The organism is Streptomyces sp. NPDC057963 (genome assembly GCF_042887155.1).
Classification (GTDB): domain Bacteria; phylum Actinomycetota; class Actinomycetes; order Streptomycetales; family Streptomycetaceae; genus Streptomyces.
This window is the reverse complement of sequence record NZ_JBHVPX010000014.1, coordinates 1-114,963: the sequence shown is the minus strand read 5'-3', so window position 1 is coordinate 114,963 and position 114,963 is coordinate 1. Positions and strand designations below refer to the sequence as shown.

97 protein-coding genes, 1 other RNA gene, 5 pseudogenes and 1 riboswitch (1 of these 104 only partly in view) are annotated in these 114,963 nt (G+C 70.7%); of the genes and pseudogenes, 32 read left to right on the top strand and 71 right to left on the bottom strand.

Translation table 11 applies throughout. The features are described from left to right. From ACFVT1_RS29480 to ACFVT1_RS29470, 3 genes are all read left to right on the top strand, one after another. A protein-coding gene (locus ACFVT1_RS29480; protein WP_389800771.1) for an NAD(P)-binding domain-containing protein crosses the window boundary here: on the top strand, window positions 1-405 show its 3' portion. The gene continues 375 nt to the left of window position 1, outside the view; 405 of the gene's 780 nt are visible here — the last part of the coding sequence; the start codon falls outside the window, past its left edge; its stop codon occupies window positions 403-405. A 197-nt stretch (window positions 406-602) separates the two neighbouring features. Continuing rightward, a complete protein-coding gene (locus ACFVT1_RS29475) occupies window positions 603-1,598 on the top strand; it encodes a recombinase family protein (protein WP_389800769.1) in 996 nt (331 codons plus the stop codon). 297 nt (window positions 1,599-1,895) lie between these two features. Then, window positions 1,896-3,110 (top strand): glycoside hydrolase family 64 protein, encoded by a 1,215-nt coding sequence (locus ACFVT1_RS29470; protein WP_389800878.1) that lies wholly within the window; start codon window positions 1,896-1,898, stop codon window positions 3,108-3,110. 220 nt (window positions 3,111-3,330) lie between these two features. Here the strand turns inward: ACFVT1_RS29470 and ACFVT1_RS29465 are convergent, their stop codons facing one another. Both ACFVT1_RS29465 and ACFVT1_RS29460 read right to left on the bottom strand, forming a co-directional pair. Further along, entirely contained in the window at window positions 3,331-4,530 is a 1,200-nt protein-coding gene (locus ACFVT1_RS29465; protein WP_389800767.1) for an MFS transporter, read from the bottom strand. Further along, window positions 4,527-4,865, bottom strand: a complete 339-nt coding sequence (locus ACFVT1_RS29460; protein ID WP_389800765.1) for an ArsR/SmtB family transcription factor — start codon at window positions 4,863-4,865, stop codon at window positions 4,527-4,529. Before ACFVT1_RS29460 ends, ACFVT1_RS29465 begins: the two co-directional genes overlap by 4 nt. 399 nt (window positions 4,866-5,264) lie before the next feature. Between ACFVT1_RS29460 and ACFVT1_RS29455 the strand changes: the two genes are divergently transcribed. From ACFVT1_RS29455 to ACFVT1_RS29445, 3 genes are all read left to right on the top strand, one after another. After that, window positions 5,265-5,495 carry an FAD-dependent oxidoreductase gene (locus ACFVT1_RS29455; RefSeq protein ID WP_389800763.1) on the top strand — a complete coding sequence of 77 codons (231 nt, stop codon included), beginning with the start codon at window positions 5,265-5,267 and terminating at the stop codon, window positions 5,493-5,495. A gap of 84 nt (window positions 5,496-5,579) precedes the next feature. Further along, window positions 5,580-5,921: a thioredoxin family protein gene (locus ACFVT1_RS29450; RefSeq protein ID WP_389800761.1), complete on the top strand. Its 342-nt coding sequence runs from the start codon at window positions 5,580-5,582 to the stop codon at window positions 5,919-5,921. 86 nt (window positions 5,922-6,007) lie between these two features. Beyond that, window positions 6,008-6,925, top strand: a complete 918-nt coding sequence (locus tag ACFVT1_RS29445) for a class I SAM-dependent methyltransferase (protein ID WP_389800759.1) — start codon at window positions 6,008-6,010, stop codon at window positions 6,923-6,925. A gap of 138 nt (window positions 6,926-7,063) precedes the next feature. On the opposite strand, the gene ACFVT1_RS29440 is transcribed toward ACFVT1_RS29445, so the two are convergent. Beyond that, window positions 7,064-7,555 (bottom strand): MarR family winged helix-turn-helix transcriptional regulator, encoded by a 492-nt coding sequence (locus tag ACFVT1_RS29440; RefSeq protein ID WP_389800757.1) that lies wholly within the window; start codon window positions 7,553-7,555, stop codon window positions 7,064-7,066. A gap of 58 nt (window positions 7,556-7,613) precedes the next feature. Between ACFVT1_RS29440 and ACFVT1_RS29435 the strand changes: the two genes are divergently transcribed. Further along, entirely contained in the window at window positions 7,614-8,006 is a 393-nt protein-coding gene (locus tag ACFVT1_RS29435) for a helix-turn-helix domain-containing protein (protein ID WP_389800755.1), read from the top strand. Between the two features lie 160 nt (window positions 8,007-8,166). After that, complete coding sequence (locus tag ACFVT1_RS29430; RefSeq protein WP_389800753.1) at window positions 8,167-8,577, top strand: VOC family protein; 411 nt, start codon at window positions 8,167-8,169, stop codon at window positions 8,575-8,577. Between the two features lie 78 nt (window positions 8,578-8,655). Here the strand turns inward: ACFVT1_RS29430 and ACFVT1_RS29425 are convergent, their stop codons facing one another. After that, window positions 8,656-9,180 (bottom strand): hypothetical protein, encoded by a 525-nt coding sequence (locus ACFVT1_RS29425; RefSeq protein ID WP_389800751.1) that lies wholly within the window; start codon window positions 9,178-9,180, stop codon window positions 8,656-8,658. A 215-nt stretch (window positions 9,181-9,395) separates the two neighbouring features. Here ACFVT1_RS29425 and ACFVT1_RS29420 point away from each other — a divergent pair, with 215 nt between their 5' ends. After that, window positions 9,396-10,025 carry a YceI family protein gene (locus ACFVT1_RS29420; protein WP_389800749.1) on the top strand — a complete coding sequence of 210 codons (630 nt, stop codon included), beginning with the start codon at window positions 9,396-9,398 and terminating at the stop codon, window positions 10,023-10,025. A gap of 187 nt (window positions 10,026-10,212) precedes the next feature. On the opposite strand, the gene ACFVT1_RS29415 is transcribed toward ACFVT1_RS29420, so the two are convergent. The 17 genes from ACFVT1_RS29415 to ACFVT1_RS29335 form a co-directional block, all read right to left on the bottom strand. Beyond that, window positions 10,213-12,912, bottom strand: a complete 2,700-nt coding sequence (locus ACFVT1_RS29415) for a SpoIIE family protein phosphatase (protein WP_389800747.1) — start codon at window positions 12,910-12,912, stop codon at window positions 10,213-10,215. A gap of 221 nt (window positions 12,913-13,133) precedes the next feature. Continuing rightward, entirely contained in the window at window positions 13,134-14,507 is a 1,374-nt protein-coding gene (locus ACFVT1_RS29410; RefSeq protein ID WP_389800745.1) for a hypothetical protein, read from the bottom strand. Between the two features lie 72 nt (window positions 14,508-14,579). Next, the gene (locus ACFVT1_RS29405; protein WP_389800743.1) at window positions 14,580-16,037 is read right to left on the bottom strand and encodes a GH1 family beta-glucosidase; all 1,458 of its coding nucleotides are present in this window, start codon (window positions 16,035-16,037) and stop codon (window positions 14,580-14,582) included. A gap of 75 nt (window positions 16,038-16,112) precedes the next feature. Continuing rightward, window positions 16,113-17,138, bottom strand: a complete 1,026-nt coding sequence (locus ACFVT1_RS29400; RefSeq protein WP_389800741.1) for an ABC transporter ATP-binding protein — start codon at window positions 17,136-17,138, stop codon at window positions 16,113-16,115. Further along, window positions 17,135-18,109 carry an ABC transporter permease gene (locus tag ACFVT1_RS29395; RefSeq protein ID WP_389800739.1) on the bottom strand — a complete coding sequence of 325 codons (975 nt, stop codon included), beginning with the start codon at window positions 18,107-18,109 and terminating at the stop codon, window positions 17,135-17,137. The genes ACFVT1_RS29400 and ACFVT1_RS29395 overlap by 4 nt, the downstream gene beginning before the upstream one ends. Before the next feature lie 3 nt (window positions 18,110-18,112). Beyond that, on the bottom strand, window positions 18,113-19,093 hold the full coding sequence (locus ACFVT1_RS29390) for an ABC transporter permease (RefSeq protein ID WP_362203860.1): 981 nt from the start codon (window positions 19,091-19,093) through the stop codon (window positions 18,113-18,115). Continuing rightward, window positions 19,090-20,223, bottom strand: coding sequence for an ABC transporter ATP-binding protein (locus tag ACFVT1_RS29385; protein ID WP_389800737.1), 1,134 nt, complete (start codon window positions 20,221-20,223; stop codon window positions 19,090-19,092). The genes ACFVT1_RS29390 and ACFVT1_RS29385 overlap by 4 nt, the downstream gene beginning before the upstream one ends. 51 nt (window positions 20,224-20,274) lie before the next feature. Continuing rightward, complete coding sequence (locus tag ACFVT1_RS29380; protein WP_389800735.1) at window positions 20,275-21,948, bottom strand: ABC transporter substrate-binding protein; 1,674 nt, start codon at window positions 21,946-21,948, stop codon at window positions 20,275-20,277. A gap of 204 nt (window positions 21,949-22,152) precedes the next feature. Further along, on the bottom strand, window positions 22,153-23,127 hold the full coding sequence (locus ACFVT1_RS29375; RefSeq protein ID WP_389800733.1) for a LacI family DNA-binding transcriptional regulator: 975 nt from the start codon (window positions 23,125-23,127) through the stop codon (window positions 22,153-22,155). 482 nt (window positions 23,128-23,609) lie between these two features. Beyond that, entirely contained in the window at window positions 23,610-25,217 is a 1,608-nt protein-coding gene (gene cimA / locus ACFVT1_RS29370) for a citramalate synthase (RefSeq protein ID WP_389800731.1), read from the bottom strand. Between the two features lie 278 nt (window positions 25,218-25,495). Beyond that, window positions 25,496-26,830, bottom strand: coding sequence for an MFS transporter (locus tag ACFVT1_RS29365; protein ID WP_389800729.1), 1,335 nt, complete (start codon window positions 26,828-26,830; stop codon window positions 25,496-25,498). Between the two features lie 81 nt (window positions 26,831-26,911). Beyond that, window positions 26,912-27,535, bottom strand: a complete 624-nt coding sequence (locus ACFVT1_RS29360) for a TetR/AcrR family transcriptional regulator (protein WP_389800727.1) — start codon at window positions 27,533-27,535, stop codon at window positions 26,912-26,914. Window positions 27,536-27,538: 3 nt separating this feature from the next. Then, window positions 27,539-28,552 carry an agmatine/peptidylarginine deiminase gene (locus ACFVT1_RS29355; protein ID WP_389800725.1) on the bottom strand — a complete coding sequence of 338 codons (1,014 nt, stop codon included), beginning with the start codon at window positions 28,550-28,552 and terminating at the stop codon, window positions 27,539-27,541. Window positions 28,553-28,640: 88 nt separating this feature from the next. Beyond that, window positions 28,641-30,329: an urease subunit alpha gene (locus ACFVT1_RS29350; protein WP_389800723.1), complete on the bottom strand. Its 1,689-nt coding sequence runs from the start codon at window positions 30,327-30,329 to the stop codon at window positions 28,641-28,643. Further along, window positions 30,326-31,006 carry an urease subunit gamma gene (gene ureA, locus ACFVT1_RS29345; protein WP_389800721.1) on the bottom strand — a complete coding sequence of 227 codons (681 nt, stop codon included), beginning with the start codon at window positions 31,004-31,006 and terminating at the stop codon, window positions 30,326-30,328. Before ureA ends, ACFVT1_RS29350 begins: the two co-directional genes overlap by 4 nt. A 190-nt stretch (window positions 31,007-31,196) precedes the next feature. Then, window positions 31,197-32,285 (bottom strand): branched-chain amino acid aminotransferase, encoded by a 1,089-nt coding sequence (locus ACFVT1_RS29340; RefSeq protein WP_389800719.1) that lies wholly within the window; start codon window positions 32,283-32,285, stop codon window positions 31,197-31,199. A 239-nt stretch (window positions 32,286-32,524) separates the two neighbouring features. Beyond that, on the bottom strand, window positions 32,525-33,568 hold the full coding sequence (locus ACFVT1_RS29335; protein WP_389800717.1) for a 3-isopropylmalate dehydrogenase: 1,044 nt from the start codon (window positions 33,566-33,568) through the stop codon (window positions 32,525-32,527). A 129-nt stretch (window positions 33,569-33,697) separates the two neighbouring features. Between ACFVT1_RS29335 and ACFVT1_RS29330 the strand changes: the two genes are divergently transcribed. Then, window positions 33,698-35,272 carry a purple acid phosphatase family protein gene (locus tag ACFVT1_RS29330; protein WP_389800715.1) on the top strand — a complete coding sequence of 525 codons (1,575 nt, stop codon included), beginning with the start codon at window positions 33,698-33,700 and terminating at the stop codon, window positions 35,270-35,272. A 58-nt stretch (window positions 35,273-35,330) separates the two neighbouring features. Here the strand turns inward: ACFVT1_RS29330 and ACFVT1_RS29325 are convergent, their stop codons facing one another. From ACFVT1_RS29325 to ACFVT1_RS29315, 3 genes and pseudogenes are all read right to left on the bottom strand, one after another. Beyond that, on the bottom strand, window positions 35,331-35,459 hold the full coding sequence (locus tag ACFVT1_RS29325) for a hypothetical protein (RefSeq protein ID WP_362203821.1): 129 nt from the start codon (window positions 35,457-35,459) through the stop codon (window positions 35,331-35,333). A 184-nt stretch (window positions 35,460-35,643) separates the two neighbouring features. Then, a pseudogene (locus ACFVT1_RS29320) lies at window positions 35,644-35,925 on the bottom strand (hypothetical protein); the annotation flags it as partial. Window positions 35,926-35,992: 67 nt separating this feature from the next. After that, window positions 35,993-36,538, bottom strand: coding sequence for a GNAT family N-acetyltransferase (locus ACFVT1_RS29315; protein ID WP_389800713.1), 546 nt, complete (start codon window positions 36,536-36,538; stop codon window positions 35,993-35,995). 211 nt (window positions 36,539-36,749) lie between these two features. Between ACFVT1_RS29315 and ACFVT1_RS29310 the strand changes: the two genes are divergently transcribed. Continuing rightward, window positions 36,750-37,460 (top strand): nitroreductase family protein, encoded by a 711-nt coding sequence (locus tag ACFVT1_RS29310; RefSeq protein WP_389800711.1) that lies wholly within the window; start codon window positions 36,750-36,752, stop codon window positions 37,458-37,460. Between the two features lie 110 nt (window positions 37,461-37,570). Here the strand turns inward: ACFVT1_RS29310 and pruA are convergent, their stop codons facing one another. Both pruA and ACFVT1_RS29300 read right to left on the bottom strand, forming a co-directional pair. Further along, window positions 37,571-39,202, bottom strand: coding sequence for an L-glutamate gamma-semialdehyde dehydrogenase (gene pruA / locus ACFVT1_RS29305; RefSeq protein WP_389800709.1), 1,632 nt, complete (start codon window positions 39,200-39,202; stop codon window positions 37,571-37,573). Between the two features lie 47 nt (window positions 39,203-39,249). Then, a complete protein-coding gene (locus tag ACFVT1_RS29300) occupies window positions 39,250-40,176 on the bottom strand; it encodes a proline dehydrogenase family protein (RefSeq protein ID WP_389800707.1) in 927 nt (308 codons plus the stop codon). 180 nt (window positions 40,177-40,356) lie between these two features. Between ACFVT1_RS29300 and ACFVT1_RS29295 the strand changes: the two genes are divergently transcribed. Next, on the top strand, window positions 40,357-41,499 hold the full coding sequence (locus tag ACFVT1_RS29295) for a PucR family transcriptional regulator (RefSeq protein ID WP_389800705.1): 1,143 nt from the start codon (window positions 40,357-40,359) through the stop codon (window positions 41,497-41,499). Between the two features lie 63 nt (window positions 41,500-41,562). Here ACFVT1_RS29295 and ACFVT1_RS29290 read toward each other — a convergent pair whose 3' ends face one another. The 10 genes from ACFVT1_RS29290 to ACFVT1_RS29245 all read right to left on the bottom strand — a co-directional run bounded on the left by ACFVT1_RS29290 (window position 41,563) and on the right by ACFVT1_RS29245 (window position 56,276). Continuing rightward, window positions 41,563-42,081 carry a hypothetical protein gene (locus ACFVT1_RS29290; RefSeq protein ID WP_389800703.1) on the bottom strand — a complete coding sequence of 173 codons (519 nt, stop codon included), beginning with the start codon at window positions 42,079-42,081 and terminating at the stop codon, window positions 41,563-41,565. Beyond that, window positions 42,078-42,800, bottom strand: coding sequence for a hypothetical protein (locus ACFVT1_RS29285; RefSeq protein ID WP_389800701.1), 723 nt, complete (start codon window positions 42,798-42,800; stop codon window positions 42,078-42,080). The genes ACFVT1_RS29290 and ACFVT1_RS29285 overlap by 4 nt, the downstream gene beginning before the upstream one ends. 72 nt (window positions 42,801-42,872) lie before the next feature. Next, on the bottom strand, window positions 42,873-45,377 hold the full coding sequence (locus tag ACFVT1_RS29280; RefSeq protein WP_389800700.1) for a Tox-REase-5 domain-containing protein: 2,505 nt from the start codon (window positions 45,375-45,377) through the stop codon (window positions 42,873-42,875). Between the two features lie 336 nt (window positions 45,378-45,713). Continuing rightward, window positions 45,714-46,301 (bottom strand): TetR/AcrR family transcriptional regulator, encoded by a 588-nt coding sequence (locus tag ACFVT1_RS29275; RefSeq protein ID WP_389800698.1) that lies wholly within the window; start codon window positions 46,299-46,301, stop codon window positions 45,714-45,716. 76 nt (window positions 46,302-46,377) lie between these two features. Beyond that, window positions 46,378-47,970 (bottom strand): phosphoglycerate dehydrogenase, encoded by a 1,593-nt coding sequence (serA, locus tag ACFVT1_RS29270; protein WP_389800696.1) that lies wholly within the window; start codon window positions 47,968-47,970, stop codon window positions 46,378-46,380. A 273-nt stretch (window positions 47,971-48,243) separates the two neighbouring features. Further along, a complete protein-coding gene (ilvC, locus tag ACFVT1_RS29265; RefSeq protein ID WP_389800694.1) occupies window positions 48,244-49,245 on the bottom strand; it encodes a ketol-acid reductoisomerase in 1,002 nt (333 codons plus the stop codon). Window positions 49,246-49,345: 100 nt separating this feature from the next. Further along, window positions 49,346-49,873, bottom strand: a complete 528-nt coding sequence (ilvN, locus tag ACFVT1_RS29260; RefSeq protein WP_018553223.1) for an acetolactate synthase small subunit — start codon at window positions 49,871-49,873, stop codon at window positions 49,346-49,348. Window positions 49,874-49,895: 22 nt separating this feature from the next. Continuing rightward, window positions 49,896-51,767 carry an acetolactate synthase large subunit gene (locus ACFVT1_RS29255; protein WP_389800692.1) on the bottom strand — a complete coding sequence of 624 codons (1,872 nt, stop codon included), beginning with the start codon at window positions 51,765-51,767 and terminating at the stop codon, window positions 49,896-49,898. A gap of 228 nt (window positions 51,768-51,995) precedes the next feature. Next, entirely contained in the window at window positions 51,996-54,839 is a 2,844-nt protein-coding gene (locus ACFVT1_RS29250; RefSeq protein WP_389800690.1) for a putative bifunctional diguanylate cyclase/phosphodiesterase, read from the bottom strand. Between the two features lie 486 nt (window positions 54,840-55,325). Beyond that, a complete protein-coding gene (locus ACFVT1_RS29245; RefSeq protein ID WP_389800688.1) occupies window positions 55,326-56,276 on the bottom strand; it encodes a 2-hydroxyacid dehydrogenase in 951 nt (316 codons plus the stop codon). 313 nt (window positions 56,277-56,589) lie between these two features. Between ACFVT1_RS29245 and ACFVT1_RS29240 the strand changes: the two genes are divergently transcribed. The 3 genes from ACFVT1_RS29240 to ACFVT1_RS29230 all read left to right on the top strand — a co-directional run bounded on the left by ACFVT1_RS29240 (window position 56,590) and on the right by ACFVT1_RS29230 (window position 59,410). Next, complete coding sequence (locus tag ACFVT1_RS29240; RefSeq protein ID WP_389800876.1) at window positions 56,590-57,546, top strand: aldo/keto reductase; 957 nt, start codon at window positions 56,590-56,592, stop codon at window positions 57,544-57,546. Window positions 57,547-57,666: 120 nt separating this feature from the next. Beyond that, entirely contained in the window at window positions 57,667-58,926 is a 1,260-nt protein-coding gene (locus ACFVT1_RS29235; RefSeq protein ID WP_389800874.1) for a PQQ-dependent sugar dehydrogenase, read from the top strand. Between the two features lie 31 nt (window positions 58,927-58,957). Next, on the top strand, window positions 58,958-59,410 hold the full coding sequence (locus tag ACFVT1_RS29230) for a DUF6191 domain-containing protein (RefSeq protein ID WP_389800686.1): 453 nt from the start codon (window positions 58,958-58,960) through the stop codon (window positions 59,408-59,410). A 75-nt stretch (window positions 59,411-59,485) separates the two neighbouring features. Here the strand turns inward: ACFVT1_RS29230 and ACFVT1_RS29225 are convergent, their stop codons facing one another. The 16 genes from ACFVT1_RS29225 to ACFVT1_RS29150 form a co-directional block, all read right to left on the bottom strand. Next, window positions 59,486-62,638, bottom strand: a complete 3,153-nt coding sequence (locus tag ACFVT1_RS29225; RefSeq protein WP_389800684.1) for an AAA family ATPase — start codon at window positions 62,636-62,638, stop codon at window positions 59,486-59,488. A gap of 69 nt (window positions 62,639-62,707) precedes the next feature. Further along, window positions 62,708-62,893: a hypothetical protein gene (locus tag ACFVT1_RS29220; protein WP_389800682.1), complete on the bottom strand. Its 186-nt coding sequence runs from the start codon at window positions 62,891-62,893 to the stop codon at window positions 62,708-62,710. Window positions 62,894-63,103: 210 nt separating this feature from the next. Further along, window positions 63,104-63,817 (bottom strand): hypothetical protein, encoded by a 714-nt coding sequence (locus ACFVT1_RS29215; RefSeq protein ID WP_389800680.1) that lies wholly within the window; start codon window positions 63,815-63,817, stop codon window positions 63,104-63,106. Window positions 63,818-63,899: 82 nt separating this feature from the next. Next, window positions 63,900-64,454: a GNAT family N-acetyltransferase gene (locus ACFVT1_RS29210; RefSeq protein WP_389800678.1), complete on the bottom strand. Its 555-nt coding sequence runs from the start codon at window positions 64,452-64,454 to the stop codon at window positions 63,900-63,902. Continuing rightward, window positions 64,454-66,682 (bottom strand): MMPL family transporter, encoded by a 2,229-nt coding sequence (locus tag ACFVT1_RS29205; RefSeq protein ID WP_389800676.1) that lies wholly within the window; start codon window positions 66,680-66,682, stop codon window positions 64,454-64,456. The genes ACFVT1_RS29210 and ACFVT1_RS29205 overlap by 1 nt, the downstream gene beginning before the upstream one ends. Window positions 66,683-66,954: 272 nt before the next feature. Next, window positions 66,955-69,075 carry a phosphocholine-specific phospholipase C gene (locus ACFVT1_RS29200; protein WP_389800674.1) on the bottom strand — a complete coding sequence of 707 codons (2,121 nt, stop codon included), beginning with the start codon at window positions 69,073-69,075 and terminating at the stop codon, window positions 66,955-66,957. 143 nt (window positions 69,076-69,218) lie between these two features. After that, window positions 69,219-70,439 carry an SLC13 family permease gene (locus ACFVT1_RS29195; protein ID WP_389800872.1) on the bottom strand — a complete coding sequence of 407 codons (1,221 nt, stop codon included), beginning with the start codon at window positions 70,437-70,439 and terminating at the stop codon, window positions 69,219-69,221. Between the two features lie 142 nt (window positions 70,440-70,581). Beyond that, window positions 70,582-72,090, bottom strand: a complete 1,509-nt coding sequence (gene gatB, locus ACFVT1_RS29190) for an Asp-tRNA(Asn)/Glu-tRNA(Gln) amidotransferase subunit GatB (RefSeq protein WP_389800672.1) — start codon at window positions 72,088-72,090, stop codon at window positions 70,582-70,584. A gap of 15 nt (window positions 72,091-72,105) precedes the next feature. After that, window positions 72,106-72,345, bottom strand: coding sequence for a hypothetical protein (locus ACFVT1_RS29185; protein WP_266357685.1), 240 nt, complete (start codon window positions 72,343-72,345; stop codon window positions 72,106-72,108). Continuing rightward, on the bottom strand, window positions 72,342-73,844 hold the full coding sequence (gene gatA, locus ACFVT1_RS29180) for an Asp-tRNA(Asn)/Glu-tRNA(Gln) amidotransferase subunit GatA (protein WP_362203743.1): 1,503 nt from the start codon (window positions 73,842-73,844) through the stop codon (window positions 72,342-72,344). Before gatA ends, ACFVT1_RS29185 begins: the two co-directional genes overlap by 4 nt. 5 nt (window positions 73,845-73,849) lie before the next feature. Further along, window positions 73,850-74,146, bottom strand: coding sequence for an Asp-tRNA(Asn)/Glu-tRNA(Gln) amidotransferase subunit GatC (gatC, locus tag ACFVT1_RS29175; RefSeq protein WP_014153935.1), 297 nt, complete (start codon window positions 74,144-74,146; stop codon window positions 73,850-73,852). Between the two features lie 240 nt (window positions 74,147-74,386). Continuing rightward, entirely contained in the window at window positions 74,387-76,549 is a 2,163-nt protein-coding gene (locus ACFVT1_RS29170; protein WP_389800669.1) for a putative bifunctional diguanylate cyclase/phosphodiesterase, read from the bottom strand. Window positions 76,550-76,917: 368 nt separating this feature from the next. Further along, window positions 76,918-79,110, bottom strand: a complete 2,193-nt coding sequence (gene ligA / locus ACFVT1_RS29165) for an NAD-dependent DNA ligase LigA (RefSeq protein ID WP_389800667.1) — start codon at window positions 79,108-79,110, stop codon at window positions 76,918-76,920. A gap of 30 nt (window positions 79,111-79,140) precedes the next feature. Next, window positions 79,141-80,166, bottom strand: a complete 1,026-nt coding sequence (locus tag ACFVT1_RS29160; RefSeq protein WP_389800665.1) for a methionine synthase — start codon at window positions 80,164-80,166, stop codon at window positions 79,141-79,143. Between the two features lie 115 nt (window positions 80,167-80,281). Further along, the gene (locus ACFVT1_RS29155; protein ID WP_389800663.1) at window positions 80,282-80,971 is read right to left on the bottom strand and encodes an SDR family oxidoreductase; all 690 of its coding nucleotides are present in this window, start codon (window positions 80,969-80,971) and stop codon (window positions 80,282-80,284) included. Window positions 80,972-81,012: 41 nt separating this feature from the next. Continuing rightward, the gene (locus ACFVT1_RS29150; protein WP_389800661.1) at window positions 81,013-81,552 is read right to left on the bottom strand and encodes a TIGR00730 family Rossman fold protein; all 540 of its coding nucleotides are present in this window, start codon (window positions 81,550-81,552) and stop codon (window positions 81,013-81,015) included. A gap of 176 nt (window positions 81,553-81,728) precedes the next feature. Between ACFVT1_RS29150 and ACFVT1_RS29145 the strand changes: the two genes are divergently transcribed. Further along, on the top strand, window positions 81,729-82,064 hold the full coding sequence (locus tag ACFVT1_RS29145; RefSeq protein WP_389800659.1) for a DUF427 domain-containing protein: 336 nt from the start codon (window positions 81,729-81,731) through the stop codon (window positions 82,062-82,064). A gap of 95 nt (window positions 82,065-82,159) precedes the next feature. Next, complete coding sequence (locus ACFVT1_RS29140) at window positions 82,160-82,960, top strand: alpha/beta fold hydrolase (protein ID WP_389800657.1); 801 nt, start codon at window positions 82,160-82,162, stop codon at window positions 82,958-82,960. A gap of 177 nt (window positions 82,961-83,137) precedes the next feature. On the opposite strand, the gene ACFVT1_RS29135 is transcribed toward ACFVT1_RS29140, so the two are convergent. After that, window positions 83,138-83,590: an ATP-binding protein gene (locus tag ACFVT1_RS29135; RefSeq protein ID WP_389800655.1), complete on the bottom strand. Its 453-nt coding sequence runs from the start codon at window positions 83,588-83,590 to the stop codon at window positions 83,138-83,140. Window positions 83,591-83,653: 63 nt separating this feature from the next. Between ACFVT1_RS29135 and ACFVT1_RS29130 the strand changes: the two genes are divergently transcribed. From ACFVT1_RS29130 to ACFVT1_RS29110, 5 genes and pseudogenes are all read left to right on the top strand, one after another. Further along, window positions 83,654-84,541, top strand: coding sequence for a DUF397 domain-containing protein (locus ACFVT1_RS29130; RefSeq protein WP_389800653.1), 888 nt, complete (start codon window positions 83,654-83,656; stop codon window positions 84,539-84,541). 142 nt (window positions 84,542-84,683) lie between these two features. Further along, window positions 84,684-85,145, top strand: a complete 462-nt coding sequence (locus ACFVT1_RS29125; RefSeq protein WP_389800651.1) for a hypothetical protein — start codon at window positions 84,684-84,686, stop codon at window positions 85,143-85,145. A 7-nt stretch (window positions 85,146-85,152) separates the two neighbouring features. Next, window positions 85,153-86,538, top strand: a complete 1,386-nt coding sequence (locus tag ACFVT1_RS29120; RefSeq protein ID WP_389800649.1) for a hypothetical protein — start codon at window positions 85,153-85,155, stop codon at window positions 86,536-86,538. Next, complete coding sequence (locus tag ACFVT1_RS29115; RefSeq protein ID WP_389800647.1) at window positions 86,535-86,846, top strand: hypothetical protein; 312 nt, start codon at window positions 86,535-86,537, stop codon at window positions 86,844-86,846. Before ACFVT1_RS29120 ends, ACFVT1_RS29115 begins: the two co-directional genes overlap by 4 nt. 61 nt (window positions 86,847-86,907) lie before the next feature. Next, window positions 86,908-87,003 (top strand): annotated as a pseudogene (locus ACFVT1_RS29110) (IS5/IS1182 family transposase); the annotation flags it as partial. A gap of 62 nt (window positions 87,004-87,065) precedes the next feature. On the opposite strand, the gene mnmA reads toward ACFVT1_RS29110, so the two are convergent. Then, entirely contained in the window at window positions 87,066-88,193 is a 1,128-nt protein-coding gene (gene mnmA, locus ACFVT1_RS29105) for a tRNA 2-thiouridine(34) synthase MnmA (RefSeq protein WP_389800645.1), read from the bottom strand. 61 nt (window positions 88,194-88,254) lie between these two features. On the opposite strand from mnmA, the gene ACFVT1_RS29100 reads away from it, so the two are divergent. Beyond that, window positions 88,255-88,932 carry an N-acetylmuramoyl-L-alanine amidase gene (locus tag ACFVT1_RS29100; protein WP_389800643.1) on the top strand — a complete coding sequence of 226 codons (678 nt, stop codon included), beginning with the start codon at window positions 88,255-88,257 and terminating at the stop codon, window positions 88,930-88,932. A 54-nt stretch (window positions 88,933-88,986) separates the two neighbouring features. Here the strand turns inward: ACFVT1_RS29100 and ACFVT1_RS29095 are convergent, their stop codons facing one another. The 3 genes from ACFVT1_RS29095 to ACFVT1_RS29085 form a co-directional block, all read right to left on the bottom strand. Further along, window positions 88,987-90,156 carry a cysteine desulfurase family protein gene (locus tag ACFVT1_RS29095; RefSeq protein ID WP_389800641.1) on the bottom strand — a complete coding sequence of 390 codons (1,170 nt, stop codon included), beginning with the start codon at window positions 90,154-90,156 and terminating at the stop codon, window positions 88,987-88,989. A 178-nt stretch (window positions 90,157-90,334) separates the two neighbouring features. Further along, window positions 90,335-90,697, bottom strand: coding sequence for a DUF4190 domain-containing protein (locus ACFVT1_RS29090; protein WP_389800639.1), 363 nt, complete (start codon window positions 90,695-90,697; stop codon window positions 90,335-90,337). A 49-nt stretch (window positions 90,698-90,746) separates the two neighbouring features. Continuing rightward, complete coding sequence (locus tag ACFVT1_RS29085) at window positions 90,747-90,908, bottom strand: hypothetical protein (protein WP_389800638.1); 162 nt, start codon at window positions 90,906-90,908, stop codon at window positions 90,747-90,749. A 126-nt stretch (window positions 90,909-91,034) separates the two neighbouring features. Between ACFVT1_RS29085 and ACFVT1_RS29080 the strand changes: the two are divergent. Next, window positions 91,035-91,649, top strand: a pseudogene (locus tag ACFVT1_RS29080) (TetR family transcriptional regulator); the annotation flags it as partial. Between the two features lie 320 nt (window positions 91,650-91,969). Here ACFVT1_RS29080 and ACFVT1_RS29075 read toward each other — a convergent pair. The 11 genes from ACFVT1_RS29075 to ACFVT1_RS29025 all read right to left on the bottom strand — a co-directional run bounded on the left by ACFVT1_RS29075 (window position 91,970) and on the right by ACFVT1_RS29025 (window position 104,152). Continuing rightward, the gene (locus ACFVT1_RS29075) at window positions 91,970-93,064 is read right to left on the bottom strand and encodes a helix-turn-helix transcriptional regulator (RefSeq protein ID WP_389800636.1); all 1,095 of its coding nucleotides are present in this window, start codon (window positions 93,062-93,064) and stop codon (window positions 91,970-91,972) included. A gap of 67 nt (window positions 93,065-93,131) precedes the next feature. Continuing rightward, window positions 93,132-93,998: a thioesterase family protein gene (locus ACFVT1_RS29070; protein WP_389800635.1), complete on the bottom strand. Its 867-nt coding sequence runs from the start codon at window positions 93,996-93,998 to the stop codon at window positions 93,132-93,134. 109 nt (window positions 93,999-94,107) lie between these two features. Further along, a complete protein-coding gene (locus ACFVT1_RS29065) occupies window positions 94,108-94,764 on the bottom strand; it encodes a trimeric intracellular cation channel family protein (protein WP_389800634.1) in 657 nt (218 codons plus the stop codon). An 18-nt stretch (window positions 94,765-94,782) separates the two neighbouring features. Then, window positions 94,783-96,021, bottom strand: coding sequence for an ABC transporter ATP-binding protein (locus ACFVT1_RS29060; protein WP_389800633.1), 1,239 nt, complete (start codon window positions 96,019-96,021; stop codon window positions 94,783-94,785). Beyond that, window positions 96,018-97,118, bottom strand: coding sequence for an ABC transporter ATP-binding protein (locus ACFVT1_RS29055; protein ID WP_389800632.1), 1,101 nt, complete (start codon window positions 97,116-97,118; stop codon window positions 96,018-96,020). The genes ACFVT1_RS29060 and ACFVT1_RS29055 overlap by 4 nt, the downstream gene beginning before the upstream one ends. Next, window positions 97,115-98,116, bottom strand: coding sequence for an ABC transporter permease (locus ACFVT1_RS29050; protein WP_389800630.1), 1,002 nt, complete (start codon window positions 98,114-98,116; stop codon window positions 97,115-97,117). Before ACFVT1_RS29050 ends, ACFVT1_RS29055 begins: the two co-directional genes overlap by 4 nt. Before the next feature lie 148 nt (window positions 98,117-98,264). Next, entirely contained in the window at window positions 98,265-100,040 is a 1,776-nt protein-coding gene (locus tag ACFVT1_RS29045) for an ABC transporter substrate-binding protein (RefSeq protein ID WP_389800628.1), read from the bottom strand. 95 nt (window positions 100,041-100,135) lie between these two features. Continuing rightward, the gene (locus ACFVT1_RS29040) at window positions 100,136-101,140 is read right to left on the bottom strand and encodes an ABC transporter permease (protein ID WP_389800627.1); all 1,005 of its coding nucleotides are present in this window, start codon (window positions 101,138-101,140) and stop codon (window positions 100,136-100,138) included. 545 nt (window positions 101,141-101,685) lie between these two features. After that, a complete protein-coding gene (locus ACFVT1_RS29035; protein ID WP_389800625.1) occupies window positions 101,686-102,465 on the bottom strand; it encodes an enhanced serine sensitivity protein SseB C-terminal domain-containing protein in 780 nt (259 codons plus the stop codon). A 181-nt stretch (window positions 102,466-102,646) separates the two neighbouring features. Next, complete coding sequence (locus tag ACFVT1_RS29030) at window positions 102,647-103,417, bottom strand: enhanced serine sensitivity protein SseB (RefSeq protein WP_389800623.1); 771 nt, start codon at window positions 103,415-103,417, stop codon at window positions 102,647-102,649. Window positions 103,418-103,453: 36 nt separating this feature from the next. After that, window positions 103,454-104,152, bottom strand: a complete 699-nt coding sequence (locus tag ACFVT1_RS29025) for an AAA family ATPase (protein WP_389800621.1) — start codon at window positions 104,150-104,152, stop codon at window positions 103,454-103,456. Between the two features lie 159 nt (window positions 104,153-104,311). Further along, a riboswitch (glycine riboswitch) is annotated at window positions 104,312-104,409 on the top strand. A gap of 141 nt (window positions 104,410-104,550) precedes the next feature. Here ACFVT1_RS29025 and gcvT point away from each other — a divergent pair. The 6 genes and pseudogenes from gcvT to ACFVT1_RS28995 form a co-directional block, all read left to right on the top strand. Continuing rightward, window positions 104,551-105,678 carry a glycine cleavage system aminomethyltransferase GcvT gene (gene gcvT, locus ACFVT1_RS29020; protein WP_389800620.1) on the top strand — a complete coding sequence of 376 codons (1,128 nt, stop codon included), beginning with the start codon at window positions 104,551-104,553 and terminating at the stop codon, window positions 105,676-105,678. Between the two features lie 92 nt (window positions 105,679-105,770). Then, window positions 105,771-106,148 (top strand): glycine cleavage system protein GcvH, encoded by a 378-nt coding sequence (gene gcvH / locus ACFVT1_RS29015; RefSeq protein WP_266357740.1) that lies wholly within the window; start codon window positions 105,771-105,773, stop codon window positions 106,146-106,148. 19 nt (window positions 106,149-106,167) lie between these two features. Then, window positions 106,168-107,427 (top strand): serine hydroxymethyltransferase, encoded by a 1,260-nt coding sequence (glyA, locus tag ACFVT1_RS29010; RefSeq protein ID WP_389800618.1) that lies wholly within the window; start codon window positions 106,168-106,170, stop codon window positions 107,425-107,427. Between the two features lie 195 nt (window positions 107,428-107,622). Beyond that, entirely contained in the window at window positions 107,623-109,005 is a 1,383-nt protein-coding gene (locus ACFVT1_RS29005) for an L-serine ammonia-lyase (RefSeq protein WP_389800870.1), read from the top strand. A 506-nt stretch (window positions 109,006-109,511) separates the two neighbouring features. Further along, window positions 109,512-110,312: a phytanoyl-CoA dioxygenase family protein gene (locus ACFVT1_RS29000; protein ID WP_389800616.1), complete on the top strand. Its 801-nt coding sequence runs from the start codon at window positions 109,512-109,514 to the stop codon at window positions 110,310-110,312. Beyond that, window positions 110,309-110,779, top strand: a pseudogene (locus tag ACFVT1_RS28995) (DUF6309 family protein); the annotation flags it as partial. The gene ACFVT1_RS29000 and the pseudogene ACFVT1_RS28995, both read left to right, overlap by 4 nt. Window positions 110,780-110,821: 42 nt before the next feature. On the opposite strand, the gene ACFVT1_RS28990 reads toward ACFVT1_RS28995, so the two are convergent. After that, complete coding sequence (locus ACFVT1_RS28990) at window positions 110,822-111,571, bottom strand: SDR family oxidoreductase (RefSeq protein WP_389800614.1); 750 nt, start codon at window positions 111,569-111,571, stop codon at window positions 110,822-110,824. A gap of 89 nt (window positions 111,572-111,660) precedes the next feature. Here ACFVT1_RS28990 and ACFVT1_RS28985 point away from each other — a divergent pair, with 89 nt between their 5' ends. After that, window positions 111,661-112,995 carry an aspartate aminotransferase family protein gene (locus tag ACFVT1_RS28985; RefSeq protein ID WP_389800613.1) on the top strand — a complete coding sequence of 445 codons (1,335 nt, stop codon included), beginning with the start codon at window positions 111,661-111,663 and terminating at the stop codon, window positions 112,993-112,995. Between the two features lie 417 nt (window positions 112,996-113,412). Here ACFVT1_RS28985 and ACFVT1_RS28980 read toward each other — a convergent pair whose 3' ends face one another. Then, window positions 113,413-114,159 carry a GNAT family N-acetyltransferase gene (locus ACFVT1_RS28980; RefSeq protein WP_389800611.1) on the bottom strand — a complete coding sequence of 249 codons (747 nt, stop codon included), beginning with the start codon at window positions 114,157-114,159 and terminating at the stop codon, window positions 113,413-113,415. A gap of 379 nt (window positions 114,160-114,538) precedes the next feature. Between ACFVT1_RS28980 and ffs the strand changes: the two genes are divergently transcribed. Next, window positions 114,539-114,635, top strand: an RNA gene (ffs, locus tag ACFVT1_RS28975) — signal recognition particle sRNA small type. Window positions 114,636-114,767: 132 nt separating this feature from the next. On the opposite strand, the pseudogene ACFVT1_RS28970 reads toward ffs, so the two are convergent. Next, window positions 114,768-114,963: pseudogene (locus ACFVT1_RS28970) on the bottom strand (signal recognition particle protein); the annotation flags it as partial.

Below are 114,963 nucleotides of genomic sequence, written 5' to 3'. Positions count from 1 at the left end.
ATACGCGAGCGCCGCTCCGTCACCGTGACCTGCCCCTCGCACCCGGTGGTGGACTCTCTTTTTGAACAGCTGGGCGGAGCGCTCCCCGTCGCGGACGAGGGCGCCTTCAACGTCTTCTCCGCACTGACCGGGACGCTCACCGTCCACTACGCCTACCTCACCACGCTCACCTCGTGGGCCACCGACCATGGCATCGCCCCCGACGCCGCGGACCAGTATGTGCGCGGCCTCTTCCAGAACGTAGGCCGCTCCCTGAGCGACGAGACCCGCCCTCTACGCCAACTCGCCGCCGACCACGAGACACCCGAAGGGAACAACGAGCGCATCCGCACCACCTGGTTCGATGCGGCCAACACCGCAGCCCTCAAGAAGGCCCTGGACGGCCTCCTCGCCGATCTGAAGTAAGAGCGTCCGGCTGGGACGTGGGTAGACCGGGAGCGGCGACTCCATTGCGCGCCTCTCGCAAACGGTCCTTTGCCCGAGCAAGATCAAAAAGGATGGCGCGGAGATCGCGAAGCGCCGGGTGGGTTCGCAGAACTCGTTCTCACTCAAAGGTGGGCTCGGGGTAATTCTGAGAACCGTTTGTGACAGCATCCACGGTCATGACGGTCCCTCAAGGGGCTTCCCCGAGCGACGCCGACGACGTTGAGCGCCACCCCTGCCCCCGCCGCAAGGCCGACCCCGGCTCACCGTGCCGCTCGCGCTCTGGCGCGGTCGCTGGCACCTACCACACCGGCCGCATCACCAAGGTGCCCCGACTCGCCAAGCTCCTGCGCGTACCCACCCCCGCCGACCGCGGGCCCGGCCGACCGTGGCGGCCCGGCACCCCCGTCCCGCTCGCCCTCGCGCCCGACACCCCGACCGCCGACATCCGCATCGGGTACGCGAGGTGCTCGACACTCACCCAGGAACTCCAGTCCCAGCTCGACGCGCTCGCCAAGCACGGCATCCCGCGCGACAAGGTGTTCTCCGAGAAGATCAGCACCCGCGTACGCGTCCGCCCGCAGTTCGAGGCCTCGCTCGCGCTGGCCCGCCAGATCAAGGCCCACGCCCCGCACTGCCGCGTCATCTTCACCGTGTACGAGATGAAGCGTCTGGGCCGCGACGCCGCCGAACTCACCGCGCTCGCCGACCACCTCACCGCCCACGGCCTGGTCCTGGAGATGCTCGCTGGGCCCCTGCCCGGGATGTACGACCCCAGCGGGCCCGGCCGCCTGCTGTTCGCGTTCTTCGCGGCGATGGCGGAGACCGAGCGGGAGAACATCCGCGAGTCGACCCTCGAAGGACTCAACGCAGCCGCCCGCAAAGGCAAGCACGGCGGCCGGCCGCCCGTCATCACCGAGGACATGCTGCACACCGTGCTCCGGCGCAGGGCGAACGGCGAGTCGGTCGAGCAGATCCAGCCCGACCTGATCATCCCGACCGGCAAGCGCAAGGGACAGGCCCCCAGCGTCGCAAGCATCTACCGCGCGCTCGCCGAGCACGAGAAGAGAGAGGTGTACCCCGAGGCCGTCGAGGCGGCCCACGCCGACTTCGTCGTTCTCCAGGACGCCGACGGCATCCCGCGCCCCCGCCCGGCCCGCAACTCCGGCAGGTAGCAGACCCTCAAGACTCCAAGATCATCCCGTGGCGGGTTTCCGGCGTATCTGGGTCACGCCCCTTTGACGGCCGGTCGCACCGCTTGGTCCCGCGCTGACCGCCAACAGCGGTTCAGCGCCGTCGAGTTGCGAAGAAACCACTTCCTTGAGAGCGCTCTCAGTCACAAGTCTTGACGCTCTCATCGACCACCGCGACAGTGGTGCACACCCGCGGACGCCTCCCGGACCCCGCTCCCCCACGACCGTCCCGTCCGCGCCCCCACACACCTCGGGAGTCCTCTCGTGTTTTCCCGCAGAATGTTCCTGACCCGCGCGGCCACCGCCTCCGCGACCGCCCTCACCTACCCGCTCTGGGGCAGCGCACTGGGCCCGAGCGCGTCGGCCGCCCCCGCGACCTGCGAACTCGCCCTGGAGAACCGTTCGTTGCCCGGCAGGGTCAACGCCTATGTCACCGGCCACGAGCAGGGCACCGACCGCTGGGTGCTGCTGCGGGCCGACGGCAGCGTCTACCACCCCGAATCCCCCTCCGCACCGCAGACGCCGCTGCCGGTCGACTGCGTGATCCCGCTGAACGCGGCGGGCGCCGCTCCGGTGGTCCTGTCCCTGCCGCAGATGTACGGCGCCCGGGTCTACTTCGTACGCGACGACACCCTCACCTTCTACCTCAACCCCGGCCCCGCCCTGGTCGAACCGGCGTTCGCGACATCCACGGACGCCAACTACGGGCGGACCTGGTCGTTCTGCGAGTTCACCTTCAACCCGCAGCAGCTGTACGCGAACATCAGCTACGTCGACCTCGTCACCGCGCTGCCGATCGGCCTGACCCTGGAGGGCGACACCACGCACACGGTGGCACCGCTCCCGGACGGTGCGGTCCAGCGGATCGCCGACGACCTCACCGCCCAGGCCGCCTCCGACGGCCAGCCGTGGGACAAGCTGGTGATCCGTGGCACGGACGGCGGCGTGCTGCGCGTGATCTCGCCGCAGAACCTGATGGCGCCGTTCTTCGACCGGCCCGACGAGATGCCGTTCCGCGACGTGTTCACGGCCTACGTCGACCAGGTCTGGGAGAAATACCGCTCCACCGATCTGCGGATCGATCTACAGGGCGGCCGCGGGGTGCGCACCGGACGGGTCGGCGGCGACCTCCTGACGTTCGACGGCGGGCACACCTTCACCAAGCCGGCCTCCAAGGACGTCTTCACCTGCAACCACGGCCCGTTCGCCAACAATCCGGCGGACCCCGACGACAAGAAGGCCCTGCTCGCCCGGCTCGCGGCCGGCTTCAACCGCTCCCTCATGCTCACCCACCCCGACCAGCCGAACGGCACCTCGGCCGCGGATTATTACCAGGGCACCGTGACCAACCACTGGTCACGGGTGGTCCACGCCCACACCCCGATCGGCTACGCGTTCCCGTACGACGACGTACGCCCGGACGGTCAGCCCGACGTCTCGGGCGCCGCGAACGACGGCAACCCGCGGCGGTTCACGGTGAGCGTGGGGGCCTGAGTCCGCTCCGGTTCTCGCGGGCGGGGGGCGTTCACGGGCGGCCGGTGGCCGGTTCGGGCGCGCCGGCCGCGCCGGCAGACTGCCGGGGCCGCGCCCCGGAGCATGCTTCCTCCAGGGCGCCGACGTGCGCGCCCTGGAGGTGCGTTCACACGTCGCGGCGCCCCATGGACGAGCACGGCGAGCACGGCGAGCACGGCGAGCACGGCGCGTGCGACCGCGATCAGCGGCCGGAGCGAGCCTGGTCGGCGGCGTCGCACGCGAGGTGAGTGATGCGGCGCCGAGTAGGAACACGGAGCACCACGACGCTGAGCCACCCGGTGAGCAGCAACGCCAGAGCTACGGGCACCAGCGCCCATGCGGACAGGCCGCCCGGATCGGCGCTGTTGGCGAGCAGACTGCTGCCTGCAGCGGCCCCCGCGGCGGAACCGAGATACATGGCGGCCATCTGGAACGCGACGATCGGCACCGCCTGCCCGGGTCGGTCTCCGGTCAGGGCTTGCTGCAGGGTTGGGACGCTCGCCCATCCTGCCGCACCCCACAACGCCGCTGCGACGAGCCACACCACCGGCGCGGTGGAGACCCAGAAGGCCGCGAAGCTCCCCATGAGCACTGCGGGCAGAGCGATGAGCAGAGTGCGGGGCCCGGACGCGTCCAGATGCCTGCCGACCAGGGCTGAGCCGGTGACACCGCCGATGCCCCAGGCCCACACCAGTGCGAATCCCCAGTCCTGGAGCCCTCGGGCCTCGGCCATGGGCAGCAGGTAGGTGTAGAGCCCGAGACTGGCCACGCCGAGGAGAAACGCAGCAGCGACCCCGACGAGAGTCTTCGACGACCGCAGCGCCGCGAAAGCAGGACCACGCGAAGCGGGCAGTGACGGGATCGTGCGCGCCTTGACAGCCAGAGCGCCCATGCTGAGGAGGCCGACGGCGACGACCAGGCCCATCGTCCATCGCCAGTTCAGCTGGTTGCGGACGACCATTCCGACCGGCACTCCAGCGACTGTTCCGGTGGACAGCCCGAAGGTCACCATGGCCATGGCGCGACCCCGTTCATGGTCGGCGACCATCGCAGCGGCGGCTGCGGTTGCCACCGCGGTGAGCACGCCGGCGCCCGCGCCCGCGATCACCCGCGAGGCGAGAAACACCTCGGCCCCCGGCGAAACCACGGTGATGAGGTTGCCGAGATTGAACACACCCAGCGCGATCAGCAGCGCTTTGGCGGTACTCCCACGGATCAGCATTCCCGACAGCAACGGCCCCGCCAGAGCGTAGGCCGCGGTGAAGGCTGTCACGCCCAGGCCGACCGCCGCGACCGTCGTGGCGAGCGAATCAGCGATCGAGGGCAGCACCGCAGCGAGAACATAGGCATCGACACCCAGCGCGATCGCGGCCGCGGCAAGCGGCCAGACGCGGCGGATCACGCGTCCTCCTTTGCAGGAGCAGCTTCCTGATACCCGTCAAGGACCGTGTTGATCAGACCCGGGAACCGCGCCTCCAGGTCATCGCGGCGCAGCCGGATCATGCACTTGCGCCCTTCGGCTCGGACGAACACCACCCCGGATTCGCGCAGGAGGCCGGTGTGATGGGTGAGCGTCGACCGTGGCAGGTCCGGACCCAGCTCGATGCTGTCCACCTCACCGCGCTCCGCGAGCATCCGCACCATCGACAACCGCAGCGGCTCGCTCAACGCGAACAGCACCCGCGGGATCGCGATCTCATCAGCCTCAGGATGCTCGTACACCCGTGACGGCGCCATCAGGACCACCTTGAATCGTGCGACTATTCCCGCACGATAATAGTGCGAAAATTCTCGAACGATCAAGTCGATTCACCAAGCCCTCCCGTGGCAGTGGCGGCGCGGCCTCGATGTGCGGGAGGGGTGACAGCTCCGGGAGCGGGTCGGCGCGAGGGGCCGACCTCGGCACATGCAGGCGAAGGGCCCTGTCGGGGTCTCGACAGCGGCGGGGACATCGACGTCGGCGAGGGGGCGTACGGCACGGGCGTTCCGGTTGTGCGGCATGCCGGGCCGAACGGCCTTGCCGGGGGGCGAGCTTCCGCATGAGCCCCATGCGACCCGGGCCGTCCCGGAAATGGCAACGGAAGTTGCCCCCGGCGCAAAGCCGGAGCACGTTGGGGGCTGGAGGTGATCGCCGTGATGGAAGCGACGACGAACACGCAGAACGGCGGCGTGGTACCGGCCGCCGACGAGGTCTACGACGTGGTGGTCATCGGCGCCGGAGCGGCCGGCCCGAGCGCTGCGCTCGTTCCGGGGAGGGCCCGTCGCCGGGTTGCGGTGGTGGATGCGGGAGGGCGATGCGGCAGCCTCTCGCCGCAGGCGCCCCAGCACTTCCCGCGGCCGGCCCCGCAGGTCACCCGGTCCGACTGACCCCCGGTCGCCTCCCGGCACCTGCCGTCCGGGCCCGCCGGGGCCGCGCGCATCCACGAACACACCGACAAGGAGAGTCCCACCATGGCAGCAAGGTCCAACGGTCCTGTGGACAGTGTCACCGAGCAGACGTTTCCCGCCCGCGTACTGCAGGCGAAGCGGCCCGTCCTGGTCCAGTTCTGGGCCCCGTGGTGCGGGCCGTGCATCAGGGTCACTCCCCTCATCGAGGAGCTGGCCACCGAGCACGCGGGCGTCCTGGACGTCGTCAAGGTCAACGTCGACGAGGAGCCCGGACTGGCTGACCGGCACGGAGTCTCCTCGATCCCCGCTTTCATGGTCTACGCCGACGGCGCCCTCGCAAAGGCATGGACGGGCGCCGCCCCGAAGCCCCTCCTGGAGCGCACCCTCGCCCCCTTCCTTCGCTGAGCTCCGGCGGGCACCACGCGCTCGACGCCGCGGGGCCGGGCCGAGTCGGGGTGCCCGCCCTTCGTGTTTCTGGAACTGGAGGACTCATGAACTCACCTCACCATCAGGACATCGAGTGGGACGCCTCGGGCCCGCACCGGGAACGCGAAGCCAGGCTGCACGCCCCCGCCCTCACCCAGACCATGGACTGGTTGCGGGATCTGTTGCGGACCAACGGCGGCGGACATACTCCCATCCACCGGATCCTGGACATCGGCAGCGGGCCGGGGGTGGTCACCTGCCTGTTGGCGCACGCCTTCCCGGACGCGGAGATCATTGCTGCCGACCGGTCGCCCGACATCCTGGAACGGGTCCGTTCGCGCGCGGAGGCGCAGGGAATGGCGGACCGCGTCCACACGCAACTGATGGAGCACCCGGGCGAGTTCGACTCGCTGGGTTCCGCGGATCTGATCTGGAGCCGCCATGGCGTCCGCCATATCGGGGACCAGGAAGCGGCATTGCACTCCCTGGCCGCCTCCTTGCGGCACGGCGGACTCCTCGCCGTCGCCGAAAGCGGACTGCCCCCGCGTTTCCTGCCTCGCGACATCGGCATGGGGCGTCCGGGCCTACAGGCCCGCCTGGACGCCGCCGCCGAGGACGCCTTCGCCGAGATGCGCGACCGACTGCCCGGATCGGCCCAGACGGTGGAGGACTGGCCGACCATGCTTGCCCGAGCCGGGCTCATCCCCAGCGGGACACGCAGCTTCTTCACCGATCTCCCGTCTCCTCTCGGGATGTCGGCGCGGGAATATCTGCACACGCGTCTGAGCCGGCTGCGCGACCGGCTCGGCGACCGGCTGGACCCGGAGGACCGCGCAACGCTGGAGTGCCTCATGGACAGGGACGCACATACGGGGATCCTCGGCCGCCCTGACGCCTTCTATCTCGCGGCCGCCACTGTCCACACGGCCCGCTCCTGCCGCACCGGCGTTCAGCCGCGGCTCTCGATACCGACAGGCGGATAGGGCCCGATACGCCTCTTCACCTGGAAAGTGCCTCCGACAGGGGCGGAAACAAGGCCCAGCCAATCTGCGTTCTCGCTGGTCAGAGGCACTTTCTGCTGACAGGATCGCCTGCTGGACAACAGCCGCCAGAGCGCGACGCTAGGATTGCTCGTCGCCCTCGACGTTGGCGATCATCCTGCGCAGCACCTTGAGTGCGGCCGCATATTCCTCGTCGCTGATGCCCTTGTGGACCACGGTGCGCAACTCGGTCACCAGCTCGCGCAGCCTCACCCTGGCAGCATTCCCGGCGTCAGTGAGGTGCAGGCGCTGCCCGGCGTCGGTGTGGAGCCAGCCACGGTGGAGCAACTGGTCGACGACCCGGGCGATCTCGTTCTGCCCGTCCGCAAGTGGCGACAGCTGGGCGACCACCTCCTCGCGGCTCGGCGCCGCGAGCCCACCGTTCACGTGGTTGAGCACCCAATACTGCGGCTGTGTGACGTCGACCTTGGCCATGGCGTCGCGCAGATGCCGGGTGACGGCCGCATGGGCCAGGCCGCTCCAGTAACCGACGGGCTGAGTGGCCAGCAGGTCATCGGTGACGGCCGGATCGGCCGGCGCCTGGTCAGTGGTGGTTCCAGTCAGCTGTTCCATGATCGCGACGCTACATTCCCTGTGTGGATGTGAACATGCCGAATGATGTGATGGCGACGTGAGCCGCGCCGCAGAAGAGACCAACCGTCGCATGCTCCGGGCCCGGGACGCGATGGACCGCGCCTACGCCCAGCCGCTGGACGTCCCGGCCCTGGCCCGGATCGCCCATGTGTCCCCGGCGCACTTCACGCGCACCTTCCGGGCCACGTTCGGCGAGACGCCGCACCGCTACCTGCAACGCCGCCGCGTCGAGCGTGCGATGTTCCTGCTGCGCGAGACGGAGCGCAGCGTGACGGACATCTGCTTCGAAGTCGGCTTCGGCAGCCCGGGGACCTTCAGCCGCACCTTCCGCGGCATCGTCGGCCGGACGCCGAGGACGTACCGGAGGGAAGCGGCGGCCACGGGCGTACCGACGTGCTTCACGATGGCGTGGACGCGGCCGAGCGGCTGACCGTCCGCACCGGCCCACCGCACCGCACGTCCGCACCGGCCCGCCGCATCCTGCGTTCGCACCGGCCGTTCGCGCTGACCGTCCGCACCGCCCGCCCCCGTCCGTCGACTGAGCAGTTTTGGACAAGTTTTCGTCCGCCCCGCCCCGTAGCGTGAGGCACATGTTCAACGCCATTACGCAATCGCAGATTTACGTCCTCGACCAGGACGAGGCCCTCGACTTCTACGTCGGCAAGCTCGGCCTGGAGGTCGCCGCCGACGTCGACCTGGGCATCATGCGCTGGCTGACCGTCAGCGTCCCCGGCCACCCGGAACGCCAGATCCTGCTGGAGAAGCCGGGTGCTCCGGCGATGTCCGAGGAGACGGCGCAGCAGGTCCGCGAGCTGGTGACCAAGGGCGCTATGGGCGGCTGGCTCATCTTCACCACGGACGACTGCCGCAAGACGTACGAGACGCTGCTCGCCCGGGACGTCGAGTTCACCGAGGAACCCACCGACCGCCCGTACGGGACCGACTGCGGACTGCGCGACCCCTTCGGCAACCGCATCCGCTTCACCCAGCCGAAGGGCTGAGATCCCGCCTCGCACCACGCGCGACTGCCCCCGTTCCGGTGGAACGGGGGCAGTTGTGCGTGGAGACACGGTGCGCGGTCAGCAGCCGCCGCAGTTGTAGTACGTCACGTCCCAGTGGTTGCCCTCGTCCGCGTAGATGTTGCCGGAACCCGCCTTGTACTGGGGAGCGCCGTCGCCGCGCAGCCCTATGTACGTGAAGACGCCGTGGACGTAGTTCGTGAGGCAGGTGGACTTGGCGAAGTCGAGCTTGTAGCCGTTCCAGTGCGAGTACGTACCACTGGCGTGGCCCGTCTCGGTGCCGCCGGTGATGTTCAGCGCGCAGCCCGTGGCGCTCTTGAGGGTCTGGGCGCCCTGGGCGGTGGCCAGGTTGAGCTGGTCGAACGAGGTGCAGGTGGAGACATCGCGGTTGGAGCAGTTGCCGGAGGACGACCAGGTGACCCCGGAGGAGCTGAACCGGGCGGTGGCCTGGGCATGGGTGAGCTTCGTGTCGGCGTGGGCCTGGGTGGCTCCGCCGCCGAGGACGCCGACGCCGGGGGCGAAGAGGACGCCGAGGACGAGGGCGAGGGCGGTCAGGACGGGGCGCAGTGTCATACGGGACACCATGGGGGGACTCCTCCTGCTCATGACAAGTAAGGGCACGGAAATACTGCCCGAGTTCTACGCGCGTCGCCAGGGGTAGCGGCGGCGGATGACCCACCCGCCCCAACAATCCGCAGCATTGATGTTGAACTTTGAACTAGATAGCGCTACAGTCAATCTCGTTGAAGGTTAAACAATCACTTCGACCGCCACTCGATCACGTCCCCCGAGGAGGAGCCATGGCTCTGTTCAACCGCAGGAACAACAACGCCCCGTCCGCCGCCACCGCCGTCGCCACCCCCGCCGTGGACCCCGCCCTGGCCGCCCTCACGGGTGACTACACGATCGACCCGGCGCACAGCAGCATCGGCTTCACCGTGCGCCACGCCATGGTCACCAACGTGCGCGGCACCTTCGGCGAGCACGAGGGCAGCCTGAAGCTCGACGGCCACAACCCCGCCGAGTCCACCGCCTCGATCCAGGTCAAGATCGCCAGCATCGACACCGGCATCGCCGACCGCGACGGCCACCTGGTGAGCGGCGACTTCTTCGACGCCGAGAAGTTCCCCCTCATGACGTTCCGCTCCACGCGGGCCGAGCAGCTCGGCGGCGACACGTACCGCGTCACCGGCGACCTCACGATCAAGGACGTCACGCGCCCCCTCGCCATCGACCTGGAGTTCAACGGCTCCGCCACCGACGTCTACGGCAACGAGCGCGTCGGCTTCGAGGGCAGCGCGGACATCCTGCGCTCCGACTGGGGCCTGACCTGGAACGCCGCGCTGGAGACCGGCGGCGTCATGGTCAGCGACAAGGTCAGGCTCACCTTCGACATCTCCGCCATCAAGGCCGCCGCACCGCAGGTCTGACACCCCGCCGCACCGCAGGCCCGAGACCCGGCCGCACCGCAGGCCCGACACCCCGCCGCGTCCGTCCCGCACCCGAGCGCGCCCGCCTTCCCCCCACCCCCGCCGGGGGCGGAGGGCGGGCGCTCGGCCCGGTCTTCGACGTTCCGCGCCGCGCGGTGCGCCGAATCCGATCGCTCGGCCGCACAGGTCAAGGACCGGGCCCGTGGTCGTCGTCCTCCTCCGATTCGCCGACCGTCTGCTCCGACCAGATCACCTTGCCCGTCTCGGTGTAGCGGGTGCCCCAGCGTTCGGCGAACTGGGCGACGAGGAACAGGCCCCGGCCGCCCTCGTCCATCGTCGCCGCGTAGCGCAGATGCGGTGAGGTGTTGCTGGTGTCGGACACTTCGCAGATCAGGTTGCGGTCGTACAGCAGGCGGACCTCGATCGGTCCGGTGCCGTAGCGCACCGCGTTGGTGACCAGTTCGCTCAGGATCAGCTCGGTGGTGAACGCCTCCTCGTCCAGGCCCCGGTCGGTGAGCCATTCGGCGACGTTCTTGCGCACTCCCGCGACGGCCGCCGGGTCGGTGGCCACGGACCACTGCGCGACCTGGCCGGGATCGAGCGTATGGGTGCGGGCCACGAGGAGCGCGACGTCGTCGGTCGGCTGGTCGGGCAGCATTGCTTCGAGCACGTCGTCGCAGGTCTCCTCCGGTGTCCGGTCGCGACGGGCTAGGGTCTCGCACAGCAGCTCCATGCCGGCGTCGAGATCCCGGTCGCGGAGGTCGATGAGACCGTCCGTGTAGAAGACCAGACGGCTCCCCTCGGGTACGTGGAACTCGGCCGCCTCGAAGGGCATGCCGCCGATGCCGAGGGGCAGTCCGGCCGGGACCTCGGGGAATTCGACGGTGCCGTCGGGGAGGACGAGCACGGGCCCGGGGTGGCCGGCCCTGGCCACCGAGCAGTTCCCGGAGACGGCGTCGTAGATCGCGTACAGGCAGGTCGCTCCGGCGATCTCGGCATTGTCACCGCCGGCCGCCTCGTCCTGGTCGGTACGGACGACCAGCTCGTCCAGATGCCCGAGGAGTTCGTCGGGTGCGAAGTCCAGCGCCGAGAAGTTGTGGATGCTGGTGCGCAGCCGCCCCATGGTGGCGGCGGCGTGCAGCCCGTGTCCGACCACGTCGCCGACGACCAGCGCGACCCGGGCGCCGGACAGCGGGATCACGTCGAACCAGTCGCCTCCGACCTCGGCCCGCGCCGGCAGATAGCGGTGGGCGACGTCGAGGGCGTTCTGCTCGGGCAGGCCGCGGGGCAGCAAGCTGCGTTGCAGTGTCACGGCCATCTCGTGTTCGCGGGTGTAGCGGCGGGCGTTGTCCACGCTGACCGCCGCCCGCGCCACCAGTTCCTCGGCGAAGGACTGGTCGTCGTCGTCGAACGGCTCGGGGTTGCCCGCGCGCCAGAAGTTGGCCAGGCCCAGAATGACGCCGCGTGCGTGCAGCGGTACGGACAGCACCGAATGGAATCCGTAGTCGAGTATTTTCTCCGCGCGGTCGGGGTCCCAGCGCCGCCAGCCCAGCTGTGCGATCACCTCGGGCCCCAGCCCGGTCTCCTTGCTGTTCACGCGCATGGCCCGGATCCTGGTCGGAACGAATCCGACCGATCGGCCGATCGGGTAGAGGGGCTGGTCCGGGTCGGCTGCAGCGATGGCGGTACGGCGCATGTCCAGCGGGGCGCCGGCCAGCGTGGCCGGTTCCTCCCCGGGCAGCGCGGGATCGGCGAGGTCGACGGTCGTGGCGTCGGCGAATCCGGGGGTCGCGACGTCCGCCAGCTCCTGGGCCGTCCGGGTCACGTCGAGCGTGGTGCCGATCCGGGCACCGGCCTCGTAGAGGAGCAGCAGGCGTTCGTGGACGAGTTCCGCCCGGCCCGTGACCTTGCGGAGCTCCGTGGTGTCCCGCAGGGTCGCCACGGTGCCGGGCGGCCCGCCGCGCGTGTCCGTCGCCCGGAGATTGACGACCAGCAGCCTGTTCCCGCTGCGCACCACCTTGTCGGTGACGGTCTGGCCGGAGGCGAGCAGTTCGGCGGTGTCGGGCGCCAGTCCGAGGTCCGTCACGGAGCGGCCCTCGGCGTCGGGGGGAAGGGCGAGGAGCCTGCGGGCCTCGTCGTTGGCGAGCGTCAGCCGGTGGTCGGGGCCGACGACGATGAGGACGCCCTCGCGGACCGCGTGCAGCACCGCGTCGTGGTGCTCGTACATCCGGGTCATCTGGGCGGCTCCGAGGCCGTGCGTCTGGCGGCGCAGCCTCCCGGTCACGAGCGCCGCGCCGCCCGCGGTGATCACGAGGGCGACCACGGCCGCGCCCGCGCTCAACGGGACGGAGCGGTCGGCCACGCTGTTCACCGTCTTGTCGGTGAGCCCGACGGACACCACGCCGGCGACCGATCCGTCCGGCCTGGGCACGGGTACCACCGAGTTGATCGAGGGCCCCAGGCTGCCGTTGAAGGTCCGGGTGAAGCCCCGTCCGTCCAGTGCCTCCTTGTACGGGCCGATCAGGTGCTTGCCGATGAACGCGGGGTCGGGGTGGGTGTAGCGGATGCCCTGGGGGCTGGCCACCACGACGTACTCGACACGGGCCTCCTTGCGGACCTGCTCCGCGCGTGGCTGGAGGATCGCGGTGGGGTCCTTGCCGTCCAGCGCCGTCGCGACCCCCGGCGAGTGGGCGAAGGTCTCGGCCACGCTGAACGTACGCATCCGGGCCTCCTGCAGGCTGTCGCTGCGGCCCTGCGCCACCAGGGCGATCGCGAAGCCGGTGATCAGCAGGAGCACCAGCCCGAGCACGAAGCAGAAGACCTGGCCGGCCACGGTGCGGACGCTGAACAGGGCCAGCACGTCGCGGGCCGGGGAACGGCGGGTCATGTCCCGGCGGGGCGGCGCGGGGGTGGCTTGGCCCGAGCGCCCCCCATCGTGCCGATGTGGTCGCCGGACGGAGCGTCGCAGCCTCGCCCGGAATCGGCCGATACCAGACATAGGTTCAGGTCTAGCATGAATCGCACCTGCCCGAGAGATCACCGGGGCTGCCTGGATCGCCGGTCGGCGGCGAACCCGTCGGCCCGGAACCGGGTGCCCGGACCGTCGGCTCAGAACCCTCCGCCGTCGAAGCCGCCACCTCCTCCGAGGTCGCCGCCCCCGCCGAAGCCCCCGTCGCCGAAGCCGCCGCCGTCGAAGCCGGACGGGTCGAAGTCGGAGCCGGAGAAGTCCCCGCCGGAGCCGTAGTCGCCGCCCCCGTACTCGTCCGCGTACGCCGGGGAGGACAGCATCGAGCCGAGCACCGTGCCGACCAGCAGGCCGGGGAGCAGGCCGCCGCCGAAGTAGCCGCCCGCCCAGGGGCCGTACGCCGGGCCCGCCTCCCAGTAAGGGCGGCGGCGGCCGTCGCCCGTGTCGACGGTGCGGCTCAGCGGCTCCTCGCCCTCGCGCAGCCGGATCCCGTCCGCCGCGCAGACGGGCACCTCGCGGCCCGTGCCGCCGGACGGGGACCACCGGACGTCGGCAACCGAGGGGCCGTGGCGCGGGTCGAAGAAGCACGGCGGACGGCGCACGGGCAGTTCACCGCCCGTGCGGCGGGCCGCCAGGACCGCCAGGGAGAACCTGCCGTCCTCCAGGGCCTGGGTGACCCCGCGCACGTCGGACGGGTGCCGGGCCCGGGACATGCGCGTCTTCGCGCTCTCGTAGGAGTCGAGTGCCCGCTCGTAGTCGGCCCGCATGCTGTCGTCGGCGCCGGGCTCGGCGGGGTGGAAGTCGAGACGGTCCAGGGTCTCGCCGTACGCGGTGATGTCCTCGTCCACGACGACGCGGAGCTTGTCGAGTGCGGCCCGCTCCTCGGCCTCCTTCCGCCTGCGGTTGCGGCGGACGATCGTGTACGCCGTACCGCCGCCCAGCACGAGGAGCGCCGCGACCGTGATCAGTCCGGTGGAGGACGACGGTCCGGTGCCCGCCGAGGAGCCGCCCCAGGAGGCGGGAGCGCGGCCCCGGGCCTGTTCGACGGCCCGGTCGACGAAGGCGTTCAGCTGGGTCGCCGCGTCGGTGTCCGTGCCCGGTGCCTTTACCGCCGCGGTGAGGTTCCGGACCGCCCGCGTGGACATCACCCGGGGGTCGGCGCCCGCGTTGAACCCGTCGCCCAGGCGGACCGCGTAGACGCCCGTGATGCCGGTGTCGGTGCGCAGGGTGGTGAGCAGGTTCCGCTCGGGGAACGCCGAGGTCCGCGGCAGCACGGCCACGAACACGGGCTTGTCGGCGTCCTTGATCTTCTTCGTCAGCGCCGCCGCCCGGCTCGGGGGGAGCTGGCCGGCGGCGGCCGGGTCGACGTACACCGGCCCCTTGCGCAGCGCCTGCGCGACATCATTGATGGTCGATGCACCGACCATCGCGGGTGCAGCGGGTGCCAAGGCGAGCACGACCACCGACAGCATCAGCAGCAGGCCGGCCAACACGGTCGGGAACAGCCTGTTCCGCATATGTCGAAGCTAACCCAGGTAGGTGCCGCCTGCGCGCCCACCCACCTGGGCCGGCCCCTCCCCCGACCGGAATCAGCCGCCGTCGCTCTCGCTGTCGCCGGTGCCGGTGCGGGTGCCGGTGCGGGTGAGGCGGATCGTGTCGCGGTACCACTTGGCGCTGTCCTTGAGCGTCCGCTCCTGCGTGTCGTAGTCGACGCGGACGATGCCGAACCGCTTGTCGTAGCCGTAGGACCACTCGAAGTTGTCCATCAGCGACCAGGCGAAGTAGCCCCGGACGTCCGCCCCCCGCGCGCGGGCGGCGGCCACGGCGGCGATGTGGTCGGCGAGGTAGGTGGTGCGGCCGGCGTCGTGGATCTGGCCGTCCGCGGAGACGGAGTCGTCGAACGCGGCACCGTTCTCGGTGACGACCGTCGGAACGCCGTAGTCCTTCTCCAGGCCCACCAGCAGGTCCGTGAGGGCGGTGGGGGTGATCTCCCAGTCCATCGCGGTACGCGGCAGGTCACGCTCCACGCCGCGGGTGACGGGCAGCCCGTCGGCGTCCACCGGGGAGCCCTCCTGCGTGACGCCGGAGAACAGCGTGCCCCGGTAGAAATTGACGCCGAGGACATCGATCGGGGTGGAGATGACGGCCAGGTCGCCGTCCTGAACCGGGAGTTCGGCGTTCTGGCGAGCGAGGTCGGCGACGACGTCCTCGGGGTAGGCGCCCTTGACGAGCGGGTCCAGGTAGAGGCGGCGGCCCATGCCGTCGGCGCGGCGGCACGCCTCGGCGTCCTCGTGGCTGCCGGTCTCGGGGGTCGCTGTGCCGAGATTGAGCGTGATGCCCAGTTCGAGTGCGTCCCCGCGGGTGGCGGCCGTCTCACGGAGGTGCCGCGAGGCGAGGCCGTGGCCGAGGAGCAGGTGGTGGACGGCGCGGATCGCGTCGCCGAAGTTCTTCCGGCCGGGGGCCTGGTTGCCGTACGCGTAGCCCAGCATGGCCGAGCACCACGGCTCGTTCAGCGTCGTCCAGTGCTCGACCCGGTCGCCGAGGGCGTCGTGGGCGAGGGCGGCGTACTCGGCGAACCGGTAGGCCGTGTCCCGGGCCGGCCAGCCGCCCGCGTCCTCCAGTTCCTGCGGGAGGTCCCAGTGGTAGAGGGTGATCCACGGCGTGATGCCCCGGGCCTCCAGCTCGTCGACCAGGCGCTTGTAGAAGTCCAGACCCCGCTCGTTGACCGGCCCCCGCCCGCCCGGCTGGATGCGCGGCCAGGCGAGCGAGAACCGGTACGTGTCCACGCCCAGGTCCGCGATCAGCCGCACGTCCTCGGGCATCCGGTGGTAGTGGTCGCAGGCCGCATCGCCGTTCTCGCCGCGGACGACCATGCCCGGGACCCGGCAGTACGTGTCCCAGATGGACGGGGTCCGGCCGTCCTCGGCGGCTGCCCCCTCGATCTGGTAGGCGGCGGTGGCGACGCCCCAGCGGAAGTCGGCGGGCAGTCCGGGGACGGCCTCGGCGGCGATCTCGCGCGCGTATGCCTGGGGGGTGACGATATTCATGGGTCTCCTGTGGTGTGCGTGGGATCGCTGGGATCGCGTGGGGTCGCTGGGGTCGCGTGAGGGCGCGTGGGGTCGCTACGAGCGGGGTGTCGCGGCGGCCGGGGCGGGCCGGTGGAGCCAGCAGGCCACCGTGCGCGAGCCGTCCGCGTCCGGCCCGTCCGGCGCAGCGAGCACCGGGACCTGAGTGGCGCAGGCGTCGAGCGCCCGGCCGCAGCGGGGGTGGAAGGCGCAGCCGGCCGGCATCGCGGAGAGGTGCGGGGGCGAGCCGGGGATACCGGTGAGCTCACGGCGGGGGCCGTGGAGAGCGGGGAAGGAGTGCAGCAGGCCGTCGCTGTAGGGGTGGCGGGGGTCCCGGTAGATCGCGGCGGCACCGGCCTCCTCGACGATCCGGCCGCCGTACATGATCGCGATCCGGTCGGAGAACTCGATCAGCAGCGAGATGTCATGGGTGATGAAGACGACCGAGAAGCCCAGTTCCTCGCGGAGCCCGACCAGTTGGCGCAGGATCTGGCGCTGCATGACGACGTCCAGGGCGGTCGTCGGCTCGTCCATGATGACGATCTCGGGCTCCAGCGCGAGCGCCATCGCGATCATCACGCGCTGGCGCATCCCCCCGGAGAGCTGGTGCGGGTAGGCGGAGAGCCGGTCGGCGGAGATGCCGACCAGGGCCAGCAGCTCCTTGGCACGGGCGGTCCGTCCGGGGCGTGTCAGGTCCGGGCGGTGGGCCCGGAGCACATCGGTGAGCTGGCTGTGGACCGTGTGCACCGGGTTGAGCGAGTTCATCGCGCCCTGGAACACGATGGACAGCTCCTGCCAGCGGAAGGCCCGCAGCTCGGGCGCCGTCAGGGTCAGCAGGTCGAGCGCTCCGCCGTCCCGCCGGTGGTAGCGGACCTCGCCGCCGGTGATCACCCCCGGCGGTGAGAGCAGCCGGGTGACGGCGTACGCGAGGGTCGACTTCCCGGACCCGGACTCGCCCGCCAGGCCCAGGACCTCGCCCCGGTGGAGGGTCAGGTCGATGTCGCGCAACGCGTGCGCGGCGTCGGCCCCGGTCCCGTAGTCGACGTTCAGACCGCGGATGGTGAGGACGGGCTCCCTGCTCATGAGCGGGTCTCCTTGTCGTGCGTACCGCGCGCCACGGGTGTGAAACCGACCCGCATCCGCACCGTGCGGGACGCGCCGGCCGCCGTGCGGAGGCGCGGGTTGACGAACTCGTCGATGCCGAAGTTGATCAGGGCGAGCGACATGCCGAGCAGGGCGATGCAGAGCCCGGCGGGAACGAACCACCACCACGCGCCCTGCGCCAGCGCCTGGTTGGACTGCGCCCAGAACAGGACGGTCCCCCAGTTCCAGTGCGAGATGTCGGCGACGCCGATGAAGGCGAGGGTGATCTCGGAGAGGACGGCGAATATGACCGTGCCGACGAAGCCGGAGGCGATGACGGCCGTCAGGTTCGGCAGGACCTCGAAGAAGATGATCCGCCAGGTGGACTCGCCGGTGGCGCGGGCCGCTTCGACGTAGTCCCGGCGCCGCAGCGACAGCGTCTGCGCGCGCAGCACCCGCGCTCCCCACGCCCATGAGGTGAAGGCGATGACGGTGGCGATGAGCAGGTCGCCCGCGTCGGAGACGAAACTGGCGATGATGATGATCAGCGGCAGTCCCGGAATCACCAGGAAGACGTTGGAGAGCACCGAGAGCAGCTCGTCGGCCGTACCGCCGAGGAAGCCGGCGCTGACCCCGACCAGTACGGAGAGGATCGTCGCGAGGACCCCGGCGACGAAACCGACGACCAGGACACCCCGGGTGCCGACGAGGATCTGTGAGAGCACGTCCTGACCGGTCTGCGTGGTACCGAACCAGTGGGCGCCGGAGGGCGGTTGGAGCAGTTCGTTGCTCATCGCGTCGGGGTCGTACGGTGCGATCCACGGCCCGATGACCGCGATCACGACGAAGAAGGACAGGATCCCGAGGCCGACGGCGGTCTTGCGGCCACGCAGGAATCGCAGTCTGCGCCTGCTGGGCGCCGGGGCCGCGGTCGCGTCGATCACGGCGGCCTCGGCGGCGGTGACGGCCATGTCCTAGGCCTCCCTTCGGGTACGGGGGTCGAGGACCAGGTAGATCACGTCGGCGAGGAGGTTCGCCGCGAGGACGGACAGCGTGATGATGAGGAAGACGCCCTGCATCAGGGGGTAGTCCTTCGCCCCCACGCCCTGGAAGAGCTGGTAGCCGATGCCGGGGTAGGAGAAGACCATCTCCACCAGCAGCGTTCCGCCGACGATGAAGCCCAGCGAGAGGGCGAAGCCGGAGATGTTGGGGAGGATCGCGTTGCGTGCGGCGTACCCGAACATCACCCGGCGCTCGGAGAGCCCCTTGGCCTGGGCGACCATCACGTAGTCCTCGGAGGACACCGTCACCATCATGTTCCGCATGCCGAGGATCCAGCCGGCCACGGCGCTGAGCACGATGGTGAGGCCGGGCAGCGCCGCGTGGTAGAGCGCGCTGGAGACGAACGGCCAGTCGAAGGCGGGGACGAGCGAACTGTCGTAGCCCCCGGCGGCCGGGAAGAGCGGCCACTTCACGGCGAACAGGGCGATGGCGATGAGCCCCAGCCAGAAGTACGGAATGGCCGAGATGAAGGTGGTGACGGGCAGCAGGCCGTCCATCCAGGAGCCGCGCCGCCAGCCGGTGAAGACTCCGATGCCGGTGCCGAGCACGAAGCTGATCAGGGTGGTGACACCGACGAGCGCGAGCGTCCAGGGCAGCGACTGGGCGATCACCTCGCCGACCGGGGTCGGGAAGAAGGTGAAGGAGAGGCCGAGGTCGCCGTCGAGCAGATGCGACCAGTAGTCGGTGTACTGCTGCCAGAGCGACTGGTGCTTGTCGAGGCCGAAGAGCGCCTTGAGCGAGTTGATGGCGCTGGTGTCGAGCTGGCCCTGGAAGCGGGAGACGAGGGCCTGGACGGGGTCGCCGGGCATCATGCGCGGGATCAGGAAGTTGATGGTGATCGCGGCCCACGCGGTGACCAGGTAGAAGGCGAGCCGTTGCAGCAGGTATTTCACTTCACGGTCTCCTTCTCGTGGCCGCCGGCTCCGTGGCGCCCGCCGTCGTCCGCTCCGTTGGGCTCGCCGTCGTCCGCCTCCATCTCGTGGCCGTCGGTCCCGTGGCTCTCGCCGTCGTCCGCGTACAGCCAGCAGGCCGCCCACTGGCCGTCCGCCAGGTCGAAGCGCGGGGGCGGTTCGGTGCGGCAGCGCTCCATCGCCTTGGGACAGCGGGGGTGGAAGCGGCAGCCGGCGGGCGGGGCGATGAGCGAGGGCGGTTCGCCGCCGCCGGTCTCCTCCCGCTCCGCCTCCGCGACCACCCGGTCCGGGTCGGGCGCCGAGGCGATGAGGAGCTGGGTGTAGGGGTGCGCGGGGCGCTGGGTGACGGTCTCGCTGCCCCCGCCCTCGACGATCCGGCCCGCGTACATCACCAGGGTCGAGTCCGCGAAGTAGCGGGCCGACGCGATGTCGTGGGTGATGTAGAGGATCGCCAGGTGCAAGCGGTCCTTGAGGTCCTTCAGCAGGTTGAGCACCCCGAGCCGGATCGACACGTCCAGCATCGAGACGGGCTCGTCGGCGAGCAGGACCTGGGGATCGGCGCCGAGCGCGCGGGCGATGGCCACGCGCTGGCGCTGTCCTCCCGACAGCTCGTGCGGGAACTTGTCCAGATACTGGTGCGGGGGCGTCAGCTGGACGCGGTTCAGCAGAGCGGTCAGGTTCTGCTCCAGCTCCGCCTCGCCGCTGCCCGCCCGTCCGTGGATCCTCAGCGCTCGGGTCAGGTGGTAGCGCACGGTGTGCACCGGGTTCAGCGAGGCGAACGGGTCCTGGAAGATGAGCTGGACCCGACGCGCGTAGGCACGGAAGGACCGGCCGCGGCCGGCCTTCACCGCCGTGCCGTCCAGCCGGATCTCGCCCTCGGTCAGCGGATGCAGCTGGGCCAGCAGCCGGGCGACGGTGGACTTCCCGGAGCCCGACTCCCCCACCAGTGCGGTGACGGTGCCGCGCCGCAGTCGCAGCGAGACGTCGTCGACGGCGTGGACGGTGCGGCGCCTGCCCGTGACGAGGTCGCGTCCGGTGCGCCGTACGGGGAAGTGCTTGGTGACTCCGCGTGCTTCGAGCACGACGTGGTTCTCTTCGGGCTGTTCGGTCATGACCGGTCCTGTGTCCCGTATCCCGTATTCCGTATCTCCTTGTTCCTGGCGCTACTTGGCGGGCTTGAGCTGGAGCACGATCTGCAGCGCGGACGGCTGGGTGTGCTGCGGCGGGGCGTACGGGTCGGCCTCGGTGGGCCAGCCCACCCAGTTCTTCGTGGAGTACTCGGCTCCGATGGGGGCGGCGGCCGTCGGGATCATCGGTGCCTGCTCGACCATGATCTTCTGGAGGGTGTTCATGGCCGCGGTGCGGGCCGGGTCCTCGGTGGCGTTCGCGAAGTTCTTGAGCGCCTCGGTCGCCTCGTCGTTCTTGAAGCGGCCGAAGTTGCCGAGCTGGGACGCCTTGCCGACGGGCTGGAGCAGCGCACCGTCCATGATGTTCTGGTACATGTCGTACGGAGTGGCGCCGCTGTTGGTCCAGTGCAGGGTCGCGTCGAAGTTGCCGTTGGCGACGTCCGCGCCCCAGGCCTCGGCGGTCTGCGTCTTGACCTTGGCCTCGATGCCGAGCTGCTTGATGTTGTCCTTGATGATCGCGAGTCCGGTGATGTAGTCGTTCCAGCCGGCCGGGTCGGTGAAGGTGAGCTTCACCGGCTTGCCGCCGGGGTCCTTCAGCACCCCGCCGCTGAGCTCGAACCCGGCGTCGGCGAGCACCTTCTTGGCCCCGGCCACGTCCGGTGCGGTGGTGGCGCTCTTGTACGCGGGCGCGAGGAAGGACTCACCGGCGGGCAGCGGGATGCCGGTCGGGTTGGTGATCTCCGGGTAGAGCGTCGCCTCGGCCTGGGTGTAGATCGCCTTGCGGTCGACGACCATCGCCATGGCCTTGCGCAGCGCCGGGTTGTCGAACGGCTTGCGGGCGGTGTTGAACCACAGTCCGTGGACGCCGAGCCCGGACGGGAACCACAGCTTGTGGTGCGCGGGGTCCTTGGCGATGAACAGCTGCTTGTAGTTCGGCATGAAGACGAACGACCACTCGACCTTGCCGCTCGCCAGCGCCGTGGTCGCCGCGCTGTTGTCGTTGTAGGCGGTGTAGCGCAGCTCCTTGACCTGGGTCGCGCCCTTCCAGTAGGTGGGCGTGGCGGTCAGGGTGGTGGTCTGCGGGGTGAACGTCTTGATCCTGTACGGGCCCGAGCCGACCGGTGTGCGGTTGGGCCAGGTCTCCGGGTTCTCGACGCCTTCCCAGATGTGCTTGGGCACGACGAACTGCTGGATGATCTTGTTCTGGTTGACGTACTGGGACTCCTTGAAGGTCAGGACGACCTTCTTGCCCTGCACCGCGACCCCGTCGAACGGGATGCCGTTGCCGTTGAGAGCCGGGTGCTTCTTCAGGAGGTCGAAGGTGTACGCGACGTCGTCGGCGGTCAGCGGCTTGCCGTCGGCCCACTTGGCCTTGGGGTCGAGGGTGAAGGTGACCTTGGTGAAGTTGGACTCCCACGTCCAGTCGGTCGCCAGCCACGGGGCGGCCTTGTCCGCGGGCCGGATCTGGTTCGTCATCGCGAGCGGCTCGTAGATCATGAACCGGTAGCCGAGCGTGGCACCCGCCGAGGTGTTCAGGAACGGATTGCTGTTGTTGGTCTGCGGTCCGTCGGGCTTGCCCAGGGTCAGTACGCCGGAGGCACCGCCCCCTTTGTTGGCACCCGAGTTGGCGGACGAGCAACCGGCGGCGAGCGCGACCACGGCGGTGGCGAGTGAGAGCGCTCTCAGCGTGGCGTGACGTCGTGCGGACATGGCGACTCCATGAGGGACTGCGGGTCTGGGAGATCCGGGAACGGGGCAGCGCTCGGCGCGCCGGGTACAGGCGGTACGGGGCGGTACAGGCGGTACGGGGCGGTGCGGGGCGGTGCGGGCTGCGCGTACGGGGCGGTACGGGTGGCGCGTACGGCGGGTGGGAGGTGGGGCAGGGGCGGGCAGCCGGCGGGACCGGCCGGACCGCTACGGCGCCGAGTGGCGCACGACCAGTTCGGTGGGCAGCACGACGGGCGCGCCGGGCGCGGCCGTGCCCCCGAGGTGGGAGAGCAGCATCCGTGCGGCCGTCTCACCCATCTGCCGGGTGGGCTGGCGCACGGTGGTCAGCGGTGGTTCGGTGTGCTCGGCCATCGGGATGTCGTCGAAGCCGACCACGGCGATGTCGTCCGGCACGGACCGTCCGGCCGCGCGCAGCGCCCGCAGCACGCCCGCCGCACTGATGTCATTGTGCGCGAAGACCGAGTCGAACTCGGTTCCGGCGGCCAGGAGTTGCTCCACGGCCAGTCGGCCCCGGCGTTCGGTGAAGTCTCCGTGCACGACGAGATCGGTGGGCAGGACCGTACGGAATCCGTCCAGCCGGTCGCGTACGCAGCCGAAGTGCTGCGGGCCCGTGATGACCAGGGGTCTTTTGCGTCCGGCGGCCAGCAGATGTCGGGCGGCGGACGCGCCTCCTTCGCGATTGGTGGTCACGACGGAGGGGAATTCGGGGTGGTGCCCGCGGTCGTCGATCAGCACGATCGGCAGACCGCCGCGGTGCAGTGCGGTGAGGTGGTCGAGGGTGTTCTCGGGTTCGACGACCAGGAGGCCGTCGAAGGCGCGGGCCGACACCTGGCTGGTGAAGCGTTCCACGGACTCGGCACCGCGGTTGCAGGTGAAGAGCAGCAGTCCGTAGTCGGCGGCCTCGACGGTGTCGACCACACCCTGGAGCACTTCGCCCATCCACGGCCAGGTGAGCGAGGGCACCAGCATGCCGACCGTGCGGCTGCTGCCGCGGGCCAGTCCGACGGCACCCGAGCTCGGCACATAGCCGAGCTGTGCGATCACTTCACGAACGCGGGCGGCCGTGGCACCGTCCACTTCGCCCTTGGCGTTGACCACCCGCGACACCGTCGTCTTGCTGACGCCGGCCTCGCGGGCGACATCGGCGATGGTGACACGCATCGGGGCCTCCGGGACAGGGCATGGCAGGCAGCTGGAACCGGTACCGCAACCGGTTCCGGAACCGGTACCGGCGTTGCGGCGTGAGTTAACCCCGCAGGAACAGTGCCGTCAATACTTCACGCCGACATTGGTCCGTACCGATCTCCTGTGCAGGCGGGGCGAGTTGTGCGTTCAGGTTCTGAACGCGCACCCTCTTGACGCGGCCCCGCAGGAGCAGTTCACTCCCGCCCCGATCGACGGCTACTCCCCCCACGCCCCCGCCGACGAGACCGTGAACACCGCTCCGACCGCCGCCGACAGCTCCGGCGGCCGCCATGTCACCCGTGGACTCGAAGCCCGGACCCCCGGTCTCCTTCGGCGCCGGGAACGGCGGCGGCGGTACGGACATCGCGGCGGACCGCCGGACGGACCCGGACCCGGACCCGGGTCCGTCCAGGGACGTCCGGCGGTCGGGGACGTCCGGCGGTCGGGGACGGACCGCGTTACTCCGTGGGCTCGATCCCGGCCCGCAGCAGCCCGTACGTGTACGCGTCCTCCAGCGCCTGCCAGGACGCCGAGATGACGTTCTCCGCGACACCGACGGTCGCCCAGTCACCGTTGCCGTCGCCCGTCGTGATGAGGACGCGGGTGGTGGACTCGGTCCCGGTGCGGCCTTCCAGGATGCGGACCTTGTAGTCGACCAGTTCCAACTTGGCGAGCTGCGGATAGATCCGCTCCAGCGCGACGCGCAGCGCCCGGTCGAGCGCGTTGACCGGGCCGTTGCCCTCGGCGGTGGCGACGATGCGCTCGCCCTTGGCCCAGAGCTTCACCGTCGCCTCGTTGGCGTGCGTACCGTCGGGGCGGTCCTCGACAATGGCGCGCCAGGACTCCGTACGGAAGTAGCGGCGTGCCCGGCCCTCGGCCTCCGCGCGCAGCAGCAGCTCGAAGGAGGCGTCGGCGGCCTCGTACGTGTAGCCCTTGAGTTCGCGCTCCTTGACGCGCGCGACGACCCGGCCGACGAGTTCCCGGTCGCCGCCGAGGTCGATGCCGAGCTCCTTGCCCTTGAGCTCGATGGAGGCACGGCCCGCCATGTCGGAGACCAGCATCCGCATGGTGTTGCCGACCAGCGCGGGGTCGATGTGCTGGTACAGGTCCGGGTCGACCTTGATCGCGGAGGCGTGCAGTCCGGCCTTGTGGGCGAAGGCGGAAACACCCACATAGGGCTGGTGGGTGGAGGGCGTCAGGTTGACGACCTCGGCGATCGCGTGCGAGACGCGGGTCATGTCGGCGAGCGCGCCCTCGGGAAGGACCGTCTTGCCGTACTTGAGTTCCAGGGCGGCGACGACGGGGAAGAGGTTGGCGTTGCCGACCCGCTCGCCGTAACCGTTGGCGGTGCACTGGACGTGCGTGGCGCCCGCGTCGACGGCGGCGAGGGTGTTGGCGACGGCGCAGCCGGTGTCGTCCTGGGCATGGATGCCGAGCCGGGCGCCGGTGTCGGCGAGCACGGTGGAGACGACGGCCTGGACCTGGGCGGGGAGCATGCCGCCGTTGGTGTCGCAGAGGATGACGACGTCGGCGCCCGCCTCGTGGGCGGCGCGGACGACGGCCTTGGCGTACTCGGGATTGGCGCGGTAGCCGTCGAAGAAGTGCTCGCAGTCCACGAAGACCCGGCGGCCCCGCTCGCGGAGGAAGGAGACGGTGTCGCGGACCATCTCCAGGTTCTCTTCGAGGGTGGTGCGCAGGGCGAGTTCCACGTGGCGGTCGTGGGACTTGGCGACCAGGGTGATCACGGGGGCGCCGGACTCCAGCAGCGCCTTGACCTGGTGGTCCTCGGCGGCCTTGCCACCGGCTCGGCGGGTCGCGCCGAAGGCGACCAGCTCGGCGTTCTTGAACTCGATCTCCTGCCGGGCGCGGGCGAAGAACTCGGTGTCGCGGGGGTTGGCACCGGGCCAGCCGCCCTCGATGAAGCCCACGCCGAAGTTGTCCAGGTGCCGGGCAATGGTCAGCTTGTCCGCGACCGTCAGGTTGATGCCTTCACGCTGGGCCCCGTCGCGCAGTGTGGTGTCGAAGACATGGAAACTGTCGTCGGTGGCCTTGGCCTTGGTGGTCATGCTGGTCTGACTCCTGTCGGATGAGTGGATCCGGACGATCTGGCTCCACTTGCCCCCATCATCCCGCGCGCCTCGCCCCGGCCGTGGTGAGGGCCGGAAAACGAAAAAACCCCTCGCGGGTGCGAGAGGTCTGCGCGCGGGTCTGGGGCACGGTGGCCGCGCCGTACATGGTGGTACGGGGCGATCACTGCGGACCGGCGCGCCTGTTGCCAATAATCATGACGAACGAGGACACGGAAGCAGTCTTGCACAGGGCTGCCTCCGTGCCGTGTCCCGTCTCAGGATGCGGGCGTGACGCTGGTCGCTCCGGACGGCTCCGAGTGCTCCTGCCCGGCCTTCCGGGTGCCGACCCGGCCCAGGTCGATGTCACGGGTCTCGCGCATGGTCAGGTAGACGACCAGGGAGACCGCGGCGCACCCCGCGACGTACCAGTAGAAGCCGGATTCGGCGCCCGCCTTCTTGAACCAGAGCGCCACGTACTCGGCGGTGCCGCCGAAGAGCGCGTTGGCCACGGCGTACGGGAGGGCGACGCCCAGGGCCCGGATGTCGGTCGGGAAGAGTTCGGCCTTCACGCAGGCGTTGATCGAGGTGTATCCGGTGACGACGACCAGGGCCAGGAGTGCCAGGCCGAAGGCGGGCCAGAAGGTGCCCGCGTGCTTGAGCATCGTCATGATCGGCACGGTCAGGAAGGTGGAGCCGACGGCGAAGGTGATCAGCAGCGGGCGGCGGCCGATCCGGTCGGAGAGCAGTCCGGCCAGCGGCTGGACGCACATGAAGACGAACAGGGCGCAGAAGCTGACGAGCGAGGCGGTGGACTTCTCCATGCCGGCGCTCTTGGAGAGGAACTTGGTGAGGTAGGTCGTGTACGTGTAGTACGCGACGGTCCCGCCCATGGTCAGGGCCATCACCAGGAATGCCTCGCGCCTGTGCTGCCACAGCGCCTTCAGCGTGCCCCGGTCCTCCTGCTCGGCGGCACCGGACTCCGCGTAGACCTCGGTCTCCAGCATCGAGCGGCGCAGGTAGAAGACGATCGCGGCACCGAGCGCGCCGACGACGAACGGGATGCGCCAGCCCCAGCTGTGCAGGGCCGCGTCGGACATGTTGCGCTGGAGGACGATCTGGAGGCCCAGGCCGATGAGCTGTCCCGCGGTCATGGACACGTACTGGAAGCTGGAGGCGAAGCCGCGCCGGTGGGGTGCGGAGGCCTCGGTCAGGTAGGTGGCGCTGGCGGCGTACTCGCCGCCGACGGACAGGCCCTGGAGCAGCCGGGCCAGCAGCAGGACGGCGACGCCGCCGTACCCCGCCACGTCGTACGTCGGCGCGACGGCGATGAGGATCGCGGAGGCCGACATGAGGGTGACGGTGAGGGTGAGGGCTGCCTTGCGGCCCCGGCGGTCACCGATCCGGCCGAGCATCCAGCCGCCGACCGGCCTCATGAAGAAGCCGACGGCGAAGATGCCCATGGTGTTCATGAGATTGGCGGTCTCATTGCCTTCGGGGAAGAACGAGTCCGCGAAGTAGACCGCGAAGGTCGCGTACACGAACCAGTCGAACCACTCGACCATGTTGCCGGCGGAGCCGACCCAGATTTTCTTCCACTGCTCTCGTCCCATGGTCCGCCACCGTGCCCGAACAGCCGGGAGCACAACAAGGGCGCAACGGGCAACGATCAGGCGTACTTACGTGCGTTTGGTTCACAACGGCCCGGGAGGCTCCGCGGCGGTGAGCGAGTCGTCGATGAACTCCCCGACCCGGTCGAGGACTTGCTCCCGGCCCGTGCCCGGGATGCCGACGGCGACATGGACGCTGAACCCGTCGAGCAGGGCCCGCAGCCGGGTCGCGAACCGTTCGGCGTCGACGGTACGGAACTCGCCGCGCGAGGCGCCCTCCGCCAGCAGTGCCACCAGGTCGCGGTGCCAGGCGCCCTCGATCGCGGCCTGCCGGGCGCGGGCGTCGTCGTCGGCGTTCCGCGAGCGGTTCCAGACCTCCAGCCAGAGCGTCCAGTGCGGATCGCGGTGGCCGTCGGGGAGGTACAGATCGATGTACGCGTCGAGCCGTTCGCGGACCGTCGTCCGCGCCGACAGCAGGGTGCGCCGCTCCGCGCCGAGCCGCCCCTCGCTCCACTCCAGGGTCTGGAGCAGCAGCTCGTCCTTGGTGCGGAAGTAGTAGAGGAGGTGTCCGCTGCTCATGCCGACCTCACGGCCCAGTCCGGCCATGGTGAGGCCGTCGAGGCCGCGTTCGGCGATGGTGGCCATGGCGGCGGCCAGCAGTTCCTCGCGGGGCGGGGCGGTGTTGCGTCGGCGTGGAGCGGGGGGCACGGTTCAGACCTTCGGCTGCTGCTGGGTGATGCAGTGGATGCCTCCACCGCCGGCAAAGATCGTACGGGCGTCGACGAGGGTCACCGTACGGTCGGGGAAGAGCTCGCCGAAGATCGCCGCCGCTTCCTTGTCGCGCGGGTCGTCGAAGGCGCAGAGGATCACGGCGCCGTTGCAGAGGTAGTGGTTGATGTAGGAGTAGTCGACCCACTCGCCGTCGGCCTTCAGCACGGTGGGCGCGGGGACCTCCACGACGTCCAGGGAGCGGCCCCTGGCGTCGGTGGCGGCACGCAGGACGCGGAGTGTCTCGCGGGTGATCTCGTGGTCGGGGTGGGCCGGGTCCGGCTGGACGTGGGCGACGACGGTGCCGGGGCGGGCGAAGGCGGCGACGATGTCGACATGACCGAGGGTGCCGTACGTGCCGTAGTCGCCGGCCAGTCCGCGGGGCAGCCAGATGGCCTTCTCCGTGCCGAGCCGGGCGTGGATCTCGGCCTCGACCTGCTCGCGGGTCAGTCCGGGGTTGCGCTCCGCGCCGAGCTGGACGGTCTCGGTGAGCAGGACGGTGCCCTCGCCGTCGACGTGGAGGGCGCCGCCCTCGTTGACGAGGGAGGAGCTGTGCACGGGTACGGCGGCGAGCTCGGCGACGGAACGGGCGATGTGCCGGTCGCGCTCCCAGCGGGCCCAGCTCTGGGCGCCCCAGCCGTTGAACGTCCAGTCCACGGCGGCCAGTTGCTTCCCATCGGTGACGAAGGTGGGTCCGATGTCGCGCATCCAGGCGTCGTCGAGCGGGCGGACCGCCAGTTCGATGTCCGGGCCGAGGAGTGCGCGGGCGCCGTCCTCCTGGCCGGGTCCGACGACCATCGTGACGGGTTCGAAGCGGCGGACGGCGCGGGCGACGGTGGCCCAGGCGTCGCGGGCCCCGTCCAGTTCGGCGTCGGTGTCGAAGGTGGGGTTGGGGCCCGGCCAGGCCATCCAGGTGCGTTCGTGCGGGGCCCACTCGGGCGGCATGCGGAAGGTCATGAGGTGTCCCTGAAAGCGTGTCGGGTGAGGCGATACGTAGCGCATGAGGCGATACGTGCCGGGTGAGGCGATACGTGTCGGCTAGGCGTCAGAGGAAGTAGAGGCGGTTGAGGGAGACGGAGTCGGCGGGCTCGGAGCGCAGCGGGTCGCCGTCCAGGGTGACCAGGCCGCTGCGGGCGTCCACGGCGACCTCTCCGGTACGGGAGTTGTGGACGAGGTCGCCGGGGCCGATGCCGCGGGTGCCGCGTACTCCGACGCGGCGCCGTCGGGTGGGCATCAGGTCTGCCCCGAGCTGGGTCGCCGCCTGGGAGACGAAGGCCACGGAGAGATCGGCGGCGGTGGCTCCGTACGCCCCGAACTGCGGTCCGAGGACCAGGGGTTCGCAGGTGTCGGTGGCGGCGTTCGGGTCGCCCGTGACGCCGTACGCCGGGAAGCCGGACTTCAGTACGAGCTGCGGCTTCGCGCCGAAGAACTCGGGCCGCCACAGCACGATGTCGGCGAGCTTGCCGGTCTCGATGGAGCCGATCTCGTGCGCGAGGCCGTGGGCGATGGCGGGGTTGATGGTGAGCTTGGCGATGTAGCGCAGCACCCGGGCGTTGTCGTCGGCGGGGCCGTCGCCCTCCATCGGGCCGAGCTCGGCCTTCATCTTCCCGGCCATCGCGAAGGTGCGGCGCACCGTCTCGCCGGCCCGTCCCATGCCCTGCGCGTCGGACGAGGTGATGCCGATGGCCCCCAGGTCGTGCAGGACGTCCTCGGCGCCCATCGTTCCGGCCCGGATGCGGTCGCGGGCCATGGCGGCGTCGCCCGGCAGGTCCGTCTTGAGGTCGTGTACGGAGACGATCATCCCGTAGTGCTCGGCTACGGCGTCCCGGCCGAAGGGCAGCGTCGGGTTGGTGGACGAGCCGATGACGTTCTCGACGCCCGCCATCTTCAGGACGTTGGGGACGTGCCCGCCGCCGCAGCCCTCGATGTGGAAGGCGTGGATCGTGCGGCCTTCGAGGACGCGCAGGGTGTCCTCGACCGACAGGCACTCGTTCAGCCCGTCGCTGTGCAGGGCGACCTGGACGTCGTGCTCCTCGGCGACGCGCAGGGCGGTGTCCAGGGCGCGGGTGTGGGCGCCCATGTCCTCGTGGACCTTGAAGCCGCAGGCACCGCCCTCGGCGAGCGCCTCGACCAGCGGCGCCGGGTCGGAGGACGAACCGCGGCCCAGGAAGCCGATGTTGACGGGCCAGGCGTCGAAGGCGTTGAAGGCGTGGCGCAGGGCCCAGGGCGAGTTGACGCCGACGCCCCAGACCGGGCCGAATTCCTGGCCGATGACCGTGGTGACGCCGGAGGCGAGCGAGGCCTCCATGATCCGGGGCGAGAGCAGGTGGACGTGGGTGTCCACGGCGCCCGCCGTCGCGATCATGCCCTCGCCGGAGACGATGGTGGTGCCGGTGCCGACGACGACGTCGACGCCGTCGAGGGTGTCCGGGTTCCCGGCCCGCCCGATCGCCGCGATCCGGCCCTCGCGGATGCCGATGGACACCTTGCGGATGCCCTGCACGGCGTCGATGACCAGCACATTGCTGATGACGACGTCGCAGGTGTCCCGGACGGCCGCGGCCTTGAGGTGCAGCCCGTCGCGGGCGGTCTTGCCGAAGCCCGCGAGGAACTCCTCGCCGTACCGCTGCGCGTCGGACTCGACGCGGACGGTCAGGCCGGAGTCGCCGAGCCTGACCCGGTCCCCGGCGCGCGGGCCGTGCACGGAGGCGTACTCGTGAGGATCGATGCTCATCGCCCGGCTCCCAGGTATCCGCAGGCCACCGCGCGCCGCAGGGCCTCCTCGCGTGCGCCGGGGGCGTCGAGCGGCCCGTCGACCAGACCGGCGAACCCGATGGCGATCCGGTCGCCGCCGATCGGTACCAGCCCCACGTCCACGGACTCCCCCGGTCCGAAGCGGACGGAGGAGCCGGCGGGTACGCAGAGCCGCATCCCGTACGCGGCCGACCGGTCGAAGTCGAGCCGCGGGTTGGCCTCGAAGAAGTGGAAGTGCGAGGTGACGGAGACCGGCACGGTCGCGGTGTTGCGCACGGTCAGCCGCGCCGCGGGCTCGGGTTCGGGCGTGGCGGGGCCGGGGACGACCGCCCCGGGCGCGTCGTCGCCGAGCCCGCCGCCCAGCGGCCGGGAGACCACGGCGAGCCGTGAACCGTCGTCGAAGACGGCCTCCACATGGACCTCGGTGACGACATCGGCGACCCCCGGAAGGACGTCGTCGGGGCCGAGCACGGAGCGGGCGGCCTCGATGGCCTCGGCAAGCCTGCGCCCGTCGCGGGCGGCCTCGCAGACCGTGTCCGCGATCAGGGCGGTCGCCTCGGGGACATTGAGCCTCAGTCCCCGGGCACGGCGGGCCCGGGCCAGTTCGGCGGCGCCGAAGAGCAGCAGCCTGTCACGTTCCGTCGGGGTCAGTCGCACGCCCGCTCACCTCCTGTTTAGAGCAGCACTCTAACCATGGAGAAAGAGAATACGGAAGGTTGGTTCCGTCACTTTTGAGCAGCGCTCCAACCGTGCGACCGGTCCGGGAGCACGACGGAGGCCGCGCCCGGCAGAACCGGGCGCGGCCTTCGCGCGTACGGGGAACGGGTCGGACGGGGTCCGAGAGGCCCTAGCCGAGCGGGTGCATCCAGCCGTGGGTGTCCTCGGCGATGCCGCGCTGGACGTCCAGCAGGCGCTCGCGCAGCTTCAGCGTGACCTCGCCGGGCACGCCCTCGCTCTGGGTCCACTCGCCGCCTGCGGACTTGACGGTGCCGACGGGGGTGATGACGGCGGCGGTACCGCAGGCGAAGACCTCGGTGAGGGTGCCGTTCTCGGTGTCGGCGCGCCACTGGTCGATGGAGACGCGGCCCTCCTCGGACTCGTATCCGAGGTCGCGGGCGACCTTGAGCAGCGAGTCACGGGTGACGCCGGCGAGCAGGGAGCCGGTCAGGGCCGGGGTGATGATCTTGTTCCCGTACACGAAGTACAGGTTCATCCCGCCGAGCTCCTCGACCCACTTGTGCTCGACCGCGTCGAGGTAGGCGACCTGGTCGCAGCCCTTCGCCGCGGCCTCGGCCTGGGCGAGCAGGGAGGCCGCGTAGTTGCCGCCGGTCTTGGCGTCGCCCATGCCGCCGGGGACGGCGCGGACGCGGTCCTCGGAGAGCCAGATGGAGACGGGCTTGACGCCACCGGGGAAGTAGGCGCCGGCGGGCGAGGCGATGACGACGAAGAGGTACTCGTTGGCGGGCTTCACACCGAGGCCGACCTCGGTCGCGATCATGAACGGGCGCAGGTAGAGCGACTCTTCGCCGCCGTGCGCCGGAACCCATGCCTTGTCCTGCTGGACCAGCACGTCGCACGCCTCGATGAACGTCTCGACGGGCAGTTCCGGCATGGCCAGCCGGTGCGCCGACGCCTGGAAGCGCTTGGCGTTCGCCTCCGGGCGGAACGTGGCGACGCTGCCGTCGGGCTGGCGGTACGCCTTGAGGCCCTCGAAGATCTCCTGCGCGTAGTGCAGGACCGTGGTCGCGGGGTCGAGGGAGAGCGGGCCGTAGGGGACGAGCTGGCCGTCGTGCCAGCCGCGGCCCTCGGTCCACCGGATCGTCACCATGTGATCGGTGAAGTGGCGGCCGAATCCGGGCTTGACCAGGATCGCCTCGCGCTCCGCGTCGGACAGCGGGTTCGAGGAGGGCTTGAGCTCGATCGTGGGCGTCGTCATGAGTGCGTGTCCTTCACCGGTTGTGTGTGGTGGGCCGCGCTCGCGCCGCTCCTGCCAGACAGGTGCTAGGACGTCCGAGCTTCTGTGCGAGCCACGGCCCGTTCGATTATCGCTCCGGGGTGGCCGTGCACGAAATGATGCGAATGCGGTCCAGTGGTCGATGGTGGCACCCGGGGCCGCACAGGAGAAGCCGCCGGGTGCATTGAGCGACCCGGCGGCTTCGAAAGGGAGTCGTCGGGTCAGCCCGCTACGCGTACCGCGAGCGCGTCGCCGATCTGGTCGGTCGTACGAGTCGCCGTCCCGTCGCGCTCCGCGAGGTCGGCCAGGACGGCGTCCTCGATGCGCACGGCCTCGGACTCGTGGCCGAGGTGGCGCAGCAGGAGGGCGACGGAGAGGATCGTGGCGGTCGGGTCGGCCTTGCCCTGGCCCGCGATGTCGGGGGCAGAGCCGTGGACCGGCTCGAACATCGACGGGAAGGCACCCGTCGGGTTGATGTTGCCGGAGGCGGCCAGGCCGATGCCGCCGGTCACGGCGGCGGCAAGGTCGGTGAGGATGTCACCGAAGAGGTTGTCGGTGACGATGACGTCGAAGCGCTCCGGCTGGGTGACGAAGAAGATCGTCGCGGCGTCGACGTGCAGATAGTCGGTGGTGACCTCGGGGTACTCGGTCGCGACCCGGTCGAAGATGTTCTTCCACATGTGGCCCGCGTACACCAGGACGTTGTTCTTGTGGACCAGCGTCAGCTTCTTGCGGGGGCGGGAGTCCGCCCGCTCGAAGGCGTCCCGGACGACGCGCTCGACGCCGTACGCGGTATTGACGCTGACCTCGGTGGCGACCTCGGCCGGCGTACCGGTGCGCAGCGAACCGCCGTTGCCGGTGTACGGGCCCTCGGTGCCCTCGCGGACCACGACGAAGTCGATGTCCGGGCGGCCGGCCAGCGGGGTCGGGGTGTTCGGGAACAGCTTGGACGGCCGCAGGTTGATGAAGTGGTCGAAGGCGAACCGCAGCTTCAGCAGAAGGCCGCGCTCCAGGACGCCGGACGGCACGGAGGGGTCGCCGATCGCGCCGAGCAGGATGGCGTCGTGGCCCTTGAGCGCTTCGAGCTCCGCGTCCGGGAGGGTTTCACCGGTGCGGTGCCAGCGCCGGGCGCCGAGGTCGTACTCCTTGGTCTCCAGCTTCACATCCTGCGGGAGAACAGCGTTGAGGACCTTGAGGCCCTGGGCCACGACCTCCTGGCCGATACCGTCACCGGGGATCACTGCGAGATTGATGCTGCGAGACATGTCCGCACCTTACTGCGCGTCCCACCCCATGACACGTCACGTCCACCATACGGACATATGGCGAGCTGTACGTGTACCGTTCACCTACTCGACGGGACGGAGTCGGGCAGCGGGTGGATGTTCTGCTTCATGGACATCCCCCGTTTCGGAATTCCCGAGAAGCTCGCCGACCGTATGAGCATGGCCGAGCAGCACGAGTACCTGCGCACCCGGCTCACCCGGCGCGGCGTGCTCCGTACGAGCGTGGCGACCGCGGCCGTGGCAGGTGTCGGCCTCGGCACCGGGCCGGCCGCCTCGCCCGCCTACGCCGCACCGACCGTCCTGACCTCGCGTCACACCTCCACCCGGGTGGACGGTTCGCTGGTGGCGCCGTTCGGCCGGCACCTGGCCTACGGGGCCGACCCGAAGACACAGATGGCGGTCTCCTGGCAGGTTCCGTTCGCCGTGAAGCGGCCCTACGTCCGGATCGGCCTCAAGCCGTGGGCGCTGAGCCGCAGGATCGACGCCGAGGTGCGCCACCTCACCACCCCCGAGCTGAACGGGGGCAAGATCGCGGCCGCCGAGCAGTTCTACGTACACGCGAGCCTGGAGCGGCTGCGGCCCGGCACGACGTACTACTACGGCGTCGGCCACGACGGCTTCGACCCCGCCGACACCCGCAACCTGGGCACGCTCGGCACCTTCACCACCGCCCCCTCGCACGCCGAACCCTTCACGTTCACCGCCTTCGGAGACCAGGGCGTCAGCTACCACGCGCTGGGCAACGACCAGTTGATCCTGGGCCAGAACCCGGCGTTCCACCTGCACGCGGGCGACATCTGCTACGCCGACCCGTCCGGCTCCGGGCAGAGCACCGACACCTACGACGCCCGCACCTGGGACCAGTTCCTGGCGCAGACGGAGACCGTGTCGAAGACCGTGCCGTGGATGGTGACCACCGGCAACCACGACATGGAGGCGTGGTACTCGCCGGACGGCTACGGCGGCCAGAACGCCCGCTGGACCCTGCCCGGCAACGGCCCGGACCCGGTGAACCAGCCCGGTGCGTACTCGTTCGTGCACGGCAACGTGGGTGTGGTCGCCCTCGACGCCAATGACGTCTCGTACGAGATCCCGGCCAACTTCGGGATCAGCGACGGCAGGCAGACGCGCTGGCTGGACCGGCGCCTCGGCGAGCTGCGGGCCCGTCACGACATCGACTTCGTCGTCGTCTTCTTCCACCACTGCGCCTTCTCGACGACCAACGCGCACGCCTCGGACGGCGGGGTGCGCGACGCCTGGGTGCCGCTCTTCGAGAAGCACCAGGTGGACCTCGTCATCAACGGCCACAACCACGTCTACGAGCGCACGGACGCGATCCTGAAGAACGCGGTGCGGCGCGCGGTGCCGATCGGCGAGCGCACCGACCCGACGCGGGACGGCATCGTGTACGTCACGGCGGGCGGCGCGGGCAAGGCGCTGTACAACTTCCCGGTGCCGGACACCTACGAGGGACACGTCGCGGACCGGGAGAGCGTGGACACGTACCACGTGGTCAAGGGCGGCGGGAAGGCGGCCGAGACCGTCGAGTGGTCCCGGGTGCGCTACACCGGCTTCTCGTTCCTGGCGGTGGAGGTGCAGCCCGGACGGCACGCCCGCATGAAGGTCACCGCACTCGCCGAGTCGGGCGAGCGGATCGACCACTTCGAGATCGGCCGCGGCTGAGCGCCGGTTGCACGACGCCTCTCGGGCCGGTCGCCACGACCGGCCCGCGCGGCCGGTCTCAGTGGCCCGTGGAACCGCCGTTGTCCCTGCGGTCGAGGGCCCGCTGCAGGGCGGCGGCGGCATTCCGGCGCTCCGAGTCGGTCGGGCGGTGGGTGTGGCGGACACGGCGGACAGTCGTCTGGGTCATGGTGGATCGACTCCTTGAGATCGCGAGGATTTCGAGATCGAAAAAACGTGAGGGTGATTTCGAGGTCGGGATTTCGAGGCGCCGGAAGGGGCGGGGAGCGGGCGCCGCAGGGGTTGCCTGCACGGGGGCGCGCACTCACGACCGCCAGTCGCTGGATCTAGCGAGACGTTCGGCTCCTACAAAGCTAGGACAGCTCGGCCGGTCTGTCTCCACAATTACTCGGACTTCCTACTATCTGAGACGGAGGTTTACGGCCGCCCGCCCCCGGTTCCCGGATCAGGGCCCGAACGGCGAGCGATCGTGCCTGCTCAGGGGTGGTGACGTAGCCGATCGAACGCGTCGGGCGCTCGGGCCCGAGAGGGGTGATCCCGACCACGTCCGGTGCTCCTCCGAGTGAGGGCTCCGGCATGATCGCCATGCCGAGACCCCGGGACACCACCGAGAGCACCGCTCCGTCGTCCTCGGCCGAGCGGTCCGCCCCTGATCGGCCGGACGGGCCCCGGATCCCGTCCGCCCCGGCCGACGGGCTCCGGTCAGAGCACGTCCCCGTCCCGCCAGTCGAAGACCAGCGCCCCGGAGGCGGGCGGCAGCGCGCGGCCGGCCGCACCGCGGACATAGGTGCTGCCCTCCTCGTCCGGCAGCCGCTCCACCCCGCCCGGTCCCTGGACGGCGATCCGCCCCGGCCACACCTGCCAGCCGCGCCCGGCGTACATCGCGGCTCCGACATCCGAGGCGGACAGGGCCCCGAAGGCGTAGGCCCCGTCGACCACCTGCTCCAGCGCGGCCATCACCCGCCCGCCGAGCCCCTCCCGGCGGCGGTCGGCGCGGACGGCCACGGCCTCCACGTAGCCGATCCGGTACGAGCGGCCCTCGTGGACCACCCGGCGCTGGACGACGCTGCCGTGCGCCAGGAGCCCGCTGCCGTCCCGCACATACGCGTGGACGCCGCCGAGGCCGTGGTCCCAGTCGTCGTCGCTGAAGTCGCCCTCGAAGGCGGTGTCCAGGAGGGCGCGGATCTCGTCGAGGGCGGCCGGGGCCAGCCGGTAGGTGTGCTCGGTGTGCAGGATCGGCTCAGTCATGCACTCCAGCCTCCCAGACCCCGCGCCCACCAGACACCGTGCGCGCACCTGCCACATGTCGAAGTCCTGCGCGCCGCACGCGAGTTGGGCCAATGACGGCTTCTATGCCCGGAAGCCCCGGTACACGGACCGGACACCGGCCGATGTGTGCGCGCCGGTTCTGTCCGACCGCCCTCTGGTCCGGACCTGCTGCCGCCGCCACACTGCCGACATGCCTGACACCGCAGCCACACCCCCGCAGTGGACGCCCACCCATGGCGAGCCGTACCGGCCGGTCCCCTACCGCCCCGGGCGGACCCCGGCCGAGGAGTCCCTCGCCCGTTCCGCACAGCTGAGCCGGCGGATGGCCGAGCGCAGAACCGTACGCCGGTTCTCGGCGGATCCCGTACCGGAGCAGGTCGTGAAGGATGCCATCGCCTGCGCCGCGACCGCCCCGTCCGGCGCGCATCAGCAGCCGTGGACCTTCGTCCTGGTCAAGGACCCGGAGGTACGGCGGCGCATCCGGGAAGCGGCCGAGCACGAGGAGAAGATCAGCTACGACGGCAGGCTCGGCGAGGAGTGGCTGGCGGCACTGCGCCCGCTGGGCACGGATGCCGTCAAGTCCCACATGACGGATGCCCCGGCCCTCGTCGTGGTGTTCCAGCAGCGGTACTGGGTGGGCGAGGACGGCACCAGGCACAAGCACTACTACGTCGACGAGTCGGTCGGGATCGCCGTCGGGATGCTGCTCTCGGCCCTGCACCTGTCGGGTCTGGCGGCGCTGATCCACACACCGAGCCCGATGCGGTTCCTGCGCGAGGTACTGGACCGCCCGGAGAACGAGAAGGCGTTCGCGGTGATCCCGGTCGGCTATCCGGCCGACGACTGCCACGTACCGGACCTGGTACGGAAGTCGCTGGACCAGGTGCTCGTGGAGATCTGAGCCCGGGACGGACCGGTCCCGGACATGGAAACCGCCTCCCGGCCGGCAGGGGAACCGGGCGGGAGGCGGGAATCGTGGCGGGGCGCCGGGGTGTGGCGCCCCGGGGGGTGTCAGCCCTGGTGGGGGTAGGTGTAGTCGGTCGGCGGAACCAGCGTCTCCTTGATGGCCCGGGTCAGGGTCCAGCGCTGCAGGTTCTGCGGGGCGCCCGCCTTGTCGTTCGTACCCGAGGCACGGCCGCCGCCGAAGGGCTGCTGGCCGACGACGGCACCGGTCGACTTGTCGTTGATGTAGAAGTTGCCCGCGGCGTACCGCAGCTTCTCCATCGTGTGCGCGGCCGCGGCACGGTCGCCCGCGATGACGGAACCGGTCAGCGCGTAGTCGGAGACCGACTCCATCTGCTCCAGCATCTCGTCGTACGTGTCGTCCTCGTAGACGTGCACGGCGAGGATCGGGCCGAAGTACTCGGTCGTGAAGACCTCGTTCGAGGGGTCGCTGCACTCGATGACGGTCGGCCGGACGAAGTAGCCCACCGAGTCGTCGTACGTGCCGCCCGCGACGATCGTGCAGGACGGGTCGGCCTGGGCACGGTCGATCGCGGCCTTGTTCTTGGCGAACGCGCGCTCGTCGATGACGGCGCCGATGAAGTTCGACAGGTCGGTGACGTCACCCATGGTGATGGAGTCGACCTCGGCCGCGAACTTCTCCTTGAAACCGGAGTTCCAGATGGAGGCCGGGACGTACGCGCGGGAGGAGGCCGAGCACTTCTGGCCCTGGAACTCGAAGGAGCCACGGGTCAGCGCGGTCTTCAGGATGGCGTGGTCGGCCGACGGGTGGGCGACGACGAAGTCCTTGCCGCCGGTCTCGCCGACGAGCCGCGGGTAGGTGCGGTAGTTGGCGATGTTGTTGCCGACCGTCTTCCACAGGTGCTGGAAGGTGGGGGTCGAGCCGGTGAAGTGGATACCGGCCAGGTCGCGGTGGTTCAGGGCCACCTCGGAGACGGCGATGCCGTCGCCCGTCACCAGGTTGATGACGCCCTTGGGCAGACCGGCCTCTTCCAGGAGCCGCATCAGCAGCACGGCGGCGTGGGTCTGCGTCGGGGACGGCTTCCACACCACGACGTTGCCCATGAGGGCGGGGGCGGTGGGCAGGTTGCCCGCGATCGCCGTGAAGTTGAACGGCGTGATCGCGTAGACGAAGCCCTCCAGCGGGCGGTGGTCCATGCGGTTCCACACGCCCGGCGAGTTGGCCGGGGGCTGCTCGGCCAGGATCTGGCGCGCGTAGTGCACGTTGAAGCGCCAGAAGTCGACGAGCTCGCAGGGGGTGTCGATCTCGGCCTGCTGGGCGGTCTTCGACTGGCCGAGCATCGTGGACGCGGCCAGCGTCTCGCGCCAGGGGCCGGACAGGAGCTCGGCGGCGCGCAGGATGATCGCGGCGCGGTCGTCGAAGGACATCGCGCGCCAGGCCGGGGCGGCGGCCAGCGCGGCGTCGACGGCGTCCTGCGCGTCCTTCTGCGTGGCGTTGGCGAAGGTGCCGATGACGGCCTTGTGGTTGTGCGGCTGTACGACGTCGAAGCGCTCGCCGCCGCCCATCCGCTTCTCGCCACCGATGGTCATCGGAAGGTCGATCGGGTTCTCGGCGAGCTCCTTGAGCTTCACCTCCAGGCGGGCGCGCTCCGGGGAGCCCGGGGCGTAGGAGTGCACCGGCTCGTTGACCGGCGCGGGGACCTGGGTCACAGCGTCCATGAGTGCCTTGTCTCCTTGTGTCGGGGGGTGGGGGTCAGCCGGGCAGGTCAGCCCTTGGTGAGGATGGAGCGGCCGAAGAAGAGCAGGTTCGCCGGCTTCTCCGCGAGGCGGCGCATGAAGTAGCCGTACCAGTCGGTGCCGTACGCGGTGTAGACGCGCATCCGGTGGCCCTCGGCCGCGAGCCGGATGTGCTCGTCGCTGCGGATGCCGTACAGCATCTGGAACTCGTACTCGTCCAGCTTGCGCCCGGCCTTGCGGGCCAGCTCCTGGGCGATGGCGATCAGGCGGGGGTCGTGCGACCCGATCATCGGGTAGCCCTCGCCCTCCATCAGGGTCTTCAGGATGCGGACGTACGCCTTGTCGATCTCGGCCTTGTCCTGGTATGCGACGGAGGCGGGCTCCTTGTAGGCGCCCTTCACGATGCGGACGCGGCTGCCGGCGGCGGCCAGGCGGCGGGCGTCCTCCTCGGTGCGGAACAGGTACGCCTGGATCACACAGCCGGTCTGCGGGAAGTCCTTCCGCAGCTCCTCGTGGATGGCGAACATCGAGTCGAGGGTGGTGTGGTCCTCGGCGTCCAGCGTGACCGTGGTACCGATCTCGGCGGCGGCCTCGACGACCGGGCGGACGTTGGCGAGTGCCAGCTCGTGGCCCCCGTCCAGCGCCTGGCCGAACATCGACAGCTTGACGGACATCTCGGCCCTGGTGCCCAGACCGAGGTCCTTGAGGCGCTCGACCAGTTCCAGATAGGCGTCGCGGGCGGCGGCGGCCTGCTCGGGGGTGGTGATGTCCTCGCCCACCACGTCGAGGGTGACTTCGAGGCCCTTTCCGGCGGCGTCCTCGATGATCGGGACGACCTGGTCGACGGTCTCACCGGCGATGAACCGGTCGACGACCTGCTTGGTGCCAGGTGCGGCCGATATGAAGCGGCGCATCTTGTCGCTGCGGGACGCGGCGAGAATCACGGGACCCAGCACGGGGCACCTCCACGGAAAGTACGAACGAAGGCCGTACCGGCAGAGGGGGAACAAAGCGGTACAGCACGGAGAACCACCGTGAAATCTAAGGATCCCTCCGATCGTGTGCCATCGACAGCTGTCACGCATCCGTTCCCGGGATCTCAGACATATGTCTGAAGCGGGTGCGAGAATGTTCGGGTGAAGGGCGATTACCAGGAGCTGGTCGACGAGATCTCGGGGCTGCTCGGCGCCCCCGCGACGCTGGAGAACCGGGATTTCGGCCTGGTCGCCTTCGGCGCCCACGACAGCGACGACGACACGGCGATGGACCCGGTCCGCACCCGCTCGATCCTGACCAGGCGCTCCACGCCCGCCGTCCGCGCCTGGTTCGAGGACTTCGGCATCGCCCGCGCGACCGGCCCGGTCCGCATTCCGGCCGCCCCGGAGGCCGGGGTGTTCCGGGGCCGGATCTGCCTGCCGGTACGCCATCGGGGTGTGGTGCTCGGTTACGTATGGCTGCTCGACGCGGATCCCGGGCCGACCGGAGAACAGCTGAACGCGGCGATGGAGGTGGCGGCCCGGATCGGGGGGCTGCTCTCCGACGAGGCGCGGGCCGGCACGGATCTGTCCCGGGAGTTCGGTGCGGTCCTCACCGCCGGACGGGGCTGGCAGCACGACATGGCGGTGGCCGCGCTGCACGAGGCGCTGGGCCGGGACGCGGAGGGGCTGCACACGCTGGTGTGCGTGACGCCGTGGACCGACGATCCGCCGTCGGTCCGTACGGTGTCGTCGGCGGCGGCACTGACCTCGGTGCCGGCCCCGGGGGCCGCCGGGACCGCTTCGCTGGCCGCACTGGTCCGGCTGCGCTCCACCGATGTCCTCGACCCGGCGCTGACCGCCGCCGACCGGCTGCGTTCCGCGGCGGGCCGGGGCGCCACGGCCGGGGTCGCGGTGCCCCGCCGCGGTCTGGCGGAGCTGGCCGCGGCCTGGCACGAGGCATCGGCCGCCGCCCGTGCGGCGTCGGCCGAGTCCCGCTTCGGTCCGGTCGCCGAGTGGTCGGCGATCGGCCCGTACCGGCTGCTGACCGCGCTCCCCGCGGAAGTGGCCGCGGACCGCGCGGTGCACGCCCTGCTCACCCCGCCGCACAAGGATCTGGCCCGCACCGCCGAAGTGTTCCTCGACTGCGCGGGCCAGGCGTCCCGGACGGCCGCCGCACTCGGCATCCACCGCCAGACGCTCTACTACCGGCTCTCCCGGGTCCAGCAGCTCACCGGCCTCGACTTGAACGACGGCGAGGACCGGCTGCTGCTGCACATGGCGCTCAAGAGCGCGCGGCTCTGACCCCGCGCCCCCGCCGTGACGGGGTCCGGGGCGAGCCGGACGCGGCCGCCGGCGGGGCGGCTTTCACCGCTCGTCCGGAGCGGTGACCGGCCGGTCGCTGACGAGGGCCGCCAGCACCAGCGGCGCGTCGCCGTCGCTGTGGCCCACGCTCACGCCGACCCAGCGCCCGGTGGCGCCCACCGGGCCCCAGACGGACAGGTCGCCAAGGAGGTCCTGGTCGAACAGCGCGCCGAACAGCGGCTCGACGGGAGCACCCTCCTGCCGCCGCAGCAGCGGAAGGTGCAGCGGCACCGCACGGTGCGGGCCCCATCTGCGGTCCAGTTCCCCGGCGAGGGCAGCGAGATGGGCCTCGGCCGCCTCCTCCGCGTCGTTCCAGTCGGGGGCGTACACCCCGGTCAGCGGGTCGCCCTCCCAGAGCGGGACGACGCGGAAGCCCTCGCCGCCGGTCGCGGTCCACTCCCCCGTCTCCGGATCTCCCTCGGCCGCGGTGGGCCCGGTCGCCGGTACGGGGCCCGCCAGCAGCGCCTCGACGTCCGCCAGCGCGCGGGCCGTGGTGAAGGGCTCCCCGGCACGGGAGCTCACAGAACGGCCCGGTCCATCGGACGGGGCAGCGGATCGAGCGCGCCGACCTCGCGGAGCCGCTCGTAGGCCGTCACCACCTCTTCGCTCGCCCCGGGGTCCGCGATGCGCAGGAGGACGCCGCCGCCGGGCAGTTCCTCACGGGCCGCCTTCAGGCTGTCCGGGACGAGGGCCGCACGCCGCGGGGAGAGGTATCCGGCCCGGCCCACCACGGGATCCCCGACGGAGAATCCGGCGTCGTCCTCCAGCGCGTCGAGCACGTCGTTGTCGCTCACATCGCCGAAGTCCGGCTCCCACACCCGGGCGAGGACGGCGAGGATCCCTGCCTCCGGGACCTCGGCCCCGTCCGGCGCGTGGAGCGTCACCACGAGCGACTGGAGCAGGAACTCCGGGGCGCCCCCGGCCAGTCCGCTGATCTCGGTCTGCCAGCCGGGCCCACCCGTGTGGACCAGCCGCAGCGCCGTGCCGGTGAGGTCGGACCAGTCCTGGGCCGTCTGCGCCTCCCGCAGAGCGTCGAGCAGTGCCCCCTCGTCCGCCGCCAGGCCGGTCGCCGGGCCGGAGCCGTGGACCTGCTGCCAGGCGCCGGCTCCGGCCGCGCCGCCCGTCGGCGCCGCTTCGGGCAGCAGTTCCGTGAGCCCGTCCAGCGTCCGCTTCCAGCGTCCGGCGAGCGCTTCGGCCGGCTCCGGCCGGGGGCCCCAGAAGCCCCGCACCACACGTCGCATGCACTTTCCTCCGTCGAGCTTCGTCCGTCGGGCGTGGCGCCCGGACGCGGCCCGGGCACCACCGCGTGCAGGCTACTCGTCGAAGGCACCCGGTTTCCTGGTGCTGTCGTTCACCTTCGGCTTGCTGTAGACGACCTTGATCGGCAGCTGCTCGTCCCGGAACGCCTGGCGGGCCGCCTTGGCCACCTCGGGGTCGGAGAAGTGCCACTCCACCGCCCGGCCGCCGGACGCCTCCACCTGGGCCGTCGCCTCGGCAATGAACTTGTCCTTGCCGGACTTGGTGAGAGCGCCCTGTTCGGTCTGGGACAGATAGCTTCGGTAACCGTTCTTGGCTTCCAGGAAGGTCTGCCTGCTCGAATCCCAGCCGTCGTACTCCACGGCCGGCTTGCCCTCCTTGGGGTGCGGTACGACGTACTCCTGCCCCCGGTTGGTGCCGGTGACCTGCTCCTGGTACCGCAGCCAGGACTCGTTCTTCCAGTTGGGTGCGGGGTTGCGGTCGCGGCTCGCCCAGTAGCCGTCGCCCAGGTCCGCGTCGCCGAGGGTGCGGTCCTTCAGGTCCTTGGCCCAGGACGGCGAGTTGTAGTTGCGCGGGTCGGAGGTGTCGTTGCGCGTCGGCTCCGGGTACTGCTTCTTGTCCAGTTCGGCCTTGCGGGCACGCTCCGGCTCCTCCAGACGCTTCTGCTCCAGGTGGGCCGCCCGCTCCTGGGCGCGTGCCTCCGCGGCCTTGGCCTTGGCCGCCTCGTCGCACCCGCCGTCCGCGAGGACCACCCGGCCGACCGAGCCGGAGGCCAGCACCCCGGTACCGGAACCGCCGACTCCGGCAACGGTTTCGCCGCCGTGACGCACCAGGAGCGGCCCGGAAGCGATGACACAGCCGGTCCGGCGCGCCGCGTCCTCCGCCGCGTCCGCGGCGTCGTCGGCCTCCTTGGCGGCCTTGCGGACTCCGTTGAGGTCACCGAGCTCGGCGGCCTTGCGGGCGCGGCGGGCCGCGGCGCCCGCGTCCCCCGCGGCCTCCGCCACCTTCTCGGCGACCTTGCCCAGCTTGCCGAACTCGCCGACCTTGCCGACGACCTTCGCCACGTCGTAGCCGGGGATGAAGAAGGAACCGATGTTCCAGACGACGTCGGTGACGGCACGGGTCTTCTCGCCGTTGTTCCAGCGGTCGCGGACGTCGTCGCCGACGATGACGTCGTCGCCGACCTTCGCCACGGTGTTGACCGACGCCTTGCCCCAGTCCCAGACGGCGCCGAGGTAGTCGCCGTCGTTCCACTTGTCACCGGCGTCCTTGGAGTCCTGCATCCACTGATTGCCGAGCTGCTTGCCGTAGTCCGCGATGCCGGACCACGTCTCGGGCTTGAACAGGTCGACGATCCCGGTGAGGTCGCCCCAGATCCCGTCGACCGCGACCCCCTTGACGACCTGGGTCGTGCGGTCCCAGGCGCAGCCGAAGAAGCCCCAGCCGCCGCAGTCCTCTTCCTCGGTCTTGCTGCCGCCGTCGCTGTTCCCGCTGTCGTCCTTGTCGGACGCGGGGACGTCGTAGTCGGCCTCGGGCTCCTCGCCGTTCTCGGGATAGGTGTCCACCCCGCTGCCCGGACGGCCGTCGTCGGGGCCTCCGGTACCGCCGCTGGCGCCCGCACCGCCGGAGGGGCCCCCGGTGGCGTCGCCGCCGTTGGTGTTCCCGCCGTTGGCGTTGCCACCGTTCGCGTTGCCACCGTTCGCGTTGCCACCGTTGGCGTTCCCACCGGCCGTGTTCCCGCCGGTCGCGTCACTGCCGGCCGGGCCGCCGTTCGTACCGCCCTTCGAGCCGGTACCGCCCGTGACCGTCGAGCCGGCGTCCGCGCCCGCGGCGCCTCCCCCGGCCGCTCCACCGTCGGCTCCCCCGCTCGTGGCGCCGCCGTTCTGGCCATGGCCCGCCTCGACCTGTCCCGGGCCGTCGCCGGACGCGGGGCACGAGTAGCCGCTCAGCGAGCAGACCGCCGACTGGAGTTGCGCGGTGATCCGACCGCCGAGGCCGCTCAGTGCCATGGCCGCGATCAGCGCGACCACGATCAGCACCAGGCCCAGGTACTCCAGGGCCGTCTGCCCCCGGTCCCGGCGCCAGGTGATCATGTGCGGAAGCGAGAACTTCGGCCGCTCGCCCCGTTCGCCCGGGGGCAGCAGGAACCACGCCCGGCTCTGCGACCGGGTGAGGAACACCAGGATCAGGACCGGCAGCAGCAGCTGCGTGAAGCCGTGTGCCGACCCGTCCCCGATGTTGGCCACGCCGCCGAGGACCAGCCACACCTGGACGGCGACCAGCCCCCACCAGACCCGCCTGCCACCGGTCCGCACGTGCCGCGCCAGCAGCAGGCCGAGGACTCCCGGCAGGGAGGCGTACAGCAGGATGCCGATGACTTCGGCGCCCATGGCGTCCACCGCGAGCGCCGAGCCGAAGAGGCCGAGCGCGCCCAGGACCGTCGCGCCGAACAGTACGAGGAGCAGCACCCGCACCGTGTTGAGCGGACGCGGAAGCTCTCGCCGCCGCGCACCTGCCGGCGCCGGACCCCCCGGAACCGGTATGCCACCGATAGCAGACATACGTGCCCCGACCCCCGGTGTCAGTGAGTGACATGACAGTCACTCACCCTAGGGTCGGGGCGCCGTCCGCGTCATGGGTCTCCGGGCCCAACATCGACCCCATGTGGGCCCCATGATGTGCCGTCGGCGAGGTCGGCCCACGGCCTCCGCGACGCCCGCGGTCGCCAGGGTCTTTCGTTTGGATCAGGCCGGATCAGGCCGGATCAGGGAGCGGGCTCTGGTGCGTGCGACCGCAAGGCGGAGGAGGGAGTCGACGCAGAGCGTCGGCGACCGACGGCAACGCGGCGAGCGTGCGTGCCGGACCCCGCGAGCCCGGCCCGATCCAAACGGAAGTCCCTAGCTCACGCGCCCGTCCAGCACCACCTTCAGACCATCCGTCAGATCCTGCGCGGACGGGGCCGATTCGCTGTCCATCAGCCACTGCACCATCACGCCCGCGAGCAGCGCCTGGCAGAACAGCCCGGCCACCCGCGCCCTCTCGGGGTCGGTCTCCGGATCGATGCCGAGCATGTTCTCGGCGAGCCCGTTGCGGCCCTCGCGCTGCGGGCCCGCGAGAGCCTTCCGCAGCTCCGGATCCTGGTCGATCCGGGAGATGACCTCCATCTGGAGCTGCCAGACGGGCCGGGTCCGCTCATAGCTGTCGATCACCCGTTCCCAGGTGTCGCGGAACTGCTCCAGCGGCGGCCGGGCTCCGTCGTCGCCGTCCGCGGCCTCGTCCGGCTGCTCGGTGAGCAGATCGCCCCACTCCTCCGTCACCTTGAGGAAGGCGAGGTTGAGCAGGGCCTCCTTGGAGCCGTAGTGGTAGCCGATGGAGGCGAGGTTCGTGCCGGAGGCGGCCACGATGTCGCGTGCCGTCGTCCGGGCGTACCCCTTCTCCAGGAGGCAGCGCTTGGCGCCTTCGAGCAGATCCTCACGATGTCCCATGAAAGCAGCGTACCCGGCATGCAGACGTTTGTGTAAGACGCACGTCTAGATGCCGGGTACGCGGGGCCCGAGGCCGTCAGTCGGTCAGGTTCACCGTGCGGGCCGAGGTGGCCCCGATCTCCGAGGAGATCTCGGCGAGCACCGAGGCCGGGACGTCGTCGTCGACGGTGAGGACGACCAGCGCCTCGCCGCCCGCGCCCGTCCGCGAGACCTGCATGCCCGCGATGTTCAGACCGGCCTCGCCGAGGATCCGGCCGACCGTGCCGACGACACCGGGGCGGTCCTCGTAGCGCAGCACCACCATGTGGTCGGCCAGCGCCAGGTCCACGTCGTACTCGCCGACGGCCACGACCTTCTGGAGGTGCTTGGGTCCGGCCAGCGTGCCGGAGACCGAGACCTCCTCGCCACCCGAGAGGGTGCCGCGGACGGTGACCACATTGCGGTGGTCCGGCGACTCGGAGCTGGTGGTGAGGCGGACCTCGACACCGCGCTCCTGCGCGAAGAGCGGGGCGTTCACATACGACACGGTCTCGTCGACGACGTCCTCGAAGACGCCCTTGAGCGCGGAGAGTTCGAGCACCTTGACGTCGTGCTGGGTGATCTCGCCGTAGACCTCGACATCGAGGCGGACCGCGACCTCGCCCGCGAGCGCGGTGAAGATCCGGCCGAGCTTCTCGGCGAGCGGCAGGCCCGGACGCACGTCCTCGGCGATCACGCCGCCCTGGACGTTGACCGCGTCCGGCACGAGCTCACCGGCGAGGGCCAGCCGGACGGACTTGGCGACCGCGATACCGGCCTTCTCCTGGGCCTCGTCGGTGGAGGCGCCGAGGTGCGGGGTGCAGACGACCTGGTCGAACTCGAACAGCGGGGAGTCCGTGCAGGGCTCCTTCGTGTAGACGTCGAGACCGGCGCCGGCGACCCGGCCCTCCTTGAGGGCGGAGGCGAGCGCCGCCTCGTCGACGATGCCGCCGCGCGCGGCGTTGACGATGCGCACGGAGGGCTTCACCTTGTGCAGCGCCTCGTCGCCGATCAGGCCGAGCGTCTCGGGGGTCTTGGGCAGGTGCACGGTGATGAAGTCTGCGACCTCCAGCAGCTCGTCCAGCGTGAGGAGCTTGACGCCCATCTGGGCCGCGCGTGCGGGCTGCACATAGGGGTCGTACGCGACGATCTTCATACCGAAGGCCGACATGCGCTGCGCGACCAGGACGCCGATGCGGCCGAGGCCGACGACGCCGAGGACCTTCTCGCTCAGCTCGACGCCGGTGTACTTGGAGCGCTTCCACTCGCCGTTCTTGAGGGCGGTGTTGGCCTGGGGGATGTTGCGCGCGGTGGCGATCAGCAGGCCGCAGGCCAGCTCGGCGGCGGTCACGATGTTGGAGGTCGGCGCGTTGACGACCATCACGCCGGCCTTGGTGGCGGCGGAGACGTCGACGTTGTCCAGGCCGACGCCCGCGCGGGCGACGACCTTCAGCTTCTTCGCGACGGCGACGGCCTCGGCGTCGACCTTGGTGGCGGAACGCACCAGGATGGCGTCGACATCGGCGATCGCGGGAAGGAGCTCGGCGCGGTCCGCGCCGTTGCAGTGCCGGATGTCGAAATCCGGACCCAGGGCGTCAACCGTGGCGGGCGACAGCTCTTCAGCGATGAGTACGACAGGTTTCGAGCTCACGTGAGTCCTCACAAGTCCAGTGCGGACGGCCGTCCCGACGGCCGCAGGCGGTGGAGGGGCTTGCCGCGTGGAAGACGCACGACACTGTGGGCCTGACGCGTGTATGTGTGGAGCAGTGTAGTCATGCGCCAGGAGGCTTTCTTCGCCCCGATGGAAGGATCACCCACATGGGGGTGGACGACTTGTACACACGTACGACGCCGCCTCTTCCAGCGGTGAAGCGGGGGAACGCCCCGGGGGCGGGTCCGCGGACCCGCCCCCGGGGCGCCGGTACTACGCGTCCTCGTCGTTGACCCAGCTCATGAGCTTGCGCAGCTCGCGGCCGGTGGTCTCCAGGAGGTGGTCGCTGTCCGCCTTCTTGTACTCGTTGTACTTGGGCAGACCGCTGTGGTACTCGGCCATCCAGTTCTTGGCGAAGGTGCCGTCCTGGATCTCCGCGAGGATCTTCTTCATCTCGGCCTTGGTGGCGTCCGTGATGATCCGCGGGCCGGTGACGTAGTCGCCCCACTCGGCGGTCTCCGAGATGGACCAGCGCATCTTCTCCAGGCCGCCCTCGTACATCAGGTCCACGATGAGCTTCAGCTCGTGCAGGCACTCGAAGTACGCGATCTCCGGCTGGTAGCCGGCCTCGGTGAGGGTCTCGAAACCGGCCTTGACCAGGGCGGCGGTGCCACCGCAGAGGACGGCCTGCTCACCGAACAGGTCGGTCTCGGTCTCCTCGGTGAAGGTCGTCTTGATGACGCCGGCGCGGGTGCCGCCGATGCCCTTCGCGTACGAGAGGGCGAGCGCCAGGCCGTTGCCCGAGGCGTCCTGCTCGACGGCCACGATGCACGGAACGCCGCGGCCCTCCTCGTACTGGCGGCGGACCAGGTGGCCTGGGCCCTTCGGGGCGACCATGCAGACGTCGACACCGGCCGGCGGCTTGATGAAGTCGAAGCGGATGTTCAGGCCGTGGCCGAAGAACAGCGCGTCGCCGTCCTTGAGGTTGTCCTTGATGGACTCCTCGTAGACCTGGGCCTGGATCGGGTCCGGGACCAGGATCATGATGACGTCGGCCTCGGCGGCGGCCTCGGACGGGGTCACCACGCGCAGGCCCTGCTCCTCGGCCTTGGCCTTGGACTTGGAGCCCTCGTGCAGACCGACACGGACGTCGACACCCGAGTCGCGCAGCGACAGCGCGTGGGCGTGGCCCTGGCTGCCGTAGCCGATGACCGCGACCTTGCGGCCCTGGATGATGGACAGGTCGGCATCGTCGTCGTAGAACAGCTCGGCCACTGGGTCTCTCCTTGGTGTGCAGGTGTTGCGTCCCACCGTACGGCGGGGTGCGTCAGATACGTTTTCGGGTCTCGCCATACGAGCGGCGAGGCGGCGGTGCCTAGGCGGTGCGGTCGAGGGCGCGCAGCGAACGGTCGGTGATCGAGCGCGCGCCGCGCCCTATGGCGATCGTGCCGGACTGGACCAGCTCCTTGATGCCGTACTGCTCCAGCATCTTGAGCATGGCCTCCAGCTTGTCGGCGCCGCCGGTCGCCTCGATCGTGACGGCCTCCGGGGAGACGTCCACGGTCTTGGCGCGGAACAGCTGGACGATCTCGACGATCTGGGAGCGGGTCTCGTTGTCGGCGCGGACCTTCACCAGGACGAGCTCGCGCTGGATCGCAGCGGACGGCTCGAGTTCGACGATCTTCAGGACGTTCACCAGCTTGTTGAGCTGCTTGGTCACCTGCTCGAGCGGCAGGTCCTCGACATTGACGACGATGGTGATGCGCGAGATGTCGGGGTGTTCGGTGGTACCGACCGCGAGCGAGTCGATGTTGAAGCCGCGGCGGGAGAACAGTGCGGTGATCCGGGCGAGGACACCGGGCTTGTTCTCGACCAGGACGGAGAGCGTGTGCTTGGTGGACATGGAGTCGGTCTCTCTCTGTCTCTCAGTCGTCTTCGTTGTCGCCGAAGTCGGGGCGGACCCCGCGGGCGGCCATGACCTCGTCGTTGGAGGTGCCGGCGGCGACCATCGGCCACACCATGGCGTCCTCGTGGACGATGAAGTCGATCACGACGGGGCGGTCGTTGACGGAGTTGGCCTCTTCGATGACCTTGTCCAGGTCGGCCGGGTCCTCGCAGCGGATCGCGTAGCAGCCCATGGCCTCGGACAGCTTGACGAAGTCCGGGACGCGGGTGCCCTTCGCCGGGACGCCCTCGGTGTCTGCACCGGAGTGCAGCACGGTGTTGGAGTACCGCTGGTTGTAGAACAGGGTCTGCCACTGGCGGACCATCCCGAGCGCGCCGTTGTTGATGATGGCGACCTTGATCGGGATGTTGTTGAGCGCGCAGGTGGTGAGTTCCTGATTCGTCATCTGGAAGCAGCCGTCGCCGTCGATCGCCCAGACCGTACGGTCCGGCATGCCGGCCTTGGCGCCCATCGCGGCCGGGACCGCGTACCCCATCGTTCCGGCGCCGCCGGAGTTCAGCCAGGTGGCGGGCTGCTCGTACTGGATGAAGTGCGAGGCCCACATCTGGTGCTGGCCGACGCCCGCCGCGAAGATCGTGCCCTCGGGGGCGAGCCGGCCGATGCGCTGGATGACCTGCTGCGGCGAGAGGCTGCCGTCCTCGGGCAGGTCGTAGCCGAGGGGGTAGGTCTCGCGCCAGCGGTTGAGATCCTTCCACCAGGCCGAATAGCGTGTCCGGGCGGCCTCGCCGACGTGCCCCTCGGTGTGCTCGGCCTGGACCGCCTGGACCAGATCGGCCAGGACCTCGCGGGCGTCACCCACGATCGGCACGTCCGCCTCGCGGTTCTTGCCGATCTCGGCCGGGTCGATGTCGGCGTGGACGATCTTGGCGTACGGGGCGAAGCTGTCCAGCTTGCCGGTGACGCGGTCGTCGAAACGGGCTCCGAGGGCGACGATCAGGTCGGCCTTCTGCAGCGCGGTGACGGCGGTGACCGCACCGTGCATGCCCGGCATTCCGACGTGCAGCGGGTGGCTGTCGGGGAATGCGCCGAGCGCCATCAGTGTGGTGGTGACGGGCGCTCCGGTGAGCTCTGCGAGGACCTTCAGTTCGGCGGTGGCCCCCGCCTTGATGACGCCGCCGCCGACGTACAGCACCGGGCGCCTGGCCTGCGTGATCAGCCTGGCGGCTTCGCGGATCTGCTTGGCGTGCGGCTTGGTGACCGGGCGGTAGCCGGGCAGGTCCAGGACGGGCGGCCAGCTGAACGTGGTCTGCGCCTGGAGGGCGTCCTTGGCGATGTCGACGAGGACGGGCCCCGGACGGCCGGTGGAGGCGATGTGGAAGGCCTCGGCGATCGTGTGCGGGATGTCCTCGGCCTTGGTGACCAGGAAGTTGTGCTTGGTGACCGGCATGGTGATGCCGCAGATGTCGGCTTCCTGGAAGGCGTCCGTTCCGATCGCCTTGGAAGCCACCTGGCCGGTGATCGCGACGAGCGGGACGGAGTCCATGTGGGCGTCGGCGATCGGCGTCACCAGGTTGGTGGCGCCGGGGCCCGACGTGGCCATGCAGACGCCGACCTTGCCGGTGGCCTGCGCGTACCCGGTGGCGGCGTGTCCGGCGCCCTGCTCGTGGCGGACCAGCACATGGCGGACGCGGCTGGAGTCCATCATCGGGTCGTACGCCGGCAGGATGGCGCCGCCGGGAATGCCGAATACCGTGTCGGCCCCCACCTCCTCGAGAGACCGGATGAGTGACTGCGCGCCCGTGACGTGCTCAACGGTGGCGGCGGGTGATCCGCCGTTACGGGCCCGCGGCTGGGGATGGTGGGCCCCGGTGGCCTGCTCGGTCATCGGCATTCTCTTCTCGAAGCTGAGGGTTTTTGCGGGTTTCTTGCGGGTACTTTGCGACGTTTTGCCTGGTGCCGGTGCAACAAAAAACCCCTCGTGCCGGGAGGCAAGCGAGGGGAGCGCGTCGGTGTGGTCTGCAGGGTCTCAACGAGGGACTCTGCTTCAGCCGACGCGCTTTCCAAGTACGAGAATTCGGGTGCGCATGGCAATGACCCTCTCTCCGACGCACGCAAGGTGTCAAGTGGGTGGGACGGGAGTCTCAGCATGTGAGCCGCTGAGGAGCGGGATCGAGCCGCCTGCCAGGACCGGCTGGGCGGTGGTGCTGCCGGGCACCGGAAACTCGCCGCGGGCCAGGGCGCGGCGCAGCCGGTACTCGTCGAGCGGCCCGGAGAAGGCCATCCCCTGGCCGTGCGTACAGCCCATGGCGCGCAGCGCGAGGACCTGCTCCGGTACGTCGACCCCGTCGGCGACGGACTGCATGCCGAGGTCGCAGGCGATGCGCAGGAGGCCGCTGGTGATCTTGTGCAGCCGGGCGGACTCCACGACTCCCTCGACAAGGCCGCGGTCCAGTTTCAGTACGTCGATGGGGAGCCGGCGCAGGGCGTTGATCGCGGCGTAGCCGCTTCCGAAGCCGTCGAGCGCGATACGGACGCCGAGGCGGCGCAGCGCGACGAGACGCTGTTCGAGTTCGTCGAAGGAGATGCGGGGGTCGCTGTCGGAGACCTCGATCATCAGGGCGCCGGAGGGCAGGCTGTGGCGGGTGAGCAGCGCCTCGACGGAGCTGAACGGCATGCCCTTGTCGAGGAGCCTGCGGGCGGGGAGCCGCACCGTGACGGAGACCGGGTGCCCGGCCCTGGACCGGTCGGCGGCCTGCTCGACGGCCTTTTCGAGGAGCCAGCGGCCGAGCTCGGCGGTGCGGTCGCTGTCGTCGGCGACGCGGAGGAATTCGGCCGGGGTGAACAGGATGCCCTGGGCGGAGCGCCAGCGGGCCTGGGCGGCGACGGAGGCGACGGTCCCGCTGGCGAGGTGCACGACGGGCTGGTGGAGCAGGGCGAACTCGCCGTCGCGCAGCGCGGTGCGCAGCCGGGCCGCCAGCTCGGAGCGGCGTACGACCTCGGCCTGCATCTGCGGGGCGTACAGCTCGACCCGGTCCTTGCCGCCCGCCTTGGCGCGGTACATGGCGAGGTCGGCGTTGCGCATGAGGTCGCTGGGGCTGATGCCGGGCTCGGCGAAGGCGACCCCGATGGACGCGGCGACCCGGACCTCGCCGACGCTGACGCCGACGCGGTAGGGCTGGGAGAGGGTGAGGCGCAGCCGGTCGGCGATCTCGTGGACCTGGCATTCCCGGGCGGACTGCTCGCGGGTGCCGTCGCCGAGGATGATGGCCGCGAATTCGTCGCCGCCGAGGCGGGCGGCGGTGTCTCCGGCCCGTACGGATTCGTGGAGGCGGCGGGCGGCCTGGATGAGGAGCTCGTCGCCCGCCTGGTGGCCGAGGCGGTCGTTGACCGCCTTGAAGCCGTCGAGGTCGATGAAGAGCACGGCGGTGCCGGGGTCGCCGGAGCGGCGGCCGCCGAGGGCCTGGCGGACCCGTTCGGTGAACAGCGCCCGGTTGGGCAGGTCGGTGAGCGGGTCGTGCTCGGCGTTGTGCTGCAACTGCGCCTGCAGCCGCACCCGCTCGGTCACATCGCGGCTGTTGAGGATCAGCCCGCCCTGGTGGCGGTTGACCGTGGACTCGACGTTGAGCCAGTCGCCCGTACCGGATCGGAACCGGCACTCGATCCGGGTGGTGGGTTCCTCGGCCGGCGGGGCGGCCAGGAACCGGCGCACCTCGTGGACCACCCGCCCCAGGTCGTCGGGGTGGATGATCGAGGAGAGCTCGGCGCCGACGAGGTCTTCGGCGTCGCGCCCGTACACGCCTGCGGCGGCGGGGCTGACGTAGCGCAGGACACCGGTGGGGGCGGCGATCATGATGACGTCGCTGGAGCCCTGCACCAGGGAGCGGAAGTGGTTCTCCTTCTGGGCCAGCTCCTGGGTGAGGGCGATGTTGTCGACGAGCATGATGCCCTGGCGGACGACCAGGGCGAGCACCACCGTGCAGCCGGTGAAGACCACCACGCGGTCCACTCGGCGGCCCTCGATGACGTTGTACAGGATGCCGAGCGTGCAGACGGCGCCGGCGAGGTACGGCGTCAGGGCCGCCAGCGATCCCGCGATGGGCCGGCTGGTCGGCCGCGGCGCGTCCCGAGGCGGTAAGGCGTGGTCCGGTGCGCCGCTCGCGCCCCAGGGCGCGTACGCGAGAAGCAGGGAGCCGGCGAACCAGCCCGCGTCCAGCAACTGGCCGGAGTGGTAGGTCTGGCGCAGCAGCGGGGAGGTGAACAGGGCGTCGGACAGGACCGTCAGGGCGAGGGCCGCGATGGCGGTGTTCACCGCGGAGCGGTTGACGTTGGCCCGCCGGAAGTGCAGGGCCAGCACCATGGAGACCAGCACGATGTCGAGCAGCGGGTAGGCGAGCGAGAGCGCCGCGCGGGCCACGCTCGCCCCCTCGGCGTCCGCGAGGTGCGCGGTGTGGGCGAGGGCGAGGCTCCAGGAGAGCGTGAGGAGCGATCCGCCGATCAGCCAGGAGTCCAGCGCGAGACAGACCCAGCCGGCCCGCGTGACGGGGCGTTTGGCGAGGACGAGCAGCCCGACGATGGCGGGCGGTGCGAAGCAGAGGTAGAAGGCGTCGGCGAGGGAGGGGCTGGGCACCTGGACCCCCAGCAGGACCTCGTACCAGCCCCAGACGGCGTTGCCCCCGGCGGCCATGAGCGAGGAGAGCGAGAACAGCAGCCAGGCGGGCCGGCACCGGTCACCGCGGGCCCGCGCGTAGAGGAAGCAGGAGACGGCCGCGACCGTCGCGGCGGCGCTGAGGCCGAAATCCCCCATGAACAGCGCAAGTTCCGTCGAACCCCAGCCGAGGGCGGCCCCGACCGCGTAACCACCGCAGACGAGGCCGAGCAGGACCTGCGATACCAGCGAGGAGGCGCCACCGACGGTCGACCGCCGGGAGAGGAGCGCGCCGAGGGCGCCGGCCGGCGCGCTCACCGTGGCGCACCCGGCGCCGGACGGGCCCGCACCCGGCGCTCCGCCGGTGCCCGGTCCGGGCTTCCCGCCGCCGCGATGTCCGGCGCACCCTCCCCCGAGCTCTCGGCTCCGCCGGGACAGGGCAGACCTTCCTGCCGTGCGGCCGGGCCCGTACGCGTACGTCCGGTGCGAGGAGGCCCCTCCGTCTCGCGGTCGCACGCATCGCAGTGCGCGACGCCCGCCCTGCGGGCGGGGGACGGGAAGACCCGAGCGGGCCCGATTCGCCGTCGACTGCCCCGCGGTGTCGGATCGTTCGCCCATCGGCCGTGCATCACCCGTCGCCCCCTCGCGTGTTGCGTCCTCCCCGGCGCCGTCCCTTCCTCCGGCGCAGCGCCCCTTTCGGGACGATACACCAGACCAGTCACGGAGGGACATAGCTTATCTACTCTCAGTGACGATCACGGGGATTGTCGGTACGGTGCGCATCCGAACCGCCCCGTAGCGTGGTCAGCCGGTGGTGCGTACGACGTTGCGCAGCGGCTCCCCCGCGGCGAACCGGCTCAGCTGCCCGGCCACCAGACGCTTGGCGCGCGGCAGGAACGCCGAGGTGCTGCCGCCCACATGAGGAGTGATCAGGACGTTCGGAGCGTGCCAGAGGGGATGGCCGGCGGGCAGCGGTTCCGGGTCGGTGACATCGAGAGCGGCGCGCAGCCGGCCGGACTCGAGTGCGAGCAGCAGCGACTCGGTGTCGACGACGCCGCCCCGTGCGACGTTCACGAGCAGCGCTCCGTCCGGCATCGCGGCGAGGAACTCCGCACCCACCAGCCCTTGTGTGGACGGGTTCAGCGGGGTGGACAGGACGACGACGTCGGCCTCGGGCAGGAGTGCGGGCAGGTCGTCGAGTGTGTGTACAGGGCCGCGTGCCGTTGTCCGCGCGGAGCGCGCGACGCGTGCCACTCGCGCGCACTCGAAGGGCGCGAGCCGGTCCTCGATGGCGGCACCGATCGATCCGTACCCCACGATCAGCACGGACTTGTCGGCGAGCGCGGGGTAGAAACCGGACCGCCACTCCTCCTCGTCCTGGCTGTGCACGAACCCGGGAAAACCGCGCAGCGAGGCGAGGATCAGGGCGAGGGCGAGCTCCGCGGTCGAGGCTTCGTGGACCCCCTTGGCGTTGCACAGCCGCACCCCGTCCGGCAACAGGCCGAGGCCCGGCTCGACATGATCGATGCCCGCGGTGAGCGTCTGCACGACCCGGACCCGCGCCATGCCGGCGAGCGGGCGGACCACGACCTCGGAACTCTTCATGTACGGCACGACATAGAAGGCGCAGTCGGCCGGGTCGGCGGGGTAGTCCGGCCCCCCGTCCCAGAAGCGGTAGGCGAAACCCTCGGGGAGTCCTTCGATCTCGTCGGCGGGAATCGGCAGCCATACGTCGGGGGTCTTCGTCGAAGTCATGGTCAGGAGGCTAATCGCCGGGAGGCTGCGCGCGGGACGGCGGTCGGCAGAGGTTACTTTGGGGTGCGTTGCGGTCCCGCGGCGGGGGCTGGGTCCCGTCTCCGACTGCCGTCGTCGCCCGCCGGGCGGCCGCGCGGCGTCCGGCGTGTGCGATCGCAAGGCGCCGAAGAGGTGCAGCGGAGCTACTTGGGTTTTCCGGCATCGCCGCGAGCGTGCGTGCCGGACGCCGCACGGCAGACGGCGGTTCGGCGGCGGGGCCCAGGAAGGGTTGGGGGAGTTGGAGCGCAGGAGTCTCGGTGCGGCGGCGCTCGCCGTGGGGGCGGTCGGTCTCGGCTGCATGCCGATGAGCTGGGCGTACAGCGCGTCGCAGCAACGCGGTGACCGTGCGTTGCGTGCAGTGCACGCCGCGCTCGACGCGGGCGTCCAACTGCTCGACACCGCCGACATGTACGGCCCCTTCACCAATGAGCTGCTGGTGGGACGGGCGCTGAAGGGCCGCCGGTCCGAAGCCTTCCTCTCCACCAAGTGCGGGCTGCTGGTGGGTGATCAGCACATCGTCGCCAACGGCCGTCCCGGTTATGTACGGCGGGCCTGCGACGCCTCGCTCCGGCGGCTCCAGACCGATGTGATCGATCTGTACCAGCTGCACCGGGCCGATCCCGAAGTGCCGGTCGAGGAGACCTGGGGCGCGATGGCAGAGCTGGTGACCGCGGGAAAGGTGCGGGCGCTCGGGCTCTGTGCGGTCGGGGCGCGGGCCTCGCGACGTCCGGGCGCCCGAAGGTATGACGAAACGATCCGTCAGCTGGATCGGGTGCAGCAGGTCTTCCCGGTGAGCGCGGTGCAGGCCGAACTCTCGGTCTGGTCGCCGGAGGCGCTGGAGTCGCTGCTCCCGTGGTGCTCGGCGCGGGGGGTGGGCCTGCTGGCGGCGATGCCTCTGGGAAACGGCTATCTGACGGGCACGCTGAGGCCGGGGGAGGGCTTCGAGCCGGAAGACCTGCGGGCCAGGCATCCGCGGTTCACGGCCGAGATGATGGCGGCGAACCAGCCCGTGGTGGCCGGGTTGCGGCGGATCGCCGAGCGGCACGGGGCGACCACGGCGCAGGTGGCGTTGGCCTGGGTGCTGCGGCAGGGACCGCATGTGGTGCCGGTACCGGGAACCAAGCGGGAGCGGTGGGCGGTGGAGAACGCGGGAGCGGCCGGGCTGGCCCTGACCGCGCAGGATCTGCTGGAGATCGCCCGGCTCCCCGCGGCGCGGGGGTCGTGGGACTGATTCCCCGTCACGCCCCGCCTTCGTGGCCGCCCAGCGGGGAAACCGGCGGGTGCGGGCAACCTGGGGCGGTCGCGCGGTGTAAGAGACAGTAGTCGGATGGCCGTCGAAGGGATCGGTGCTGTGCGCGGTGTTCTGTTCGGATCTGCACGAGGCTCTTCGGGGCATCGGGAGCGTCGGGGGCGGCGCCGGCGCGGCGAGGTGCGCCGGGGAACGGCGGCCGCGCTGGCGGCGGGCGCGCTCCTGCTGACCGCGGGCTGTTCCCCGGGGGACGGTCCCGGCAGCGCGGCGGGCGTCGGCGGCCTGCCGCCGTCCCGCCCCTCCGCCGCCTCGGACCCGGCGCCCTCCCCGTCCCCGTCGGTCGCCCCGCCGCCCGCGAAGGGCTCGGTCGAGGTGGTCTCCACGCTCACGGAGGGTCTCCACTCGCCGTGGGGGCCGGCGGAGCTGCCCGGCGGCGACCTGCTGGTCTCCTCGCGCGACAAGGGCACGATCACGAGGATCGACGGGAAGAGCGGGAAGAAGACCCTGCTGGGCGCCGTGCCCGGGGTGTCGCCCGGCGGGGAGGGCGGGCTGCTGGGCATCGCGGTCTCCCCCGCGTACGGCTCGGACCATCTGGTGTACGTGTACTTCACGACCGCGTCCGACAATCGCATCGCGCGCCTGCAGTACGACGAGAACGGTACGACGCCCGGCCGGCTGCTGGGCGCGCCGGACACGATCCTGCGGGGCATCCCGAAGGGCTCGGTCCACAACGGCGGACGGATCGCCTTCGGCCCGGACCACATGCTGTACGCGGGCACCGGGGATACGGGGGACGACGGGCTCGCGCAGGACAAGAAGTCCCTGGCCGGAAAGATCCTGCGGATGACCCCGGACGGCCGGCCGCTGCACGGCAACCCGGAGGCCGACTCCGTCGTGTACTCGTACGGGCACCGCAATGTGCAGGGGCTGGCCTGGGACGGGCAGAAGCAGCTGTGGGCGTCCGAATTCGGACAGGACACCTGGGACGAGCTGAACCGGATCGTGCCGGGTGGGAACTACGGCTGGCCCGAGGCCGAGGGCAGGGCGGGAAAGAAGGGCTTCATCGATCCCGTGGCACAGTGGAAGACGTCCGAGGCGTCCCCGAGCGGGATCGCCTTCGCCAAGGGTTCGATCTGGATGGCAGGCCTGCGCGGAAAGCGGCTCTGGCGGATTCCGCTGTCCGGCAGGGCGGACGGGGAACCGGTGGCGGCCCCTCAGGCGTTCCTGGAAGGAAAATACGGCCGTCTGCGTACCGTGCTCGCCGCGGGCGGCGACAGGCTCTGGCTCGTCACGAGCAATACGGACACGCGTGGCACCCCGAAGCCGGGAGACGACAGGATCCTGGTGCTGCAGGTGCGGTAGCGGCCACGGCAGGTGAAAGGGCGTACAGCCGGTGTTCAACTTCTTCGAGGAACTCTTCGCACCGGGCCGCAAGCATGCCGCCGAGGAGCAGAAGCGGCTGGAGCTGTCCCGGGTGGATCTGGGCATCGGCGACCCGGGGCGCGGACCGATAGACCTGGCCTCCGGAAAGGTGACCGTCAGGGCGCCCGGTGCCGATGCCGGCGGCGGCGACGTTGCCGACGGCGGCAGCGCCGCGGGCTCCGCCGGCGGCCGGGCGGCGGATCGTGGCGCCCTGCCCGGCCGGGGCGGGGCGGCCGACGCCCCCAGAATCGCCGAAACCCCCGGGGAGGTCGCCGCCGGCCTCGGGGAGGCGTCCGGGCCGGGTTCGCAGGCCGGACCGGAGACCGGGCCGCGGACCGGGCCGGAGGACGTACCGGAGAACGGACCGCAGGCCGGTCGGGAGGACGGGCCGGGGACCGCTCCGGAGGAGGGGCCGCGGAACTGACCGCAGGACCGACCGCGTGCCCGGCCTGGCCGGGGCCTTGAAGGGCCGGGGCGGCCGGCCGGTGGCGGCGCTGCGTCAGGGAGTGTTCCGGGCGGGGTAGAGGCGGAGCCGGTGGGCCAGTGCGGCCGCCTCTCCGCGACTGGAGACGCCGAGCTTGGCGAGGATGTTGGAGACGTGCACGCTCGCGGTCTTGGGTGAGATGTAGAGCTCCTCGGCGATTTTGCGGTTGGTGTGACCGGCGGCGACCAGCCGGTGCACGTCCTGTTCGCGTCGCGTCAGTCCGAAGGACTCCACGGCCGCCGCGGCAGCCTCGCGCAGGTCGTCTGCGGTCCGCTCCCGGCCCCCGGCCCCGTCACCGTGCTCGGCGGGGACGGTGACGGCGTCCGGTGCCTCGTGGCCGGGGCCGTGGGCCGGGGCCCGGTCCGGCGCGGTGAGGGCGATACGGGCACGGCCGGCCAGCAGCTCGATGGTCTCGGTCAACGGATGTGCGCCGAGCCGCCCGGCGGCGCGGTGGGCGTCGCGCAGCAGGGTGGTGGCCGCGGACCGGTCGCCCGAGGCGACGAGGAGCGCCTCGGCCCAGCGGAGACGGATCTGTGCCAGCTCGTACGGGCGGTGCAGGGGGGCGAAGACGGTGGCGGCGCGGGACCAGTGGTCGGGGGTGTCGAGCCCCTCGGCACGGGCCAGTTCGGCATCGACCAGGACACCGTGGGCGGCCCAGATGGGGATGAGCATCGGCAGCCGCTTGAGGTGGGTGCGGATGGCCGCGAGGATCGCGGGCCGGCCGCGGTCGGCGGCGGGCAGCCCCCGGGCGTCGGCCTCGGCCGCGGCGGCGGCATGGAGCAGCGGCAGGGCGTACCGCTGGGTGCCGGGCGGGAAACCCTGTTCCGACTGCCCCTCGAACTCGGCCCGCGCCTCGGCGAGCCTGCCCCGCTGCGCGGCGAGGGTCACGGCATGGCGTACCGGGGTGATGAAGTGCTGGGGCTGCGGGTCACGCGAGCCGAAATGACGTCGGGTCAGGGCGAGTTGCAGCTCGGCCTCGGCCAGGTCGCCCTGGGCGAGGGCCAGTTCGGTGCGGCGTGAGGCGACGAGCCCCTGCGCCTTGCCGGACTGGGCGGCACGTGCCGCCGCGTCGGTGGTGGCCCGGCTCTCGTCCCAGTGGCCGAGGGAGAAGAGCGAGGCCGCCTGGTTGCAGCGGACCCACGCCTCCATGTCCGCGACGCCGTGGCTGCGGCTCGTCTCGATGCCGTGGTCGGCGGCGGCCACGGCCTCCAGGGAGCGGCCCATGGATTCGAGGGTGGAGGGGAGATTGATGCCGGCCCGGCTCATGATGCCGACCAGGTGCAGTTCGTCGGCGCGGTCGCGGACGGCGTACATCTCCGCGATGCCCTCGTCGACGCTGCCCGCGTCGGCGGTGAGCCAGCCGCGGGTGAGCCTGGCGTGCAGTTCGATGTACTCGTCGCCGACGAGCTGGGCGTACTCCACGGCCCGGTCGACGGCGACCAGCGTCTCGGCGCCGGGGCGGTGCAGGGCGCCCCATCCCGCCACGCTCATCAGGACGTCGGCATGGACGACGGACGGAGGCAGTCCGCGGACGAGCTCCTGGGCGTTGGTCAGTTCCTGACGGCCGTCGCCCCGGGCGAGGTCCTGCATCAGCCGGGAGCGCTGGACCCAGAACCAGGCGGCGCGCAGCGGGTCGTCCTCGCCGTCCAGGACACGCATGGCCTTCTTGGCGATGGTCAGGGCGCGTTCGCGGTCGCCGCCGAACCGGGCGGCGACGGTGGCCTCCGCCATCAGGTCGAGATAGCGCAGCGGGGTGGCGTCGGGGTCGCAGCCGCACACCGGGTAGCTCTCGGCGTAGTCGATGGGGCGCAGGGTGCGGCGCACGTCGTCGGGGGCGTCGTCCCACAGCTCCATCGCCCTTTCCAGTAGGCGGAGTTGTTCGGAGAACGCATAGCGGCGACGGGCCTCGACCGAGGCTTTCAGTACGGCGGGCAGGGCCTTGGCCGGATCGTGCGCGCCGTACCAGTAGCTGGCGAGCCGGGTGGCGCGTTCCCCGGCGCGGACGAGGGTGGGGTCGACCTCCAGGGCTTCCGCGTAGCGCCGGTTGAGCCGGAAGCGCTCGCCGGGCAGCAGATCGTCGCTGACGGCCTCGCGGACCAGGGAGTGCCGGAAGCGGTAGCCGCTGCCCTCCGGGGTGGTGAGCAGCAGATTGGCGCCGACGGCCGCCCGCAGGGCCTCGATGAGTTCGTCCTCGGCGAGCCGGGCCACCGCGGCCAGCAGTCCGTACTCGACGGTGGAACCGCCCTCGGCGACGATCCGGGCGATCTTCTGGGCGTCCTCGGGAAGGGCTTCGACCCGGACGAGCAGGAGGTCGCGCAGCGAGTCGGAGAGCCGGGACCGGTCGCCGCTCTCCAGGCTGCGGGCGAGTTCCTCGACGAAGAAGGCGTTGCCGTCGGACCGTTCGAAGATCTCGTCCACGAGGGTGGCCTCGGGGGTGGTGGCGAGGATGCCGGTGAGCTGGCGGCGGACCTCTGCGCGGTTGAAACGGGCGAGTTCGATCCGGTGGACGGCACGGAGCCGGTCCAGTTCCGCGAGGAGGGGGCGCAGGGGGTGGCGGCGGTGGATGTCGTCGGAGCGGTAGGTGCCGATCACGACGAGGCGGCCGCTGCGCACGGTGCGGAAGAGGTACGCGAGGAGATGGCGGGTGGAGGCGTCGGCCCAGTGCAGGTCCTCCAGGACGAGGACGACGGCGCGCTGTGCGGAGATGCGCTCCAGGAGCCTGGCGGTGAGTTCGAAGAGGCGGGCGGTGCTGTGCTCGTCGGTCGCGTCCCGGTCGGCCTCGCCGAGTTCGGGGAGCAGCCGGGCCAGTTCGCCCTCCTGCCCGGCGCAGGCGGTGGCCATCTCGTCGGGCAGGGTGCGGCGCAGGGCGCGCAGGGCGGTGGAGAACGGGGCGTAGGGCAGGCCGTCCGCGCCGACCTCGACGCAGCCGCCGACGGCGACAACGGCCTCGCGCCGCACCGCCTCGGTGAGGAATTCCTCGACCAGCCGGGTCTTGCCGACACCCGCCTCGCCGCCGATGAGCAGCGCCTGCGGCTCGCCGCCGGAGCCGTCGGCCCGGCCCGAGCCCTCGCCGGTCGCACGGGTGAGGGCGTCGACGAGCGAGGCGAATTCATCTGCGCGGCCGACGAACACGGGACTGACGGACCTGGTCTCCACGTCGCCGAGCATCGCACACGGGTCCGACGGTGCGGGCCGCGGAATCGGATCGTCCGGCATCGCGCGGCCCCCGCACGGCCGCTACGCGGCGTGGGCGAACCGGTTCCGGTCCGTACTCACCGGCCCCTCGGCCTCCTTGCTCGCGGCATCACGGGCGGCTCTGCGCGCGGTCCGGCGAGCACGGCGGGCCTGCCCGGCGAGCCGCTCCTGCTCGGCCCAGCGCCGCAGTTCGGCCTCGTGCAGCTTGTGGAGTTCGAACGTGAACATGTGATTCTCCCGGAGGACGACGACCCGTCGGGGCCTGGGGGCGGCAGTGCTTCTGCCGTGCCCCCACTGTCGTCTCCCAGGGGGTGCCCCCGCATCGGGCGAGTTCCGCATCTTCGCGGTGCGGGGGGCCTTAGCCGGGCGCGGGCCCCACCGCATACGGGCCGGGACCGCACCGGCGGATGCCTTAGACGGCGATGGGGCGGCGTGTACTCACCGGGTGGCGCCCGTGGTCGGCAGGGGCACGATGAGGTCGAAGTACATGCCGACGGAGATCACCGCACCGAGGACGCCGAGCGCGATGCCGGCGGTCGCGACGGCGCGCACCCAGCCGGGCTGCGGGTGCGGGGAGGGTGCGCCGAAGGCCGGGCGGACCAGGGCGAAGATGCCGACCAGCAGGGCGAGCAGCGCGAAGAGGCCGTTGACCAGGGCCGTGGAGTGCCAGGCATCGCCGTAGATCTCGGAGATCTGCTGGGCCGCGGTGCCGCCGGACGAGGTCTTGATCTGCCCGATCAGGGTCTCGCGCTCGGCAACGACCTTGCCGGTCCAGGACCCGGTGAGCGCGACGACACCGAGACCGGCGGCGGCGACGGCCGCGGCGGCCGCGCCGAGGCCGGACGGCTTCTTGCCGGAGCCCTCGGAGTCGAGATCGTCGAGGTCGTCGAGGTCGAGGTCGTCGGAACCGGAGTCCTCGGAAGAGGTCTCACCGGAACGGGCCTCTTCGGAACCGGAGTCCTCGGAGCCGGCTTCTGTGCGTCCGGCGTCCGGGGCGGTGCCCGCTCCGTCGTCGGCCGGTGCGGACTCCTTCCCGGCTTCGGCCGCCCCCTTGCCGAGGCCGACGGCCGCGTCCTCGGCCGCGGCCTCCTCGACGCCGGGAGCGGCGGGGCCGGTGGGAGAGGTGGGGTTTGCGGGGGTCCTGGAGTTCATGTCCCGCACGCTAGGCGGGGCAGATGAGAACCCTCTTAACGCGCCCGGCCCCGGCCGGTGCGACCAGCCGGTCCCCGGGGCGTCAGGCGTTCCGTGCCCGCCACTCCGGGGCCAGCACGGACCAGATCTCCGTGTCGTGCCGCTCGCCGCGGTACAGGTAGCTCTGGCGGAGCACCCCGTCGCGCGTCATGCCGAGCCGCTCGGCCACGGCGACGCTGCGGGTGTTCGCGGCGGAGGCGTCCCACTCCACGCGGTGCATGCCGCGCTCGTAGACCGCCCAGTCGATCAGCTTCCGTGCCGCCCGGGTGATCAGGCCGCGCCCCTCCGCCGCGGGTTCCAGCCAGCAGCCGACCTCGCAGTTGCCCGACTCCGCGTCGAAGATCCGGAACAGGACGCCCCCGACGAGCGTCCCGTCCAGCCAGATGCCGTAGAGCCGCCCCGTGTCGGCCGCCTGCTTCTCCGCGTAGGACCGGAGCACGGCGCGCGCCGAGTCCAGATCGGTGGCGAGGGAGGCGAGGGGGATCCAGGGGTCGACGAGTTCGCGGGCCCGGTCCATGTGGGCGAGGAACTCCGCCGCCTGCCAGATCTCCAGCGGCCGCAGTTCCGCTCCGTCGTCGCCCAGGGGTATCGCGAACATCATGCTCCTTCTCGGACCGCTTCCACCGCGTGCGCGGCCTGCGGAACCTCCGTCGGTTGTGCTGCCTGCGGGATCTTCGCATGCTGTTCGGGAGGTTCGATGCTGATTCGCGGCAGCCGCCGGTCCAGCCAGCCCGGCAGCCACCAGTTCGCGCCGCCCAGCAGATGCATCAGGGCGGGAACCAGCAGCGTACGGAGGACGAACGCGTCGAGCGCCACGGCCGCCGCCAGCGCGATGCCGAACATGGCGATGACCCGGTCCCCGCTGAGGACGAACGCGAGGAAGACCGAAATCATGATCACGGCCGCGGAGTTGATCACACGGCTGGTTTCGGCGAGGCCGACCCGGACCGCCCGTCTGTTGTCACCGGTCTCCCGCCACTCCTCGTACATCCGCCCCACCAGGAACACCTGGTAGTCCATGGAGAGCCCGAAGAGCACGGACACCATGATCACCGGCAGGAACGGTTCGATGGGCCCGGAGCTGCCCAGCCCCAGGAGTTCGCTCCCCCATCCCCACTGGAAGATCGCGACGACGACACCGAACGAGGAGGCGACGGCGGCCACATTCATCGCGGCCGCCTTCAGCGGGATGCCGATCGACCGGAAGGCCAGCAGCAGAAGCAGGCAGCCGAGCCCTATGACGACGCCGATGAAGAGCGGGAGCTTGCCGATCACGACCCGGGCGAAATCGTCGTAGCCGGCCGTCACCCCGCCCACATGGGCCCGGAGCGAGGTGTTCGCCTCGGCCTGCGGGAGGACGTCCGTACGCAGCCGGTCGACGAGCGCGCTGGTCTCCTGCGACTGCGGCGACGACGTCGGTACGACGGTGACGAAGGCCGCACTGCCGCTGCTGCTGTACGTGACCGGGCCGACCGAGGCCACGCCGTCGGTCGTCCGCAGCGTGGCCGGAAGGCCGTCCATCGCGAGCCGGCCGCCCGCGTCGTCGACCTGTGCGGCGATCGTCAGCGGGCCGTTGACGCCCGGCCCGAAACCGTCGGCCAGCAGGTCGTACGCCTGCCGGGTGGTCGACGAGGAGGCGTTGTTGCCCTGGTCGGCGGTGCCCAGGTGCAGGGAGAAGGTGGGCAGCGCGAGCACCAGCATCACCACGACGGCGAGCGAGCCGAGCAGCTTGGGGTGGCGTTCGACGAAGGCGGACCAGCGGGCGGCGAAGCCGGTGGGCAGTTCCGGCCGCGGCCCGTGCTCGGCGAGCCTTCTGCGCTCGCGCCGGCTCAGCGCCCGCATGCCGATGAAGGACAGCAGGGCGGGCAGCAGGGTCACGGACGCGGCCACGGTCAGGACGACCGTGAGCGAGGCGGCGATCGCCACGCCGTTGAGGAAGCCGAGCCGCAGGATCAGCATGCCGAGCAGCGCGATACAGACGGTGGCCCCGGCGAAGACGACGGACCGCCCGGTCGTCACGACGGCGTTCTGCGCCGCCTCGGTGACGGTCATGCCTCTGCGCAGTCCGCTGCGGTGGCGGGTGACGATGAACAGGGCGTAGTCGATACCGACGCCGAGCCCTATCAGCATGCCCAGCATGGGGGCGAAGTCGGCGACGGTCATCGCATGGCCGAGCAGCGCGATGCCCGCGTAGGCCGTGCCGACGGAGACGAGGGCGGTGGCGATGGGCAGCATGCTGGCGGCGAGCGAGCCGAAGGCGAGGAACAGGACGACCGCTGCCACGACGACCCCGATGACCTCGCTGAAGTGGGCGGTCGGCGCTTCGGTGAGGGCGATGGCCGAGCCGCCCAGTTCCACCTGGAGGTGGTCGCCGGCGGCCTCCTTCGCGGTGTCGACGACGGCCTGGGCCTGCTGCGCCGGGATGTCCTCGGTCTGCCGGTCGAAGGTGACCGTGGCGTAGGCGGTGCGCCCGTCCTCGCTGATCTGTCCGGCGCCGGACGCCCCGTACGGGCCGGTGACGGCGCCGACGCCGGGGAGCTCCTCGACCGCGTGGAGCGTGCGGGTCATCGTCTGGCGGACGTCGGCGGCCCGCACGGTGGAGTCGGTGGTGTGCCAGACGATGGTGTCGGTGTCACCGCCCAGCTCCGTGAAATTGCTCTTGAGGAGGTCGGCGGCCCGGCCGGCCTCCGTACCGGGCACGTCGTAGTTGTTGGAGTACGCGGAGCCCGCGAAGCCCGCCGCGGTGGCTGTGCCGCCGAGGGCGAGGAGCCAGATGAGAACGGCGACGAGACGGTGCTTGATGCACCAGCGGGCAATGGCAGCCAACGGATGTGCTCCCTGCTGGTTCGTGGTTCCTCAGCGGGACAAAACATAAATTACCCGCACAGAGCGCATGACCTGAGAACTGCCACTCTCGCAGCCGTTGGTGATCCTTTGTCCCTTTCGTGGCCATACTCACAGAGGCTTCCGGACTCGCGGGGGCGTCCTCCGGGACTCGCGGGGGCGTCCGCACCCCCAGGGCTTCCGGGCGCTCCACGGCCTCCGGCGGGGGCGCCGCTGTGCGGCATGCGGCGCCCCCGCCGCCCGGACACGCCAGGTCAGCCGGAGACGCTCGCCCGGCCGTTCTCGATGTGCCCCATCAGCCGGCGCCGGTAGACATCGTCCCCGTCGACCGTGACGGCCAGGTCGTACCAGCCGTGCGCGTCGGCCGCCGAGTGCACGACCGTACGGCTGCGTCCGGGCTTGACCTTGACCGTACGGGTCCAGTCCCGCAGGTCCGCCTCGTCGACGTATCCCAGCGGCCGTACGGTGAAGGTGAGGGTGGTGCGTCCCGTGTTGCGCAGGGTGAGATGCAGATCGCGCTCATGCGCGTCGACCCGCGAGGCGACCTCGGCCCCGGCCGCGGCGCCGCCCTTCGCGGGCCCGGCGAACTCGCGCCGGAAGCCGTTCGGCCCGGTCACGGTGAACCGGTACGCCGCACCGGTGAGCGGCACCGTCCACTGCGCCGTGCCCCGCACGTCCCGGTGCTGCGGTACGGGGAACTCCCCCGCGTACGGATACAGCGCGAAGTGCGCGGACGAGCGTCCCGTATTGCTGAGGACCACCTTGACCGCCCCGTCCACCAGCGTCGCCCGGGCTTCCGGCTGGTACGGCAGCGCGCGGGCCGGACGCGCCCCGGGCTCCTGTACGGGCATGTGCTGCACGAGCGGCGGCTTGGGCGCCCAGCGCCCGCTGAACGGCGGGATGGCGCCGGGCTGCTCCACGTCGGGCCGGCGCCGCGCGTGCTTGAAGTCGAAGGCAGAGGTCAGATCCCCGGTGACGGTACGCCGCCAGTTGCTGATGTTCGGCTCCTTCACCCCGGTCCAGCGCTCCAGGAAGCGGATCACGGAGGTGTGGTCGAAGACCTCGGAGCAGACGTAGCCGCCCACGGTCCACGGCGACACGACGAGCAGCGGCACCCGCATCCCGAGACCGGTGGGCTTGCCCTCCCACTGCTCCTCGGTCACCTCGGGCGGCGCGACCGGCGGCGGGACGTGGTCGAAGAAGCCGTCGTTCTCGTCGTAGTTGATGAAGACGGCGGTGTGCCGCCACACATCCGGGTGCTTGCCCAGCGCGTCGAGGACCTTGTAGACGATCGTCGCGCTGTGGATCGGCGAGGAGACGCTCGGGTGCTCGGAGTCGACGGCCGACGGCACCAGGTAGGAGACCTCGGGCAGCGTGCCCGCCGCCACGTCCTTCGCGAACTCGTCGGCCAGCGTTCCGGTCTCCACGCGGCGCAGCGCGCGCTCGAAGAGCCTGCGCTCCTTCTTGTCCAGGGTGGCGACACCCTCTTCGAGCAGACCGAACAGCCGCTCCCGCTCGGGGGCGCCCGCTCCCCGCACCGCCGCGTAGAACGACTCCATGTACGTATGGCCGCCGGTCTTCGCCAGCGCCTTGCGGGCGACCGCCTTGAAGGTGGCGAAGAACTCGATCTGGTTGTCGGTGAAGTTCTCCCACTCGGTGTACGTACGCCAGCTCCGCCCGGCCTTCTCCAGCCGTTCCGCGTACGTGCTCCAGCCGTAGCCGGGGTGCGTGCCCTCGTCGTACGCGTCGTTCCCGACGGCCCGCTTGCCGTTCGGCTCGTTGCCCGTCTTCCCGCTCCACAGGTGGTTGCGGTTGGGGCTGGTCGAGGAGTGGATGGAGGAGTGGTAGGCGTCGCAGACCGTGAAGGTGTCGGCCAGTTCGTAGTGCAGCGGGATGTCGCGGCGGTCGTAGTACGCCATGGTGGCGGCCGTCTTCGCGGACACCCAGCCGTTCATCCACCCCCCGGCCCACGCCTTGCCGCCACCGCTCCAGGAGTGGTCGAGCGCGCCGATGTACTGGAGGTCCTTCTTCTGCGCCTCGGCCGCGTCCCGCACGGGGAACGGCAGCACGGAGGTGCCCAGCGGAGCCGGCTGTTCGAAGACCGGCTTGCCCGAGGGCAGCTCGACGGCGTTGCGGTCGCCGAAACCGCGCACCCCCCGGAGCGTGCCGAAGTAGTGGTCGAAGGAACGATTCTCCTGCATGAGGATCACCACATGCTTGATGGCTCCGAGTCCGCCGCCGGACCCCGCCGAGTGCGCCGGCTGTGCGGCGATCGCTGCCTGCAGCGACGGCGGCAGCAGCGATCCCGCCGCCGCGGCGCCGAGCGCACCGCCGCCGAGCGCGAAGAGCCGTCGCCGTGAAATGTCCGTGGTCAAATGAGCCTCCCGAGTCCGGTCGTACAGGACGGGAAACTAATCACGCCAGGTGGCGCCGGGAAGGATTTCGTACGGCCCCGTGGTGAACGTCCAACAGGTCGGCCGGGAAAGTCCAACCGCTCTCCCGGCCCCCGGGACCGCCGTCACACCCCGATCACCCGCAGCGCACCCCACAGCGCCACCGTCGACACAACCAGCGTCGCCGGTACGGTCAGCAGCCCGAGGCGGGTGAAGTGGCCGAGGTCGGGCGCGGCACCGTGGGTGTGCAGGATGCGGCGCCAGAGCAGGGTGGCGAGCGAACCGACGTAGGTGAGGTTCGGGCCGAGGTTCACGCCGATCAGGGCGGCGAGCAGCGGGCCCGGACCGGCTGCCGCGACCACCGGGAGCAGGGCGAGGATCGCGGGCAGGTTGTTGATCAGGTTGGCGAGCACGGCCGCCACCGCGGCCACCGCCAGCAGCGCGGGAAGTGACGGGCCGCTTGGCAGGAAGGCGCCGAGGCCGGCACCGAGGCCGTTGCCGACCACGGCCTCGACCACGACCCCCAGCGCGAGAACGAACAGGCAGAACAGCGGGTTGGCGGAGCGGACAAGGCCCTTGACGGTGGTCTCGCGCTTCACCAGCGCGCGGACGGCCAGCACCCCGGCGCCCGCCAGCGCCGCCCACAGCGGGTCCGCGCCCGCGAACGAGGTGGCGACGAATCCGCCCAGGGTCAGCGCGAGGACGACGAGCGTGAAGACGGGGACGCCCGGACGGGCCTTCTCCGGATTCGGCGGATACGCGCCCGCCGCCAGGTCGGCGGCGAAGACGCGGCGGAAGACGACGTACTCGACGGCGATGGCGGCCAGCCACGGCAGGGCCATCAGCGCGGCGAAGCGGGTGAAGGAGAGGCCGCTCGCGGTGAACGCCAGGAGGTTGGTGAGGTTGGAGACCGGCAGCAGCAGGGACGCCGAGTTGGCCAGGTGCGCGCAGGCGTAGACGTACGGGCGGGGGCGGGCGCCGACGCGGGCGGCGGTGGCCAGGACGACGGGGGTCAGCAGCACCACGGTCGCGTCCAGGCTGAGCACGGCGGTGGTCACGGAGGCGACGGCGAAGACCCCGCCGAGCAGGGGGCCGGTCCGCCCGCCGCAGACCCGGGCGACCAGTTCACCCGCGGCCGTGAACAGCCCCTCGTCCGCGCAGAGCTGCGCCAGGACCAGGATCGCCGCGAGGAACCCGACGACCGGCAGCAGGCTGCCCACCTGCTCACGGGCCTGCTGCCACGGGACCGCACCGGCCACCGTCACCAGCACGGCCACGGGTACGGCGGCGGTCGCCTCCGGCAGCCCCCGGGGGCGTACGACGGCGAAGGCCAGCACGACGAGCAGGAGCCCGACGGAGACGATCTCGGCGGTGACAGTGTTCAGCGGACTCTGGACTCTCCGGATGGGTGAAGGGGCGGCGCACCCGGCTCACGGGTGCGCCGCCCCTTCACGGACGTACGGAAACCGCCCCCTCAGGGGGACGGGATCAGCCCTCGACGCCGAGCTTCTCCAGGATCAGCTCGCGCACCCGGGCCGCGTCCGCCTGGCCGCGGGTGGCCTTCATGACCGCGCCGACGAGCGCGCCCGCCGCCGCGACCTTGCCGCCGCGGATCTTGTCCGCGACGGCCGCGTTGGCGGCGATGGCCTCGTCCACGGCCGCGCCCAGCGCGCCCTCGTCGGAGACGACCTTCAGGCCGCGCTTCTCGACGACGGTGTCCGGGTCGCCCTCGCCCGCGAGGACGCCCTCGATGACCTGGCGGGCCAGCTTGTCGTTGAGGTCGCCCGAGGTGACGAGCTCGGCCACTCTGGCGACCTGCACCGGGGTGATCGGCAGCTCGTCGAGGCCGCGGCCGGTCTCGTTGGCGTTACGGGCCAGCTCGCCCATCCACCACTTGCGGGCCTGGTCCGAGGGGGCGCCCGCGTCGGTCGTGGCGACGATCAGGTCGACCGCGCCCGCGTTGAGGATGGACTGCATGTCGTGCTCGGAGACACCCCACTCCTCCTTCAGCCGCTTGCGGCGCAGCCGCGGCAGCTCGGGGAGGCCCTTGCGGAGCTCCTCGACCCACTCGCGGGCCGGGGCGACCGGCACCAGGTCGGGCTCGGGGAAGTAGCGGTAGTCCTCGGCGTTGTCCTTGATGCGGCCGGCCGTGGTCGAGCCGTCCTCCTCGTGGAAGTGCCGGGTCTCCTGCACGATCGTGCCGCCCGAGCTCAGCACCGCGGCGTGGCGCTGGATCTCGAAGCGGGCGGCGCGCTCGACGGAACGCAGCGAGTTCACGTTCTTCGTCTCGGAGCGCGTACCGAACGTCTCGGTGCCGTTGGGGCGCAGCGACAGGTTGACGTCGCAGCGCATCTGGCCCATCTCCATCCGGGCCTCCGACACACCGAGCGCCTTGATGAGCTCGCGCAGTTCGGCGACGTACGCCTTGGCGACCTCGGGGGCGCGTGCGCCCGCGCCCTCGATCGGCTTGGTGACGATCTCGATGAGCGGGATGCCGGCACGGTTGTAGTCGAGCAGGGAGTGGGACGCGCCGTGGATACGGCCGGTGGCACCGCCGACGTGGGTCGACTTACCGGTGTCCTCCTCCATGTGGGCGCGCTCGATCTGCACCCGGAAGATCTCCCCGTCCTCCAGCTGGACGTCCAGATAGCCGTTGTAGGCGATCGGCTCGTCGTACTGGGAGGTCTGGAAGTTCTTCGGCATGTCCGGATAGAAGTAGTTCTTCCGGGCGAAGCGGCACCACTCGGCGATCTCGCAGTTCAGCGCGAGACCGATCTTGATGGCGGACTCGACGCCGATCTCGTTGACGACCGGCAGTGCGCCGGGCAGGCCGAGACAGACCGGGCAGGTCTGGGAGTTGGCGTCCTGCTTGAGCTCGGTGGAGCAGCCGCAGAACATCTTGGTCTTGGTGCCGAGCTCGACATGGACCTCCAGGCCCATGACGGGGTCGTAGGACGCGAGCGCGTCCTCGTACGACACCAGGTCGGTGACAGTCACGGTGAAACTTCCCTCTCAGCCCAGCAGTACGTCGTCATCGCCGATGCGCTTGAGTTCGCGCAGCAGCAGGGCGACACCCGTGGCGATGGCGGCGGCGGAGACGACGGCGTCGATCAGTCGGAGCGTGTCGTGTTCGAAGCGGGCCTTCTTGGCCTGCTTGATGACGCCGAGCGCCCCGAAGGCGGTGGTGCCGATGGACAGGTACGTACCGGTCTTGGACTTCTTGAAGCCCTTGGCCTTGGTCAGTGCGCTCACAGTGACGGAGCCTCCTCCAGCAGCGGGTGCCCCCACTTTTCCACGAAAGCGGCCTCGACGGCGGCTCCGACCTTGTACAGCCGGTCGTCCTTCATGGCGGGGGCGATGATCTGCAGTCCGACCGGCAGGCCGTCCTCCGGGGCCAGGCCGCAGGGCAGCGACATGGCGGAGTTGCCGGCGAGGTTGGTCGGAATGGTGCACAGGTCCGCGAGGTACATCGCCATCGGGTCGTCGGCGCGCTCGCCGATCGGGAAGGCGGTGGTGGGCGTCGTCGGGGAGACGATGACGTCCACCTGCTCGAAGGCCTTCTCGAAGTCCTGGGTGATGAGGGTGCGGACCTTCTGGGCCGAGCCGTAGTACGCGTCGTAGTAGCCGGAGCTGAGGGCGTACGTACCGAGAATGACGCGGCGCTTGACCTCGTCGCCGAAGCCGGCCTCGCGGGTGAGCGCGGTGACGTCCTCGGCGGACCTCGTGCCGTCGTCGCCGACCCGCAGGCCGTAGCGCATGGCGTCGAAGCGGGCCAGGTTGGAGGAGCACTCGGACGGCGCGATCAGGTAGTACGCCGACAGGGCCAGGTCGAAGGACGGGCAGTCCAGCTCGACGATCGTGGCACCGAGCGACTTCAGCAGCTCGACCGACTCGTTGAAGCGCTGGACGACACCGGCCTGGTAGCCCTCACCGGCGAACTGCTTGACGACACCGACGCGCATGCCGTCGACACTGCCGTTGCGCGCGGCCTCGACGACCGGCGGGACCGGGGCGTCGATGGACGTCGAGTCCATCGGGTCGTGCCCGGCGATCACCTCGTGCAGCAGGGCCGCGTCCAGAACGGTGCGGGCGCAAGGCCCGCCCTGGTCCAGGGAACTGGAGAAGGCCACCATGCCGTAGCGGGAGACGCCGCCGTAGGTGGGCTTGACGCCGACGGTGCCGGTCACGGCGGCGGGCTGGCGGATGGAACCGCCGGTGTCCGTGCCGATGGCGAGCGGGGCCTCGTACGACGCGAGCGCGGCCGAGGAGCCGCCGCCGGAGCCGCCGGGGATGCGGGTGAGGTCCCACGGGTTGCCGGTCGGGCCGTAGGCGCTGTTCTCGGTGGAGGACCCCATGGCGAACTCGTCCATGTTGGTCTTGCCGAGGATGACGACGTCGGCGGCCTTCAGCCTCTTGGTGAGGGTCGCGTCGTACGGCGGGATCCAGCCTTCGAGGATCTTGGAGCCGACGGTGGTCGGCATGCCCTCGGTGGTGAAGATGTCCTTCAGCGCGAGCGGGACACCGGCCAGCGGGCCCAGCTTCTCGCCGGCCGCCCTCTTCGCGTCGACGGCGCGGGCCTGCGCGAGCGCGCCCTCGCGGTCGACGTGCAGGAAGGCGTGGACCTTCTCGTCGACCGCCTCGATCCGGGCCAGGTGGGCCTCGGTGACCTCGACGGCCGTGAGCTCGCCGGACGCGATCTTCGCGGCGATCTCGGCCGCGGTGAGCTTGATGATGGTGCTGTTGTCCGTCATGGCTGTTAGTCCTCCCCCAGGATCTGCGGCACCTTGAAACGCTGCTGCTCCTGGGCCGGGGCGCCGGAGAGCGCCTGCTCGGGGGTGAGCGACGGACGGACCTCGTCCGCGCGCATGACGTTCGTCAGCGGCAGCGGGTGGGAGGTCGGCGGTACGTCTTGGTCGGCGACTTCGGAGACGCGGGCGACCGCGCCGATGATGTCGTCGAGCTGACCGGCGAAGTGTTCGAGCTCTTCGCCCTTCAGCTCCAGACGCGCCAGCCGGGCGAGGTGGGCGACCTCCTCGCGCGTGATGCCAGGCATGCAGCGATCCTCAGGGGTTGGTGTGTGGTTTTGGCCCAATCCTATGGTGTCGCCCGCGACCCCTCCCGCCACCGGGGCGAACAGCCTGGTCAGCCCCGCCTCATTCGCGCCCGGGCGGGGCCCGGGGCCTTGCGGTGCCGTCCGGCCGGGGCGTTTCGGACGCGGCCGCCTTCCCCGACCGGTCCCACCGGTCCCACCGGTCCCACCGGTCCCACCGGTCCCACCGGTCCCACCGGTCGCTCAGGCCGTGGCCGGGCCCGGCTTCACCGCGCGGCCCGTCGGCCCGTGCTCCAGCTCGGCGGTCCCGGCCGCACCGGCTGCGGCCGCCGCGGCCGCCGCGGCCGCCAGCTCCGCGGGCCGCCGCCACCCGTGCTCGCCCCGCGCCCGCAGCCAGGCCGTCGTCTCCTGCGGCGGCATCGCCGCGGCGACCAGCCAGCCCTGCACCGCGTCGCAGCGCAGATCCCGCAGCCGCTCCCAGGTCTCGTCGTCCTCGACGCCTTCCGCCACGACCAGGAGTCCGAGCGAGTGGGCCAGGTCGATGGTGCAGCGGACGATCTCGGCGTCCTCGTTGTCGACGGCCAGCCGGGCCACGAACGAGCGGTCGATCTTCAGCTCGCTGACCGGCAGCCGCCGCAGATGGACCAGCGAGGAGTACCCCGTGCCGAAGTCGTCGAGGGACATCTTCACGCCGTGCCCGGTGAGTCCGGCGAGGGTGTCGGCGGCGCGCTGCGGATCCTCCAGCAGCACGTGTTCCGTTATCTCCAGCTGCAGGGCCCCGGCCGGGACGCCGTGCCGGGCCAGCCGGGCCGCGACGCCGCCCGCGAATCCGGGGGTGTGGACGTCGCGCGGGGAGACGTTGACGGCCACCGGTACGAACAGGCCCTGCGCCCGCCACCGGGCGACCTGGGCCAGCGCCGTCTCCAGGACGTACTCCGTGAGGTGCGGCATCAGGCCGGAGGACTCGGCGATGGCGATGAACTCGTCCGGGGGGACCCGTCCGCGCTCCGGATGCACCCAGCGCACCAGCGCCTCCAGGCCGGCCACCTGGCCGTCGAAGCGGACCTTCGGCTGGTAGTGGAGCTCCACCTCACCGGCGTCCAGCGCGCGCCGCAGGTCTCCGAGGAGTCCGAGCCGGTCCGGGGTGTTGCTGTCCCGTTTCGACTCGTACACCTCCACGCCCGTGCGGTCGCGCTTGGCCTGGTACATCGCCACGTCCGCGCGCCTGAGCAGCCCTTCGGCATCCAGTGCGTGGTCCGGGTAGACGGCGACTCCGGCGCTCGCCTCCAGGACCAGGGTCAGGCCGTCCAGGTCCAGCGGGGAGGAGAGCTCGGCGACCAGATGGCGGGCGACGCGCTGGGCGCTGGTGGTGGAGTCCGCGGTCGGCAGGAGCACGGCGAACTCGTCACCGCCGAGCCTGGCGGCCTCTGCTCCCCGGGGGAGCGCGAGCCTGAGGCGTTCCGCTATTTGCAGCAGCAGCCGGTCGCCCGCCAGATGACCGAGGGTGTCGTTGACCGCACGGAAACGGTCGAGGTCGATCAGGACGAGGGCGGACCTGGCACCGATGGACTCGGCGTCCTCCAGGGCCGTCCAGGTGCGTTCCAGCAGCCACTGCCGGTTGGGCAGCCCGGTCAGCGGGTCGCGCAGCTGCTCCTCGGCCCGGGCGCGGGCGATCCAGAGGGTGGAGTCCAGGGTGATCAGCGGGACCGCGAAGAGCGGCAGGAGCAGGGGCATGGTCGTCGCGACGACGCAGATCAGCGGTGCGATGCCGAGCAGGGCGACCGCGACGAGGCCCTGACGCAGCAGGGCGGTACGGGCGACGGTCGGCAGGCCGCCTCCCTGGGGTGCCCGTGCGTACCACAGCAGGACCCGGGTGACCAGGAGATAGGTGGAGGCGGCCAGGAGGACTTCGGGGACGGCCGCGATGCCCCAGCCGAGTGGCTGCCAGGGCGATTCGACGGTATGCACCTCGCCGAACGCGGCGAGCACCAGGGCCGCCGCGCCTATTCCGAGGATGTCCACCGCACCGTGCAGCAGCCCCTGCCACCAGCGGTGCCTGCGGGCCACGCCGACGAGAACGACCACGACCAGGCTGACCAGACCGGCGGGCACCCAGCCGTAGAGGAGCAGCACGGCGAGGGTGAGTGCGGCCCCGGAACCGGTACCGCCCCACCAGCGGTCGCGTCCGAGCGCGACCAGATGGCCGACGACGATCCCGGTGAGGATGGCGAGGGACCAGCCGGCCCTGCCGTCGGGGAAGAGTGCGTGCCCTTCGCTCACGGTCCGGTAGAAACCGGTCGCGAGCTGAACAACGGCGATCACCACGACGACGGCACCCACCCCGGGCGCGAGGCCGACGAAACCTTGCAGCCGCGACACCGGTGCGGCGCTCTCGGTCGGTTTCATTCCGTCCCTCTCACAGCCGGCGGTGCCGATGTCACCCGAATGCTCGGCTCCATGCCACCACGACCCGTTTTCCCACCCCGTGGCCGGCACGGCAGGTGCACATCTCAACAGTAGGCCGCAGAAGGCCCCTACGGGCAGCGCTCTACCGCTCTTGCCTGAATGCGAACCAACCGTCCGTCAGCATCTGGTAGGCGCCGATCGGATGACTCCGACCGACCGACGACACCACTTGCCCCCGTCCGTCCCGCTACGCCCTTTCTATACTTTCTCGTTCATCATTCACCAACCGGCCGGTCTCATACGGTCATTCCCGGTCGGCCATATGCTCCGTTCCGACCAATTTGCCCGCCGACCGAAGGGAATTCGCCCTATTCCGCCGCTTCTCCGGCGGGGACGGCCGCCTCGCGTGCGGCCTCCGGCCCCTGTTCGAGCAGCACGGTGAAACCGTCCTCGTCCAGTACGGGCACCTTCAGCTGCATCGCCTTGTCGTACTTCGAGCCGGGGTTGTCGCCGACGACCACGAAAGAGGTCTTCTTCGAAACGGATCCCGTCACCTTGGCCCCCCGGCTCTGAAGTGCCTCTTTCGCGCCGTCCCGGGTGTGGCCGGACAGGGTGCCGGTGACGACGACCGTGAGTCCTTCGAGCGGACGCGGCCCCGCTTCCTCCCCCGCCCCCTGGTCCTCCATCCGGACCCCGGCCTCGCGCCACTTGCGCAGGATCTCCCGGTGCCAGTCCTCGGCGAGCCACTGCTTCACCGATGCGGCGGTGACGTCCGCGACGCCGTCGGCCTCGGCCAGCTCCTGTTCGGTCGCCTCGTCGATCCGGTCCATGGAGCGGAACTGACGGGCCAGCTCCGCGGCGGCGACCGGGCCCACATGGCGGATGGACAGCCCGGTGAGGATCCGGGCGAGCGGGGCCTCCTTGGCCGCGGCGACGGCGTCGAGCATGGCGAGGGCGTTCTTCTTCGGCTCGCCCTGCTGGTTGGCGAAGACCAAGGCGGTCTTCTCCTCGCCTGTCTTCGGATCGCGCTTGGGCAGTCCGCTGTCCTGGTCCAGGACGTAGGCGCGGATCGGCAGCAGTTGCTCGACGGTCAGCCCGAAGAGGTCGCCCTCGTCGCGCAGCGGCGGCTCGGCGGGCTCCAGCGGCTTGGTCAGGGCCGCGGCCGCGACATAGCCGAAGTGGTCGATGTCGAGGCTCTTGCGGCCTGCGAGGTAGGCGAGGCGCTCCCGCAACTGCGCGGGGCAGGACCGCGCGTTGGGACAGCGGACGTCGATGTCGGCCTCCTTCATGGGCCGCAGCTCCGTACCGCACTCGGGGCAGTGCGTCGGCATCACGAACGCCCGCTCGGTGCCGTCGCGCAGATCGACGACCGGGCCGAGGATCTCCGGGATCACGTCGCCGGCCTTGCGGAGCACCACCGTGTCGCCGATGAGGACGCCCTTCGCCTTCACCACGTTCTGGTTGTGCAGGGTGGCGAACTCGACCTCGGAACCCGCCACCTCGACCGGCTCGACCTGGGCGTACGGGGTGACCCGGCCGGTGCGTCCGACGCCGACGCGGATGTTCACCAGTTTGGTGTTGACCTCCTCCGGCGGGTACTTCCAGGCGATCGCCCAGCGCGGGGCGCGCGAGGTGGAGCCCAGCCGGCCCTGGAGCGGGACCTCGTCGAGTTTGACGACGACGCCGTCGATCTCGTGCTCCACGGAGTGCCGGTTCTCGCCGAAATACGCGATGAACTCCCGTACCCCGTCGAGGGAGTCCACCACCTTGTTGTGCCTGGCGGTGGGCAGACCCCAGGCGTGCAGCAGTTCGTAGGCGTGCGAGAGGCAGTCGATGTCGAAGCCCTCTCGGGCGCCGATGCCGTGCACCACCATGTGCAGGGGGCGGGTGGCGGTGATCTTCGGGTCCTTCTGCCGCAGTGAACCGGCCGCCGCGTTGCGCGGATTGGCGAACGGCTTGTCCTCGGCCGCGACGAGCCGGGCGTTGAGCTCCTCGAACGCCTCCATCGGGAAGAAGACCTCGCCGCGGATCTCGACCAGCGCCGGAATCCGGTCGCCCTTCAGCCGGTGCGGGATCTCGGCGATCGTACGGACGTTGGGGGTGATGTCCTCGCCGGTGCGGCCGTCGCCCCGGGTCGCGGCCCGGGTCAGCCGCCCGTGCTCATAGGTGAGGTTGACCGCGAGACCGTCGACCTTCAGCTCGCACAGGAAGTGGTGGTCGGAGGTGCCGACCTCCTTCGCGATCCGCTCGCCCCAGGCCGCCAACTCCAGGTCGTCGAAGGCGTTGTCCAGCGAGAGCATCCGCTCGCGGTGCTCGACGGAGGTGAATTCCGTCTGGTACGGCCCCGCGACCTTCTGCGTCGGCGAGTCCGGCGTGCGCAACTGCGGATACGTCTTCTCCAGGGCCTCCAGCTCGCGCATCAGCCGGTCGAACTCGGCGTCGCTCACGACCGGCTGGTCGTTCACGTAATACCGGAAGCGGTGCTCCTCGACCTGCTCGGCCAGGAGCGCGTGCTGCTCCTGCGCCTGTGCGGGCACTGCCATCTGCTGTTCGCCGACCATCGTCTCGTCCTCCCGTTACCCGATGCCCCGTTACTCAGGGTTGTCTGCGAGCGATCTCGCGGCCCGGGCGCAGTGGGCGAGCGCGGCGCGCGCGTACGCGGGCGAGGCACCCGCGAGCCCGCACGACGGGGTGATCACCACGGACTCCGTCAGAGTCCCCGGATTCAGCCCCAACCTGCGCCACAGCGTCCTGACACCCATGACGCTACCGCCCGGGTCCGACAATCCGCCCGAGGCCGGGTCGGTGCCCGGCAGCACCCCGAGGAAGAGCTGTGTGCCGCCCTCGACCGCTTCCCCGATCGCCTCCTCCTCACGCTCGGTGACCAACGAGAAATCGAACGAGATACCGTCGGCCCCGGCCCGCCGCAGCAGCGCGAACGGCACATCGGGCGCACAGGTGTGAACGACCGTCGCCCCGTCCCCGGCCGCCGCCAGCACGTCCCGCAGGGTGCCCTCGACGATCTGCCGGTCCACGGCCCGGTAGGTGCGGTAGCCGCTCGCCGTGCTGATCCGCCCGCGCAGTACGCCGGTCAGCGACGGTTCGTCGAGTTGCAGGACCACCTCGGCGCCCGGCACCCTGCGCCGCACCTCCGCGAGGTGGGCCCGGAGCCCTTCCGTCAGTGAACCCGCCAGATCGCGGCAGGCCCCCGGGTCGCCGAGCGCGGCCTCGCCGCCGCGCCGTTCCAGGGCGGCGGCCAGCGTCCAGGGCCCCACGGCCTGGACCTTGAGCGGTCCCTCGTACCCCTGCGTGAACTCCTCCAGCGCGTCGAGGTCCTCGCCGAGCCAGGACCTGGCCCGGCGGGTGTCCCGTCCGGGCCGGTCGCTGATCCGCCAGCCGCTGGGCTCGACATGACCGTACAGCTCGACGAGCAGCCCGATGGTCCGCCCGATCATGTCCGCGCCGGGCCCGCGGGCCGGCAGTTCCGCGAGATACGGCAGGCCCTCGCCGTCCCCGAAGGACCCCGTGACGGTCTTCGCCGCCTCCCGCGCGTCTCCCCCCGGCATGGAACCGATCCCGGTGGCCGGGCAACCCCTGAACTTGCTCTTCTCGCTCACACGGGAAGCCTAGGGCCTGCCCGGCGGGCCGGTGCCGGACAGGGCGCCGCGCCCGGTGCGGCCCGCGCCCGCGCCCGCGACATTCAACGTCCATGCTGGTCGGCACCCGTAACGGTCAGCGCCCGGGACGCACCGTGAGGTCGTTGACCTCGGCGTCGCGCGGCAGGTCGATGGCCATCAGGATCGTGGTGGTCACCGACTCCGGGTCGATCAGCCGGGAGGTGTCGTACTCCTTGCCCTCCTGCTGGTGGACCTTGGCCTGCATGGGGCTGGCGGTGCGCCCCGGGTAGACGGAGGTCACCCGGATGCCGTTGGCGTGCTCCTCGTGGCGCAGCGAGTCGGCGAGCGCCTTCAGGCCGTGCTTGCTCGCGGCGTACGCGCTCCACTCGGCGTGCGCGTCGAGGCCGGCGCCCGAGTTCACGAAGAGCACATGGCCCTGGGCGACCCGCAGTTGCGGCAGGAAGAGCCGGGTCAGCTCGGCGGGCGCGACCAGGTTGGCGTTGAGCTGGAAGTGCCACGCCTTGGGCGTCAGATCACCGACCCGGCCGAGCTCGACGACGCCCGCGATGTGCAGCAGCGAGTCGACCCGCTCGGGCATCGCCTGCTGGGCGAACGCCCAGGAGAGGCGGTCCGGGTTGGAGAGGTCACCGACGAGCGTGCGGGCGCCGGGGTGGAGCTCGGCCAGTTCCTTCGCGCGGCCCGCGTCACGGGCCAGCAGCACGGTCTCGTCACCGCGCTCCAGGAGACGACGGGTGACGGCTGCGCCGATGCCGGAACCAGCGCCGGTGATGATATGAGTGGACATGCCCCCATGATCGCATCCCACCCGGTCGCCCCGCCGCCGCGTCAGCGGAGGCCGGACCACTCCTCCAGGTAGGCCAGGGCGCCCACGCCGTCCTTGGCGAAGAACACCAGGTCGGTCAGCGGAATGGGCAGGAAGCCCTCGTCCTCCATGCGCTGGAACTGCTGACGCAGCCCGTCGTAGAAGCCCGCCGTGTTGAGCAGGACCACCGGCTTGGCGTGCTTGCCGTGCTTCTTCAGCTCCAGGATCTCGGTCGCCTCGTCGAGCGTCCCGGTGCCGCCCACCATGATCACGACGGCGTCGGCCTTCTCCAGGAGCAGTGCCTTGCGCTCGGCGAGATCGCGCGCGATCACCATCTCGTCGGCGTTGGTACGCGCCCTGGCCGCCAGGAAGTCGACCGACACCCCTACCAGCCGTCCGCCCGATTCCTGCACGCCGTCGGCGACGACCTTCATCAGACCGCTCTCCGACCCTCCCCAGACCAGTGTGTGTCCGCCCCGGCCGAGCAGTTCGGCGAATTCGCGGGCGGGCCGGGTGTAGCGGTCGTCGAGATCGGCGGCGGAGAGGAAAACGCAGATGTTCATGCAGACACCGTAGAGGCCACCACTGACACACACGGACGGCCGGGTGGAAATCCGGCCGCCGCCGGGGAGGGCCGGGAAGGGAAGAGGAAGGCCGAGAAGGGAAGCGGAAGCGGAGCCGGAGAGGAACGGAGACCCGCAGGGGGAAGAAATCGGTCCGTGGCACGGCTGAACCTGACATGACTTCCACACGAGGACACCACATCACGGTCGAGACCGGCACCGAGCACGTCCGTGTGGTGCGCGACGGGCAGGTGCTCGCCGAGAGCCGCCGCCCGCTCGTCCTGCGCGAGACGGGTTGTCCGGTCCGTTACTACCTGCCGCCCGAGGACGTCCGTACCGAACTACTGACACCTTCGGACACCCGCACGCACTGCCCGTTCAAGGGCGATGCCTCCTACTGGTCGCTACCGGACGCCGCCGATCTCGTCTGGGCGTATCCGGAGCCGAAGTCCGAAGTCGCGGCGATCAGGGACCACTTCTGCTTCTACGACACCGAGGCCGTCTCCAGCTGATCTTCAACCACCCTTCTGACCTGCGGTATTGAAGAATCTCAAAAAATTCTCGGCTGCGGCGATGACTTCTTCGGCCCCTCGCAGTCCACCCTCACATGGACAAGATTCTCTCGCGCGACGGCACCTTGATCGCGTATCGGCGCCGGGGCGACGGACCGCCGGTGATCCTGGTCGGCGGAGCGCTGAGCACGGCGGCGACCGAGGCTCCCCTGGCGAGCCTCCTCGCGCCGGACTTCCACGTGGTCACCTACGACAGGCGCGGCCGCGGCTCCAGCGGCGGCAGCGGGCCGTACGCGGTGGAGCGCGAGATCGACGACCTGGCCACACTGGTCGGCGCGGTGGGCGGCAGGGCCTCGGTGTTCGGCGTGGAGACCGGCGGGGCACTGGCCCTGGAGGCCCAGGCCGCCGGGCTCCCCGTCGATCTGCTCGCAGTGTACGAACCGCCGTACACCCCCGGGCCCTCCGGTCTGCAGTTCAAGGCGTGCTGCACGGCCCGGCTGCACCGGATGCTGTCCGCCGGGGACCGCGGCGGGGCCGTGGAGCTGTTCCTGTCCGTGACGGGCGTCCCGGCCGACATGATCGCCCGGATGCGGCGCGCACCGCTGTGGGGCGGTCTGGTGTCGATGGCGCACACCCTCGCGCACGATGACGCGCTGCTCGGCGACGGCTCGGTCCCGGCCGAGCGGTTCACGTCCGTCACGGCGCGCACGCTGGTGGTCTGCGGCGGCTCCAGCCCCACCCGGGCCCGGCTGTCGACCCGCGCCCTCGCGGACGCGCTCCCCCGCGCCCGCCACCGCACCCTGACCGGCCAGACACGCGAGCTGGCGCCCCAGGTGATGGCCCCGGTCCTGGCGGAGTTCTTCGCCAGGGACGTGTACGCACGCCGGGCCTCCTGAACCCCCCGCCCCGCCCCGCCCGGTCACGCCCGTACAGGGGTCGGACGTGACCGGGCGGGGCACATGCGGAATGACCGGCAGGGACACGGCCTGACCCCAGAAGTCGCTCATTCCGGCACCGTCGGGCTCGCCTGTCGGCGGAAACGAACCCGGACATCCCTCAGATCTGTTCTCCCGTCAGACACCGATGGCGAGCTCGAACCAGACCGTCTTGCCGCCCGGCCCGTACGCCCCTTCCCCTATGGCGCACCCTCCCCACCGGTCGGCGACGAGTTCGAGGATGGCCACGCCACGCCCGGCTTCGGCGTGGGGGTCGGCGGGCGGGACGTACGGCTTGGGCAGGTCCGGGCTCATGTCCCAGACGCTGATCCGGAGCACGGGGTGCCGCCATTGGAGCCGCACGGCGGCGGGTCCTTTGGTGTGCCGTACGGGGTTGCTGGTCAGCTCGGAGGTCAAAAGCTCGGTGTGGTGGCTGAGTTGGGTCAGTTCGTGGGCACCGAGGATGGCTCGGTGTGGTGCGGGCGATACGGGGGCTGCGCGGGTCGCAGGGGAAGGCGAGCTCGTACTGCCGGGGCTCGGCGAACGGGACGGGGCGGGGTGGTGGGTGTAGGGGTTGGATTCAGCCTCCACGGACACCTTCTGGGGTGTGTGCGAGTGGTGACAAGTAGACGTGCGCCACGGGTGGTTGCTTTCGTGGTGGCGGTGCTCTACGAGTGCGACGATCCGGAACTGATCGATGCCCTCGCCACGATGACCGGAGGGTGTCCGCGGGGCTGGTCGGACGGATACCGGGGCAAGATCCCGCCGGACTTTCTGGACGTGGCGGAACTGGAACACCACGCGACGGGCTTGCGCACGCCCCAGACAGCTCACATTCCCGGCCCCTTCCAGACCGACGAGCACGCTCGCGCCCTCTTCGACCTCTTCGTGCCGGCCTTGCCCGGGCTGGAAGTCGAATTGCGGGTGGCCCATCGGCTGGCCCGGCACAGCGTGGTGGCGGCAGACCGGGTGCCCTACGTGGGCTTGGTCCACGAAGCGGCTCTTCGGCTTCCTGCCGGCGGGCGCAAAGTAGCCGGGGCCCAGTTGGGCCGCCTCTTGGAAGAGAGCGAACGTCCCAATGTCCGGTTGCTCGTGATCCCCTTCGCCGCCGAGGGCTCCCCCATGGCTGGGGACACCCTGATGTACGTGTTCGCCGCCAGCCACCACTTGGACACCGTTGAGGTGGACTCTCCGATCGGTGCCGTCCTCACGGACTCACCGACCCAGTTGGCCGCCTTCCGACGTCGCCTGGACTTGGTCGAACGGGTCGCGTCGAATCTGAGTGCGTCGAGGGATCTCGTCCTTGAGATCGCCGGAGAACTGCAGGAGGAGTTCACCTTGCCCGAGTTGCCCGAGCTGAACTGGATCAAGTCCTCGTTCTCGGAGGCCTCCGGCAATGCCTGCGTTGAGGTCTCCGCAGCGAACGCGGACCTCATCGCAATCCGCGAGAGCGAGAACCCGGATGCCGTTCCGGTGACAAGCCGGGGTGCGCTACGTGCACTTGTCCTGGGAGTGAAGACCGGCTACAACGACATCGGCTGAGCTGGAATCCAGTCACCGGGCCGGCGCCTCCATCAGCATGCTGTTGATTCGCGGGGTGGGTCGGCCGGTCGTTCCAGTCGATTGGATGATGGAATCCGCGCAGCGGAACGGGCCGCGCGGAGTGTCGGGGGACGAGGGTCATATGACGTGGGACGAGTGGGAACAGCTGAAGGCCCAGGCGGTGGAGAGGCGTTCAGCGCAGATGCAGCTCAACCAGCTTCCCGCCGATGCCGGAACCGGTGGAGGCGGGGGTGACGATCAAGGAGGTAAGGGCGATGAACTCCGCGTCAACCATGACTCACTCAACGGGAATTCGAACTTCCTGATCGAGCTGTCAGGGCTTCTCTACGAAGGGCGGCCCGACGGCGACCTCTGCACGATGGCACGCGCGCCGCGCTCACACCCGGACGTCGCGGCGAAGGTCGATCAGTTCGCCCGCTTCGCGGACGACCAGTACCAGGACGTGACGTCGCTGCTCGCCGCGTTGTCCACGCGGCTCAGAGAAGCAAATGGCACGTTCGTCGACTACGACGGTGAGGTGGTCGGCGGCATGATGAACGCCATTCTCGAGCTGGGGCAGTACATAGCCCCGGAAGACAGGTGAGCCCCCCATGGCCTACACCTACCGACAGGACGTCAGGTTCCTTGAGGACTGCAACCCTGCTCTCGTGGAGCGCAATGCCCTTGAGTTCAAGAGGCTGCGTGATCTGCTGCTCGACGTCGAGCCTGGCGCGAAGCGGGCCGCCACCCACACGCAGTGGGTGAGCGAGAACCGCAAGCCGTACGACAACCGGCTCCGCGAGGCACGTGACCTGATCACGCATCTGGCCGACGGCTACGACAAGGCTCAGAGCACGCTCCTGCACTACGCGTCGGCGCTCGAGACTGCCAAGTCCCACTACTCGGACGGCAAGGCGGCGGAGCAGACGTTGGCCAGTCTCATATCCCAGGTCGCGGACGCCGAGACACGTCAGGCGCAAGAAGCCGGCCCGATGCATCAGTGGGAGGACCTGCGGGGTACGACGGGGTTCCTGGACTGGGCCGCCGAGCTCACGGCGGACATCGACGACATCAAGGACGAAGCGAACCGCGCTCACGATCAGGCCAGTGCGGCCTACCATCGCGCCAAGACGGTGGAAAGTGAGGCCCGGGACGTGTGCACGGCGGCGCTTGACAAGGCGCACAAGGCGCTGCCCGACTTCCGCGGTGGCGACTTCGTCGACGCGAAGAGCCTGATCGACGCCATTCCCGCGCTCCGAGCCGAAGTCGCCGAAGCCAGCAGGGACTCGCTCACCCGTCTCCCCGGCAGCGGATCCAAGGCGGAGTTCACCAAGGCGGTGGGGAAGGACGACGTATCGCCGTCCCTCATGGACATCAGGATGCGCCTCACCGAGCTTCCGGAGGCCACCGACGCCTACTGGGCCGTGCCGAGGAACGCTGAGGAACGTCGCGAGTGGATCGCGGCGAACAAGGACGTCATCACCGCGGCGGCGCAAAGATCCGGCCTGCCCCCCGACATGGTCGCGGGCATCGCCTGGCAGGAGGTAGGCGGACAATGGGGCTGGATGGACGATGGTGTCGACACCATCCGCGAACTGGCCAGGGACGGCTGGTTGTCCGACACCCCGGAGAACCTGCCCTCGCGGCTCGGTGGCTCGCCGGACGAGACGTCCTTCGGTCCCATCGCCATCCAGGTGAGGAGGGCAGCGGAGGTTCTCGGGTACGACCCGGCAAACCTCACAGAGGGGCAACGGGATATCATCGAGGCATCGCTCCAGGATCCCGGGCAGAACATCTTCATCGCCTCCGAGTATCTGGCCATGCTCAAGGAAGAGAGCGGCTTCACCGACGTACCGGCGGACGAAATGACGCGAGAGCAGCGCCAGGAACTCGCCGCCCGCTACAACGGTGGCCCTTATTGGCAGGATGACAAAGCCCAGGCCTACGGCCGTGGCTTCGACAAGAATCTGGACGATGCGAGGAGCGCCCTGAAGTGACCGGCCTGCTGCGAGGGCCATGGGGAGTGATCCTCATCCTCGCGAACCTGCTCAACGCCTACGTTGCCTACGGCGCACTTGTGACTCAGCCACAAGGGGCCTGGGACGAACAGACGCTGACGGGTATCGAGTTCGCGTCGGCGTTGCTGATCATGCTCGGCGTCATCACCTCCCTGCTCGCCCTGCTTCCCGTGCGGCGGCGGACCCTCAACCGCTGGTGGCTGGCGCCGTCACTGATCTTTGTGGCAGCGGGCGCAGCACGCTGGGCGTACATCGTTCACACCTATCCGCAGGGTCCCGGCGGCTGAGTGGCGCAGCAGCCCCATCTCCAGTGAGTTCGCCGTTGTGCGCGCATGAACGACGGCATCGCGCCAGTTCCGGAAGCTGGTGACAGCACTGCGGCGCGAGGGCGCCGATGAGATCCGCCGGGACCGGCCCTGGGGCCTGCCGTTCGAGCCAGCAGCCTATGACGGCCGTCCTGGCAGCGCCGGCCCCGGCCGTCAGCCGAGGCCGGTGAGCCGGGGCGGTCAGCCGGCCGGAGCCGTCTCCCGTCGTACCGTCGTCGCGATCGTCGCCGAGCCGAGCACGCGGGTGCCGTCGTAGAGCACGACCGCCTGGCCGGGGGCCACGCCCCGTACCGGCTCGGTGAACGAGACGTTCAGGGTGCCGTCGACCAGTTCGGCCGTCACCTCGGTCTCGCCGCCGTGGGCGCGGAGCTGGGCGGTGTACGTGCCGGGGCCGGCCGGGGCGGTGCCGCACCAGCGGGGCCTGATGGCGGTGAGTGCGGTGACGTCCAGGGACTCGACCGGGCCGACCGTCACCGTGTTGTTCACCGGGGAGATGTCCAGGACGTAGCGCGGCTTGCCGTCGGGGGCGGGGTGGCCGATGCGCAGCCCCTTGCGCTGGCCGATGGTGAATCCGAAGGCGCCCTCGTGGGTGCCGACCTTCGTGCCCGACTCGTCGACGATGTCGCCCTCGGCCGTGCCGAGCCGGCTCGCCAGGAAGCCCTGGGTGTCGCCGTCGGCGATGAAGCAGATGTCGTGGCTGTCGGGCTTCTTGGCGACGGCCAGGCCCCGGCGCTCGGCCTCGGCGCGGATCTCGTCCTTGGTGGTGAGGGTGTCGCCGAGCGGGAACATCGCGTGGGCGAGCTGCTTCTCGTCCAGGACGCCGAGGACGTACGACTGGTCCTTGGCCATGTCGGAGGCGCGGTGCAGCTCGCGGCTGCCGTCCTCGCGCAGGACGACCGTGGCGTAGTGGCCGGTGCACACGGCGTCGAAGCCGAGTGCGAGGGCCTTGTCGAGCAGTGCGGCGAACTTGATCTTCTCGTTGCAGCGCAGGCACGGGTTGGGCGTGCGGCCCGCCTCGTACTCGGCGACGAAGTCGTCCACGACGTCCTCGCGGAAGCGTTCCGCCAGGTCCCAGACGTAGAACGGGATGCCGATGACATCCGCGGCGCGGCGCGCGTCGCGGGAGTCCTCGATCGTGCAACAGCCTCGCGCTCCGGTACGGAAGGACTGCGGGTTCGCGGAGAGGGCGAGGTGCACACCGGTCACGTCGTGGCCCGCCTCGGCGGCGCGGGCCGCAGCAACGGCGGAATCGACACCGCCGGACATGGCGGCGAGCACACGGAGGGGGCGCTGGGAAGTCTGAGTCATAGCCCCACCAGAGTACGGGGCGCCGGGAACCGAACGCTCGCGGATAAGCGTTGTGGACCACATGGGCAGCAAGGGGACGGCGGGCACCGAGGGGTCCGCGGCGGGGTCCGGGCGCGGCATCAGCCGGCGCGGGCTGCTGATCGGCGCCGCCGTCACGGCCGCGGGTACCGCGGTGCTGGCGCGGGAGAAGCTGGAGCGCGCCTGGTGGCGGCTGCCGGGGGTGGACAAGCCCCGCAAACCGGGTGAGGTGGATTACGTCCGCGCCCAGTGGATAGCCGCGTCCCCGGCGAACTGGCGGCGGGCCGATCGCCCCGCCGACTATCCGATCGACCGGGTCGTCGTCCATGTCACCCAGGGCGGCTACGGAAGCGTGGTGAAGGCCTTCCAGGACCCGGGACACGGGGCGGCGGCGCACTACGTGGTGCGCAAGGACGGCCATGTGGCGCAGATGATCCGTGAGCTGGATGTGGCGTTCCACGCGGGGAACAGGTCGTACAACGAACGCAGTGTCGGCATCGAGCACGAGGGTTTCGTGGACCGTCCGCAGGACTTCACGGCGGCGATGTACGGGGCGTCGGCGCGGCTGACGGCGGCAATATGCGGGCGGTACGGGATACCGGTCGACCGCGAGCACATCATCGGACATGCGCAGGTGCCGGGCACGGACCACACCGACCCGGGGAAGCACTGGGACTGGGACCGGTATCTGAAGCTGGTCCGGGCAGCACGGACCGCCTGACCGGCGGACGCGCGGTGACCACGAGGCCCGCCCGATCGCCGGACGGGCTCGATTTCAGCTGAGCCCCGCCGTCCGTGCCCGCTCCACCGCCGGTCCGATCGCGCGCGCCACCTCGCCGATGTCCTGCTTGGTGGACGTGTGGCCGAGCGAGAAGCGCAGGGTGCCGCGGGCCAGGTCCGGGTCGCTGCCGGTGGCGAGCAGGACGTGGCTCGGCTGGGCGATGCCCGCGGTGCACGCGGAGCCGGTGGAGCATTCGATGCCCTGGGCGTCCAGCAGCAGGAGCAGGGAGTCGCCCTCGCAGCCGGGGAAGGTGAAGTGGGCGTTGGCGGGGAGTCGGCCGCCCGGGGCCGGATCCCCGCCGAGGACGGCGTCCGGCACGGCCGCCAGCACCTCCGCGACGAGGTCGTCGCGGAGGCTCCCGATCTCGCGGGCGAACTCCTCGCGCCCGTCGGCGGCCAGCCGTCCCGCGACGGCAAAGGCGGCGATGGCGGGCACGTCGAGGGTGCCCGAGCGGACGTGCCGCTCCTGGCCGCCGCCGTGGAGCACGGGCACGGGGGTGTGTTCGCGGCCGAGCAGCAGCGCTCCGATGCCGAACGGTCCGCCGATCTTGTGCCCGCTGACCGTCATCGCGGCCAGCCCCGACCGCGCGAAGTCGACTTCCAGCTGCCCGAACGCCTGCACCGCGTCGGCATGCATCGGTACGTCGAACTCCTGGGCAACGGCCGCCAGTTCGCGTACCGGCATGATCGTGCCGATCTCGTTGTTGGCCCACATCACGGTGACCAGCGCGACGTCGTCGGGGTTGCGGAGGACCGCTTCGCGCAGTGCGTCCGGGTGGACGCGTCCGTGCCGATCGACGGGGAGGTATTCGACGTTCGCGCCCTCGTGTTCGGCGAGCCAGTCGACGGCGTCCAGCACCGCGTGGTGCTCGACCGGGCTGGCCAGCACTCGGGTGCGACGGGGGTCGGCGGCGCGGCGGGCCCAGTACAGCCCCTTCACCGCGAGATTGTCCGCCTCGGTGCCCCCGGCGGTGAAGACCACCTCGCTGGGGCGCGCGCCGAGGGCGTCGGCGAGGGTCTCTCTCGACTCCTCGACGGTACGGCGGGCCCGGCGCCCGGCGGCGTGCAGTGAGGACGCGTTACCGGTGACGGCGAGCTGGGCGGTCATCGCCTCGATCGCTTCCGGAAGCATCGGCGTGGTCGCGGCGTGGTCGAGGTAAGCCATGGTGGGCTCGATTCTACGAGCCCCGGCGGGGCGTATGCCGGGCGCACCGCGGCCCGGCCCCCGCGCACCGCGCGTGCACTCGGCCGCCGGCCTCGGTCCGGAGCCCGATCCGGTCGGAGACGGTGCTGGCGGAGACGCCGGTGCGGGCCGTCGGCACGGCCGTACATGCCGGTCCCGGTCAGCCGGCGAGGTTCCAGGAGACCGTCCCGCTGCCGGTGACCAGGAAGGCCAGCACCACAAGGTCGGCGATGCCGAGGGCGAGCCCGAGGATGGCGCGGCCGCGGCGGGAAGTGGAACGGGCGAGGGCGATGACCGCCATGACGATGGCGGTGGGGCCGAGCAGGATGTTCATCACCAGCAGGCCGATGAGCCCGAGCACGAAGGAGGCCACGGCAAGGCCGTCGGCGTCGCTGTTGATGCCGGTACTGGTGGTGGCGCCGGTGTTGATGTCAGGGCCGGTACCGGAGCCGGTGCCGAAACCGGCTTCGGCGTCGGGAGCGGCCTTCGCGGCGCGGCAGCGGACGGACGCGGTGAGTGCCATGGTGCGGGCTCCTTCGAATCGGTGACGGGAACGGCGATCGGAACGGAGCTCAGCGGCACCTGCGCTGCGTACCCGCCCGCTCCCGCACGGCGAAGATCAGCAGCCAGCAGCCGATCAACGCGGCAAGCCCGAAGCTGAGCGGGAGCGGAATCTGGACCACCGCTCCGAGCACGACCCCGAGCAGAAGCAGTGCGGCAACGAGGACGATCATGTTCAGCCTTTCCGCCGGCTCCCCAAAGCCCCGAAGAGCATTTAAGAGTACGGCTGTTCACTGACTTGTCAGTCTAGCTCCGGACGCTCCTTCCCCGCCCCGGAGAACAGTTGTTTACTGAATGGCATGAGTCACACCGCGGGCATCCGCCAGGCCCAGAAGCTGAGAACCCGTCAGGCCCTGTTGGATGCCGCACTCGGACTGCTGGAGGGTCAGAGCCTCAGCAGCCTGGGGCTGCGCGAGGTGACCCGGGCGGCGGGCGTCACACCCACCGCCTTCTACCGGCACTTCGACGACACCGCCGCGCTCGGCGTGGCACTCGTCGAGGAGGCGCTGGGCAGCTTGCACGAGATGATCGGAGCGACGCCCGCCGAGACCTGCGACAGCGAGGAACGACTGGACCGCAGCGTCGAACTGATCGCACGTCACGTCCGTGAGCAGCCCGCCCACTTCCGCTTCATCGCCCGCGAACAGCACGGCGGCGTGGGCCCGGTCCGCGAGGCCATAGCAGCCCAGCTGCGGCGATTCGCCGAGGAGGTGGCGGCGGCCCTCGCCGAGGAGCCGCAGTCCCGGGGCTGGAGCGAGGAGGATCTGCTGATGCTGGGCGGCCTCCATGTCGACCACATGGTGATCACCGCCTCGGCGCTCCTCGACGCGGGACCGGAAGGCGAGCAGCAGGTGGCCGGGGTGGCCCGCCGCCGGCTGAGACTGATCACCCTCGGCAGACTGCACTGGCTGGACGGTGCGGGCGGCGCGGGCGGTGCGGGCGGTGCGGGCGGTGCGGGCGGTGCGGGCGGTGCAGACGATACGCACGGTGCGGGCGGTGCGGGCGGCGCGGGCGGCGCGGGCGGCGCAGACGATACGCACGGTGCGGGCGGCGCAGACGGCGCGGACGATACGCACGGTGCGGGCGGCGCAGACGGCGCAGACGGCGCAGACGGTACGGGCGGCGCGGGCGCCTCAGGGCCCGCCCGGCCCTGATCCGCCGGTCAGCCCCTCGGACTCACCCTGACCCGATCCGCCGGTCAGCCCCGAGCCCGCCCGGACCCCCGATCCGCCGGTCAGGCCCCCCGAACCCGCCGGACCCGATCCCCCCCCTGGGCCGTCCCCGAGGCGGCTGCGAAGTCCTGCCCGCCCTCCACGTCCGGCCCCGGCTCCCCGTACAGCGCGACCACCGCCGCCGCGTGACGGGCGAGAACGGTCCGCGCCTCCGGCGGAGAGAGCACTTCGAGGTTCGGGCCGAAGGAGAGCAGGGAGCGGGCCCACTCCACCGAGTCCACGGCCAGTTCGGCCCGCACCCAGTCGCCTTGCCCCCCGCCCCGCGCCCGCTGCCCGCGCGCACCTCGCTCCGTTCGCCCCTCGGGCCGGGGTTCCCCGGTCAGCACCCCGGCGTGGAGGCGCACGAACAGGTCGAGCCGGGAACGGTGCACCCGTACGCGCAGCCGCACGCCCCCGGGCCGCTCCTCGACCCGCTTGCGCAACTCGTCCCACAGGTCCGCCAGTTCCACCCCGGGCCGGCGCACGACCGCCTCCTCGGTGAGGACGGCCCGACGCACCCGGTCCGCCCTGAAGAGCCGGGGCTCCCCGTCGTGGTCCGCGACCAGGTACCAGACGCCCGCCTTCACGACGAGGCCGTACGGGTCGACGGTGTAGGTGCGCGGGGTCCGGGTGCCGCTGTGCCGGTAGCCGAGCCGCAGCCGCCGGTCGGCGAACACGGCCTCGTTCAGTTCGGCGATGTCGACGACCGGCTGCGGGCCACTCATCCAGCGCACCGGGTCGACCAGGATCCGTCTGCTGGTCAGCTCGGCGGCGGGCCGGTGCGGCGCGGGCAGGGCCGCCATGACCTTGCGCAGCGCGGAACCGAGCGCCGCGTCGAGACCGAGCGGGGCATGGGCGCCCTGCGCGGCGAGGACGAAGAGGGCGCGCGCCTCGTCCGCGGTGAGCCCGGTGACGTCCGTACGGAAGCCCGGCAGCAGGGCGACGCCCCCGCGCCGCCCCCGTTCGGTGTAGACGGGGACGCCGGAGGCGGAGAGCGCCTCGATGTCGCGGTAGATCGTGCGTACGGAGACTTCGAGGCGCTCGGCGAGCTCGGTGGCGGGCACGAGGCCGCGGGTCTGGAGCAGCAGGAGGATCGAGAGCAGCCGGTCGGATTTCACACCACCAGCTTCCCCCGCGGCCTCACGGTCCCGCGTACCCCCGCCCCGCCCCCGTAGGGCCGTCCGGCTATGCGCGCGGTGCCCGCGCCAGCTGACGGGACTGGGCCACCAGCCGGTCCGCGCTGTCCCAGACGTCCGCGTCCTCCTCCAGGTAGCCGCCCGCGAGGTTGCGGGTGGTGATGGAGACGCGCAGGGGGCCGGGGGCGGGGCGGCAGCGGATGTGCGTGGTGAGCTCGATGGTCGGCGTCCAGCCCTTGATGCCCAGCTCGAACGAGGTGGGCGGCAGCGCGTCGACGGTGAGCAGCAGCGAGAGCGGATCGGCGTCCCGGCCGTCCGCGAGAGCGAACCAGCCTCGCATCTCGCCCTTGCCGGAGGGGGCGCCGACGGCCCAGCCGACCGTCGCCGGGTCGAGCTTGATGGCGATCCGCTCGGTGATGGCGGAGCTGCCGGGGATCGGGGCCGGGCCGTCGCTCGGGCCGAGGCAGTGCTCCTGCGGCGGGATGGCCGGCGGCTTCGCCGAGGTGCGGACGTCGTCGGACAGCGCGTCCAGATCGCCGTAGGTGGCGAGGACCCGGATGCGCTCGATCTCGGTGCCGTCCTCCGCGTACTGGAAGAGGGAGGCCTGGCCGGTGGAGAGGGTGCGGCCGGTGCGGACGGTCTGGGTGCGGATCACCGCGGGCCCCGGGACGGACGCGGTGAGGTAGTGCGCGGAGACCGAGAACGGGTCCGGGTGCGGCAGGACCTCGCCGAGCGCGCGGCCGAGCATGGCCAGCAGATAGCCGCCGTTGACCGCGCGGATGATCGTCCATCCGGCGGAGAGCTCGGCGTCGTAGACGCCTTCTTCGCGAAGGGTGACGGCGGTGTCGCGGTCGAACTCGCTGTCCCCGACGGTTGCCTGTGCGGTCCGCGCCGTCTGCGCTGCTGCCTGTGCCATGCGATGCACCGTACACCGATTGTATTACTGAGCGGTAGCTTTTTTGTGGCCGGAAGATGTCGGAGCACGGCGTCCGCAGGGCCGCGAGGCTGTAGCGGGTGGCCGCGGGTCACTCCTCGGCCGTCGCCGACCGCCGGTTGTAGGCGCGCGGGGCCCGCCAGTGGTAGCGCATCGCGAGCAGCCGCAGCGCGAAGGCCATGATCACCGCGGTGCCGCTGGTGAACGCGTTGAGCGCGTCGAAGCGGATGCAGAGCACGATCATCGCGGCGCCGACGATCGCGGGCACGGCGTACAGGTCGCGGTCCCAGCGCAGCAGCGAGGGCACCTCGTTGGCCAGTACGTCGCGCAGCACACCGCCGCCGACCGCGGTGGCCAGTCCCAGGGCCGCCGACGCGGTGAGACCGAGGCCGTAGCCGTACGCCTTGACCGTGCCCGTGACGCAGAACAGCCCGAGGCCGGCCGCGTCGAAGACGTTGACGCCCACCTGGATCCGTTCGACGTGCGGATGCAGGAAGAACACCAGACCGGCGGCGAGGAGCGGGGTCGTGAAGTAGCCGAGGTCCGTGAACGCCGCCGGCGGGACCGCCCCGATGACGATGTCACGGAACAGCCCTCCGCCCAGCGCGGTCACCTCGGCGAGTACCGCGATGCCGAAGACATCGAAGTTCTTGCGTACGGCGAGCAGAGCGCCGGAGATCGCGAAGACGAAGATCCCGGCGATGTCGAGCGCATGCTGGACGGAGGGTGTGAACAGTTCGTTGAGCACCGGGCAATTGTGCCGGTTCTACTCCTTCGGGCTGCCCTCCGGCGTATCGGACGGTGCGGAGCCGTCGTCGGCAGCGCTCTCGTCGGCCGCGTTCTCGTCGGCCCCGGACTTGCGCACCGTGACGATCTCGACCGCCTCGCGGGCCTCCGCCGTCACCATCTCGCCGGGTGCCTGGTCCGGCGCGTTCTCCGGATGGTGGCAGGCCACCTGGTGCCCGGTCTTCAGCGCGACCATCGGCGGCTCCTGCGTCTTGCAGACCTCCGTCGCCTTCCAGCACCGGGTGTGGAAGCGGCAGCCGCTGGGCGGCGAGATCGGCGACGGTACGTCGCCCGTCAGCAGGATGCGCTCGCTCTTGGCCGAACGGCGCTTCGGGTCCGGGATCGGCACCGCCGAGAGCAGCGCCTTGGTGTACGGGTGCATCGGCGCCTTGTACAGCGACTCGCGGTCGGCCAGCTCCACGATCTTGCCGAGGTACATCACCGCGATCCGGTCCGAGACGTGCCGGACGACCGAGAGGTCATGGGCGATGATCACGTACGTCAGACCCAGCTCGGCCTGGAGGTCGTCGAGCAGGTTCACCACCTGCGCCTGGATGGAGACGTCCAGCGCCGAGACCGGCTCGTCCGCCACGACCAGCTTGGGGTTGAGCGCGAGCGCGCGGGCGATCCCGATGCGCTGGCGCTGGCCGCCGGAGAACTCGTGCGGATAGCGGTTGTAGTGCTCCGGGTTGAGGCCCACCACCTCCAGCAGCCGCTGCACCTCCTGCTTGACGCCGCCCTCGGGCGTGACGCCCTGCAGCTTGAAGGGGGCGCCCACGATCGTGCCGATCGTGTGCCGGGGGTTCAGCGAGGAGTACGGGTCCTGGAAGATCATCTGCATGTCGCGGCGCATCGGGCGCATGGCGCCGACGCCGAGGTGCGTGATGTCCTTCCCCTCGAACTCGACCTTCCCCGCGGTGGGTTCGAGGAGCCGGGTGATCAGCCGGCCCATCGTCGACTTTCCGCAGCCGGACTCCCCGACGACGCCCAGGGTCTCGCCCGCGCGCACCTCGAAGTCGATCCCGTCTACGGCCTTCACCGCGCCGGCGCTGCGCTGCAGCATGCCCTTCTTGAGAGGGAAGTGCTTCTGCAGCCCGGTCACCTTGAGCAGCACCTCGCGGGAGGCGGCCTCCGCGACCGCCGCGCCGCCCCCGGCAGGCCTCTGCGCCGGAACGTCCACGCCCTTGTCCTCGCTCGTCACGGCCTTGTCCTCGCTCACAGCTTGGGCGCAATCTCTTCGGTCCAGATACGCTCCCGCTGCTCCTGCGACATGTGGCAGGCCGCCCAGTGCCGGCTGCCGACCTCCTGCAGCTCGGGCCGTACGGTGCGGGTCACGTCGTCCTTGGGCACGTCCGCGTACGGGCAGCGCGGGTTGAAGGCGCAGCCCGACGGGATGTTGATGAGCGACGGCGGGGAACCCTTGACCGGGATGAGCCGGTCGGTCTGGTCGCGGTCGAGACGCGGCATCGAGCCCAGCAGGCCCCAGGTGTAGGGGTGCCGGGGCTCGTAGAACACCTTCTCGGCCGGTCCGCGCTCGACGCAGCGCCCGCCGTACATCACCAGGATGTCGTCGGCGAGCTCGGCCACGACGCCCAGATCGTGGGTGATGATGATGACCGCGGAGCCGAACTCCTTCTGCAGGTCCCGGATCAGGTCGAGGATCTGCGCCTGGACGGTCACGTCCAGCGCGGTCGTCGGCTCGTCGGCGATCAGCAGCTCGGGGTTGTTGACCAGCGACATGGCGATCATCGCGCGCTGGCGCATGCCGCCGGAGAACTCGTGCGGGTAGCTGTCGACGCGCTTGTCGGGCTGCGGGATGCCGACCCGGTCGAGCATCTCGACCGCCCGCTTGCGGGCGGTCTTCTTGTCCACGGCATGGTGGACGCGGTACGCCTCCACGATCTGCTTGCCGATCGTGTAGTACGGGTGCAGCGCGGACAGCGGGTCCTGGAAGATCATGGCCATGTCGCGGCCGCGCAGCTTGCGCACCTCGTCGGGGTCCGCGGACAGCAGCTCCTTGCCGTCCAGCCAGATCTCGCCGGAGACCTGCGCCTTGCGCTTGCCGTACTGGCCCGCGGTGTGCAGGCCCATGATGCCCAGCGACGTGACCGACTTGCCGGAGCCGGACTCGCCGACGATGCCGAGGGTCTTGCCCTTCTCCAGCTGGAAGTTGAGCCCGTCGACGGACTTGACCAGCCCGTCGTCGGTCGGGAAGTGCACCTTGAGGTCGCGCACTTCGAGGAAGGCGGTGGGAGCGGGCGAGCCCACCGGGGCGGGCTCGCCCAGCGCGGCACCGCTCTTGTGCAGTTCGGTCATCCCAGCCTCACTCGCGGGTCGATGACGGCGTACAGAATGTCGACGAGGAGGTTGGCGACGGCGATCGCGAGAGCCGCGAACAGGGTGACGCCGAGGATCACCGGCAGGTCCTTGTTGCTGATGGCCTGGACCGCCGCGAGCCCGAGCCCCGGCAGGTTGAACGTGGATTCGGTGAGGACGGCGCCGCCGAGGAGCACACCGATGTCGAGGCCGAAGACGGTGAGGATCGGTGTCATCGCGGAGCGCAGGGCGTGCCGGGTGATGACGGTCCCCTCCCCCAGCCCCTTGGCGCGGGCGGTGCGGATGTAGTCCTCGCCGAGCACTTCGAGCATGGTGGCTCTGGTGAGCCGGGCATACATCGCGGCGTTCAGGAAGGCGAGCACGATCCACGGCAGGATCAGCGTCTGGAACCAGGTGCCGATGCCGTCGTCCGTGGAGAGGTTGTCGGCGATGTGCACCCAGCCGAGGTTGTGCACGAAGAGGCCCATCGCGACCATGCCGGTGAAGAAGATCGGCAGCGAGACGCCGCCGAGGGCGGTGGTCATCGCGGCCCGGTCCCAGATGCTGCCGCGCCGGAGCGCGGACACCACACCGGTGGCGACGCCGCCGATGAGCCACAGGACGCAGGCTCCGGCGGCGAGCGCGCCGGTGACGGGCAGAGCGTCCTTGAGGGTGGTCCAGACCGGTACCTCGGTGCGGAAGGAGTAGCCGAAGCAGGGTGCGGCGCAGTGGGTGACGTCGTCACCGTTCGCGTAGTCGCGCCCCATCGGGATGCCCTTGACGAAGTCCCAGAACTGGACGAGAAGGGGGTCGTCGAGACCCAGCTTGATGCGGATGCCCGCGAGCTGCTCGGCACCCGTGGCCTTGCCGGCGAAGAGGACGGCGACGTCCTGACCCGCCCACTTGGGCAGCATGAAGAAGATGGTGAAGGTCGCGAGCAGTACGACGAGCACCATGATGACTACGGCGAACAGGCGCCGGATGAGATAAGCAAGCACTGTGCGCGGCCCGGCGGTGGCCGGGAACCCCTTGTGGGGGGCTCCCGGCCACCGCCCTGGCCATCACCTGCCCTTCGGACTGGCGGGTTTCGGCGGCGGTGGGGCAGTCAACCGGGTTGACTGCAAATGCTGTTGACTACAACAGCGGCTACTTGACGACGCCGAGGGAGACGTAGTCGTAACGGCCGCTGAAGGCGTCGGACATGTAGACGTTCGTCAGCCGGTCGCCGCGCCAGGTGATGTTCTTCTCGTAGATGAAGGGCATCCAGTCGGCCTGGTCGAGGATCCGCTTGTCGAGAGCCTTGTAGATCTCGCCGGCCTTGACCGGGTCGGTCTCCGCGATCGCGTCGTCGAAGAGCTTGTCGATCTGCGGGTCCTTGAGCTGCGACTCGTTGTAGTTACCGGTCTCCGACAGGAACCGGCTGTCCCACAGCGGCTGGCCGAAGCCCTGGCCGGACGGGAAGTCCGGGCCCCAGCCGCTCATCGTCATGCCGTAGCCGCGCTTCTTCACGACGGCCGGCGAACCGGTGATGCTGGAGGCCTCGGCGCCGTCGATCGGGTCGACCTCGACCTTGATGCCGACCTTGCCGAGCTGCTCCTGGAGCGCCTCGGCGGTGTCGACCTCGCCCGGGTTGTTGTTGCGGGCGGTGAGCTTGGTCGAGAAGCCGCCGGCGTGACCGCACTGCTTCAGCTCGTCCTTGGCCTTGGCCGTGTCCGGCTTGCCCTTGCGGGCGAGAACGCCGTACGGGTCGTAGTCGCTGTGCCCCTTGATGGAGGTCGGCAGCGTGCTGTTGGCGATCTCGCCACCGGCGATCTCACCACCGCGGGTCTGCTGGAGGCTGGCGAAGTCCGTGGCGTAGAAGACGGCCTTGCGGCAGTGGACGTCGTCCAGCGGCTTGGCCGTGTGGACGAGCGCGACGTAGCGGACGAAGGACGTCAGCATGTTGTCGACGCTGGCCTTGTGGTCCTGGATGGCGGTGACCCGGCCGGACTGGGTCATGCCGGTGCCGTTGAGGTCGACGTCGTAGTCGCCCTCCATCAGCTTCTTGTCGTTCTCCTCCAGGTTGGCGGAGATCGTCACGGTGATCTTGTCCGGGAGCGCGGCGCGCACCGGGTCCGAGGACTTCTGCCACTTGTCGTTGCGGACGAGGACGATGTTCTTGCCCGGCTTGTACGACTCGAACTTGTACGGGCCCGAGGAGAACGGCCGCTGGGTGTACTTCGCCTTGCTGTCCTCCGACGCCTTCACGGGCGTGCCGGACGGCATGGCGAGGAACTGCTCGAAGTCACCGTTGGGCTTGGGCAGCTTGAAGATGATGGTGCTGTCGTCGGGCGTCTCGATCGCCTTCAGGCCGAGCTTGTCCGGCGACGAGTCCTTGTAGGGGCCCTTGTACTCGCCCTTGGGGTCCAGCGTCTGCTTCAGGTACTGCGGCCCACCGGTGATGGTGTCCGTCGCCCAGATGCGCTCGATGCCGTACTTGACGTCCTTGGAGGTCAGCTTGGAGCCGTCCTCCCAGGTGATGCCGGGGCGCAGCTTGTACGTGTACGTCTTGCCGTCGTCCGAGATGACACCGGGACCGGTGGCGAGGTCGCCGACCAGCTTGGTGGAGGCGGCACCGGGCTTGGTGTCGTACGTGACCAGCTGGCGGGTGTAGAAGCGCATGAAGTCCCAGGCCATGCCGTAGTAGGCACGCTGGGGGTCGGCGGAGTCGAGGTCCTGCTTGCCGACCATCTTCAGCGTTCCACCCTTTTTGGTGGACGGGTTGGCGACCTTGTTGAACGCCGCGTTGAACCCGGCGGCCTTCGACTTGCCGTCGCCACTGCCGCCGTCGTCGCCGCCGCCGCACGCCGTGGTGGTCATCAGCGCCGCGACCACGAGGGCCGCACCAGCGGTGAGCCGTCGTTTCGAGGTAACTGTGGACATTTTCTCGTAACCTCCGAGATCGCGGTCCCAGGCCGTTGCTTGCCGGAGAACCATGGGAAGAGCCACCTGACAGTGCGGCAGGGGCAAGTCGTGGGCTATCGGGTCCCCTTGGGGTCCAGGGCGTCGCGCAGCCCGTCCCCGAAGAGGTTGAAGGCCAGTACGGTGATGAAGATCGTCACGCCGGGGAAGACCATGAACATCGGGTCGTGCTCGTACGTCTCCAGGGCGTCGCGCAGCATGCCGCCCCAGGAGGCCGTGGGCGGCCGCACACCCGCGCCGAGGAAGCTGAGGGCCGCTTCGGTGAGGATGTTGGTGGGGATCATGAGCGTCGCGTAGACGGTGATCGGCGCCACCAGGTTCGGCAGCAGCTCGCGGAAGAGGATGTGGCCCCGCCCGCCGCCGAGGCTGCGCGCCGCCTCGACGTACTCGCGCTCACGCAGCGAGAGCGTCTGGCCCCGGACGATGCGTCCCACGTACGGCCAGCCGAAGAAGCCGATGACGGCGACGAGTACGGCGATGCGCACCCCGCTGCCGGTGAGGCCGAGGAGGTCGTCGGGGAGGACCGAGACGAGCGAGATGATGAAGAGGAGCTGCGGGAAGGACAGCAGCACGTCCATGACCCGGCTGATCACCGCGTCCACCCAGCCGCCGAAGTAGCCGGCGATGATCCCGAAGAGCGTGCCGAGCGCCACCGCGACCAGGGCCGCCAGGAACGCCACGAGCAGCGAGATCCGGGCGCCGTAGACGATCCGGCTGAAGACGTCGCGCCCCTTGTTGGGCTCGACGCCGAAGAGGAAGTCGCCGCTCACGCCACCGAGGGAGCCGGTGGGGAGATTGGTCAGCGGGTCGAGCTTGTCCTGGTGGAAGTCGTTCGGCGGGTGCCCCAGCAGGCCCACGATGAGGGGCGCGAAGACCGCCACCACGATCAGGACGAGGACAACGATGCCACCCGTCAGAGCGACCTTGTCCTGCTTGAGGCGGTTCCAGGCGATCTGCTTGAGGGAGCGCCCCTCGACCTTCTTCGCCCCGGAGTCGGCTGCGGGACCGCCGGTCGCGATCGGGTCCGCTTCCGTGGTCGGCTCGTGCAATGGTGCCGTCATCGTGGCAAGGACCCCTCTCAACCGGCGGTGGCCGGGCCGAACTGGCCGCTGTGGCGGCGCGGATCAGTCAGTCGTACACGGAGGCGGCAGGACGCCCTTGCTGCGGGAGTCTTCATTGCCGTTGCGCGAGGTAGCCATACCGTCAGGCGAATGGATGCCTAACCGTGATGCGGTCAGGGGTGTTCCGTTATCCGGACGGATGTGAACGCCCGCCGAACACTGGTCAGTTGAGGCGGAAGAGGGCACGCGGTCGGATTCACCCCGCATTCATCATCAGATATCCCCAGCACGGAGATCCCGGACATGGGGAGCGGAACCGCGCAGGGGTCCGGGAAGCGCGCGGGAGCGCGGCCGTGCGGAACGTGTCGGGAAAGCGGCCCGGGATTCGGGGAGTTGGCGCCGGACGAGTACGTTGCGTTCCGGGAATCAGGGCCGTACGCATGCATTCCCGGCGCACCCGGCACGTACACCTGCATTCCGGGCGCGAGGGGCGGACACATGCCTGCCGGGAGGCTCCGGTACGTACAACTGCGCTGCCGGCAGGCTCAGTACGCGCCCTGCGGCGGATAGCCGTAGCCGGCCACCGGGGCCGCCGGGGCGTGGGCCTCGCGGTCGTAGAACGGGCGGGTGTTGGCGCGCAGCCACATCGCGACGGGGTCGTACTCGTCGGACATCGCGACCGTGGAGACGGGCAGCCCGTCCGGGACCGCGCCGATCGACTGCTGCATCATCGCCCGCACCGCGTCGACCGAGGTCTGGCCCGTGTCGTAGAGGTCGAGGCCGATGGCGAGATACGGGACGCCCAGCGCCGGCTGCACCCAGGCGCGGCGCAGCGAGCGGATCGCGGGGGTGTGATGGGCGTTCTGCGTGAGCAGGGCGTAGAACTGGGGGATCTCGATGGCGGGCTCGGTGAGCCGGAGCGGTCCCGCGGGCATCCGGTCGAGACCGGTGGCGATCCGGCGCAGGTCCAGCCAGGGGATGCCCACGCCGCCGCCCGGGGCGTGCGGGTTGAGCCAGATGCCCCAGCGGTCCGGGAAGAGGGCGCGGGCGATGTCGCGGCCGGTGACCAGCTCGTGGGCCCGGTTCCAGCCGCTGGCCGAGAGCTCCTGGGCGGAGGTCACACAGGGGGCGTAGCCGAGGCCGTCGACCTCCATGTTCCCGTACTGGGCGTCGGGCGAGCCCGCCTGGCCGTGCCAGAGGAGCATCCAGATCCGGCCGTTGGCGAGGGCCTGCAGCAGCGCCTCGTACGCGTCGTAGCGCCCGGGCGTCACTTGGCGCAGCATGTGCTCGACCTGCCCGGCCGCCGCGGTGCCTGACGCACTCACCTGGTCCCGCCCCTCTTCGATCCACTGTGTCGGCCCGCCGCTCCCGGGGCACACGGGTGCGGCATGATGCCGTGGCACCATGCCATCAAACCAGCTTATGCGCCGGTCCTGACACCGACTTGACGCCTCGGGCCGACGCGGTGATCCACTCCGGAGCGGTCCGCGGGCACCGTGCCGGGTGCTACCCGTCCGCGCGGCAGTAGAACGGCCGGATCCTCTCCCGCATCCAGTCGGCGACCGGGTCCTGCGCCACATCGAGCAGGACCAGGCTGACCGACCACGGCACCTCGACACGGCCGAGCGCACGGCCGAGGGCGTCCATCGGGGCGTCGCGCCCGGCGCCCTCCCAGGTGGAGAGCTCGACACCGATGAAGAGGACGGGCTCGCCGCCCTCGATGCTGGCCAGGGTCCGGCGGGCGGTGAGCACGACACCGCTCACCTCGAATTCGCCGGCCGCCGCGGCGAGGAAGTCGACGGGCTCCTCCTTCCAGTCCGGCTCGTACAGCCGGACCCTGCCTCCGCCGGCCGGTCCGTCCAGCGGGGTGCGTCCGCCGCGGCAGAGCTCGGCCACGGCGGGCGGCGGCAGCGGCGTCCCGACGACGCCGCCCGGGTTCACCGCCATACCGAGCTGCGGGGGCAGTCCGCGGGCGAACTCGCGGGCGGGCGCGACGGTGAACGACATCGCGGCGCCGACACAGCTGCGGAACTGCTGTTCGGAGCTGAACACGGGAACGTACGCGGCGCCCTCGATCTCCAGCGTCGGCAGGTCCAGGTCGGGGGAATCGGGTCCGCCGCCGTTGGGCAGGGGCACCCAGACATGGCTGCGCCCGAGCACCTCGACGAGCCGTCCGCCCGCCTCCGGGCTGCCCACCGAGGCCATCAGCACCTCTTCGAGCTCATTGGCGGGCCATCCGCCCTGCGGATGGGACTGACCCTGCGCCGGAATGTCCACTGCTTCCCCTTCTTGCCCGAGCCTTCCGGCAGAAGGTTAACGTCCGGCTCCCGGGCCCCGCGGGTCCGCGAACCCGATCCGGGTCAGCAGAGCCGCCGCCTCGCGGTCCAGCAGCACCGCCGAGGCGCACCCCGGCGGCAGCAGGCCCGTCTCGGCGTCCCGGAGCAGCCTTCCCACCGCCCTGCGGTGCCGGGCGAACGCGTATCCGGAGACGCCGCGTCCGCGCTCGCGCTGGCCCTCCATCGCCGTCTGCGGTGTGACGTCGAGCAGGACGAGGTGGAGCACCCGGCCCCGGCGCCGCGCCGCGCGGGCCAGCCAGCCGCGTACCCACGCCTGGGTTCCGCAGTCGTGGACGACCACGGACTCGCCGGAGCGCAGCACCCGCCACAGCCCCCCGTAGTGGGCGGCGCGGACGAGGGGGCGGTAGAGGGCGTACGGGAGTAACCGGGGCACGATCCGCGCCCAGTGGTCCCGGGTGTCCTGGGAGTCGATGGCGCGGGCCGTCGTCACCGCCCGCCGGATGAGCGTCGATTTGCCGCTGCCGGGCAGCCCGGAGACCACCACCACGTCGCCCGCCCCGAAGCGCAGGCCGCGCGGGCTGCGCCCGGCCCGGTCCCGGAGGTCCCGCACCACGGGCGCGGGCGGGCCGAGCGCGTCGGCGGCCGGCGCCCCCGGTTGTGCGGGCATCGCGCCGTGCGCGGCCCCCGCGGTCGTCGCGTACCGCTGCAACGTCATCGCCCCTCCCCCTGTCGGGTCACCCCACGCATGCCCCTGAAGTGTAAAGAAAAGGTAATGCGGCACAACCGTCCACGCCGCTGATTCCCATGAGGGACCGGGGCCCCACTCCGGCGCGATGCGTGCGATGATGACCCGGCCAACTGCATAAAGGCCGCTTGAATCCGCGCGGGAGAGTTCCGGTCACTGCCTGTGCCGGGCGCCGAAGGAGCAAGTTCCTCCCTTGAATCTCTCAGGCCCCGTACCGCGTGGATGAGGCAGATCTGAAAAGCGGGCCGCTCCGCGGCCCCACCCAAGGTGCAAGCCGAACCCTCCAGGGGGCTCTCGGCGAACCTCTCAGGTTCCGATGACAGATGGGGAGGGACTGTCCTCGTCGTCATGCCCTGGGAGCCACATCCATGAGCACCGCCCCCCGTCTCACCGCCCTCGATGCCCTGCACCGTTCGCTGGGCGCGACCATGACCGACTTCGCGGGCTGGGACATGCCCCTGCGGTACGGCAGCGAGCGCGACGAGCACAACGCGGTCCGCACCAGGGCCGGCCTCTTCGACCTGTCGCACATGGGCGAGATCACCGTCACCGGCCCCGAGGCCGCGGCCTTCCTCAACTACGCGCTGGTCGGCAACATCGGCACCGTCGCCGTGGGCCGCGCCCGCTACACGATGATCTGCGCCGAGGACGGCGGCATCCTGGACGACCTGATCGTCTACCGGCTGGGTGACGACGAGTACATGGTCGTCGCCAACGCCGGCAACGCCCAGATCGTGCTGGACGCGCTGACCGCGCGGGCCGGCGGCTTCGACGCCGCCGTACGCGACGACCGCGACGCGTACGCGCTGCTCGCCGTCCAGGGCCCCGAGTCCCCCGCCATCCTGGCCGCCGTCACCGACGCCGACCTGGACGGGCTGAAGTACTACGCCGGCCTGCCCGGCACGGTCGCCGGTGTCCCCGCGCTGATCGCCCGCACCGGCTACACCGGCGAGGACGGCTTCGAGCTGTTCGTCGCCCCCGTCCACGCCGAGCAGCTGTGGAAGGCCCTCACCGAGGCGGGCGCCTCCCGCGGCCTGATCCCGTGCGGGCTCTCCTGCCGCGACACGCTGCGCCTGGAGGCCGGCATGCCGCTCTACGGGCACGAGCTGACCACCGAGCTGACCCCGTTCGACGCCGGCCTCGGCCGCGTCGTGAAGTTCGAGAAGGAGGGCGACTTCGTCGGCCGCAAGGCGCTCGAGGCCGCCGCCGAGCGCGCCGCGACCGCCCCGCCCCGCAAGCTGGTCGGACTGATCGCCGAGGGCCGCCGCGTGCCCCGCGCCGGCTTCTCCGTCGTCGCCGCGGGCGGGACCGGCAGCGAGGTCGTCGGCGAGGTCACCTCGGGCGCCCCCTCGCCGACCCTGGGCAAGCCGATCGCCATCGCGTACGTGGACGCCGCGCACGCCACGCCCGGCACCGCGGGCATCGGAGTGGACATCCGGGGCAGCCACGAGCCGTACGAGGTCGTGGCGCTGCCGTTCTACAAGCGCCAGAAGTGACGTCGGCGCTCCCGAAGAAGTGACGCAGTCGCGTCTCACACCGTAAGACCACCGTTCATCAGCACTCCCCCGCGTACAGGAGAATTCAGGTCATGAGCAACCCCCAGCAGCTGCGTTACAGCAAGGAGCACGAGTGGCTGTCGGCCGTCGAGGACGGTGTGGCCACGATCGGTATCACCGAGTACGCGGCCAACGCCCTCGGCGATGTCGTCTACGCCCAGCTCCCCGAGGTCGGTGACACGGTGACCGCGGGCGAGACCTGCGGCGAGCTGGAGTCGACCAAGTCGGTGAGCGACCTGTACTCGCCGGTGACCGGTGAGGTCACCGCCGCGAACCAGGACGTCGTGGACGATCCGTCGCTGGTGAACTCCGCTCCGTTCGAGGGCGGCTGGCTGTTCAAGGTACGTATGGCGGAGGAGCCGAAGGACCTGCTCTCCGCCGACGAGTACACCGAGTTCTCCGGCAACTGAGACCCCAAGGGACCACCTGATGTCGCTTCTCAACTCATCCCTCCACGAGCTGGACCCGGACGTCGCCGCCGCTGTCGACGCCGAGCTCCACCGCCAGCAGTCCACCCTCGAAATGATCGCCTCGGAGAACTTCGCTCCGGTCGCGGTCATGGAGGCCCAGGGCTCCGTCCTCACCAACAAGTACGCCGAGGGCTACCCCGGCCGCCGCTACTACGGCGGTTGCGAGCACGTCGACGTCGTCGAGCAGATCGCCATCGACCGCATCAAGGCGCTGTTCGGCGCCGAGGCCGCGAACGTCCAGCCGCACTCCGGTGCGCAGGCCAACGCCGCCGCGATGTTCGCGCTGCTGAAGCCGGGCGACACGATCATGGGCCTGAACCTGGCCCACGGCGGTCACCTGACCCACGGCATGAAGATCAACTTCTCCGGCAAGCTCTACAACGTGGTCCCGTACCACGTCGACGACACCGGCGTCGTGGACATGGCCGAGGTCGAGCGCCTGGCCAAGGAGTCCAAGCCGAAGCTGATCGTCGCCGGCTGGTCCGCCTACCCCCGCCAGCTGGACTTCGCCGCCTTCCGCCGCATCGCGGACGAGGTCGGCGCGTACCTGATGGTCGACATGGCGCACTTCGCGGGCCTGGTGGCCGCGGGTCTGCACCCCAACCCGGTGCCGCACGCCCATGTCGTCACGACCACCACGCACAAGACCCTCGGCGGTCCGCGCGGTGGCGTCATCCTGTCCACGCAGGAGCTGGCCAAGAAGATCAACTCGGCGGTCTTCCCGGGCCAGCAGGGTGGTCCGCTGGAGCACGTGATCGCGGCCAAGGCGGTCTCGTTCAAGGTCGCGGCGACCGAGGAGTTCAAGGAGCGCCAGCAGCGCACCCTGGACGGCGCCCGCGTCCTCGCCGAGCGCCTGGTCCAGCCGGACGTCACCGAGGTCGGTGTCTCCGTGCTGTCCGGCGGTACGGACGTCCACCTGGTCCTCGTCGACCTGCGCAACTCCGAGCTGGACGGCCAGCAGGCCGAGGACCGGCTGCACGAGCTGGGCATCACGGTCAACCGGAACGCCATCCCGAACGACCCGCGGCCGCCGATGGTCACCTCGGGTCTGCGGATCGGTACGCCGGCCCTGGCGACCCGCGGTTTCCGGACCGAGGACTTCACCGAGGTCGCGGAGATCATCGCCGCCGCGCTCAAGCCGTCCTACGACGCGGACGCGCTGAAGGCCCGCGTCGTCGCGCTGGCCGAGAAGTTCCCGCTGTACCCCGGCCTGAAGTAGCCCGGCGCACAGACCGTCCCGAACTGGTCCGGGACGTAATTCGGGACACAGTTCGGCACCTTTCGGGCGGGGCACCGCGCACACTGTTCAGTGAGCGCGGTGCCCCATCCCTTGTCCCCGCTGCTCTTCGGACCGACCGGTCCGTACCGCATCACCCGGCAGACGACGACGTCTACCAACCCTGAGGAGTCTTCCGTGGCCATCTCGGTCTTCGACCTGTTCTCGATCGGCATCGGCCCGTCCAGCTCCCATACGGTCGGCCCGATGCGCGCCGCCCGCATGTTCGCGCGCCGGCTGAAGAACGAGGGCCTCATCGCCCACACCGCCTCCATACGCGCGGAGCTGTACGGCTCCCTCGGGGCGACCGGTCACGGCCACGGCACTCCCAAGGCGGTCCTGCTCGGCCTGGAGGGCGAGTCGCCCCGCACCGTCGACGTGGAGTCCGCCGACGACCGGGTGGAACACATCCGTACGACCGGCCGGATCAATCTGCTCGGCATGCACGAGATCGACTTCGACGCCGACGAGCAGCTGGTCCTGCACCGCCGCAAGGCCCTCCCGTACCACGCCAACGGCATGACGGTCTTCGCCTTCGACCGCGAGGGCGCCACGCTGCTGGAGAAGACCTACTACTCCGTCGGCGGCGGCTTCGTCGTCGACGAGGACGCGGTGGGCGAGGACCGGATCGTCCTCGACGACACCGTGCTGAAGCACCCCTTCCGCACCGGCGACGAACTGCTGCGGCTCTCCGGGGAGACCGGCCTGTCCATCTCTTCCCTGATGCTGGAGAACGAGAGGGCCTGGCGCACCGAGGACGAGATCCGCTCGGGTCTGCTGGACATCTGGCGCGTCATGCAGGCCTGCGTCTCGCGCGGCATGTCCCGCGAGGGCATCCTGCCCGGCGGCCTCAAGGTCCGCCGCCGCGCCGCGAAAACCGCCCGCCAACTGCGCGCCGAGGGCGACCCGCAGGCCCACGCGATGGAGTGGATCACCCTCTACGCGATGGCGGTCAACGAGGAGAACGCGGCGGGCGGCCGCGTCGTCACCGCGCCCACCAACGGCGCGGCGGGCATCATCCCGGCCGTGCTGCACTACTACATGAACTTCGCGGCCGGTGGAGCCACCGAGGCGGAGAAGGAGGACGGCGTCGTCCGCTTCCTGCTCGCCGCCGGAGCCATCGGCATGCTCTTCAAGGAGAACGCCTCCATCTCCGGCGCCGAGGTCGGCTGCCAGGGCGAGGTCGGCTCCGCCTGCTCGATGGCCGCGGGCGCCCTCGCCGAGGTCCTCGGCGGCACCCCCGAGCAGGTCGAGAACGCCGCCGAGATCGGCATGGAGCACAACCTCGGTCTGACCTGCGACCCGGTCGGCGGTCTCGTCCAGATCCCGTGCATCGAGCGCAACGGCATGGCCGCCGTCAAGGCCGTCACGGCGGCCAAGATGGCGCTGCGCGGCGACGGCAGCCACAAGGTCTCCCTGGACAAGGTCATCAAGACCATGAAGGAGACGGGCGCGGACATGAGCGTGAAGTACAAGGAGACCGCGCGGGGCGGGCTCGCGGTGAACATCATCGAGTGCTGAGGCAATAGGCCCTGACCTGCGCGTTCGTATCCTTCAGCGCGGTCAGGGCCGTCCCTGTTCACGCGGTGGGAAATCCCTGTGATCTCCCTGCGCCAGACGTGAGAGTCCCTGAAGAGTCCCTGGGATGTCCCAGCCGGCATCGCTCGTGGGGTCGGCCCTGCCACCTTCCAGTCGTCCTTGAAGCCGTCTCCCGTCCACCTCGGACGTGGTGGTGCTGTCGGTGGACGTGCACGACGAGGCCATGACGTTGCCAGAACGACGTCGGGTCCTGCATCCGACTCCCGTTCTGCAGGCGCAGCTTCAGCCCTGGTCCGTTCTGTGACGATCGCACGGCTCATCACGTCCCACGACAGAGTGTCCTGGGCACACCTGTCACTCGGGCATCCCAGTACCCCTTTCTGGCCATTCACCCCGTCATGCGCATGACGCATATCGGCCCTGGATAGAAAACGCCGAGCACTGTGGCGTCCGTGGGGCAACATCCGAGTGAACCGGGGGTCCGACTCATGAGTGGCACGCGTGCCAATAAGGTCCGGATTGAAGACTTCACCGAGGACGGCTTTCTCGTCCTCCCTGGATTCTTGCCGGCCGACCTCGTCGACCGACTTGCGCCGGAGGTCGACAAGTGGGTGGAGACGGGCTGGCGTCAGAAGTCCATCGACGCCTGTCTGCATCCGGGTGCTGAGTCGCCGCAGGTGGTCGAGCTGGACTTGGAGGCGCACGCCGAGCTCGTGGTGTACCCGCCGCTCATGGACCTGCTCGGCCACCCCGACCTGCTGGGGGAGGCCTTCGTCTTCCACCATCTGCACAGCGACCGGCGACCGGCCGGGGGGGCCGGCAAGAGCTGGCACCACGACTACGAACAGCGGCCGCAGCGCGACCGGCGCTTACCGATGATCCATGCCCTGCACTACATAGGCGGGCTCAAGCCGGAGTTGGGTGGCTTGGCAGTGCTGCCGGGTTCGCACCGGGAAGTCGCGGAGAAAGACGCCCGCAGCCACCTGGGCACGGCGGTCCTGCCGGGCGAAGCGCTCATCGACGACTTGCCGTCCGGGTCCACCGTCGTACTCCACTCAGCGCTCTTTCACACCCGCCGGGCCGCGTCGGCGCCGCAGCCGAACGCGGGGCCGCGCTACATGATCGACGGCTCGTACTGTCGTACGGGCACTCTGTGGCCACCGGTCAAGCCGTACTGGCGTCAGGTGCTGGGAGTGGCGCGCTCGCGCCGTCTGGACGCAGGACGTCCGGAGCTGTTCGCCGAACGGCACTTCGGCGAGTACGAAGAGGTGGGAAGGTACAGCAGATGAGGATTCTAGGAGCGGTCCGGTTCGAGACGGTCATCGACCACTTCGCCCAGGAGCACCCCTTCGACGCGTCTGATCAGGCCAACACCAACGACGAGGCCGAAGGGCACATCCGCAACGGCCAGCGGGAGTTGGGCGGGAGTTGGCATCAGGTGCTGCTGGAGGGCCCGGAAGTGCGCGGTGTGGTGCTTCCCTGGCACCTGGGTGAGGACGGAGAGGTGGAGCTCGTCCCCAAGGCGGGGCTGACGGTGGCCGCGGCTGCGGAGCGGCTGGCGGGGTTGGGCCCCTCGTACGCGCGCTCCAATCCGTTGTGTGCGCTCAAACTCGCCCGGCAGAGCACGGCCCCCCGCCGCCCGTTGTTCCTGAGCACACGGCCCGTTTCGGGACGCGACTACGAAGGTTTGACTGTCCGCGAGGGGTTGATCCATCTGGACGGGCTGCACCGCATGCTCGCCTGGGACCAGGCCGGACAACTGGTGTCCGGCAACTGGTTCCCCGCCTATGTGGCCGGGCTATCCCCGGCCCACGTAGGGCATGGCGCTGGGCATGACCAGAACGGACTGAATGTTCACCCCGCGCGGCAGAGCGGCCATGGTCCGCACCATGTCGACGACGTGCTTCACGTCCATGGTGGGTTCGACCCGCCGTGACCCGTCGGCCTGTAGGACGGCCGGCTGGGGGCGGTCCTCCGGGGTGACGTTGCCGATGTCGATCTGGCCGCAGGAGATGTCGTAGCGGCGGCCGTCCAAAGACAGTGAGCGTGTCATCCCGGCGACCGCGTGCTTGGCTGCGGTGAACGCGAGGGAGTCCGGCCGGGGTGCCTGAGCGGAGGGCGCCCCGTTGTTGATGATCCGTCCACCGCGCGGGTTCTGCTCCTTCATGACGCGGAAGGCAGCGCGGGAACACAGGAAGGTCCCGGTGGCGATGGAGTCCATCACGCGGTGCCAGTCCTCGACGCTCACGTCCTCCGTCGGGGTGTAGGGCATGACGTCGGCGGCATTGTTGAACAGCACGTCCACTCGCCCGAACCGCCCCACCACGGACCTGAACAGGTGGTCCACCGCGGTGGCATCGGTGATGTCGGCGGGGAATGGGACGGCGCGGTCGCGGCCGACGGTAGGCGTGAGCGCCGCCGTCTCCTCCAGCGGCTCCTTGCGCCGACCCACCAGGACCACCGTCCAGCCGTCCGCCAGCAGACCGAGCGCACACGCCCTCCCGATTCCGCTGCCCGCGCCGGTGACGACCGCCGTCTTCTCAGTCACGTCCCGCCCATCCTCTCCTCAAACAATCCCTGCGTATGAAGGGCTCTCCGAACGTGCCCAAGCATCCCTCACCCAAACAGGAGGCACATATGACCGGCCGTATAAGGGCGTTGGGCGGGACCGACGGCAGTCGCGCCTGGTTCGACCGGGCCCAGGCATCGCTGGCGGGCGGCATCAGCTCCTCCTCCAGACTGACCTCGACCGGCCCGCACCCCTACCCGCTCTACATCGCCAGTGGGTCCGGTACGCGCATCCGCGACGTCGACGGCAACGAGTACCTCGACTACCTCATCTCCTACGGCAGCGCGATCCTGGGCCATGCCGCCCCGGAGCTCACCGAGGCACTCACCGCCGTCCTGGGCACGGGCTCGATGTTCGGCACCTGCAACACCGCTGAAGTGGAACTCGCCGAGCTGATCTGCGAGATGGTGCCCTGTGCGGAGCTCGTCCGGTTCGCCAACTCGGGAAGCGAGGCGGTGCAAGGGGCCGTGCGTGCCGCCCGCGGGTACACCGGGCGCTCGAAGATCCTCAAGTTCGAGGGCCACTACCACGGATGGTCCGACACCCTGGCCATCTCCAACCGCCCCGGTATCTCGGAGGCCGGCCCCTACGGCACGCCGCACCCCGTACCTCATTCCCCGGGCATTCCGGCCGGGGTCGTCGACGACGTGGTCGTCTGCCCATGGAACGACCCCGCGGCACTCCGCACCCTCCTGGACGCCCACCGGGGCGAGCTCGCGGCGGTCATCTGCGAGCCGATCGTCGCCAACAACGCGTGCACCATGCCCGATCCGGGCTATCTCGGCCTGCTGCGGGAGGAGTGCACGGCACGCGGAATCGTGCTCGTCTTCGACGAGGTCTGCACCGGATTCCGCACCGGCCCCGGAGGAGCCCAGGCGCTGCTCGACGTCGTACCCGACCTCGCCGTCTTCTCCAAGGCGCTGGGCGGCGGCCTGCCGATCGCCGCGTTCGCCGGGCAGCGCCACGTGATGGAACCTCTGGCGCGAGGGGACGTCAAACACGGCGGCACCTACAACGCCTCGCCGCTGTGCGCGACGTCCGCGCTGGTCACCCTGCGCCGGCTGAACCAGCCGGGGGTCACCAAGCACATCGAGGAAAGCGGCCGGCGGCTCATGGAAGCGATCCGCCGCGCTGCCCACGACCGGCGTGTTCCCTGCGCGGTCCAGGGCGTCGGCGCCATGTTCCAGGCCGTCTTCACTCTCGACGGCGCACCCACCCGCCAGTACCGCGACCTGCTCCGCACCGACCAGGCCCGCTATCACGCCTTCCGCCATGAACTCCTCAAACGCGGGGTCCACGCCAACGCCTTCGCCATGGCCTGCTGGTTCGTCCCCGCCGGAGTAACCGACGACGACCTGGACGCCACGTGCGAGGCCGTGGAAGAAGCCTTCAGCGCCCTGTGATCGGCTGCCATCGGGCCTCGGCGCCAGGCCCGCCGGAGCGGATCCGTCCACGTCAGGAGAAGGGCAGTGCCCGTTCTGTTGCCAGAGGGCATATCAGGGCCGGCGCCGACCTCCTGCCCACCGCGCCACGGTCAGGGGTGCCGCGGTGGGCAGGAGGTCGGGTAGGAGCCGTGCCGGTCCTTGCTGAACCGGCCCCGGAGGCAGGCGACTTGTCGACGGTCGAGGTCGACGTGGAAGTCGTCCCGGTCGATGCCTTCGTTCCGGGGGCGCCGGCGAGCGGAGTTGCCCGACGAGCAGGCCGACTCCGTGCAGGTCCTGGTACACCGCCCCCGCAGAGTCCCGCTTCAACATCTCCGCGGCGCCTGTCCCGCAGACGCCGCCGGGACAGAAGTCCTTGCGCTGACGGAGTCTCAGGACCTAGGGGACGACGACAGTCAGCGATGTGTCAGTCAGCTCAAATCCGAGCTTCTCATAGACACGGCGGGCCGGATTCGCCTCGCTCACGGCGAGCGATACCTCGGCCAGCCCGTCGGACGCGGCATCGCCGAGCACCCGACGCAGCAGATCGGCGCCAAGGCCCGCGTAGCGCGCTTCGGGCCGACGGAACACGTCCGCGACCCACGGCAGGCCGTCACGGTCGGTGAGGATCGCCCCGGCGACCACACGGTCCGCCTCGTCCACCACCAGGGCACTGCACGGAAGGACCGGCCCGAGAACAGAGCCCGCCAGCATCGGCGCCAGAAGCCCGTTCAGCACTTCTTCGTCACTGCCGCGGTGATGGTCGGGGTGGTCGGGAGGAAAGGCGGCTCGCCAAGCCGGAAACACCGTGTCCGCATCGAGACCGCAAGGAACGGCCCGGAGTCCGTCGCCCAGGGCACGCGACGACCAGTCGGCCGGTGGCGGGCACGCGACCAGGTCTCTCCGCATCTCGTGGGCGTGCCTCATCACCCGGGCACCACGGCGCAGCAACTGCTCACCGAGTTCCACAGACCCCGAGACCGCCCATCCGGACATGTGGGAGACGATGGTTTCCACCGGGTCGGGACCGACCACTTCGGCCAGGTCAGCCCATGGGTGCCCCTCCCGAACACCCTCCAGATATGTCAGGACCGGCACGCCTTCCCCGTTGGTCAGGGTCTGGCGCCGCTCGTCGTTTTCAGTCACTCTTCATCCTTGATAGACCACGTGCATCTCAGTGCGGGCATTGTGCGATCGGGTGTCCGCTGCCGCAACAGGATTTCCGCAGTTCAGGACGTCCGCCGTTCAAGTCGGTGACAACCGCGGGCCGGCCGATGCCCGACGCCGGACCACGCAACACGGTCCCGGAGCCCAAAAACCGGCGGGCCGACCGCCGACGCCGCAGCGGCAAGGGCGCTCGCGCGTCCCTGACGGAGTTGCCGGACCTCTTCCGACCGGGTCCGGGGCGGTGCTGGATCCGCTCGGTTGTCGGAGACCGCGCTCACCGTCCAGGCCCATCAGGCCCTGGGCCCGGCCCCGCTCAGAACCCCGGTTCCGTGAGCGAGAGTGATCAGGTAACGTTCGCCGCAGCCCCTCATGTGGCGCTATCTGACTGAACTCCCCCAGGGCCGGAAGGCAGCAAGGGCAGGTCGGCTCTGGCGGGTGCGTGAGGGGCCTTTGCGTTCCGTTCGCTCGGCCTGGACACGCGATCCGGTCAGGGCCGTCGACGGGCCCGGGTATGGGGAGGGCACCAGACACTGCTGGTGCCCTCCTCGTACCCGGAAAAGATCTTCAGACCGGCAACGTCATGGCGTTCAGCCCATGAACTTCTTGAACTCGTCGGGCAGCTCGAAGTCCTTGTCGTCCTGCGCCGGCAGACCGAACGCACCGCCCTGCGCGGCCTGCTCACGACGGGCCGCGGCAGCCTGCTCCTCGGCCTTGCGCTTCATCGGGTTACCACTCTTACGCTTGCCCTTGGCCTGCTTGACCTGCTTCTTCTGCCGACCCGGA

Bases quoted from the DNA above. Each gene is read 5' to 3' on its own strand.
- ACFVT1_RS29330 (WP_389800715.1), top strand. From the start codon at position 33,698: ATGGACATCCCCCGTTTCGGAATTCCCGAGAAGCTCGCCGACCGTATG.
- ACFVT1_RS29450 (WP_389800761.1), top strand. From the start codon at position 5,580: ATGGCAGCAAGGTCCAACGGTCCTGTGGACAGTGTCACCGAGCAGACG.
- ACFVT1_RS29275 (WP_389800698.1), bottom strand. From the start codon at position 46,301: ATGGGACATCGTGAGGATCTGCTCGAAGGCGCCAAGCGCTGCCTCCTG.
- ACFVT1_RS29380 (WP_389800735.1), bottom strand. From the start codon at position 21,948: ATGTCCGCACGACGTCACGCCACGCTGAGAGCGCTCTCACTCGCCACC.
- ACFVT1_RS29440 (WP_389800757.1), bottom strand. From the start codon at position 7,555: ATGGAACAGCTGACTGGAACCACCACTGACCAGGCGCCGGCCGATCCG.
- ACFVT1_RS29225 (WP_389800684.1), bottom strand. From the start codon at position 62,638: ATGCTCGGCGACGTGGAGACCAGGTCCGTCAGTCCCGTGTTCGTCGGC.
- ACFVT1_RS29095 (WP_389800641.1), bottom strand. From the start codon at position 90,156: ATGGCTTACCTCGACCACGCCGCGACCACGCCGATGCTTCCGGAAGCG.
- gatC (WP_014153935.1), bottom strand. From the start codon at position 74,146: ATGCCTGGCATCACGCGCGAGGAGGTCGCCCACCTCGCCCGGCTGGCG.
- ACFVT1_RS29155 (WP_389800663.1), bottom strand. From the start codon at position 80,971: ATGTCCACTCATATCATCACCGGCGCTGGTTCCGGCATCGGCGCAGCC.
- ACFVT1_RS29410 (WP_389800745.1), bottom strand. From the start codon at position 14,507: ATGCGGAACAGGCTGTTCCCGACCGTGTTGGCCGGCCTGCTGCTGATG.
- ACFVT1_RS29355 (WP_389800725.1), bottom strand. From the start codon at position 28,552: ATGACCTTCCGCATGCCGCCCGAGTGGGCCCCGCACGAACGCACCTGG.
- mnmA (WP_389800645.1), bottom strand. From the start codon at position 88,193: ATGACTCAGACTTCCCAGCGCCCCCTCCGTGTGCTCGCCGCCATGTCC.
- ACFVT1_RS29210 (WP_389800678.1), bottom strand. From the start codon at position 64,454: ATGTTCGCGATACCCCTGGGCGACGACGGAGCGGAACTGCGGCCGCTG.
- ACFVT1_RS29325 (WP_362203821.1), bottom strand. From the start codon at position 35,459: ATGACCCAGACGACTGTCCGCCGTGTCCGCCACACCCACCGCCCGACC.
- ACFVT1_RS29100 (WP_389800643.1), top strand. From the start codon at position 88,255: ATGGGCAGCAAGGGGACGGCGGGCACCGAGGGGTCCGCGGCGGGGTCC.
- ACFVT1_RS29365 (WP_389800729.1), bottom strand. From the start codon at position 26,830: ATGGGACGAGAGCAGTGGAAGAAAATCTGGGTCGGCTCCGCCGGCAAC.
- ACFVT1_RS29145 (WP_389800659.1), top strand. From the start codon at position 81,729: ATGACTTCCACACGAGGACACCACATCACGGTCGAGACCGGCACCGAG.
- ACFVT1_RS29310 (WP_389800711.1), top strand. From the start codon at position 36,750: ATGCCTGACACCGCAGCCACACCCCCGCAGTGGACGCCCACCCATGGC.
- ACFVT1_RS29280 (WP_389800700.1), bottom strand. From the start codon at position 45,377: ATGTCTGCTATCGGTGGCATACCGGTTCCGGGGGGTCCGGCGCCGGCA.
- ACFVT1_RS29420 (WP_389800749.1), top strand. From the start codon at position 9,396: ATGGCTCTGTTCAACCGCAGGAACAACAACGCCCCGTCCGCCGCCACC.
- ACFVT1_RS29445 (WP_389800759.1), top strand. From the start codon at position 6,008: ATGAACTCACCTCACCATCAGGACATCGAGTGGGACGCCTCGGGCCCG.
- ACFVT1_RS29170 (WP_389800669.1), bottom strand. From the start codon at position 76,549: ATGAAACCGACCGAGAGCGCCGCACCGGTGTCGCGGCTGCAAGGTTTC.
- ACFVT1_RS29385 (WP_389800737.1), bottom strand. From the start codon at position 20,223: ATGACCGAACAGCCCGAAGAGAACCACGTCGTGCTCGAAGCACGCGGA.
- ACFVT1_RS29335 (WP_389800717.1), bottom strand. From the start codon at position 33,568: ATGTCTCGCAGCATCAATCTCGCAGTGATCCCCGGTGACGGTATCGGC.
- ACFVT1_RS29405 (WP_389800743.1), bottom strand. From the start codon at position 16,037: ATGAATATCGTCACCCCCCAGGCATACGCGCGCGAGATCGCCGCCGAG.
- gcvH (WP_266357740.1), top strand. From the start codon at position 105,771: ATGAGCAACCCCCAGCAGCTGCGTTACAGCAAGGAGCACGAGTGGCTG.
- ACFVT1_RS29125 (WP_389800651.1), top strand. From the start codon at position 84,684: ATGACGTGGGACGAGTGGGAACAGCTGAAGGCCCAGGCGGTGGAGAGG.
- ACFVT1_RS29460 (WP_389800765.1), bottom strand. From the start codon at position 4,865: ATGGCGCCGTCACGGGTGTACGAGCATCCTGAGGCTGATGAGATCGCG.
- ACFVT1_RS29375 (WP_389800733.1), bottom strand. From the start codon at position 23,127: ATGCGTGTCACCATCGCCGATGTCGCCCGCGAGGCCGGCGTCAGCAAG.
- ACFVT1_RS29220 (WP_389800682.1), bottom strand. From the start codon at position 62,893: ATGTTCACGTTCGAACTCCACAAGCTGCACGAGGCCGAACTGCGGCGC.
- ACFVT1_RS29395 (WP_389800739.1), bottom strand. From the start codon at position 18,109: ATGGCCGTCACCGCCGCCGAGGCCGCCGTGATCGACGCGACCGCGGCC.
- ACFVT1_RS29350 (WP_389800723.1), bottom strand. From the start codon at position 30,329: ATGAGCATCGATCCTCACGAGTACGCCTCCGTGCACGGCCCGCGCGCC.
- ACFVT1_RS28985 (WP_389800613.1), top strand. From the start codon at position 111,661: ATGACCGGCCGTATAAGGGCGTTGGGCGGGACCGACGGCAGTCGCGCC.
- ACFVT1_RS29025 (WP_389800621.1), bottom strand. From the start codon at position 104,152: ATGACGTTGCAGCGGTACGCGACGACCGCGGGGGCCGCGCACGGCGCG.
- ACFVT1_RS29425 (WP_389800751.1), bottom strand. From the start codon at position 9,180: ATGGTGTCCCGTATGACACTGCGCCCCGTCCTGACCGCCCTCGCCCTC.
- glyA (WP_389800618.1), top strand. From the start codon at position 106,168: ATGTCGCTTCTCAACTCATCCCTCCACGAGCTGGACCCGGACGTCGCC.
- ACFVT1_RS29475 (WP_389800769.1), top strand. From the start codon at position 603: ATGACGGTCCCTCAAGGGGCTTCCCCGAGCGACGCCGACGACGTTGAG.
- ACFVT1_RS29150 (WP_389800661.1), bottom strand. From the start codon at position 81,552: ATGAACATCTGCGTTTTCCTCTCCGCCGCCGATCTCGACGACCGCTAC.
- ACFVT1_RS29000 (WP_389800616.1), top strand. From the start codon at position 109,512: ATGAGTGGCACGCGTGCCAATAAGGTCCGGATTGAAGACTTCACCGAG.
- ACFVT1_RS29120 (WP_389800649.1), top strand. From the start codon at position 85,153: ATGGCCTACACCTACCGACAGGACGTCAGGTTCCTTGAGGACTGCAAC.
- ACFVT1_RS29415 (WP_389800747.1), bottom strand. From the start codon at position 12,912: ATGACCCGCCGTTCCCCGGCCCGCGACGTGCTGGCCCTGTTCAGCGTC.
- ACFVT1_RS29430 (WP_389800753.1), top strand. From the start codon at position 8,167: ATGTTCAACGCCATTACGCAATCGCAGATTTACGTCCTCGACCAGGAC.
- ACFVT1_RS29400 (WP_389800741.1), bottom strand. From the start codon at position 17,138: ATGAGCAGGGAGCCCGTCCTCACCATCCGCGGTCTGAACGTCGACTAC.
- ligA (WP_389800667.1), bottom strand. From the start codon at position 79,110: ATGGTCGGCGAACAGCAGATGGCAGTGCCCGCACAGGCGCAGGAGCAG.
- ACFVT1_RS29470 (WP_389800878.1), top strand. From the start codon at position 1,896: ATGTTCCTGACCCGCGCGGCCACCGCCTCCGCGACCGCCCTCACCTAC.
- ilvN (WP_018553223.1), bottom strand. From the start codon at position 49,873: ATGTCCACCAAGCACACGCTCTCCGTCCTGGTCGAGAACAAGCCCGGT.
- gcvT (WP_389800620.1), top strand. From the start codon at position 104,551: ATGAGCACCGCCCCCCGTCTCACCGCCCTCGATGCCCTGCACCGTTCG.
- ACFVT1_RS29090 (WP_389800639.1), bottom strand. From the start codon at position 90,697: ATGGCACTCACCGCGTCCGTCCGCTGCCGCGCCGCGAAGGCCGCTCCC.
- ACFVT1_RS29285 (WP_389800701.1), bottom strand. From the start codon at position 42,800: ATGCGACGTGTGGTGCGGGGCTTCTGGGGCCCCCGGCCGGAGCCGGCC.
- ACFVT1_RS29255 (WP_389800692.1), bottom strand. From the start codon at position 51,767: ATGCCGATGACCGAGCAGGCCACCGGGGCCCACCATCCCCAGCCGCGG.
- ACFVT1_RS29340 (WP_389800719.1), bottom strand. From the start codon at position 32,285: ATGACGACGCCCACGATCGAGCTCAAGCCCTCCTCGAACCCGCTGTCC.
- gatA (WP_362203743.1), bottom strand. From the start codon at position 73,844: ATGACGGACAACAGCACCATCATCAAGCTCACCGCGGCCGAGATCGCC.
- ACFVT1_RS29140 (WP_389800657.1), top strand. From the start codon at position 82,160: ATGGACAAGATTCTCTCGCGCGACGGCACCTTGATCGCGTATCGGCGC.
- ACFVT1_RS29315 (WP_389800713.1), bottom strand. From the start codon at position 36,538: ATGACTGAGCCGATCCTGCACACCGAGCACACCTACCGGCTGGCCCCG.
- ACFVT1_RS29085 (WP_389800638.1), bottom strand. From the start codon at position 90,908: ATGATCGTCCTCGTTGCCGCACTGCTTCTGCTCGGGGTCGTGCTCGGA.
- ACFVT1_RS29070 (WP_389800635.1), bottom strand. From the start codon at position 93,998: ATGGCACAGGCAGCAGCGCAGACGGCGCGGACCGCACAGGCAACCGTC.
- ACFVT1_RS29215 (WP_389800680.1), bottom strand. From the start codon at position 63,817: ATGAACTCCAGGACCCCCGCAAACCCCACCTCTCCCACCGGCCCCGCC.
- ACFVT1_RS29045 (WP_389800628.1), bottom strand. From the start codon at position 100,040: ATGTCCACAGTTACCTCGAAACGACGGCTCACCGCTGGTGCGGCCCTC.
- pruA (WP_389800709.1), bottom strand. From the start codon at position 39,202: ATGGACGCTGTGACCCAGGTCCCCGCGCCGGTCAACGAGCCGGTGCAC.
- ACFVT1_RS29040 (WP_389800627.1), bottom strand. From the start codon at position 101,140: ATGACGGCACCATTGCACGAGCCGACCACGGAAGCGGACCCGATCGCG.
- cimA (WP_389800731.1), bottom strand. From the start codon at position 25,217: ATGACCACCAAGGCCAAGGCCACCGACGACAGTTTCCATGTCTTCGAC.
- ACFVT1_RS29245 (WP_389800688.1), bottom strand. From the start codon at position 56,276: ATGACTTCGACGAAGACCCCCGACGTATGGCTGCCGATTCCCGCCGAC.
- ACFVT1_RS29055 (WP_389800632.1), bottom strand. From the start codon at position 97,118: ATGACCGAACTGCACAAGAGCGGTGCCGCGCTGGGCGAGCCCGCCCCG.
- ACFVT1_RS29455 (WP_389800763.1), top strand. From the start codon at position 5,265: ATGGAAGCGACGACGAACACGCAGAACGGCGGCGTGGTACCGGCCGCC.